Source organism: Streptomyces sp. NPDC001617 (assembly GCF_053596855.1).
In genome coordinates, this window is sequence record NZ_JBSFHA010000023.1 from 1 (window position 1) to 113,977 (window position 113,977).

Here is a 113,977-nt window from a genome sequence, read left to right on the forward strand (position 1 = left end):
CGCCAGGGCAGCACGACGGCGGGCAGGGCCTGCGCGAGCGGGTCGCCATGGCGCAGGTGTCGCCGTTTCCCTGTCACCTGTCCGGTCACCGACCCGACAAGACCGTTTCGGACCTCTCCACGCCCACAGAAGTCAGCCCCTGAGCGTCACTGTCCGTGTCAACCAACGGCCTTGGTCATCACCCTGCCGGTACGGCTTCCGGCTCCCCCGTGCCCTCGGCCACCGAGTCGGCCACCGTGTTGATCGCCGCCCCCGTGCGGGCCTCCGCCGTCGGCCAGCCGTCCTTCGGGGCCTGGGCGACCGCGCGCCACCACGGGGCGGAGGGCACCGTCCCGGCGGTCGGTTCGAAGGGCTCGCCCGGACGGGGCAGAGCGACGCGGGAGCCCGTGGCGTGGGCGGCCGCGATGGTGCCCTCGCCGGGGTCGGACCACGCGTGCGTGGCCAGGTTGAAGGTGGCCCAGTGGATCGGCAGCATCACGCCGTGCGGCTGCCCGCCCTGGAGGTCGAGGTGGGCACGCATGCCCTCCTCGGGCGTCATGTGGATGTCCGGCCAGAAGTCGGAGTACGCACCGATCTGGATCATCGTGGCGTCGAACGGGCCGTGCTCGGCGCCGATGTCCTCGAAGCCCTCGAAGTACCCGGTGTCGCCGCTGTGGTAGATCCGGTGCTCGGAGCCGGCGACGGACCAGGACGCCCACAGCGTGTGCTGGGTGTTGCGCAGGCCGCGGCCGCAGAAGTGACGGGCCGGTGTCGCGGTCAGGGTGAGACCGCCGACCTTCGTCGCCTCGTGCCAGTCCAGCTCGCGCACCCGGTCGGCGGAGATGCCCCAGTGTTCGAGGTGGGCGCCGACGCCGAGGGGGACGGCGAAGAGGGTGTCCGTGTCGGCCAGCGCCTTGATCGTCGGCAGGTCCAGATGGTCGTAGTGGTCGTGCGAGATGACCACGACGTCGACCGGGCCGAGGGCGGCCAGGGGCAGCGGCACCGGGTGCAACCGCTTGGGGCCGACGAAGGAGAACGGGGAACAGCGCTCGCCCCAGACCGGGTCGAAGAGCACCCGCTGCCCGTCGATCTCCGCGAGCACGCTGGAGTGCCCCATCCAGGTCAGCCGCAGCCCCGTGGCGGGCCGCTTGGCGAGGTCGGCCAGGGTCGTGGCATGCACCGGAACCGTGCCCTTCGGGCCACGGCGGGGCCGCTGCTCCTTGTCGAAGAAGACCTTCGCGAAGTCCAGCGCCGAGCCGGACGGGCGGGTCCGGGCCGTGCCGCCGGGATTCTGGAACACCCCGTCCTTGAAGTGGGGCGATCTGCGGATGCGCGCGAGGCGCTCACCGCTCGGGTCCGTGCCGAAGGCCGCGGGCTGCAGCGCGCGGAGCCCGGAGCTCAGGGAACGGAAACCGGACACGGTACCTCCAGGTGGAGTCGGTGAGGCATTCCATTATGGTCGGCGCCACTGACAACACTGGGGTCGTCCGGGGCTCGGCGGGCTCATTCCAAGGAAAGCCCAAAGAACCGGCAACGAAACGACCTCCACGAAGTAGAGGTCTCCCTGCAGCTCTCCCGGCTCGCCTCCTGCACCGCCGCACCCGCTTCCCGCAGGAAACGGGCCCACCGCTCCCCTGAACAGTGGATCGCCGGCGTCCATTCCCGTCGTAGTGGTACGCGGGAAGTCGCCGTGGTCCATGGGCGCCTCCTCGGCCCTCCGCAACCGGCGCCGGTCGACACCGCCGTAACCGGTGTGCGGGTCGGTGCGGATCGCGGGCTCCCTGGTCGGCCGGCGGGTGAGGGAAGGGGCTCGGGCGCGCCCTGACACGGACTCGGGGCCTCCGTTGACAAGGGGGGACACCCCTTCCAATACTGACTCACGATTCAGTAATTTCCGGTCGGCGAGCCGGCCGACGCGCGCATCGACGCACATCCCCCGCGACCCGTTGGAGGCACCGTGTCCGACCTCCCCACCGAACTGGTCCCGCTCAGCCGGGAGCAGCGCGACATCGTGGACCTCACGCGCGCGTTCGCGCGCGAGGAGATACGCCCACGCGCGCGTGCCGTCGACGAAGCGGACGTCGAAACCCCGTGGGACCTGTGGCGCAAGGCCGCCAAGGTGGGCATCACGGGCTTCATGCTGCCGGAGGAGTACGGCGGGGGCGGCTTCACCGACGTGTTCACGCAGTGCCTGGTGCAGGAGGAGTTGTGCGTCGGCGACCTGGGCATCGGCAACCTGCTCTGCTCGAACGGCTTCTTCGCGGACCCGGTCCTCGAACTGGGCAGCGAGGAGCAGAAGCGGGCGTGGCTGACCCCGCTCACCGGCCCCGACACCCCGATGACGGCCCTGGCGACGACCGAGCCGGCGGCGGGCTCCGACGCCGCCTCGATCACCACCACGGCCCGTCGCAGCGCGGGCGGCTACCTTCTGAGCGGCCAGAAGGCGTGGATCTCGAACGCCGGCGAGGCCGAGCAGTACGTCGTGTTCGCCAAGACGGACCCGACGCGGCGCTCACGCGGCGTCTCCGCGTTCCTGCTGCGCAAGGACACCGAAGGGGTCTCGTTCGGTGAACCGATGAAGAAGATGGGCCAGCGCGCGATCGTGTGCCGGGAGATCTTCCTCCAGGACGCCTTCGTCCCCGAGGGGCACCGGCTCGGCGCGGAGGGGCAGGGCTTCCAGGGGCTCATGCGGACCTTCGACATCTCGCGCACGGTGCTGGGCGCCGCCGCGACGGGTGTGGCGCGCGCCGCGTACGAGTACGCGCGCGACTACGCCCGCGAGCGGCAGCAGTTCGGCAAGCCGATCATCGAGCACCAGGCGGTCGCCTTCCGGCTCGCCGACATGCACACGCGCGTGGAGCAGGCCCGGCTGATGACCTGGCGGGCGGCGCGGCGCCTGGACGCGGGCCTGGACGCCACCGCAGAGGCCGCGATGGCCAAGCTGACGGCCTCCGAGACCGCCGCGTACTGCACCTGGGCGGCCGTGCAGACGCTCGGCGGCTGGGGGTACTCGCGCGAGTTCCCGGTCGAGCAGTGGATGCGGGACGCGAAGCTGGAGGAGATCGAGGAGGGCACCTCGGACATCATGCGGCTCGTGATCTCGCGGAACCTGCGATGAGCGGCCCCGGGGACGAGCTCCTCACCGGCGGCGAAGCCCTCGTACGCGCCCTGTGCGGGCATGCCGTGACGCAGGTCTTCGGCATCCCGGGCACGCACAACCTGGAGGTCTACCGGCACCTGTCGGCGTACGGGATACGGCATGTGACGCCTCGTCATGAACAGGGCGCCGGGTACGCGGCCGACGCGTACGCGCGCGTGACGGGCCGTGCGGGAGTCGTTCTCACGACCACCGGACCCGCCCTCCTCAACGCCGCCGCGGCCGTCGGTCAGGCGTACTCGGACAGTGTGCCGCTGCTCGTGGTCTCGCCGGGCATGCCCTTGCGTCATCCGCGCCTGTCGACGGGCCTGTTGCACGAGATGCGCAGCCAGACGGACGCGCTGCGGGGCGTGGCCGCGTTCAGCCATCGTGTCTCCTCCGTCGCCGAGATCGACGCGGCGGTGGCACGCGCGTTCACCCTCTTCCGCACCGGGCGTCCGCGACCCGCGCACCTCGAGATCCCGCTGGACCTCCTGGAGGCGACGGAGCGCGTCGGGCCCCCACGGTTCGCTCCGCCGCTCCGGCGGGCGGAACCGGATCCGCGCTCCGTACGGGAGGCGGCGCAGGCCCTGGCCTCCGCCCGGCGCCCGGCGCTGGTCCTCGGCGGAGGCACCCGCGACGCCCGGGAGGCCTGCCTCGCCCTCGCCGAACGTCTGGGCGCTCCCGTCGTCACCACGGCCAACGGCAAGGGAGCCGTCCCGGAGACGCATCCGCTGTCCCTCGGTGTGTCCCTGCACAGCCCGGCCGTGCAGAAGTGGCTCGCCACCCGGGACGTCGTGCTCGCCGTCGGCACCGAGCTGGCCGAGTCCGACTTCTGGTCATCGCCGCCCCGACTCGACGGCACGCTGATCCGCGTCGACATCGACCCGGACCAGATGTACGCGGGCGCGCCGACGGACATGGCGCTCGTCGGGCACGCGCGTGCCGTGCTGGAGGCCCTGCCGGCCGAACTGCCGGGCCACGCGCGCGCACCGGAGGACATCGCCGCCCTCCGGGCCGCCCGAGACGCCGAGACCGCCGAGCGGGACGCCCGCTGGATCCCGTATCTGAAAGCAATGCGCGACATCCTCGCCGAGGATGCGATCCTCACCTCGGACAGCGCCCAGTGCTGCTACTACGGCGCGCTCCCCCACCTCCCGATCGGCTCCCGGAGCCAGTACCTCCACCCGACCGGCTTCGGCACCCTCGGCTACGCGCTGCCCGCCGCCATCGGTGCCAAGACCGCCTGTCCCGACCGTCAGGTGGTGGGGCTCAGCGGCGACGGCGGCCTCCAGTTCACGGTGCCGGAACTGGCGACCGCCGTACAACTCCAACTCCCCCTGCCCATAGTGGTGTTCGACAACGGCGGCTACGGCGAGATCCGCGACGGGATGAGGGCGCGCGGCGACACGCCCACCGCGGTGGACCTCCCGCCGATCGACCTGCCGGCCCTGGCGCGCGCCTACGGCGGTCACGGCACACGCGCGTGCACCCCCGAGGAGCTCCGCCGCGCGCTCACCGAGGCCCTGGCCACACCCGGCCCCACCCTGATCGTCGTCCCCGAGGAGCCTCAATGACGAAGTCAAGCCGCTTGCGTGACCGGCGGGGCGGGGGTGAAGACCCGTCCGTCACGCAGCAGTGCCCACAGGACACTGGCCCGACGGCGGGCCAGGGCGATGACGGCCTGGACGTGCTTGCAGCCCTCACCGCGCTTCTTGAGGTAGAAGTCCCGGTTGGGTCCTTCGCGGATGATGCTGGTCTGCGCGGACATGTAGAAGACTCGTCGCAGGCGGCGGCTGTAGCGCTTGGGCCGGTGGAGGTTGCCGGTCCGGCGTCCGGAGTCGCGCGGGACCGGCACGAGTCCGGCCGCCGAGGCCAGGTGACCGGCGTCGGCGTAGGCCGCCAGGTCGCCGGCAGCGACGATGAACTCGGCGCCGAGTATCGGGCCCATGCCGGGCAGGGACTCGATGATCTCCGCCTGCGGGTGGCTGTGGAACGTCGCGCGGATCTGCTGGTCGATGCGCTTCAGTCGTTCGTCCAGGGCCAGGATCTGTGTCGCCAGGTCAGCCACGATCTGGGCGGCGACGTCCTCACCCGGCAGCGCGGTCTGCTGGGCCTGGGCGGCCTCCAGCGCGGTCGCGGCGATGGCGTCGGCGCCGCGCACGCTGCGGTTGGCCAGCCAGGCCGTCAGGCGGGATCGGCCGCGGCGGCGGATGGCGGCGGGGGTCTGGTAGCCGGTCAGCAGGACCAGCGCGCCTTTCTGGGACGAGTAGTCAAAGGCCCGTTCCAGTGCAGGGAAGACGCCGGTCAGCACGTCGCGGAGCCGGTTGATCATGCGTACCCGGTCCGCCACGAGGTCGGTGCGGTGGGCGGTCAGCAGCGCAAGGTCGGCCGCCAGCTGGGCGGGCACGTCAATGGACGCAAAGTCCCGGCGGTGGCGGGCGGTCTCGGCGATGACGTAGGCGTCGCGGGCGTCGGTTTTGGCCTCGCCCCGGTAGGCGCCGGACATGCGGTTGACGGTGCGGCCGGGCACGTAGACGGCTTGCTGGCCGTGGGCTGCGAGCAGGGCAAGCAGCAGCGCCGAGGACGTGCCGGAGATGTCCACTGCCCAGTGGACCTCGTCGGCCAGGTCCAGGATCTCGCCGAGCACGGTCAGGATCGCCGTCTCGTCGTTGTCGACCTTCTTCGACCACAGGGTCGCGCCGGTCTCGTCGACCACCGCCGCCCAGTGGTGGCCCTTGCCGGCATCGATGCCTGCCCAGACCTGGGCCTGTCGCTTGCTCACTCGCCCCTCCTCGTTCCGCGCGACGTGCCGTCGGCCCGAGGAACACCCCGTCGTCAACTCCGTAAACAGCGACCGAAGCGCACACCTCAATCAGCGACCAGGGCGCCCCGGAGAACCGGGCGGCCGCTCCTTGGAAGCCACTGAAGACAAGTCCCCATAAACCACACCCGGCCCTCCCGGGCCGCCCAACAACTTACGGAGTCTCCATGACCGCCGCCCCCCTGATGTCGCTCGCCTGGACGGATCACCTCACCGGCCGCCAGGGCTTCCTGGTCGTCGACCGGCTGGTGCGGGGTGTCTCCAGCGGCGGACTGCGGATGCGCGAGGGGTGCACGCTCGACGAGGTCGCCGGGCTCGCGCGCGGGATGACGATGAAAGAGGCCCTGCACTACAACCCCGAGGGGCGCTACATCCCGCTGGGCGGTGCCAAGGGGGGTATCGACTGCGATCCCCAGGACCCGGGGGCGTACGGGCTGTTGGTGCGCTATCTGCGGGCCATGAAGCCGTACATCGAGAGCTTCTGGACGACCGGCGAGGACCTCGGTCTGACCCAGGACCTGGTGGACCGGGCGGCGACGGAGGCGGGGCTCGTCTCGTCCATCCAGGCCGTGTATCCGCTGCTCGACGACGAGGCGACGGCCCGGCAACGGCTCGCGGATGCGTTCGCCGTCGAGATGGACGGCATCGGGCTGGACGAACTGGTCGGCGGCTGTGGGGTCGCCGAGTCGGCGCTGGCCGCCCTGGACCGCGCCGGTGTGCCGTACGAGGGCACACGGGTCGCCGTGCAGGGTCTGGGCACCATGGGCGGGGCCACGGCGCGCTTCCTCACGCGCGCGGGGCTGACGGTGGTGGCCGTCGCCGACATCAAGGGCACGATCGCCAACCCGGCCGGACTGGACGTCGAGGCGCTGCTGGCCGCGCGGGACGGGTACGGCGCCGTGGACCGTGCGGTGCTGCGGCCCGGGGACCGTGAAATGCCGGGTGAGGCCTGGCTGTCGGCCGAGGTGGAGGTGCTGGTGCCGGCGGCGGTGTCGTACGCCATCGACACGGCCAACCAGGAGCGGATCGGCGCCCGTTGGATCGTCGAGGCGGCCAACATGCCGGTGCTGCCGGAGGCGGAGGAGCTGCTGGCGGCGCGCGGGGTGACCGTGCTGCCGGACGTCGTCGTCAACTCCGGGACGAACGCCTGGTGGTGGTGGACCCTGTTCGGCGACATCGGTCCGGACGCGGACGAGGCGTTCGCCCACACGCGGCGTTCGATGCGGGCCCTGGTCGAGCAGATGCTGGCGCGGGCGGAGGCCGACGGGACGACCCCGAGGACGGCCGCGCACGCGATCGTGGCGGACCGGCTGCCGGTGATCGCCGAGCGGTTCGGATGGTACCGATGACAGCGGTGGAAGGGCCGGCGAGGGGAACGCCTCCCGGGGTCTGCTCCGGTGAACCAGCCCTGTCGCAGGCCCTGTTCGACCCCACCTCGGTAGCCGTCGTCGGCGCTTCCGACAACCCCGAGAAGTGGGGCTACTGGCTCGCCAAGGGCGCCCTGGCTGGGCGCGGACGCCGGATCGTGCATCTGGTGAACCGGCGCGGCGGGAGCCTGGACGGAGTGCCGTTCCACGCGTCCCTCGACGGCGTCTCGTGCGAGCACGTCGTCGTCGCCGTACCGCCCGCGCACATCCTCCCGGTGGTGACCGAGGGACTGGCGGTCGGCGCGCGCTGCTTCACCGTCATCACCTCGGGCGGCGATCCGGCCGACGAGCGGGCTCTCACGGCGCTGGTGACCGGCAGCGGGGCCCGGCTCCTCGGCCCCAACTGCATGGGCCTGGTCGACACGACGACCGAACTACGGCTCAGCTGGGGCGACTTCCCCGGCGGCGCGGTCGGCCTGGTGTCGCAGAGCGGCAACCTCGCCCTGGAGATCGGACGCCTGCTCGCCCGCGCCGGACAGGGCTTCTCCCGCTTCGTCTCCCTCGGCAACCAGCGTGACATCGACGTGGCGGACGCCCTGGACACGCTGATGGACCACGCTCCCACCCGGGTGATCGCCGCCTATGTCGAGGACTTCCGAGACGGCCGCCGCCTCGCCCGCACCCTGTGCGCGGCCCACGCGGCCGGCAAGCCGGTCCTCCTCCTGACGGTCGGCCGCAGCGCCGCCTCCACGGGAGCCGCCGCGTCCCACACGGGCGCACTGGTGAGCCCGTACGACACGGTGGCGGCGGTGTGCCGGGACAGCGGGGCGCTGCTGCTGGAGTCGGCCGGAGAACTCGTGGACACGGTGATGTGCCTGCTGGCGGCGCCTCCGAACGGCCGGGGCGGCTCACGGGGAACGGGAGCGACGGTCAGCTCGCCACATCCGAGCACCGCCGCGACTCCATCGTCCCCTCCGGCTTCCGCGCCCCTCTCAGCTCCGCCCTCCTCATCGGCTCCCGCGACTCTCCCGGCTCCCGCTTCCCCGTCGGCTTTCACGCCCGCGGCACCTCGCGCTTCCGACGCTTCCGACCTCCGCCCCTTCCGCGTAGCCGTCGTCGGCGACAGCGGCGGTCAAGGCGCTCTCGCCGCCGACGCGTTCGCGGTACGCGGCGCCGCCGTCCCCCCGTTGTCCCGGCGCACCCTCGACCGCCTCGCCGACCTCCTCCCACCTGGCGCAGGGCGCCGCAACCCGGTCGACCTCGCGGGCGCCGGTGAAGCCGATCTCGGCGCCTACGCGCGCGTGGCCGGTGAACTGCTGGCCGGCGGTGAGGCGGACGCGGTCGTCCTCACCGGCTACTTCGGGGACTACGCCAGCGCCAACCCCGCCCAGACGGCCCGCGAATGCGAGGTCGCCGACCTGCTCGCGGACGCCGCCGACGCGTCCGGCCGCCGACTCCTCGTGCACACCATGGCGCGCGACACCCCGGCACTCGCCGTCCTGCGCGGCCGCGGCATCCCGGTCTACGAGCGCGTCGAGCAGGCCGCCACGGCACTCACCGCAGCCGCCCGGGTCACCGCCGCCACCCCGCACGAGCCGCCGACGGCGCCGACGGCGACGTACCGCATCGACGACGGCGGCTACGAGACCGTCCGCGACCTCCTCGCCTCCCACGGACTGCCCTTCCCCGCCGCCGAGTTCGTGACGGACGTCCACGAAGCCGTCGAGTCCGCGTACCGCGTCGGATACCCGCTGGTGCTCAAGGCGACGGGCCTCGCCCACAAGACCGAGGCCGGTGGAGTGGCCCTGAACATCGCCGACGAGGAGGCCCTCCGCGCCGCTTTCCACCGGATGCACGCCACCACCGACGCCCGGCGCTACGCCGTCGAAGCCATGGCGACACCCCCCTACGCCCACGAACTGATCGTCGGAGTACGCCGGGACCCGGCCTTCGGCCCGGTCGCCCTGCTCGGCATCGGCGGCGTCACGACCGAGCTCCTCGCCGACACCGTCCTCGCCCTGGCCCCGCTCACCCACGCACGCGCGCGTGCCCTGCTTCTCGAACTCCGCCACGCCGCCCTCCTGACCGGCTGGCGCGGCGCCCCTCCCGTCCACCTGGACGCCGCCGCGGCCGCCGTGTGTGCCATCACGCGGGCCGCCGCCGAACATCCCGAGCTGGCCGAACTGGAGGTCAACCCGCTCCTCGTCCACCCCAAAGGCGCGCTCGCACTCGACGCACACGCGGTGCTCCGACACCCCAAGACGTCCCACTCCAGAGGGAGTTGAGGCGCCTCACTGCAAACAAGGAGCGCGTCCTGCTCCTTCTCCCCCGCGTCCGCGCCCCTCCGTGGAGAGGTCGGGCCGGCGGGGTCCTGCCGGGGGACGGCGTGGGTCGGTGCATGGGTCACGGGCGGACTCCTCCTGACGACGGCCTCACGGCAGCGCGACGCGGCGGTCGCCAGGACCGGCCCGCCCCCCTGGGAACCGGTCAAGAAGTGGCCTCACCCGGCGCCATCAGCGGCGACGGAATAAGGTGACCGCGTGGCGAGAGTGCGGTTGAGTGTGGCGGAGCGGCGCGAGGAGTTGCTGCGGGCCGCCATCGAGCAGATCGAGGCGCGGGGCGTGGCGGCGGTGCGGATCGCCGACGTGGCCTCGGCGCTCGGCGTGAGCAATGCGCTGGTGCTGTACCACTTCTCGACGAAGGAGAAGCTGGTCGCCGCGGCGTTCACCTATGCGGCCGAGGACGACCTGGCCCATCTGCGCAAGCTGCTCGGCCGCCGTACGACGGCGCTGCGGCGACTGCGGTCGGCCGTGCGCTGGTACGCGCCGACCGGTCAGGCCAAGGGCTGGCGGCTGTGGATCGAGGGCTGGGCGGCGGCGCTGCGCGAGCCCGCGCTGCAGGAGGTCACGCGCGACCTCGACAAGGAGTGGAAGGCGGCGCTCGCCGAGGTCATCGCGGAGGGCGTGGCCGCGGGCGAGTTCCGCTGCCCGGACCCGAGCGGCACCGCGCTGCGCCTGACGGCCCTGCTGGACGGGCTGGCCGTGCAGCTGACGTCGTACACCGGTGCGGTGTCGCGGACGCGGGCGCAGGAGTGGGTGGACGAGGCGCTGGCACGTGAACTGGGGCTGGAGCGGGAGGCGTTGACGGCCTCGGGGAGCTGAAGCCGCCGTTCGGTGCCATGGCTCACGTGTTGTCCGGCATCGCGGGCCGCGCCACCCGAAGGTCGGCGCGGCCCGCGATGTGGGAAGGCTCCGGCAGCCTCGCTCAGGCGACCGAGGCGATCCGTGTCCTGATGTCCTCCGGCGACAGCGCGCCCTTCGCCGTGACATGGTCCCCGGACGACTCGCCGCGAAGGCGCCGCCCGATCCACGGCACCAGGTACTCGCGCGCCCAGTGCACGTCGTCGCGCCGGATCTCGAGCGTGCCGCGCGGCGGGAGCGGCGGCCAGGGCTGGTCCGGGTCTGCCGGGACCTCCAGACCGAGGACCTGGCCGGCGCGCAGTGCCACGCGTGTGTGCCCCTCGGGCGAGAGGTGGAGTCGGTCGCCGTCCCAGGCCCGCCGGTCCTGGACGGTCTTCAGGGACCACAGGTCGAGCACGGGGCAGCCGTAACGGTCGGCGATGGCCCGTACATGTCCGTTGTAGGTGGCGATCTTGCCGCGCAGGTGCTTGAGCACGGGCACGCCACGGGTGTCGAATCCGGTCGTCACCATCACCGTGCCGGCGACCTCGGTGAGCCGGGCGACGGCCCGCTCGAAGCGCTCGGCGACCTCGTCGGGGTCGGTGCCGGGCCGGATGATGTCATTGCCGCCCGCGGAGAAGGAGACCAGCTCCGGCGCCAGTTCGACGGCCTGGGAGACCTGGTCCTCCACGATCTGGTCGAGCAGCTTGCCGCGCACGGCGAGGTTCGCGTACGTGAAATCGCCTTCGGGGCGCCGGTCGGCGAGGAGTACCGCGAAGCGGTCCGCCCAGCCGACGAACGCCCCGTCGGGGCCGGGGTCGCCGACGCCCTCGGTGAAGCTGTCCCCCACCGCAACGTACGACCCGATCACTGATCTGCTGTCACTCTTCGAATCGTCTGCCACAGCGGTCATGATGAACCTTCGAATGTGACCTACGCGACCGTAGGAAAGGGTTGACGGACGGTGAGATAAGCCACGCCTAAAGTGTTGACCAAACTTGGAATAACCCTCTGATCAGGGATGTTGGGGGAGCAACGCCCAGACCCTGAAGTCGCTGATCCGGAAATGACTCCATGTCGTCCGGAAGGCGAAGTGGCCACTTGTGTACGGCTCAGGGTCGCTGTAGTCGAAGACGAGCCGCCCGTTGTTCCACCAGCGCACGGTCGATCCGTCCGAGACGATACGGACCCGGTCGGGCTCGTTCGCGACAAGCAGCGGCTCGGTGTAGTCGTAGATCAGCGGACGGACGCCCGCCTCGCCGACGTAGCGCCGCAGCCGGGTCGTGGTGTTGGTGTTGGCGCCGTAGCCGACGTAGTAGGTCTTGAGGTAGTCGTACTCGGCCAGCGCCCCGCCGCGCGGGGTGGCGAAGATGTCGTCCGGGGAGCGGACGTCGGTCGCGTTCCAGAAGTTGTTGAGGTCGGAGACCCGGTCGTTGACCCCGCCCTCCGACACGGCCGTCGCGGTGTATTCGAGAACGTAGGGCCCTTCGAACCGCTTCTTGAACCAGACCGTCGCCCCGGCGGGTACGTCGACCTCCAGGGTTCCGCGGGAGGCGGCGACGGTCCCGCCCTTCTCCAGCTCGACGGCCCACCGGCCGAGGCCGTGGCGGAAGTCGTCGTGGGCGAGGAGACGGCCGCGGTGGCGGCGCGGTGTGGCGCTCGCGTTCGCCACGGGGGCGAGGGCAGCCAGGGCGGCACCTGCGGCCAGGGCTCCGAACGCTCTACGGGTTGTCGTCATGGGGTGGCGGCTCCTTCGATGTCGTGGTGAGCATCAGAACCCTTAGAAAGCGCTTGCAGAGCTACGGAGATCATCGTGCCCCCACTGCCCCTCCACTGTCGACACCGTCGTATCGCCCGCCACACGACCGCAATGAAACGATCACGAGCCCCGCGATTCCGGGCACACGGCGATTCCGAACACACCGAAGGCCGGACCCGGGGATCGGGGTCCGGCCTTCGGCGGCGTGTCGGGCGAGGCTGTCGGCGGGGGGTCAGCCGACGGCGACGCCCTTGGAACGGAGGTAGGCGACCGGGTCCACGTCGGAGCCGTAGTCCGGCGTGGTGCGGATCTCGAAGTGCAGATGCGGGCCGGTCACATTGCCGGTCGCGCCGGAGAGGCCGAGCTGCTGACCCTCGGACACGGTCTGGCCGACCGAGACGGAGATCTGGGACATGTGGCCGTACTGGGCGTAGTAGCCGTCGGCGAGCCTGACGACGACCTGGTTGCCGTAGGCGCCACCCCAGCCCGCGGTGACGACCGTGCCCGCGCCCACGGACTTGATGGAGGTGCCGGTCGGGACGACGAAGTCGACGCCGGTGTGATAGCCGCTGGACCACATGCTGCCGGCCACGTGGTAGCCGGTGCCGATGGTGCCGCCGGAGACCGGGAGCTGGAAGCCGGTGGAGGCGCTGGTGGTCTTGGCGCTCTGAGTGGTGGCCTTGTTCGAGGCCGAGCTCTTCTTCGTGGCGGAGCCCCGCAAGGAGGACGACTCGGTGGTGCTCGTCGCGGCCTTCTTGCCGATCGTGAGCTTGAGGCCCGGGTGGATCAGCGACGGGTTGTCGCCGACGGCCTCGCGATTGTCCTCGTAGAGCCTGCGCCAGCCACCGCTGACGTTCTGCTCGTCGGCGATCTTCGAGAGGTAGTCACCGACCCGCACCGAATAGGTGCGCACACCCGCACTGTTCGCGGCACTCTTCTTTTCGGTCGCCTTCTTCGCCGTATTCGGAAGAGCCTGAACGGCCTTTTCCGAAACCGACTGAGAAGCGGACTGCACGGTGGCCGCGTGGGCGCCGGTGGCCCCCATCAGCGGAAGGGCGAGGGCGGCGCCACCGGTTCCGGCGACGGCGATGGAGCGGGTGAAGCGCTGGGACTTCGGGCGGCGGTGCTTACCCTTCGCGGGCATGGCGAATTCCTCTCCGGCGCCTGCGAGGTGAGCTGTCGGGTGCGGACTGGAGATGCCCGGCCACGCGCTGGACGCGGCTTTACCCCTAGCCTGTTCCGGAGACCGGAACAGGCGGTTGTGCCTGTGGGTCCCCCGCTCCTGCCGTTCACGGGTGAGTTGGTGCGGATACCGGTCGGCGGCAGGATTGGGCGTCCGTCCGGATTGGTGTGGAACGTAAGCGACGAGGACGCAAAGGGACAAGCGGCGGTTCCCTGTGAATGCGTTTCTCTTGATCCGCTGTGAAAATTCCCGGTCACTCTCCGTCAATTACGGGATCGCCCCGCCGCTCAACGGCCCACGAAAAGCGCCCTAATTACGTGAACATGACGGGCCACGCTCGGTCACGAATATGACGCTCCTCACGTGCCGCCGCTCCAGCTCCCTTTACTCCAGAGCGAGTTGGAATGAAGTGCAATCAAGGCGCCAATTCGGACAGAAGACTCAGATGCGACGCAGGCGGAAAACTGCCGCATTGAGGTCGCCACGCAAGTCGGTACGCAGTCCGTGATGCAGCAATACGGCACCTCGATGTACTTCGCCCGTTTCGAGGCATTCGTACGACGCTGTCGGGTCGAGGGCGCGCAGCCGCAGCGCCGGTACGGGCTCGCCGTACCCCTGCGCCTGGAGCCAGGCCAGGACGACCGTCTCGTCGCCGCGCGTGTACTGCACCGCGCTCAGCCCGCCCGTCGGCGGCCGCAGCCGGTAGAGGTCGCCGTGCTGGACGAGCGGCCGGATCTCCTTGTAGAGGCTCACCCACTCGCGGGCCTCGGCGAGCTCGTCCTCGGTCCACTCGGTGAGGTCCCCGCCGACCCCGAGCACTCCGGCCATGGCGCTCACGAACCGGAAGCGCAGCGAGCTGACCCGGCCGTTGAGCTGGGTGTTGGGGCTGTCGGTGACCCAGGCGGCCATCACCCGCGCGGGGTGGATCTGGCTGAAGCCGTGCTGGATGGCGAGCCGGTCGAGCGGGTCGGTGTTGTCGGAGGTCCACACCTGGTCCGTACGGCTCAGGACCCCGAGGTCGATACGTCCGCCGCCGCCCGAGCAGGACTCGAAGGCGACACCCGGGTGGGCCGCCCGCAGCCGGTCCAGCAGGGTGTACAGGCCGCGGACATGGTCGACCCAGAGTCGCTGGGGGTAGGAGTCGGCGGGCCAACCGGCGTCGGTGAAGCAGCGGTTGAAGTCCCACTTGACGTAGTCGATCGGAGCGCTCGCGAGGAGCGCGTCGAGCTGCTCCCAGAGGTACTCCTGGACGTCCTCGCGGGCCAGGTTGAGCACGAGCTGATTGCGGAACTCCGTCCGCTTTCGTCCCGGTTGGAACTGGACCCAGTCGGGGTGTGCGCGGTACAGGTCGCTGTCCGGGTTGACCATCTCGGGCTCGACCCAGATGCCGAACTGCATGCCGAGCGCGTGCACGTAGTCCGCGAGTGGCCCCAGGCCCTTGGGAAAGCGGTCCGGATTGGGGGTCCAGTCGCCGAGCCCTGCGCGGTCGCTGACGCGCTTGCCGAACCAGCCGTCGTCGACGACGAACAGCTCGACGCCGATCGCCGCGGCCCGTCGGGCCAGGGCGCCCTGCTGCTCCTCGGAGATGTCGAACTCCGTGGCCTCCCAGGAGTTGAACAGCACCGGACGGTCCTGCTCCGCGCCCGGAACGACATACGCGCGCTGGTACGCGTGCCAGGCCCGGCTCGCCCCGCCGAAGCCGCCGTCGCTCCACAGGCCGGCGAAGACGGGGGTGGTGTACGACTCCCCCGCCTCCAGCCGCAGCAGCCCGGAGTCGTCGTAGCCGGCGCCGCCGGTGATCTGCACGCGCGCGTCGGGGAGTTGCGCCACCGAGAGCCGCCAGGAGCCGGACCAGCCGAGCGCACAGCCGTAGACCTCGCCGCGCTCCTCGGTGGCGTCGGTGTCGAGGGCGACCCAGGGCAGGTGCTGGTGACCGGTATGGCCGCGGCGGCTGCCGATGATCTTCTCACCGTAGGTGAGAGGGGACCGGGTGAGCAGCGACTCGGCGGCCCAGCGGCCGTGCAGCTGGGACAGCCGCCAGTCCTCGCGGTCGGGCAGGGTCCAGGTGGCGGCGTCGGCGCGCAGGAGCTCCAGGGCGGGGCCCTGGTTGTCGAGGGTCACCCATCGTTCGACGACGTCGCCGCGCATCCGGTAGTGCAGCGTGACGGCCAGTCCGCCGTCACGGAAGCGCAGCCGCAGGTCGTCGCCGTCCGTCTCGTACGCCTCGAAGCGCCACTCGGTGCCGCGCCGCTCCTCGGTGCGCACGGACAGGGCGGGGCGCACGAAGCGGGGGCCGCCCTCGACGGGGTACTCCTCGCGGCCGTCGAGCTGGGACTCGAAGGGCCGGTAGACGGGCAGCGGGCGGACGGCGAGGGCCTCGGCGTCGGCGAGCGCGATCCGCGGGCCCCAGTGCAGGTGCAGCAGCTCGTCGCCCTCGGTGAGGTGGACGGCGTAGCTGCTGGTCGCCCCGGAAAGAACCCAGGTGCGGCCGTGGTCGGAGATCTCCAGCATCAAGCCCTCACAGATCCGAACAGTCGTGATCAATCCCCAACATCATCAAGGGCGGTGGGGGCCGTCTGCAACGCCTGTGGACAACTCATTGCCCAAGGAACCTATGTCGTATCGTCGGAGAAGTGCCCGTCGTCGAGCCGCGCCGACGGGGCGACCGGGAGGAGCCCTTGTGACGCAGCAGATCCCGTCGACCGAGCCGGAGCTGTCGGGAGTCCGCAACTTCCGTGATGTGGGCGGGCTGCCGACGGTGGACGGACGGCGGGTGCGGCACGGCGTTCTGTTCCGCAGCGGCCACCTCGCGCACGCGACCGAGGAGGACGCCGGCTTCCTCGCCTCCCTGGGGCTGCACACGATCTTCGACTTCCGCAACGCGGCCGATCAGAAGCTGGAGGGCCCGGACGTCGAGCTGCCGGGCGTCCGCAATGTGAACCTGCCGCTGTCCGACCCGGCCGACGGCGCCGAGTTCTGGAAGATGGTCCGGGACGGCGAGATCGACCAGCTGCGCGAGATCCTCGGTGACGGCAAGGGCGCGGGCCGCATGGTCGCCTCGTACCGGACGATCATCAAGAAGCGCACCGACGAGCACGCGCGCGTACTGCGCTCGCTCGCCGAGGACAGCGTGCCCGCCCTGATGCACTGTGCGGCCGGCAAGGACCGCGCGGGCCTGTCCATAGCCGTGACGCTCCTCGCCCTCGGCGTCGAGCGCGAGGCGATCGTCGCCGACTACCTGGAGTCGAACGCCAGGCACCGCCGCTACAGGATCCGCCGCAGCGGATCCTCCGCCGCGGGCTACTCCCCCGAGGTCATGGAACTGCTCAACCCCCTCTTCGAGGCGCGCGCCGAGTATCTGGAGGCGGCCTTCGAGACCATCGGGGAGACGTGGGGCAGCGTGAACACGTACCTGGAGCAGGGGCTGGGGGTCACGCCGGAGGTGCGGGAGCGGCTGCGGGGGCGGCTCCTCGACTGAGGCGCCCGGGCTGCTCCGTTCGAGGCGGCGGGCTACTTCGCGCCCACCGCGAACAGCAGATAGACGAAGGCCGCGAAGAGATGCCCCACGGCGATGTAGATGATCAGGCGGACCCACAGGGCGCGGGGGAACTTCTCCTCCATGTCGCTGTTGCTCATGGTGTGTCTCCAGTGGTGGGGCCCAGGCACAGGGTGGCCGTGGGGCTCTGCAGCAGGGTGTGTACGAAGAGCAGCTCGACCCCGTCGGCGTCCTGCGCGGCGATGCGGTGCGGGGTGAGCGAGTCGAAGTGCGCGCTGTCGCCGGGGGCGAGCCGGTGCGTGGTGTCGCCGAGACGCAGCCGCAGCCGCCCCTTGAGGACGTACAGCCACTCCTCGCCGGGGTGCACACGCACGATGTCGCCCTGCGAGCCGTGCGGTACATGGACACGCAGGGCCTGCATCCCGCGGCCGGGCGCGCCGGCCTGGAAGTAGGTCCAGCCGCCCGCGGCCGTCGGTTCCATGTCGGCGGAGCGTACGACCGCGTCCCGGTCGGCGACCGTCTCGCCGAGCAGCTCGGAGACCGTCGTACCGTAGATACGCGCGAGGGCGAGCAGCATCGGCAGCGAGGGCTGGCGGTGCCCGGTCTCCAGCCGGGAGAGGTGGGCCGGCGACAGCCCGGCGGCGCGGGCCGCCGCCTCCAGGGTGAGGGAGGCCCGGCGGCGCAGGGCGCGCAGCTGGGGTGCGACGAGTGGCAGGTCCGGTCCGTCGAGCGGCTCGGACTCTGCTTCCGGAGAGCTCATGCTCTCCATTCAGCCGGAGCCTTGCCTCTGCGGCAAATTTCTTGCCTCAGAGGCAAAATCCCACGGTCCGACACCTCTACCGGTTGGCGACCGCCTGCTTCACCAGCGTCTTGCTGAAGTCCCACATCAGCCCGCCACCACTGTGCGCATCGTCCATGACGGCCGTGAAGGCGTCCACGAACCGGTCCACCTCCTGCTCGCCGACGATCAGCGGCGGGATCAGCTTGATCACCTCCAGGTGGTCCCCGGAGACCTGGGTGAGGATCCGGTGGCGCTGCAGCAGCGGTACGACGACCATCTGCGCGAACAGGCCCTTGCGCGCGGCCTGCAGCATGGTCCAACGGCTGCGCAGCTTCAGAGACTTGGGCCTGCCGAACTCGATGCCGATCATCAGGCCCCGGCCGCGGACGTCGGCGAGCAGCTCGTACTTGTCGATGAGCGCGGCGAGCCGCGACTTCAACTGCTCCCCGGTGGCGCGGGCGCCCGCGACGACCTGCTCGTTCTCCATGACGGAGAGGACCGCCAACCCTGCCGCCATCGCCTGGGCGTTGGACCCGAAGCTCGCCGAGTGCACGAGCACGCGGTCCATGGACGAGTAGACCTTCTTGAAGATCCAGTCCTTGCCGAGGGTCGCGCCGACCGGCACATAGCCACCGGACAGCGCCTTGGCCACGCACACCAGGTCCGGCTCGACGCCGTCCTCGTGCTGGTAGGCGTAGAAGTCCCCGGTCCTGCCAAGGCCCGTCTGCACCTCGTCGGCGATGAGCAGCGCCTTGTGTCTGTGCAGCAGTTCCTGGGCTGCCCGAAGATAGCCGGGCGGGGCCTCGTGGACGCCCTTGCCCTGGATCGGCTCGACGATCAGGGCGGCCACATCGCCCTTCTTCAACTCCCGTGCCAGGGCGTCGAGATCACCGAGCGGGACGGCGGTGTCGGGCAGCAGCGGGCCGAAGCCGTCCCGGAAGCCGTCCTCGCCGTTGACCGACAGGGAACCGGTGGTCAGCCCGTGGAAGGCGTGGTCGCAGTACAGGACGCGCGGCTTCCCGGTGGCGAACCGGGCGAACTTCAGCGCCGTCTCCACCGCCTCCGTACCGCTGTTGCCGAAGAACACACGGTCCAGGTGCGGGCTGTACGTGAGCAGCTTCTCGGCCAGCAGTCCGGGCAGCGGCTGGCAGTCGAAGCGGGTGAGGTCGGCGAGCTGGGCGTCGAGGACGTCGTGCAGCGCCTTGCGGACGACGGGGTGGTGGCGGCCCAGGCCCATCACTCCGAACCCGGCGAGCATGTCCAGGTAGTCGTTGCCGTCCGCGTCCCAGAAGTGGGCGCCCTCGGCGCGCTCGTAGACCTTGTCGAAGCCGATGGTGTGGAGCATGCGCGGGAGTTGGTGGTTCAGGTACTTCCCGTGCAGCTCGTACCGTTCGGCTCCGCGCTCGGCCAGGAGCGCACCGAGGTCGAACTCCTTGGTCATTCGGCGTTCTCCTTGACTGGGCCGTCCTTGTGTCCCTTGACGGCCAGGGTGTCCTCGGCCTCCTTGACGGCCAGGCTGGCGCTGATCCGCCCGGCCACCTCGACCGGCGTGAGACCGATGTCGGCGAGCACCTCACCGCGCTTGGCGTGCGCGAGGAACTGCTCCGGAATACCGAACCGCCGTACGGGGACGTCGACTTCGGCGTCTGAGAGTGCCAGCGCGACCGCCGCGCCGACTCCGGACGCCCGGCTGTTGTCCTCCACGACGGCCACCAGACGGTGTTCGGCGGCGAGGCCGGGCAGCGCCGGGTCGACCGGCTTGACCCAGCGAGGGTCGACGACCGTGCACGAGATCCCGCGGGCCTCCAGCAGCTCGGCGGCCTGGAGACAGACGGGAGCCATCACGCCGACCGCGACGAGCAGCACCTCGGGCGTGTCCGGGCCGCGGTGCAGGACGTCGAGGCCGCCCACCCGGTCGATCGCCGGGATCTCGGGCCCGACCGACTCCTTCGGGAAGCGGACCAGCGTCGGCGCGTCGTCGACGGCGACGGCCTCGCGCAACTGGGCCCGCAGCTGGTCGGCGTCACGCGGGGCGGCGATCCTGAGCCCCGGCACGACCTGGAGGATCGACATGTCCCACATGCCGTTGTGGGAGGGCCCGTCGACGCCCGTGACGCCGGCCCGGTCCAGGACGAACGTCACCCCGCAGCGGTGCAGTGCCACATCCATCAGCAGCTGGTCGAAGGCACGATTGAGGAAGGTGGCGTAGACGGCGACGACGGGATGGAGGCCGCCGGTCGCCAGCCCGGCCGCGCTCACCGCCGCATGCTGCTCGGCGATGCCCACGTCCCACACCCGATCGGGGAAGCGGGCGGCGAACTTCCCGAGCCCCACCGGGTGCAGCATGGCCGCCGTGATCGCCACGACGTCCTCCCGCTCCTCCCCGATCGCGAGGATCTCGTCGCCGAACACCGAGGTCCAGGAAGGCCCGTTGGAGGGTGCGAGGGGCTCGCAGGTGAGCGGGTCCATCACACCGACGGTGTGGAAGTGGTCCTCCTCATGGGCCAGGGCCGGCTCGTAACCACGCCCCTTCTCCGTCAGACAGTGGACAAGTACCGGCCCGTGGAAACGTTTCGCGCGCCGGAGCGCCGACTCGACGGCCCCGATGTCATGTCCGTCGATCGGGCCGACGTACTTCAGACCCAGGTCCTCGAACATGCCCTGCGGGGCGAACGCGTCCTTGAAACCCTTCTTTGCGCCGTGCAGGGACTCGTAGAGGGTGTTGCCGACGACGGGGGTACGCAGCAGCACGTCCTTGCCCCAGGCGAGGACCTTCTCGTAGCTGTCGGTGGTGCGCAGGGTGGCCAGGTGGTTCGCCAGCCCTCCGATGGTCGGCGCGTACGAGCGCTCGTTGTCGTTGACGACGATGATCAGTGGCCGGTCCTTGGCGGCCGCGATGTTGTTCAGCGCCTCCCATGCCATGCCGCCGGTGAGGGCGCCGTCGCCGATGACCGCGACGACGTGCCCCTTCTCGCCCTGCACCTGACGGGCCTTGGCGAGACCGTCGGCCCAGCCGAGCGCCGTGGAGGCGTGGCTGTTCTCGACGATGTCGTGCTCGGACTCCTCACGCGACGGGTAGCCGGACAGACCGCCCTTGCCGCGCAGCTTCGAGAAGTCCTTACGGCCGGTCAGGATCTTGTGTACGTAGCTCTGATGGCCGGTGTCCCACACGATGCGGTCGACCGGCGACTCGAAGACCCGGTGGAGCGCGATGGAGAGTTCCACCACGCCCAGGTTGGGCCCGAGGTGTCCGCCGGTCCTGGCGACCGCGTGCACCAGGAACTCCCTGATCTCTTCGGACAGTTCACCGAGTTCTGCCTCGGACAGCGCCTTAAGGTCGCGTGGTCCCCGGATGTTCTCCAGAATGGTCACGCTCGGGCCCCCTTCGGTCCGTGCTGTTCAACTCACGGTGACGGCGGGCTCCCCCGACGCGACGCCGTCCTGTTCCATCTGTTCGGCGATCTTCATCGCCTCCTCGATGAGGGTCTCCACGATCTTCGACTCGGGCACGGTCTTGATGACCTCGCCCTTGACGAAGATCTGTCCCTTGCCGTTGCCGGAGGCGACCCCCAGGTCAGCCTCCCGCGCCTCGCCCGGGCCGTTGACCACACAGCCCATCACGGCCACCCGCAAGGGGACTTCCATGCCCTCCAGGCCCGCCGTGACCTCGTCGGCCAGTTTGTAGACGTCGACCTGGGCCCGTCCACAGGAGGGACAGGAGACGATCTCCAGGCGCCGCTGCCTGAGGTTCAGCGACTCCAGGATCTGGATGCCGACCTTGACCTCCTCGGCGGGAGGCGCACTGAGGGACACCCTGATCGTGTCGCCGATCCCCTGCGACAGCAGCGCCCCGAAGGCGACCGCCGACTTGATCGTGCCCTGGAAGGCCGGGCCGGCCTCGGTCACCCCGAGATGCAGCGGGTAGTCGCACTCCGCCGCGAGCTGCTTGTACGCCTCGATCATCACGACCGGGTCGTTGTGCTTGACCGAGATCTTGATGTCCCGGAAGTCGTGCTCCTCGAAGAGCGAGGCCTCCCACAGGGCGCTCTCGACGAGCGCCTCCGGAGTCGCCCTGCCGTACTTCTGCAGCAGCCGCTTGTCGAGCGAACCCGCGTTGACGCCGATCCGGATCGGTGTGCCGTGGTCCTTGGCGGCCCGCGCGATCTGCTTCACCTGGTCGTCGAACTTCTTGATGTTGCCGGGATTCACACGGACCGCGGCGCACCCGGCCTCGATCGCCGCGAACACGTACTTCGGCTGGAAGTGGATGTCCGCGATCACCGGGATCTGCGACTTGCGGGCGATGGTGGCCAACGCGTCCGCGTCGTCCTGCGTGGGGCAGGCGACGCGGACGATCTGGCAGCCGGACGCGGTGAGTTCGGCGATCTGCTGGAGGGTGGCGCCGATGTCCGACGTACGGGTCGTCGTCATCGACTGCACCGACACCGGTGCCCCGCCCCCGACCGCCACCGGCCCGACATGGATCTGCCGCGACACGCGCCGTTCGGCGATCGGCCGGGCCGGTACCTCGGGGACACCCAAGGAGATGGCGGTCATGGCCCTACTCCCGGTTTCCCGCGACCGTCTCGCGCATCGCCCGCAGCGACTCCTTGAGGGAGCCCATGGTGGCGAGGACGGCGGTGGGCTCGTAGCCGCAGTGCGCCATGCAGTTGGCGCAGCGCGGATCCTTGCCGCGGCCGTACTTGTCCCAGTCGGTGTCCTCGATGAGTTCGCGGTACGTCGGCACGTACCCGTCACTCATCAGGTAGCAGGGGCGCTGCCAGCCGAAGAGCGAGTAGTTCGGGATGGCCCAGGCGGTGCACGGGAAGTCGACCTTGCCCTCCAGGAAGTCCAGGAAGAGCGGGGAGTGGTTGAGCCGCCACTTGCGGCGGTTGCCACCCGCGAAGGCCTTCTTGAACAGCTCGCGGGTCTGCTCCACGCCCAGGAAGTGCTCCTGGTCGGGGGCCTTCTCGTAGGCGTAGGCGGGCGAGATCATCATCTCGTCGACCTTGAGGTCGTCGTTGAGGAAGTTGAGCACCTCGATGATGGTCTGCGGGGTGTCGGTGTTGAAGAAGGTCGAGTTGGTGGTGACCCGGAAGCCGCGCCGCTTGGCCTCCTTGATCGCCTCGACGGCCTCGTCGAACACGCCCTCCTTCGCCACCGACTCGTCGTGCCGCTCACGCAGCCCGTCGATGTGCACGGCGAAAGCGAAGTAGGGAGAGGGCTTGAACTTGTCCATCTTCTTGCGCAGCAGCATGCCGTTGGTGCAGAGGAAGACGTACTTCTTCTTCGCCACCAACTGCCGCACGATCTCGTCGATCTGAGGGTGCATCAGCGGCTCACCGCCGGCGATGGACACCATCGGCGCACCGGACTCCAGCACCGCCCCGACGGCCTGCGCGACCGGCATGCGCTGCTTGAGCACGCCCGCCGGATGCTGGATCTTGCCACAGCCCTCGCACTTCAGGTTGCACGCGAAGAGAGGTTCCAGCTCCACGATGATCGGGAACTTGTCCCGCTTGCGGAGCTTCTGTTCGGCCAAGTAAGTAGCGACCTTGATGGACTGACGCAGCGGCATGGCCATCTGGCTCACCTCCTGGGGAGCAGCAAAGAACGGTGCCATTCGAAGAAAGCCGGAAGTACGGAACGAAGGACGCGGAAGGCTGATATTCCACCGCGCACCGTGCTGATCCGGACGAGTTCATGTTCAGGAGCGTCCACGACCACCCGTACGGCCGCAACGGGGCGCTCACCGGTGCGCACGGCGCTCAGGAGCGTCGCAGCTGATTCCATGTCGACCGCGATTGCGCCGGTCGCGAGCAGATCCGACCGTTCCTGACCGCGTACGACGTGATCGGAGCCGGTGAGGGGGCCGGTGTGGACGGTGCGGCCGGGCACGGCCCGCACGAGTTCCTTGACGAGCAGTTCAGTGCCTACGCACGGGACGGTCCCGCGCGGGTCCCTGGTCTCCTCGGCGACGACGAGGTCGCCGGGGTGCATCCCGGGGGCGAGTCCGGCGCAGAAGCCGGTGGCCAGGACGGCGGCATCCGCGAGTTCCGGCCGGGCCAGCATCCGGGCGGTCGACACATCGGCCGCCTCGGGTCCCATGCCCGTCCGCACAACGGTGACCGGCCCGCCCGCGCCGCCGCGGTCGCTCGTGCGCAGGGCGAAGCTCTCGATGCCGAGCGCGCAGGCGATCAGCAGCGGGGCCGGAGCGGGCTGGGTGTTCATCAGCCCCCCTTGACCTCGGCGAAGGGCTCGCCGTTGACGTACCGGCCGAGCGCGGTCAGCGGGAAGACCTGCCGGTAGAGGTGGTAGTTGATGGAGAAGTCCCAGGGGAAGCCGGTCCCGGTGAAGTACGGCTCGTCCCACGAGCCGTCCTCGCGCTGGGTGGCCGCGAGCCACTCGACCCCGCGTTCGACGGCCTTGGAGTCCTTCTCCCCGGCCGCCAACAGGGCCATCAGCGCCCAGGCGGTCTGCGAGGCGGTGGACGCGCCCTTGCCGCTCCACTCCTTCGCGCGCTGGTAGGAGCGCAGGTCCTCGCCCCAGCCGCCGTCGTCGTTCTGCACCGATTCCAGCCAGGCCACGGCCCGCCGAATCGCCGGATGCGAGCCGGGGAATCCGGCGGCGACGAGGGCCGGTACGACGGACCCGGTGCCGTAGACGTAGTTGACGCCCCAGCGCCCGAACCACGAGCCGTCCGGCTCCTGTTCGGCGAGCAGCCACTCGATGCCGCGCCGGGTGCGCGGGTCGTGCGAGAGCCCCTCGACCGCGAGCATCTCCACCACGTGCGCCGTCACATCCGCCGACGGCGGGTCGATGACCTCGCCGAAGTCGCAGAACGGCAGCCGGTTGGGGAACGCGCTGGTGTTGTCGACGTCGAAGGCACCCCATCCGCCGTTCTTCGACTGCATACCGAGGTTCCAGCGCACCCCGCGTCCGATCGCCCTCTCCACCCGCTCGGGGTCGTGGTGCCGGACGCGACGCAGAGCGAGGACGACCTCGGCGGTGTCGTCGATGTCGGGGTAGTTGTCGTTGTGGAACTCGAACGCCCAGCCTCCGGGCGGGAGTTGGGGTCGCTTGACCGCCCAGTCACCGGGCCGCACGATCTCCTCGCCGAGCATCCAGTCGGCCGCCTTGACCACTTGCGGGTGGTCGGCGGGCACGCCCGCGTCGACGAGCGCGATGGTCGCGAGGCAGGTGTCCCACACCGGCGACTGACAGGCCTCGATCATCCGCGCCCCGTCCTCGCGCCACACGGCGAAACGGTCCAGCGAGGCCAACCCCTCGCGCATCACCGGGTGTTCGAGGTCGTAGCCCAGCAGATACAGCGCGATCACCGAGTACACGGCCGGCGGCTGGATGCCGCCCCAGCAGCCGTCGTTCTCCTGCCGCTCGATGATCCAGCGGGCGGCGGAGTTCATGGCCGCCTTGCGCAGTCTGCGCGGTACGACCTTGCGCACCTGGTGCAGCGCCTTGTCCAGCCGCTGGAAGACGCCGTCCCAACTCGCCGCCGGAGCAAGGGGCTTGGGCGGGTTCGGACGGTTCGGATCGGTGTGCAGCTCGTCGAGCGGGAAGGGCGCAGGCCGCACCGGGCGCTTCGCGGAGACGACCGTCAGCGGCACGATCGTCTGCCGGGCCCAGCACCCGAAGTCGTAGATGTTGAGGGGCATCCACTGGGGGAAGTAGATGAGCTCCGGCGGAAGTTCGGGCAGGTCCTCCCACTTCCACCAGCCGAACAGCGCGAGCCAGATCCGGGTGAAGACACGGGCCGCGGCGATACCGCCCTGCTCACGGACCCAGGCGGCCGCCTTCGCCATATGGGGGTCGTCGGGCTCGTCGCCGGCCAGGCGCAGGGCGACGTACGCCTCGATGGTGGTGGAGAGTTCGCCCGGTCCGCCGTAGAACGTGGCCCAGGTGCCGTCCTCGCGCTGCTCGCCGCGGATGAACAGGGCGGCGGCGTCCGCGGTGGACTCGTCGAGGATGCCCAGGAACTGCCGTAGGAGGAGATCCTCGGCGTCCATGGTCACATTGGTCTCGAGGTCGCCCTTCCACCAGCCCTCGGCGTCCTGCCGGGACAGCAGGAAGTCGGTGGAGCGTTGTACCGCCCGTACGGCGACGTCGTGCACCCCCGCCGCCACGGGGCTCGTGCTGTCGGTTTCGCTGGCCGCGGCAGCTCGAGGCGGCAGGGCCGCCCCGGTGCTTCCGTCGGTCGTCGCTGTCATGGCTTCCCCTTCGTGCAGTCGTTCACATCGTGCTGCTGTGGGTCCGCCGTCGGCCGGTGCTCGTGTTCCCGCGACACCGGCCGGCGACTACGCGAGGGCTATTCGACCGATAGTGATCATCTCTTTCGTACGACGACGAAGTCGGCGAGCGCCGCGAACCGGTCCCGCACCCGGTCGGGCATGTCGATGGCGTCCAGGGCTTCGATGGCGACGGTGTGCTGACGACGCGCCTCTTCGGTGGTCCATTCGCGGCCGCCGGCCTTCTCGATGAGGGCTGCGCGGGCCGCGAACTCCTCCTCGGAGAAGTTCTCGAAGTCGCTGCTCTTGGCGTCGGCGGCGAGGAGCTCGCCGAGCCGCTCGGAGGCGGCGCCGCCGGCCGCGAGCGCGGCCACGACCGGCAGGGACTTCTTGCGCTGGCGCAGGTCGCTCCAGGTCTGCTTGCCGGTGGAGACCGGGTCACCCCAGATGCCGAGCAGGTCGTCGACGGCCTGGAAGGCGAGGCCCAGGTGGTAGCCGTACTTCTCCAGGGTGTCGGCGGTGCGGTCGTCGGCGCCGCCGAGCACGGCGCCGATGGAGCTGGCGCAGGCGAGCAGGGCGCCGGTCTTGTTGCCCTCCATCTCCAGGCACTCCTCGACGCTGACGCGGTCGCGGTGCTCGTAGGAGATGTCCTGGGCCTGGCCGTCGATGAGGGCGCGGGTGGCGGTGGTGAGGCGTCGGGTGGCGCGGCCGGCCTCGACCGTGCCGAGCTCCAGCAGGACCTCGTTGGCGAGGGCGAAGAGGGCGTCGCCGACGAGGATCGCCTGGGCGGGGCCGTGCACCTTCCAGACGGTGTCACGGTGGCGGCGCTGTTCGTCGCCGTCCATCAGGTCGTCGTGCAGGAGGGAGAAGTTGTGGACGAGTTCGACGGCCACGGCACCCGGGATGCCGACCTCGGGTGCGGCGCCGGTGACCTCGGCGGAGAGCACGGCGAGGGCGGGGCGTACGGCCTTGCCGCCGTCGCCGTCGGCGGGGTTGCCGTCGGCGTCGATCCAGCCGAAGTGGTAGGCGGAAACGGTGTCCATGGGAGGGGCCAGGCGGTCGATGGCCGCCCGCAGTACCGGTGTGGCAAGGGTCCGGCCGCGCTCCAGGAGCGCGGTCACGTCCACCGCGGTCCTCTCAGCGGCCGCCTCGGCCGGGGGCACAGTGGGCACAGTTTCTCCTTTTTCTGCGGTACCGGGGGTGCGGGGACCTGCCGCATGCTGATCGAGCATCACGCCGCCTCCTCGAACTCGAAGAGATGACTCGGGCGGGGCCGGCCCAGGGCGGCGAGGGCGGCGTCCGCCGCACTCACACCACTGCGGACCGCACTCTCCATGGTCGCGGGCCACCCTGTGGCGGTCCACGCTCCGGCCAGGTAGAGGCCGGGGGCCTTGGTACGGGCGCCGGGCCGCAGCCGTCCGACGCCGGGGGTGGGGGCGAACGTCGCCGTGCGCTCCCTGGTCACGAAGAAGTCCTTCACCTCGGCACCGCGCGTACCGGGCAGCAGCCGCTCCAGCTCGGGCAGATAGCGCTCGCGCAGCGCCGCGACGGGCTCGTCGATCTCGTCCCGAGCCGCCGACTGGGACAGCGCGAGGTACTGGCCCTCGCGCAGGCCGGAGGCGTCGGTGCGGTCGAAGACCCACTGGACCGGGGTGCCGAGGGCCGCGAAGAACGGCCGGTTCAGCACCTTCCGGTCGTAGACGACATGCACGTTGAGGATCGGCTCGGTACCGATCTCCAGAAGATTTTCGGGGGCGTCGAGAGCGCCCTGAGGCAGCAGGTCATGGGCCTCGCGCTGGGGTACGGCGAGGACCACCGCGTCCGCCTCCAGCCGCTCCCCGGGAACCTGAACGCTCCAAAGCCCGTTCTCGTCAGTAGAGAGGGAGGTGACGCGTGTACGGACCTCGGTACGGACGCCCGCGGAGTCGAGCGCCTTGCGGGCGAGCCGGTCATGCAGTTCACCCAGCGGGACGCGCGCCCATCCGATGTCGGCCGCGCCCGGGTCGGACAGCAGACCGGTCTTGAACACCATCGCGGCGAGCCCCAGCGAGGCGTCGCCCGCGACCGCGTTGAGGGTGGCGACCCCGACCAGGTCCCACAGGGCTTCGACGGCACGCGCCGACTGACCGTGCGCGGTCAGCCAGCTGCCGAAGTCCTGGGCGTCCAGGTTCGGATCGGCGAGGTCGAGCCCCTTGAGCGCGAGCGCGGCCCGGCCCACCCTGGCCCGCTCGGCGAGCGAGAGATGCGGATACGTGGCGAGGCTGCGCCCCAGATGCAGGGGTACCGGCAGCGCGTCGCGCCGCAGCCTGCCGAGCCGCCGTCCCTCGGGCTTGTCGACGTCGAGTACGGGCACGTCGAGACGATCCTGCAGCGGCGCCAGCGCCGTTCCCTCGATACGGTCGAGGAACCAGCGGTAGGCGGTGCAGCAGCGCAGGTACACGTGCTGTCCGTTGTCGACGGTCAGTTCGCCGCGCTGGAAGGAGAAGGCCAGGCCACCCAGTCTCGGCCTGCCCTCGATCAGGGTGACGCGGACGCCCGCGTCGGCGAGCGCGAGCGCGGCGGTGATGCCGGCGAGCCCGCCGCCGATCACGACGGCGTCCCGCCCGGGTCGTCCCGGGATGCCGGCGTCCGGTCCCTCGGACTGCGTGCCGTCGCTCATGGTGCGCCCTCCCCTGCGTGACCGCCGTGCTTGAGCTGTGCACGGTCGGCCGTTGCAGTCAGGGACGCCGTCCCCGTCCGGAGGGTTGCGTGCCGCTTTTCTCCGCCGGAATCACCTTGGACCGTTTTGTCCATCAGGCGCGCCTCCTGACGGTCCTGCGCGTCACATGCCGGGTGTCCAGGCCGGACAGCCCGCGCACGGCGACGTACGCCTTCTCCCGCCCGGGCAGCGAGACCCGGCCGCGCAGCACGGCCTCCGGGTCGCGCTCGATACGGTCGAGCAGCCGGCGGTAGATGCCGGCCATGGCGGCGACACAGGCGCCGCTGCGCCGGTCGAGCATGGGAAGCAGCCGGTAGCCCTCGGCGAAAAGGGTGCGGGCCCGTCGCACTTCGAAGTGCACGAGGCCCGCGAAGTCGGAACCCTCCGGTGGGGTCGGGCCGTTGAACCCGGCCGCGCACCCGAATTTCGCGAGGTCGTCGGAGGGAAGATAGGTCCGGCCGCCCTGGGCGTCCTCGCGGACGTCTCTGAGGATGTTGGTGAGTTGCAGCGCGAGCCCGAGGGTGTCCGCGTACTCGGATGCACGCTCGGCGCCGCGCGCTCCCGGTTCCGTACCGAACACGCCGAGCGAGAGCCGTCCGATGGCGCCCGCGACACAGCGGCAGTAGACCTTCAGGTCGTCCCAGGTCTCGTAGGTCTCGCCCCGGACGTCCATCAGCACGCCGTCGATCAGCTCGTCCAGGCCGCCGAGCGGGATCGGGAAGGTCTCCGCGGCATGGGCGAGGGCGACCGCGACGGGGTCGATGTCATCCTCGGCGACGGCGCCCTCACGCACCCGGGCCAGCAACGACCTGGTGTCCTGGAGTCTCGCCGCCTTGACGTCGTCCGCCAGCGCGCCGTCGCCGATGTCGTCGACGCGTCGGGAGAACGCGTACAACGCCGACATCGCCCTGCGCTTGGGCGTCGGCAGCAGCCTGATGCCGTAGGCGAAGTTGCGCGCCTGCTGTCCGGTGACGGCCTCACAGTAGCTGTAGGCGGCGAGTACCGGTGCGGACACGTGTGGTTCGGCCTCCACGGTCCGGATCACCCCTCTCCTCGCAGAGTCACGCCCACCTCGCGCAGCAACTGCACCTTGCCGGGCTTGGGCGGGCCGGGAAGTACGTCGTATTCGGCGGCGGCGATCGCTCGGATCGCCGCCCTTCCCCCCGCCACGAACCCCGCGAGCAGCAGCTTCAACCTGCCGTGGACGCTACCCACCAGGGGGGCGCCTTCATTCAGGAGAGAGCGGGCGCGTTCTGCTTCGTATGCAACCAGTGCGCGCACCGATGCGCCCGCGGTGGGCATGGCGAGATCCGCCTGTTGAACATGAAACTGTTTCATGTCCTCGGCGGGCAGATAGATACGGTCGCGGCCGAGATCCTCGGCGACGTCCTGCAGGTGTTCGACGATCTGGAGTGCCGTGCAGATCGCGTCCGAGAGGCGGATGCGCTCGGGGGTCGAGGTGCCGGTGACGGACAGCACCAGACGGCCGACGGGGTTGGCCGAGAGTTCGCAGTAGGCGAGCAGGTCGTCGTAGGTCTCGTAGCGGCCGACCAACTGGTCCTGGCGGTTGGCGGCGATCAGACCGAGGAACGGCTCGGGGGTGAGCGAGCGGCGGCGGACCGTCGGCCGGAGGCGGCGCAGCAGGGGGTGGCGGGGCTCTCCGGAGAAGACCCGGTTCAGGTCGGCCTCGAAGGCGTCCAGGAGCAGCAGGCGGTCCTCGGCGTCCGCGGGCGACACACCGAGGAGACGGGCGTCCGCGCCGCCGGGGGCGAGGTCGCCGTCACCGATGTCGTCGACGAGGCGGGCGAATCCGTACACCGCCATGAGGTCGTCGCGCCAGGCTTTGGGCAGGAAGAAAGGTGCCACGGGGAAGTTCTCGCCCGCGGCCTTGTCGAGCGTGCCACGCCCCGGATCACCGGCGCGCGACGTGCCGGTTCCCGTCACCGTTCGCTACCCGGCGCGGGGACGGCACATGCTGCGTGGAGCTGGGGAGTTTCCGTAGCCATTGCCGTCACATCTCCCGTTCTACACCGCAGACCTAATACACACTATTTCGGACACGCCGCCCTGCCGTCCGCGCGGCTGTCCCGGTTGAGGGTGTCGCGTATTATCGCCCCACTTGCCGCGTTTCGGGACCGGTACAGCTTACGTTGTACAACGCAGCGAGGATCGCTGGGGTGTCCTGCACATCACAACAACACACCGATTGGCGTCAAGATTCCTTGGCCCAAACCGAGTTGACGTTTCCTTTGCAGACGCGGGGCCCCGCCGCGAAGGTTGCGGCGGGGCCCTGCCAAGCGTCCTGGCCTGTGCGTCCAGGCCCGGGTGGACTACTTGCCCGTGAACTTCTCGTACTCCTTGAGGACCTCTTCGGTAGGCCCGTCCATGCGGAGCTCGCCGCGTTCCAGCCACAGGACGCGATCGCAGGTGTCACGGATCGACTTGTTGTTGTGACTGACGAGAAACACCGTGCCGGCCTCCTTGCGCAGCTCCCGGATGCGTTCCTCGGAGCGCTTCTGGAACTTGCGGTCACCGGTGGCGAGGGCCTCGTCGATCATCAGGACGTCATGGTCCTTGGCGGCGGCGATGGAGAACCGCAGCCGGGCCGCCATGCCCGAGGAGTAGGTGCGCATCGGCAGGGTGATGAAGTCGCCCTTCTCGTTGATGCCGGAGAAGTCGACGATCGACTGGTAGCGCTCCCTGACCTGCTCGCGGGACATACCCATGGCGAGTCCGCCCAGGATGACGTTCCGCTCGCCCGTCAGATCGTTCATCAGGGCAGCGTTCACGCCCAGGAGGGAGGGCTGGCCGTTGGTGTAGACCTTGCCGCTCTCGGCGGGCAGCAGACCGGCGATGGCACGCAGCAGGGTCGACTTGCCGGAGCCGTTGGAGCCGATCAGGCCGACGGCCTCGCCGCGATAGGCGACGAAGGAGACGCCCTTGACGGCGTGCACCTTGCGCACCCCACGCTCCTCGCCGCGTTTGACGATGCGGCTGAGGGCGGCGGTGGCGCTGCCCTTGCCGGTCTTCGCGCCGTGCACGCGGTAGACGATGTGCAGCTCGTCGGCGATGACGGTGGGGATCAGCTCCCCGGGGTTCAGCTCAGCCACGGCCGTACCGCTCCTCTGCCTTCCAGAAGTACACGAAGCCACCGACGAAGACGACGACGGACCAGAACAGTGCGAGGGCCCACACGTGCGGGGGCAGGTTCGAGGCGCCGTAGCCGTCGATGAGCGCGAAGCGCATCAGGTCCATGAAGATGGCCGCCGGGTTCACCTGCATCACGCGGATGAACGTCTCGGAGCGGCCGGCCAGCATGTGGTTGATCGAGAACATGACGCCGGACATGTACATCCAGGTGCGCAGGATGAACGGCATCAGCTGGGCGAGGTCCGGTGTCTTGGCGCCCATCCGGGCCACGACCAGCGCGAGCCCGGTGTTGAAGAGGAACTGCAGCGCGAGGATCGGCAGGATCAGCAGCCAGGACAGGCCGGGATAGCTGCCGAAGCCGATCACGATGATGAACAGCACGATCATCGAGAAGAGCAGCTGCTGGAGCTGCTGCAGCGCGAAGGAGATGGGCAGCGAGGCGCGCGGGAAGTGCAGGGCGCGCACCAGGCCGAGGTTGCCGGAGATCGCGCGCACGCCCGTCATGATCGAGCTCTGTGTGAAGGTGAACACGAACACGCCCGTGACCAGGAACGGGATGTAGACGTCCTGCGACATGCCCCGGCTGGCGTGCAGGATGACACCGAAGATGAAGTAGTACACACCGGCGTTCAGCAACGGCGTGGCCACCTGCCACAGCTGGCCGAGCTTGGCCTGGCTGTACTGAGCCGTCAGCTTCGCCTGTGAGAAGGCGAGGATGAAGTGACGCCGGTCCCAGAGCTGGCGGACGTACTCGACGAGGGAGGGCCGGGCGCCGCTGACGGTCAGCCCGTACTTGATGGCGAGCTGCGCCACCGTCATGCCCTCGTCGGGCGACACGGCCGCGCTCAGCGCGACCCCGCCGTCGTGTGTTGTCTCACTCACTGGTGGAAACCTTCGTCTTCGAGATGCGCAGCCTGTGCGGGCATCGCATGAACCTGGGGCCCTGGTGGGGCCTGTTGCTCACAGGAACGAGCTTGTCAGATCACAGGGGGTCGGCCCAGTCGGGTCAGCCGCCACACCGTACGCCACCTCATGGGCCTGCGGGGCCCGCACGGAGTGGTCCAGCCTTCCCGGAAACCGCCGAACCACGCCTTCAGGGCGGGCCGGGAGGGGCGGCGGAGGAGGGTGAGCAGCATCCATACCCCGAGGTAGACCGGGACGAGGAGCGCGGGGAGGTTGCGGCGGGCCAGCCAGACGCGGTTGCGGGCGACCATGCGGTGGTAGACCGCGTGCCGCGAGGGCGCGGTGGTCGGGTGGAACAGCACCATGTCGGATCGGTAGTCGATCATCCAGCCCGCGTCGAGGGCCCGCCATGCCAGGTCGGTTTCCTCGTGGGCGTAGAAGAACTCGTCCGGCAGGCCGCCGACCTCGGCGAAGACCTGGGTGCGTACGGCGTTGGCGCCGCCGAGGAAGGTGGTGACCCGGGAGGAGCGCATCGGATCGGCGGCGCGCAGGCGCGGGACGTGCCGGCGCTGGGTGACGCCCGTGTCGGGGTCGGCGATGCGGAAGCTGATGATGCCGAGCTCGGGGTCGGCCGCGAAGGCCTGGCGGCACAGCTCGGCGGTGTCGTGGCCCGCGAGGAGGCCGTCGTCGTCGAGGAACATCAAGATGTCGACGTCACGACCACTGGGGCCGAAGGCCTCCGTGCCGACGTTGCGGCCGCCGGGGATGCCGAGGTTCTCGGGCAGCTCGATCGTCCGGACACCCTCGGGGACGTCCGGGACGGGCGAGCCGTTGCCGACCACGACCACTTCGACATGGTCGCCGTCCTGCTTGGCGACCGAGTCGAGCAGGGCGCGGAGCTCGTCGGGGCGGTTGCCCATGGTGATGATCACCGCGCCGACCTTCATGCCCCTCACTTCAGCCTGCTGGAGGCGAGGATGGACACGAGGTGGAGCAGGGTCTGCAGCAGAGCGATGCCGGCCAGTACGGCGACGCCGAGCCGGGAGAAGAACAGGTCGCCGCGGGCCTGGTCCGCTATCGCCAGGACCAGGATCAGCAGGGACGCCTCGATGCCGAGGATCAGCCGGTGGAACTTGAGCATCGCGGCGGCCTTGCGGGCCAGCGCCATGCCGGAGGAGCGCATCTCGGCGGCGGCCTCCTGCACCGGGGGCTTCCCGGCCTGGTGCCGGGCGACGCCGACCAGGTCGGTCTCGGCCTTGATCAGGATCGCGCCGAGCGCGGCGAGGGTGCCGAGGAAGGCCCACAGCCAGTCGATACGACCGCTGCCCCACAGGTCGGCGGCGCGCAGCCCGAAGCCGACGAGGACGGCGGCGTCGGTGAGGTAGGCACCGACCCGGTCGAGGTAGACGCCGTTGAGCGAGTACTGCTTCTTCCAGCGCGCGATCTCGCCGTCGACGCAGTCCAGCAGCAGGTACATCTGGACGCAGACCACGCCGAGCACGGCGCCCGGGATGCCCGGCACGAGCAGTGCCGGGGCCGCGAGCACACCGAAGACGGTCATCAGGTACGTGAGCTGGTTGGGCGTGACCCTGGTGTTCACCAGGTAGCGGTCGACCCGCAGGGACACCTCACGCATGTAGAGGCGTCCCATCCAGTGCTCACCGCTGCGCCGGTCCTTCACCCCCGCGGGGTGGACGACCGGACGGAGTTCAGCTACCGATGGCCTTGACATAGTCGGCGTAGATGTCCTTGATCTGGTTGGGCTTGAGGTCGAGGTGTTCGAGGATCGTGTAGCGGCCGGGCCGGGTCTCCGGGGCGAACTCCACGGCGCGGACGAACTCGTCCACCGTGAAGCCGATCTCCTCCGGCAGCACCGGAAGCCCGTGCCTGCGCAGCACCTCGGCCATGTAGGCCGACTCCTCGTGGGCGCCGCGCAGGTACATCGCGAAGGCCGCGCCCAGGCCGCACTGCTCGCCGTGGCTCGCGGCGCGCTTGGGGTAGAGCAGGTCGAAGGCGTGGTTGATCTCGTGGCAGGAGCCCGAGGCGGGACGCGAGTCGCCGGAGATCGACATCGCGACGCCGGTGAGGACCAGCGCCTCGGCGAGCACCTGGAGGAAGTCGTTGTCCCCGATGCCACCCGGGTGCCGCAGCACCGCCTCGCCCGCCTGACGGGCCATGGCGGAGGCGAGACCGTCGATCTTCTCGCCGGTGACGCGGTTGGAGAGCTCCCAGTCCGCGATCGAGTTGATGTTGGAGATCGCGTCGCCGATGCCCGCCCGCACGAACCGCGCCGGTGCCTCACGGATGACGTCCAGGTCGATGACGACGGCGATCGGGTTCGGCACGCCGTACGAGCCGCGGCCCGCATCGTTGTCGAGGGTGGCGACCGGCGAGCACAGGCCGTCGTGCGCGAGGTTCGTCGGTACGGCGACCAGGGGCAGGCCGACGCGCGCCGCGGCGAACTTGGCACAGTCGATGATCTTGCCTCCGCCGAGGCCCACGACCGCGTCGTAGTGGCCGGCCTTTATGTCGCCGGCCAGCCGTACGGCGTCGTCGAGGGTGCCGCCGCCGACCTCGTACCAGGTGGCGCCGGGCAGCGTCGGTTCCAGCCGCGCCCGCAGCCGGGCGCCGGAGCCGCCGCTGACGGCGACGGCGAGCCGGCCCGAGGTCGAGATGCGCTCGTCGGCGAGCACACCCGCGAGGTCGTCGAGGGCACCCGGGCGGATGTCCACGACGAGCGGCGAGGGAATCAGCCGGGTCAGTACTGGCATGCGATCTCCCGTCCCCGGGCGAGATCGTCGTGGTTGTCGATCTCGACCCAGTCGACGTCACCGATCGGCGCCACGTCGATACGGAAGCCGCGGTTCACGAGCTCCTGGTACCCGTGCTCGTAGAACTGCTGCGGGTCGGTCTCCCAGACCGTCTTCAGAGCGTCGGCCAGTTCGGGGGCGGCGTCGCCCTCGATCAGCGTCACGCCGATGTACTCGCCGGTCGCCTCGGCGGGGTCCATCAGCTTGGTGATCTTCGTCATGCCCCGCTCGGGGTCGACGACGACCTTCATCTCCTCGTCGGCGAGGTTCTTCACCGTGTCCAGGGCCAGGATGATCCGCCTGCCCTCGCCACGCGCGGCGAGCAGCGTCTTCTCGACGGAGACCGGGTGCACGGTGTCGCCGTTGGCGAGGATCACGCCGTCCTTGAGGGCGTCACGGCCGCACCACAGGGAGTAGGCGTTGTTCCACTCCTCGGCCTTGTCGTTGTCGATGAGGGTGAGCTCGAGGCCGTACTTCTGCTCCAGGGCGGCCTTGCGCTCGTACACGGCCTCCTTGCGGTAGCCGACGATGATCGCGACCTCGGTCAGCCCGATCTCGGCGAAGTTGCCGAGGGTCAGGTCGAGCACCGTGATCGAGTCCTCTATGCCCGCGGGCCCCACCGGCACCAGCGCCTTGGGAAGGCTGTCGGTGTAGGGGCGCAGACGCCGTCCGGCGCCGGCCGCCAGCACGAGGCCGATCATGCGGGTTCTCCTTCGTCGTGTACGGCGGGGGCCCCGGAGGACACCCAGAAGCGGATGCTCTCGACGAGCACCACCAGGGCGACGGCCACGGCGAGGACCGTGAGCGCGACCTTGAACTGCGAAGCGGTGAGCGCGGCGGCCAGGACGGTGACGAGCAGCGTCCGTCCTTCGTGCCCCCCGATGGCGCGCACCAGCCAGGCCGGGGGCGCTCCGGCGTTGCCGCGGATGCGGTACACCGTGTCGTAGTGATGGTAGGCGACGGCCGCCACCAGGCCGAAAGCCGCAGGAAGGGCTCCGTTCACGTCCGCTGTGGCCGCCAGTACCAGGACGGTGCCGTATTCGGCGGCGCGGAAGAGGGGCGGGACCAGCCAGTCGAGAGCGCCCTTCAGTGGGCGGCGCAGGGCCTGACCTGCGGTGTTCGCGTACACCAAGGCACCCGCCACGGGGGCCCAGGTCACGCCGGAGAACAGGGACACGGCGAGAACGACCGTGCCCGCGAGCGCGATCGGGAACGGACCGCCGAGCTGCCTGGGGGCCACACGGCCCAGGAAGGAGGCGAGCGGGCCGTTGTCCGCGAGATCCGACAGCGCCTGCGCCGCCCGGTCCGTGCGCCGCGCCTTCCGCGTCAGCGAGCGCAGCACGCGCCCCGCGGTCGTGTAAGTCGCCGCGAACGCACAGCCGATGAGGAGCACGGAGAAGGTGATACGAGGCGTCGTCACCGCCGTGAGAACGGCGATCATCGCCCACCGCTCACCGATCGGCAGCACGATCATCCGCCGTACCCAGACAGTCCAGCCGACGCTGTCCAGCTTGCCCGAAAGGGCCGCCGTGGGGCTGGTGTTGGCGGTCGCGTCGTGGTTGGCCTCGTTGAAGGAGAAGTCGACGACGTGCCGGCAGGTCTGCAGGATCATCGCGCCGAGGGCCAACGCCCATACGTCGTCGCCGCCTCGGGCCGCTCCCAGCGCCAACCCCGCGTAGTAGGCGTACTCCTTGGCGCGGTCGAAGGTCGCGTCGAGCCAGGCGCCGAGCGTGGAGTACTGCAGGGAGTAGCGGGCCAACTGGCCGTCGGTGCAGTCCAGTACGAAGGACGCGAGGAGCAGCACGCCGGCCGCGACGAAGCCGATCCGCGTGCCGGTGGCCGCGCAGCCCGCCGCGATGAGGGCGGTGAGCAGCGAGGCGGTGGTGACCTGGTTGGGGGTCAGGCCGCGGCGGGCGCACCAGCGGGCGATGTAGCGGGAGTAGGGGCTGATGAAGAACGTGGTGAAGAAGCCGTCGCGGGACTTCACCGCGGACTTGAGGCGTATGGCCTCGTCGTCGACGTTCGCGACGGCCTGCCGTGCCTCGTTGCGGGCCTGCGGGTCGGCCGGGACGGCGGCGACCAGGCTGCCGAGCTCGGGACGGTGGACGTCGGCGCCGTCGTCGTCGAGGGCGGTGACGACGCGGTCGGGGAGGCTGTCGACGGCGACCGCCGTACCGCCGCCGGTGGAGTTCTCGCGGGCCAGCGCGCGGGTGATCGCCGCCCGGCCGCCGGGCTGCGCGGTGACGGCGCCGGGAATCGCGGCGAGCGCGAAGCGGGGGTCGGTCACACCGAGCCGCAGCGCGTGCACGTGACCGACGAAGCGGGCGTCGACCAGGGCGACCCGAACGTCACAGGGCGCCTCGGCGACCAGCCGCTCGGCGTCGGCGGCGTCGGCGGCGATCCGTACGTCGAAGCCGAGGGACCGCAGATCGCCCTCGATCGACGATCCGGGGACCGGCTGACCGGTGAGGATGGCGGTCGACAACCGAACTCACTCCCTGGGTGCCGACGCGTGGACGCCGGTCATGTGCGCGATGGGGGCGCCCCTTGGCTGCACCAGGCGGGCGGCATGTCGGCAGAGGCTATCGGATGCCCGGAGAGCACCGTTCACCGCCCGTTCATGAGCCGATCAACGCTGTCTCCACTGGCCTTTGCCGCGATCATCATCGGTGATGCGGGGTCCCGGCCACAAACCGCGCCGCCCAGATCAGGCATCCGGGACATTGGGGATCGCCGCGTGGCGTCGACATAGGGTGGGCGTCCATGACATGGCTGATCACAGGCGGAGCGGGATACATCGGGGCCCATGTGGCGCGGGCCATGACGGACGCCGGGGAGCGGGTCGTGGCACTGGACGACCTCTCGGCCGGCTTCCCCGCGCGACTGCCGGCGGACGTTCCGCTCGTCGAGGGCTCGTCGCTCGACGGCGGCCTGCTGAAGCGGGTGTTCGCCGAGCACGAGGTGACGGGCGTCGTCCATCTCGCCGCGCGCAAGCAGGTCGCGGAGTCCGTGGCGCAGCCCACGCGTTACTACCGGGAGAACGTCGGCGGGCTGGCGACGCTGCTGGAGGCGGTGGCGGAGGCCGGGATCGGGAAGTTCCTCTTCTCCTCGTCGGCGGCCGTGTACGGCAACCCGGACGTGGACCTGATCACCGAGGCCACCGCGTGCGCGCCGGTGAACCCGTACGGCGAGACCAAACTCGTCGGCGAGTGGCTCGTGCGGGCGGCCGGCAAGGCGCACGGCATCTCGACGGTGTGCCTGCGCTACTTCAACGTGGCGGGCGCGGCGGCGCCGGAGCTGGCGGACACCGGCGTCTTCAACATCGTCCCGATGGTCTTCGACCGGCTCACCCGTGACGAGGCCCCGCGGATCTTCGGCGACGACTATCCGACGCCGGACGGCACCTGCATCCGCGACTACATCCATGTCGCCGACCTCGCGGAGGCACATCTGGCGGCGGCACGCAGGCTGAACGCGGGCGCGGGCGGCGATCTGACGGTCAACATCGGGCGGGGCGAGGGCGTCCCCGTACGGGAACTGATCACGATCGTCGGCGAGGTGACCGGGGACCGTCGCACGCCGGTCGTCGAGGGCCGCCGGGCCGGCGATGCGCCACTGTCGGTGGCCTCCGCCGCACGGGCCGCCGAGGAGCTCGGCTGGACCGCCCGGCGCGGGGTGCGGGAGATGGTGGAGTCGGCCTGGCAAGGGTGGCTGCTGCACCACGGGAAGTGAAGTTAGGATGCCCTGACCTGCTGTTTGTTTACGCAGGTCAGAGCATATGACAACGGTGTTCAGTGCCGCGTTGCCACATGCCCCCCACCCGTAGTTCACTGTGATCCCGGGCGGAACACAGGAGGGCGGCCGGCATGGGTGCTGGACACGATCACGGACACGGGCACTCGCACGCTCCGCCCACCGGCACGGCGGCAGCGGCGTACCGCGGCAGACTGCGCGTGGCACTGTCGATCACGCTCGGCGTCATGGTGGTCGAGATCGTCGGCGGTCTGCTGGCGGACTCGCTCGCGCTGATCGCGGACGCGGCCCACATGGCGACGGACGCGCTCGGGCTGGGCATGGCGCTGTTCGCCATCCACTTCGCCAACCGCCCCGCGACCGGCAACCGCACCTTCGGGTACGCCCGCGCCGAGATCCTCGCCGCGCTGGCCAACTGTCTGCTGCTGCTCGGGGTCGGCGGATACGTCCTGTACGAGGCGATCCAGCGGTTCGTCACGCCGACCGACACCGAGGGCGGGCTGACCATCGTGTTCGGTGGGATCGGTCTGGTCGCGAACATGGTCTCGCTGACGCTGCTGGTGCGCGGTCAGCGGGAGAGCCTGAACGTGCGCGGGGCCTTCCTGGAGGTGGCGGCGGACGCGCTCGGCTCGCTCGCGGTGATCGTCTCCGCGCTGGTGATCCTCGCCACGGGCTGGCAGGCGGCCGACCCGATCGCCTCGCTGGTGATCGGCCTGATGATCGTGCCGCGCACCTGGAAGCTGCTCCGCGAGACCCTGGACGTGCTGCTGGAGTCGGCCCCGAGGAACGTCGAGATGGCGGACGTACGGGCCCACATCCTGGCCCTCGACGGCGTCCAGGACGTGCACGACCTGCACGCCTGGACGATCACCTCCGGTCTGCCGGTGCTGTCCGCGCACGTGGTCGTGCGCTCCGACGTGCTGAGTGCCATCGGTCACGAGAAGCTGCTGCACGAGCTCCAGGAGTGCCTGGGCGACCACTTCGACGTGGAGCACTGCACCTTCCAGCTGGAACCGAGCGGGCATGCGGAACACGAGGCGAAGTTGTGCCATTGAGGCAGGTGGGGCGGTTCATGGCCGGAATGCAGCCATCCACCGCGCTCCTGCGTCGTTAAGCCTCACAGCCCGCCCCGGACGGTTCCCCGCCGACCGCACAGGGCACGATCAACCACTGGGCCCCTGTCAGGACATGCGGGCGTGCCGTGGAGTGCCGGGAGTGCCGGTTTCGTACGGCAGACTTGGGGCGCGAAGACCGAGGCGAAGGATGGGTATGCCGATCACACCTGCCACCGCGACGCACACTCCGTCGAACGGCACCGCAGACGCGATTTTGCTGGAACTGGTCGACGAGGACGGCGTCACGATCGGCACCGCGGAGAAGCTCGCCGCCCACCAGCCGCCGGGGCAGCTGCACCGCGCCTTCTCCGTCTTCCTCTTCGACGAGCACGGCCGCCTGCTGCTGCAGCAGCGCGCGCTGGGCAAGTACCACTCCCCCGGGGTCTGGTCCAACACCTGCTGCGGCCACCCCTACCCCGGCGAGGCGCCCTTCGCGGCGGCGGCCCGGCGCACGTACGAGGAGCTGGGCGTCTCCCCCTCCCTGCTCGCCGAGGCGGGGACGGTCCGCTACAACCACCCCGACCCGGCCTCCGGCCTGGTCGAGCAGGAGTACAACCACCTGTTCGTCGGGTTGGTGCAGGCCCCGCTGCGGCCGGACCCGGAGGAGGTGGGCGCGACGGCTTACGTCACCCCCGCCGAGCTGGCCGAGCGGCACGGGAAGGACACGTTCTCGTCCTGGTTCATGACCGTGCTGGACGCGGCGCGCCCCGCGGTCAGGGAGCTGACCGGCCCGTCCGCCGACTGGTGACCGTCAGAGCACGCGCACGGGTTTGAGCGGCAGGGCGGCCCAGATCACCTTGCCGCCGCTCGCGGTGTGCTCGACATCGCACACCCCGCCCGCCTCCCGGGCGACCTCGGTGACGAGCAGCAGCCCCCGGCCGCCCTCGCCACCGTGGTCGGCCTCCAGGGCGGTCGGGCGGTAGGGGTGGTTGTCCTCGACGGACACCCGCACCCACTCGGCTCCGACGGCGACCTCCACGGCGAGCATCGGCGACAGCAGCGCCGCGTGTTTGACGGCGTTCGTGGCCAGCTCCGAGACGATCAGCAGCAGCCCGTGGACCAGGTCGTCGGAGACCGGCACGCCCTGGCGGTGGAGCAGGTCCCGTACGGCGTGTCGCGCCTGCGGGACCGAGGCGTCCACGGCGGGAGCGGTGAACCGCCAGACACCTTCGTACGGCAGCGGATCCGGCGGCCTCGGTTCGTGGGGCTCCTCCGCGCCGCCCTCTGGGCGCGAGCCTGACCCGCGCCCATGGTTGTCCATCGTCCGGTCGCCACCCTTGCGCTCGATTGTCACCACACGTCGAGTGTTGGGAACGACCCACACCCCGCCGGAGAACTGAACAGAAGTCAGCGGGTATCGAGCGTTAATGACCGTTGGCGTATGACACGGTCAGTTGTGGGACTGCTCTTGTCCCACTTGAGCCGACTACGCGAACTATTCGTGTTGTACGGGTTTGGCGGCGACCAGGACGATGCCGTGAACCCCTTCTTGATCGTACGTCGTGCGGTGCGGCTAGCATCCGGCCCATGGAGCCCCAGCTGCTGCACACGGTCACCGACTCGGTCGCCACCGTCGTCATCCACCACCCGGCCAAGCGCAACGCCATGACGGCCGCGATGTGGGCGACCCTGCCTCCGCTGCTCGACGAACTCGCGGCCGACCCGGGTGTACGGGCGCTGGTGCTGGCCGGGGAGGGCGGGACGTTCTGCGCCGGGGCCGACATCTCCACGCTGCGAGGAAATCCGGAGGAGGCGCAGGGGCTCGCGGTGCGGGCCGAGGAGGCGCTGGCCGCCTTCCCCAAGCCGACGCTGGCCGCGATCCGGGGCCACTGCGTGGGCGGCGGATCGCAGCTGGCGGCGGCCTGCGATCTGCGGTTCACCGAGGAGGGGGCGTTGTTCGGGGTGACGCCGGCGAAGCTGGGGATCGTCTATCCGGCGTCCTCCACACGGCGGTTGGTGTCCCTGGTGGGTCCGGCCGCCGCCAAGTACCTGCTGTTCTCGGGCGAGTTGATCGACACGGAACGCGCGCTGCGCACCGGGCTGGTGGACGAGGTACTGCCCGAGGGCGAACTCGCCAAGCGCGTCGTCGAGTTCAGCCGCATCCTGGTGTCCCGCTCGCAGCTCACCCAGGCCGCGGCGAAGGAGTTCGCCAACGGGCGGACCGACCGGGACACGTACTGGACGGAACAGATGCGCGGCAGCGACGACACCCCGGAGGGCGTCGCCGCGTTCCTGGAGCGCCGCCGGCCGCGCTTCACGTGGACTACGCCAGGGTGAACCGGCTGTTCGTGCGGAACTCCTCGACGAGATGTGCGGGCGCCTTGTGCGGAGAGCCGGCGTCGTACGGGGGTTGGGGGTCGTACTCGGTCAACAGCTGGACGGCCTGGGCGTGTTCGTCGCCCGCGATCCTGCCGACCAGTGTCAGACCCATGTCGATGCCGGAGGAGACACCGGCGGCGGTGAGGTACTTCCCGTCGGTCACGACGCGGTCGCCGGTCGGCTCGGCGCCGTACTGCTTCAGGAAGTCGAGAGTCAGCCAGTGCGAGGTGGCACGGCGGCCCTCCAGGAGCCCGGCGGCGGCGAGCAGCAGGGAGCCCGAGCAGACCGAGGTCGTCCAGGTGGTGGTCGGGTCGACGGCCCGGAGCCAGTCCAGGAGGGCCCGGTTCTCGATCTGGGTGAAGGTCCCGGGTCCGCCTGCCACGACGACGATGTCGGGGTGCTCCACCTCGCCCAGTGCCTTGTCCGCCGTGACGGCGAGGAATCCGGTGTCGGTGCGCACGGGTCCCGCCTCTTCGGCGACGAAGTCGACGCGGACGTCCGGAAGGCGGCTCAGCGCCTCGTAGGGCCCCACGACGTCGAGGGCGGTGAAGCGGTCGTAGACGACCATGGCGATCTGCATCGGCTTCCTTTCAACGAGTGGGTGCGGGGCGGAACCGGCGCCGGTACTCGGCGGGCGCCGCACCGAGCGTCTTCACGAAGGCGCGGCGCATCGCCTCCGGGGTGCCGTAGCCGCAGGTGCGGGAGATCTCCTCGACGCCGTCGGCGGTGTCCTCCAGGAGGCGCCTGGCGTGTTCGAGGCGGACGCGGTCGACGTAGCGGCCCGGGGTCATGCCGGTCTCGGTCTGGAAGGCGCGGGCGAAGTGGCGGGGTGACAGGCTCGCGCGGGCGGCCAGGGACTCCACGCTGAGGTCCTCTCCCGGGTGTTCGGTGATCCACTGCTGGACCTCGCGCAGGGGCTCCCGCTGAGCCGTCTGGGCGGCGAGCTGGGCGCTGAACTGCGCCTGGTTCCCGGGTCGGCGCAGGAAGACGACCAAGTGACGGGCGATGGCCAACGCCGCCTCACGGCCCAGGTCCTCCTCGACCAGGGCGAGCGCGAGGTCGATGCCCGAGGTGACGCCGGCCGAGGTGGAGACCTTGCCGTCCCGCACATAGATGGGGTCGGGGTCGATCTCCACGGCCGGGTGGTCGCGGGCCAGCTTGTCGCAGTACGCCCAGTGGGTCGTGGCCCGGCGGCCGTCCAGCAGCCCGGCCTCCGCGAGCAGGATCGCGCCGGTGCAGACGGAGACCAGACGCTCCGCGCGCGGGCCGTGCTCGCGCAACCAGGCGACCAGACGGGGGTCTCGGCACCCAGGACGCGTTCCCCGGCCTCCCGGCACCAGCAGCAGGTGCGGGTCGGACGCGTCCGCCAGGGACTCGTCCGGTACGAGCGTCAGGCCGCTGGAGGTGCGGACGGGGGCGCCGTCCAGGGAGGCCGTACGGATGCGGTAGGTGCCCGGGGTGTGCAGTTCGGCGCCCGCGAGGACCTCCACCGGGCCGGTGACATCGAGGCTCTGCACGTCGTCGAAGAGAACGACCAGAACGGTTCGCATGTCTTCGATTCTTGGCGGGCCGACCCGATGGCCGCAATGACGAGCACCCCACCTTTCCTGCCATACGGTGCCCGCCTCGGACCCCATACCAAGCAGTCGGTAACCTCCTCGGCATGAGTACTGCCACCATCGATCCGCGCGCCGGCCGCCGCTGCCACGGCTTCCTCAACCCGCTGCACGCGACGCTCTACTTCTCGCCCGACCTGGAGCGGGAACTGGGCGCTCTCGGCATCACGCACCCCAGGGCCGTCAACTTCGCCGTGCGGGCGGCGGCGATGGGGCCGGTCGGACCGGGGACGGTGACGGCGACGTTCTACAACTACAAGTACGAGCTCGTGGCCCGGCACGTCCCCGCGGTGTGGTCGGCCGCCTCCCCGGAGCAGGTGCTGGACGCACGCGCGCGTGCCGCCGACGCGACCCTGCGGCGGCTGCTGGGCGAGAAGGCCGTGGCGTCGGAGGAGATGGCGGAGGCCGCCCGGCTCGCGCTGCGGGCCACCGAGGCGTGCAGCCGTGCCGCGCGGCCGCTGTACTCGGCGCACGCCGATCTCCCGGTGCCCGAGGAGCCGCACCTGGCCTGCTTCCACGCCGCGACGCTGCTGCGCGAGCACCGGGGCGACGGGCACCTCGCCGTCCTGGTGTCGGCGGAGCTGGACGGACTGGAGGCCGTCGTGACCCACACCGCGACCGGGAAGGGCACGAGGCCCAAGTGGGTCCTGAAGTCGCGCGGTTGGAGCCAGGAGGACTGGGACGCGGCCGTCGGGCGGCTGCGGGAACGCGGGCTGCTGGACGCGGACGGCGAGCTGACCGAGCGGGGCGTCGCGCTGCGGGCGGAGATCGAGGCGGAGACGGACCGGCTGGACCGGGCGCCGTACGAGCATCTGGGCGCGGCGGGGGTCGCACGGCTGACGGAGCTGGGGGCGGCGTTCGCAGGGGCCGCAATGGCGGCGGGGGGCTTCCCGGCCGATCTGATCGGCAAGCGCTGACCCGCTCCGGGGCCGCGGCCGGCTCGGCACCGCCGGGACACACCGTCGTGGCTCAGGCCGTCGCGGCGGATCGAAGCACCGAACCGGCCACATGCGAACCGTGACCGCGCCCTGATCCCCGACTGTCGGTGCCACCTGCCACAATTGCGGCGCAACCTCAGTGAGAAGGCGGTACGGGATCGTGACGACACCCGGGTCTCTGGCAGCAGGGTCCATCGAAGGCAGGATCGCCGAGGAGCTCGGCGTACGGGAGCGGCAGGTCAAGGCTGCCGTGGAGCTGCTCGACGGCGGTTCGACGGTGCCCTTCATCGCCCGCTACCGCAAGGAAGCGACCGAGATGCTCGACGACGCGCAGCTGCGCACGCTCGAGGAGCGGCTGCGCTATCTGCGGGAGCTGGAGGAGCGGCGCACCGCGATCCTCGACTCGGTGCGCGAGCAGGGCAAGCTCACCGCGGAGCTGGAGGCGCAGATCCGGGGTGCCGAGACCAAGGCGCGCCTGGAGGACATCTACCTGCCGTACAAGCCCAAGCGGCGCACCAAGGCGCAGATCGCGCGTGAGGCGGGCCTGGAGCCGCTCGCCGAGGGGCTGCTGGTCGATCCGACGGTCGAGCCGCTCGCCGCAGCCGCCGCGTTCGTCGACGCCGACAAGGGCGTGGCCGATCCGCAGGCGGCCCTGGACGGCGCCCGGGCGATCCTGACCGAGCGGTTCTCGGAGGACGCCGACCTCATCGGCGAGGTGCGCGAGCGCATGTGGGTGCGCGGGCGGCTGGCCGCCAAGGTGCGGGACGGCAAGGAGGAGGCGGGCGCCAAGTTCGCCGACTACTTCGACTTCGCCGAGCCGTTCACCGCGCTGCCCTCGCACCGCGTCCTCGCGATGCTGCGCGGCGAGAAGGAGGAGGTCCTCGACCTCGTCCTGGAGCCCGAGGAGCCGACGGACGGGCCCTCGTCGTACGAGGCGATCGTCGCCTCCAGGTTCGGGATCGGCGACCGCGGCCGGGCGGCCGACAAGTGGCTGATCGACACGGTGCGTTGGGCCTGGCGCACCCGCATCCTGGTGCACCTCGGCATCGATCTGCGCCTGAGGCTGCGTACGGCCGCCGAGGACGAGGCCGTCCAGGTCTTCGCCGCCAACCTCCGCGACCTGCTCCTCGCCGCCCCGGCCGGCACGCGCGCGACGCTGGGCCTGGACCCCGGCTTCCGTACGGGCGTGAAGGTCGCCGTCATCGACGCCACCGGCAAGGTGGTGGCCACGGACGTCATCTACCCGCACGTCCCGGCCAACAAGTGGGACGAGGCGATCGCCAAGCTGGCCCGGCTGTCCAAGGAGCACGCGGTCGAGCTGGTCGCGATCGGCAACGGCACGGCGTCCCGCGAGACCGACAAGCTCGCCGGTGAACTCATCACCAAGCACCCTGAGTTGCAGCTCACCAAGGTGATGGTGTCCGAGGCCGGCGCGTCCGTGTACTCGGCGTCCGCCTTCGCCTCGCAGGAGCTGCCCGACATGGACGTGTCGCTGCGCGGCGCCGTGTCGATCGCCCGCCGGCTCCAGGACCCCCTTGCGGAGCTGGTGAAGATCGACCCCAAGTCGATCGGTGTCGGCCAGTACCAGCACGACCTGTCCGAGGTGAAGCTGTCACGCTCGCTGGACGCGGTGGTGGAGGACTGTGTGAACGGCGTGGGTGTGGACGTCAACACGGCCTCGGCTCCGCTGCTCGCCCGGGTCTCCGGCATCACCTCCGGGCTGGCGGAGAACATCGTGGCGCACCGGGACGCCAACGGGCCGTTCAAGTCCCGTACGCAGCTGAAGAACGTGGCACGGCTCGGCCCCAAGGCCTACGAGCAGTGCGCGGGATTCCTCCGCATCCGCGGCGGCGACGACCCGCTGGACGCGTCCAGCGTGCACCCCGAGGCGTATCCCGTCGTGCGCCGGATGGTGAAGACGTCCGGCCAGGAAGTCGCCTCCCTCATCGGCAACACGAGCGTGCTGCGCTCGCTGAAGCCGAACGACTTCGTGGACGAGACGTTCGGTCTGCCGACCGTCTCCGACATCCTCAAGGAGCTGGAGAAGCCGGGGCGCGACCCCCGGCCCGCCTTCAAGACGGCCACCTTCAAGGAGGGCGTCGAGAAGATCTCCGACCTGACCTCAGGGATGGTGCTGGAGGGCGTCGTGACGAACGTGGCCGCCTTCGGGGCGTTCATCGACGTCGGTGTCCACCAGGACGGTCTGGCGCACGTCTCCGCGCTGTCGAAGACGTTCGTCAAGGACCCGCGGGATGTCGTGAAGCCCGGGGACATCGTCAAGGTGAAGGTGCTCGACGTCGACATTCCGCGGAAGCGGATCTCGCTGACCCTGCGGCTCGACGACGAGGCGGCGCCGCAGGGCCAGCAGGGGGGCGGCGGTGAGCGGCGGCAGCGGGGTGGGCGGCCGCCCCAGCAGCGGCAGCAAGGTCGCGGCGCCGGCGGTGGCGGGGCTCGTCAGGCGGCGGCGCCTGCCAACAGTGCGATGGCCGATGCTCTGCGCAAGGCGGGGTTGCTCAATCCCAAGAACGGCAAGCGCTGAGGTAGTCGGGGAACTGCGGGGCCGTTGTGGCCGGTCGCGCCCGCGCGGCGGAGCCGCATATCGGACACGGCCCCGCGCCCCCATCGGGGCGCCTCAGTGGCCCTCGTTCATTCGGGCTCGGTTCTCGGCGAGTAGCTCCTGGACTCGGCGTTCGACCTCCGTCGGGTCGACGTTGAGGGCTCGGCCCATGTGGATCGCCCAGACCTCCGAGCGGACGTTGGTCTCGAAGTCGAGGTCGGCTCGGACGTTCTCGCGGGCGGCCTGGCGGTTCTGGCTCACCATGACGAAGGTGGAGAGGAAGATCGCCTCCAGGCTGACGATCATGGTGAGCAGGCCGAAGGGGTACGGGTCCCAGACCGCCCCCTTGCCGAACACGCCCTCGTTGCACACGATCCACACCGCGAACCAGAGGGCGTGCAGATACACGAACGCCATGGTTCCGGCGAAGGCGGTGATCGCGTCCGCGATGCGGTCCTGGGTGCCGCGCATGCGGGCGAACACGTCCTGTTCGTGCGTGATCTTCACCGCCGGCCGTTTCGCCGTGCTGCCCATGGCCCCTCCCTGCCCGTGTCGAACTTCTAGCGTTCGGTGACCTTGCCCGCCGACACTTCCAGCCGGCGGGTGACATGGACCGCGTCCAGCATGCGGCGGTCGTGGGTGACGAGTAGGAGGGTGCCCTCGTACGCGTCGAGAGCGGACTCCAACTGCTCGATGGCCGGCAGGTCGAGGTGGTTGGTCGGCTCGTCGAGGACCAGGAGGTTGACGCCTCGGCCCTGGAGGAGGGCCAGGGCGGCCCTCGTGCGTTCGCCCGGGGACAGGCTCGTCGCCGGGCGTAGGACGTGGTCCGATTTCAGGCCGAACTTGGCCAGGAGAGTGCGGACCTCGACCGGTTCCGTGTCGGGGACGGCCGCGGAGAACGCGTCCAGCAGGTTCTCCGTGCCGTGGAACAGCTTGCGGGCCTGGTCGACCTCGCCGATCAGGACGCCGGACCCCAGGGTCGCGTGTCCCGCGTCCAGCGGGACACGGCCCAACAGGGCACCGAGCAGGGTCGACTTGCCCGCGCCGTTCGCGCCGGTCACCGCGACGCGGTCCGCCCAGTCGATCTGGAGGGAGACCGGGCCGAAGCTGAAGTCGCCGCGGCGGACCTCCGCGTCGCGCAGGGTGGCCACGACGGCGCCCGAACGGGAGGCCGACGCGATCTCCATGCGCAGTTCCCACTCCTTGCGGGGCTCCTCGACGACATCCAGGCGCTCGATCATGCGCTGGGTCTGACGGGCCTTCGCGGCCTGCTTCTCGCTGGCCTCGCTGCGGAACTTGCGGCCGATCTTGTCGTTGTCGTTGTTCGCCTTGCGCCGCGCGTTCTTGACGCCCTTGTCCATCCACGAGCGCTGCATCTGGGCGCGGTCCTGGAGGGCCGCCTTCTTGTCGGCGTACTCCTCGAAGTCGTCCCGGGCGTGCCGGCGGGCGACCTCGCGCTCCTCCAGGTAGGCCTCGTACCCGCCGCCGTAGAGGGTGATCTGCTGCTGGGCGAGGTCGAGTTCGAGGACTTTGGTGACCGTGCGGGTGAGGAACTCGCGGTCGTGGCTGACGACGACGGTGCCGGCGCGAAGGCCGGACACAAAGCGTTCGAGGCGTTCCAGGCCGTCCAGGTCGAGGTCGTTGGTCGGCTCGTCGAGGAGGAAGACGTCGTAGCGGGAGAGGAGGAGGGAGGCGAGGCCGGCGCGGGCCGCCTGGCCGCCGGACAGGGAGGTCATCGGCTGGTCCAGGTCGACGGCGAGGCCGAGGGAGTCGGTGACCTCCTCGGCCCGTTCCTCCAGGTCGGCGCCGCCCAGGTCGAGCCAGCGCTCCAGGCTCGTCGCGTAGGCGTCGTCGGCGCCCGGTGCGCCGTCGACCAGGGCCTGGGTCGCCTCGTCCATCACGCGCTGGGCCTCGGCGACGCCGGTGCGGCGGGCCAGGAACTCCCGGACGGTCTCGCCGGGGCGGCGCTCCGGCTCCTGCGGGAGGTGTCCGACGGTGGCCGTGGGCGGGGAGAGCCGCAAGTCGCCCTCGTCCGGCGCGAGGAGCCCCGCGAGCATCTTCAGCAGCGTGGACTTGCCCGCACCGTTGGCACCGACCAGCCCGATCACCTCTCCGGGCGCGACGACGAGGTCGAGCCCGGAGAAGAGAGAGCGGTCGCCGTGCCCGGCGGCGAGGTTCTTGGCGACGAGGGTGGCAGTCATCAGGGGCTGATCCTAGCCGCCGTGGAACTCGCCGCTCAGCGGGCCATCGCCTCCACCAGCACGCTCCCCGACGTCCGTGCCACCACGAAGGACTCCCCCTTCACCGCCTTCGCGTCCAAGGGGATGCGGTGGCGGCCCGGTTCGAGGACTCCGTCGAAGACCTCGTGGGCGTGGGTGCGGTAGAGGCGGTCGAGGCGGTACGCGGTGAGGCGGACCCGGCAGGGGGAGGTGATCTCCACGCCCGCCTCGCCGTCGGCGGCCACCAGGCGGGTCAGCCTGCGCCGTTCCTCGGGGCTGCGGTCCAGGGCGTGTTCGATCTGGGCGACCAGGAGGGGGACTATCGGGGCCAGACCGTCCACGTACGCCACCTCGACGCCGGCCTGCTCGAAGGCGCGGCGTACGGCGGCACGTTCTTCCGGGGTGACCGCACGGCCGAAGGCGACCGCGCCGTAGCCGCGCAGTTCGTCGGCGTGGACGTCGTTCGCGTCGTGGGCGATGTCGGCGCCGATGCCGATGATGCGCAGGGCGGCGGCGAGCTTGGCGAGCAGGGCGACGCGGGCGCCGATGAGGAGGACGCGGCGGCGCCGGCCGGGCGACTCGCCGTCGAGGAGGGCGGCCAGCGCGTCACGGTACTCGGTGCCGTGGAAACGGAACGGCCCTATGCCGTGGTAGCCGTTGAGCTCCAGGTCGGCGTGGTCGTCGGTCTGCCAGGCGAAGTCCCGCCAGATGTAGTCCGCGCCGTCCCGCTCGATGACCGCGGTCACGGCGCCGCACGCCAGGTCGGCGCACTCGGGGCAGCCGTAGATGACATAACGGCCGTCGGGAAGCGGGGGCTCCGCCTCCACCAGCAGACCGCGGACCTGTTCGGTGAAGATCGCGGGCGGGATGTCGGAGGCCAGGGGGGAGACGGCGTCGAGGTCGGAGAGCTGGAACAGCAGCGGGCGCCCGTCGACGATGAAGTCCACGAAGTCCCGGTGTACCTGGAAGTCACCGTTGGCGAGGACGCCACCGGCACGCATCGCCGGTGCCAGGCCGAAGGTCGCGTACTCGGCAGACATGCTGTGAGTATTCCCGGCGAGAAGGCGTTCTGAGCACGGCATGGGACATTCCGCTACGGGCGGGGTACGGAGAGCGGCTCGAACAACGATGTCATCGTCGTCGGGGACGGCGTGATCGGCCCGACCTGCGTACGCATGGTCGAAGGCGCAAGGGGCGAGACCGGCTTGGACCACGAGGTGCCGTGTCTCGGGCGGCCGGGCTCGCTTGCCCGGCCGCCCGGGACGCCGGCGTCCTCTTCGAGGCGCCGGTGACTGTCCGGTGGATCAGGGAACGCGGTGCGTGCCCTTCAGGTCACGTACCCCCTGCAGGGTCGTGGCCGAGGGAGCGGTGGACGCCGTGCCCGAGGTGGCCCTCGCGAACGCCGCCGCGCCGCCGACCAGCGGGACGCGGGCCGAGGTGCGGGACAGGTCCAGGGTGAGCGTCGGCTTGTCGGCCGGCGGGTCGATGAGGTCCCTGTCGGTGCCCGCGACGATCAGGGCGAGGCGGTGGCCGGCCGGGACGACGTGGTCGGTGGCCGCGAGGTCCAGGGTGATGGTGTAGGCCTTGCCCGGGGTGAGCGGGACGCCCTTGAGGTCGGAGGCGTAGTTGCCGAGGTCGGCCCAACCGCGGCTGAACACCGTGTAGTCCACGTCGGCCTTCTTGGCCTGGGTGTTCTTGAAGCAGGCGCTGTCGCCCGAGGTGCTCGCGCCCCAGCAGCTGCGGTCGGTGAGGGTGGTGATGCCCTCGCCGCCGTCGGCGTAGTCGCGGATGGTGTCGGGGCCGAGGTCGACCAGGACGGCGGAGAGGTGGGCCGTGGGGGTGGTCGGGGTCGCGGTGATCGTGACCTTGGAGGAGCCCGACAGGCGCAGGTCGTGGGTGAGGGCCTTGGTGACGAAGCCGGCCTTCTCGGGGGTCGACACATCGATCTTCGCGGCCCAGTCGGTCTCGCTCAGCTGCGGGTCGTCGGTGAAGGTCTCGGTGCCGTCACGCCTGGTCAGGCCGAGGGCGCCTACTCCCGCCCGGGTGCCGGTGGCCGGGCGCAGGGTCGTGGTGGCCGTACCGCGCGGGGGCCAGGTCGTCGAGGTGACCCACTGGTCGGGGTGGCGCTCGATGTCGGCCATGGGCTGACGGTCGATCCCGTTGTCGTAGCCGAGGAGTGCGTGGTCGAACCAGCGGTGCAGGGTGTCGACCCAGGCGCCGCGCCGGTAGTCGAAGGGGTCGACGTGGCCGGTCTGGGAGAGCCAGATCTTGCGCTCGACGCCGTTCTTGGCGAGGGCGTCCCACCACTGGCCGAAGTGCTTGGTTCGGACGTTGAGGTCCTGCATGCCGTGCACGAGGAAGACGCTGGCCCGCACCTTGCTCGCGTCCTTGACGTAGTCGCGTTGGGTCCAGAAGGGCGTCCAGTCGCCGGTGCGCGGAGCCCCGTCGACGATCTTCTGCTGGACGGCGGCGCACTTGGCCTGGGCGTCGGGGCTGTCGACGTAGTTGGAGAGCCAGTCGGGGCCGGAGTCGTAGAGCGGGGCGCCCTTGGCGAAGTAGTAGTCGTACCAGGAGGAGATGGCGCTGATCGGGACGACGGTCCTGAGGCCCTTGACGCCGGTGGCGGCCACGCCGTTGGCGATGGTGCCGTCCCAGCTCTTGCCGATCATGCCGGTCCTGCCGTTGGTCCAACTCGCCTTGGCCTGCGTGCTTCCGGTGCGGGTCGTGTACGCCTTGGCGCGTCCGTTCAGCCAGTCGACGACGGCCTTCGCGGACTGGATGTCGGAGCGGCCGCCGACGTCGACGCAGCCGTCGGAGCGGTTGGTGCCGGCGAGGTCGACGCCGACGAAGGCGTAGCCGCGCGGGACGAAGTAGTTGTCGTAGAAGAGCGGCATCTGGACGACGTCGCCGCTGGCGTCGTACGTCTTCAGCTGGCTCTCGTTGCCGCGGCCGCAGCAGGAGTAGTAGGGGCTGGCGTCCATGATCACGGGTATCTTGCGGCCCTGTTGGGCGGGTTCGCGGGGCCGGACGATGTCGGCGGCGACGCGGTCGGTCTTTCCGTCACCGTCCCCGTCGAGTCCGGTGTCCACCCATACGGCCTCGCGGATGGCGTTGGCGTAGGAGTAGACGGGTCTGCTCTCCCGCGTCGTCTGCGGGGCGGCGTGGGCGGCGACCGGGCTCATGAAGGCTGCCATGAGAACGGCGACAACCGCCGTCGCGAGCGGTCTCCAGGTCGTGAAGCGCATGCGTATCGGCATGCGCCGGACGCTACATCGGTCAACTCCCGTACAGAAGAGGGGAGTAGACGGCCAGGTGGGGCACCCGTGGCCGAATGAGCACCCCAGGGCGAGGGGGCTCATGACGGCCGAATGGCGATCGTGTGACACGCGGGGCCATGGACAGGCCCGTGATCACAGGGACTGAATAGGCTCCGCACAGACGAACAGACCTCGTGCCCCTACCACTTGGAGCTTTCGTGCACCGCAGAATCATCGCGCCTGGCGCACTCGCCGCGGCGTCCCTGATGCTCGCGATCCCGGCGTCGGCCGCGAGCCACTCCCCCGGCGCTCCGGGCATCGGCGACCCCTACTACCCGTACTACGGCAACGGCGGCTACGACGTCTCCCACTACGACCTGCGTCTCCAATACCAGCCTGCCACCGACGAGTTGGAGGGTACGGCGACCATCCTCGCGCAGACCACGCAGGATCTGTCCAGCTTCGACCTGGACTTCCTGCTGGACGTGAGCGAGGTGCGGGTCAACGGGGCGAAGGCCACTTTCGCGAGCTCGGGCCAGCACGAGCTGGTCGTCACGCCGAAGACACCGCTGTCCAAGGGGACGCCGATCACCGTGGTCGTCCGCTACAGCGGGGTGCCGTCGACGAAGAGCGCGTACGGCTTCAACACGTGGCACCGCACGCCGGACGGGGCCGTCGCGGCCGACGAGCCCGAGGCGGCCTGGTGGTGGTTCCCGAGCAACGACCACCCGCTCGACAAGGCGACGTACGACGTGTCGGTGGCGGTGCCGGACGGTACCCAGGTCATCTCCAACGGGCTGTTGCAGTCGACCGGTTCGAAGCTGGGCTGGACCCGGTACAACTGGCGGGAGAACAAGCCGCAGGCGACGTATCTGGCCACCCTGGCGGTCGGCAAGTTCGACATCACCACGAGTACGTCCGACGGGGGCGTACCGGTCGTCAACGCCTACAGCAAGGATCTGGGCGACAACGACGGGGCCGCGCGGGCGAGTGTCGAGCGGACCGGGGAGCTCGTCGACTGGCTGAGCGGGTACTTCGGGCCGTATCCGTTCAGTTCGGCGGGCGGGTATGTGCCGAACACGACGACCGGGTACGCGTTGGAGACGCAGACCCGGGTGTACTACAGCCCCAAGCAGTTCGCCAACGGGTCCAACACCTCTGTGGTGGTACATGAGTTGGCGCATCAGTGGTACGGCGACAGTGTGTCGCTCAAGGGGTGGAAGGACATCTGGATCAACGAGGGCTTCGCTCGGTATGCGCAGTGGTTGTGGTCGGAGCACGAGGGTGAGGGAACGGCTCAGGAGCTCGCCGACTATGTGTACGACTCGCATCCGGCCGACGACGCGTTCTGGACGGTGAAGCCTGGAGATCCCGGTCCGGACGACCAGTTCGACATCGCCGTGTACGACCGGGGGGCGTTGGCTGTGCAGGCCTTGCGGAATGCGGTGGGGGACGATGCGTTCTTCGCCATTCTGAAGGGGTGGCCTCAGGAGCATGCGTACGGCAATGCTTCTGTCGCCGACTTCGAGGCCTATGCCGAGAAGGTGTCGGGGAAGTCGTTGGGCTCGTTGTTCGATGCGTGGTTGTTCCAGCCGACGAAGCCTGCGGCGCGTTCGGCGGCGGTCGCCAAGGTGTCGGGGGGTGCTGTGCAGCCGAAGTCCTGGAAGAAGATCGAAGCGACCAACGACGTGCACTAGGCAATTGCCTCCGAGGAAGCGGCGTTACTCGGCCGCCTCCTGATCAGCGACCGTGGCCAGGAGTTCCCTGCGGCCTATCGCGGCCGTCTCCGTGGACGGGACCGTACATGCGTATGCGCCGGCCACTGCCCCGTACTGCGCGCAGCGTTGGGGGATCTCTCGGTTCAGCCAGCCCAAGAGGAAGGCCGCCGCGAAAGCGTCGCCCGCGCCGTTGGAGTCGATCACCGGGGCGGGTGGGGCGGTGGGTGGCATGTGGGTGAGTTCGTCGTCGGTCAGGAGGTAGGCGCCCTTGGCGCCGGCCGTGGCCACGACCACCTCTGCCCGGCCCCGGTCGGCGATGCGGCGCATCGTGCGCTCGGGGTCGGGCAGGGCGGTGGTGGAGAGGAAGACGACGTCCGCCGCGTACGCGAAAGGCTCGTGGTACGGGTTCCGGCCGTCCCAGTCGTGCAGGTCGGTGGAGATCGTCGCGCCCGACTCATGCAGGAGGGGCAGGGTGTGGGCGCAGGGCTGGGTGATGGTGACGTGGACGTGACGGCTCGCCTCGGCCAGCGGCCGGACGGTGTCCTCCGGGAAGCGGTCGTCGGGGTGGGATCGGCTCGTGTCGTACAGGGACAGGCGACGGCCGTCGGGGCCCACGAGGTTGACGGCGCGCTTGGTGCCCGCCGGCTGCGGAACCGCGGTGAGCGGGATGCCTCGCTCCCTGTGCAGGGCGCGGACCAGGTCGCCTTCCGGGTCGTCGCCGAGCAGGTCGAGGTGGTGGACGCGGAGGCCGAGCGCGTCGAGGCCGAGGGCGATGAAGTCGCCGGTCTGGCCGGCACGGGTGCGGATACCGCGGTCGATCATGTAGCTGTCGGCGTAGGGCAGGGGCAGCTCCGGGACGTGGACGATGATGTCCACACCGGCGCCGCCCAGCACGAGAACGTCCGTGTCGCGGTTCACCTCGCGTCCTCTCCGTGGTCGTGGACGGTGACGCTGATACCGCGCTTCACCAGCCGCTCGGCGATCAGCGGTTCGACGCGGGACCATTCGCCCGCGGCCAGAGGGCACCCTATCCGGGGCGGGACGCTCCGCTGGGTGAGGCGAGGTCTTCTCGCCGTTGATCGTCCCAACCGTGGGTGTGCGCGCACACAGCCCCGCGCCCCCTTGGGGCGGCTGTCTGACCGCGTGGCGGCGTAGGCGATACCACTGACAGTGGCCGGGTTTCGCACTACTGGTGTGACAGCGATACTGCTGCACATGACGACCGACACCGGGGAGCCGACGCTCACGATCGACGAACTGGCCGCGCGGGCCGGCATCACGGTCCGTACGGTTCGGTTCTACGGCACCAAGGGGCTGATCCCGCCGCCGGTGATCGGTGCGCGACGCGTGGGTCACTATGGGCAGCAGCATCTGGCCCGGCTCGCGCTCATCGAGGAGCTGCAGCACCAGGGCATGACCCTGGCGGCCATCGAGCGCTACATGGAGCAGCTGCCGGCGGACCTCAGCCATCACGACCTGGCGATCCACCGGGCGGTGGTCGCCTCCTGGGCGCCGGACACGGTGGAGACCGTGACGGAGGACGAACTGCGGCGGCGGGCCGGGCGGGCGCTCGGCGAGGGCGACGTCGAGCGGCTCGTCGCCATGGGGGTGGTCCGGGTCGACGGAGACGCGTACCGCATCGACGCGGGGCTGCTCCGGCTCGCCGTCCAGCTGCTCGACGTACCGCTCTCCCAGGATTCGATCCTCGCCGCGAGGAAAGTGCTCGTCGCGCACTCGCGGGCCGCCGCACACGAGCTGTCGCAGCTGTTCCGGGGTGAGGTGGCGGAGCGGGCGGAGGAGGACGTGAAGTCGCTGTCCGCGCACATGGAGCCCATCGTGCTGCAGGCGCTGCTGACGACCTTCCAGAGGTCGCTCAAGGAAGAGGTGCAGCAGTGGTTGTCGGGATCGTCAGAGGAAGGCCGATCCGCCTGACACGTTGAGCGTCTGGCCGGTCAGGAAGCCGCTGCCCTCGTCGACGACGTAGAGGAGCGTCGAGACCAGGTCGGCCGTCTCCTGAGTGCGGTGCACCACCTGCCGGGCGCGGATGAACTCGAAGCCGCCGTCCGCGCCGACCGTCCGCTCGGCGGTGGCCGTGCGCACCATGCTGGGCGCGATCGCGTTGACCGTGATGTCGTACGGGCCCAGCGCGGCCGCCAACGCGCGCGTGAAGCCGATCAGGCCCGTCTTCGAGGCGACGTACGGGACCATCGTGGGTGGTGCGGTGAACACGGCGGCGGAGGCGATGTTGACGATACGGCCCCACCCCGCCGCCTTCAGATACGGCAGCGCGGCCTGCGCGACCAGGAAGGGTGCCTCCAGGTTGACGCGCATGATCCGGCGCCAGTCCTCGGCGGTGGTCTCCTCGAAGGGCTTCGCCGGGTAGACGCCGGCGTTGTTGACGACCACGTGCAGAGTGCCGAACCGGTCGATCAGGCGTTCCAGTTGCTGCCGCACCTGCGCCTCGTCGGTGACGTCGCCGACGAGCTCCAGATAGTCCAGGACCTTTCCCGCGGTCTGTGTCTGCGGGACGAGGTCGAAACCGGCGACCCGGTAGCCGCGCCCGGCGAGCGCGACGGCGAACTCCTGTCCGAGGCCCTGTGCCGCTCCGGTCACCAGGGCGGTACGCGTCTCCATGGGCCGAGTGTGCGGACCTGTCAGGTGCTCGGCAAGGGCGCATTTCACTCGCTGAAACGGCGCTGTTGCCGCTCGGGCCCAGGGGGTCGACGCTGCGGGCGACCCCAGTGCCGGCCGTACCGGGAGCCGTACCGCGATGACCGAGACCGAGCGTGCCGTGGACGACGCCGAGCGCGCCCGCGATCAGGGCGGCGGGCTACGTCGGTGGAGCCCGCTGCCCCATCGGCTGCTGCGGGACGAGCTGGGTGTGCTGCTCGTGCTGGGGCTGCTCGTCGCCGGGATCGGCATTCCGTACCCGGACTTCCTCAACACCTCCAACCTGCTCTCCACGGCCCACAATTCGGTCTACATCTCGCTGATGGCGTGCGGCATGGTCTTCGTGCTCGCCATGCGCGAGGTCGATCTGTCGGTGGGCGGGACGTACGCGATGTGCCTGGTCGTCGGGGCGTTGCTGGTGCGGGACGGGCTGAACCCGTGGCTGGCGGTGCCGGTGATGCTGCTGACCGGGATCGTGCTGGGGGTGTTCAACGCGCTGGTGACGACGCTGCTCGCGCTGCCGTCGTTCATCGTGACGCTGGGCACTCTGATGCTGTACCGGGGTGTGGGGCTGGCGCTCGCGGACGGCAAGCAGATCACCGATCTGCCGCTGGACAACTCGTTCTTCACCTTCGCGGGCGGCGATCCCGGCGGGGTGCCGTTCGCGCTGTGGGTGCTGCTGACGGTGCTCGTCGTGCTGGGGGTCGTGCTCGCCCGCACCCGTTTCGGGGCCCGGGTGCGGGCGATCGGGTCCAATCCCGACGCCGCCGCGTTCAGCGGCATCCCGGTCGTCCGGACCCGTGTCCAGTCCCTGGCCCTGTCCGGGCTCACCACGGCCTTCGCCGCCGCGCTCGCCCTCGCCTTCTACGGCGCCGGTGACCCGACCCTGGGCCAGGGCTACGAGTTGCAGGCCATCGCCGCCTGCATCATCGGCGGCACCCCGCTGGTCGGCGGCCGTGGCTCGGTGCTCGGCGCGGTGGCCGGGGCGATGATCCTCTCGGTCGTCGCCTCCGGACTCGTGTTCTTCGAAGTCCCCATCAACTGGACGTCGTTCGCGACCGGCGGGATCATCCTCGTCGCCGTCGCGGCCGACAGCGTGCTGCGGCGCACCGGACGCCGACGCAAGTGAACACCCCGCCTGCGCAAGGCTTTTGGAGGCCGTGATGCACGCCAGACTCCGTACGACCGCCGCCGTGCTCGGCGCCCTGGCGCTGCTCGGCACGGCCGGCTGCGGCAACAACAGCCCCGGCAAGGGCGGCAAGTTGAACATGGGCATCGCGGTCGCCAACATCTCGCTCAACTTCGCCCACGAGATGGTGCTGGGCGCGCAGAGCGCGGCGAGCCACGCGGGGAAGGTGAACTTCAAGGCGGTGGGGCCGCCGAACACCGACGGACCGGCGGAGGTGCAGCTCTTCCAGAACCTCACCGCCCGCGCGACGGACGGCATCGTCCTGGAGAACCTCGACCCGCCGATCTTCACGCGTCCCGCCGCACAGGCCGTCGACAAGAACATCCCGATCGTCGCCCTGGACACCTCCCCTACTCCGGGCAGCAAGGTCGACTTCTATGTGGGGAACGACAATTACGCGCTCGGCGAGCTCATGGCGAAGGAGGCGCTGAAGCGGCTGGGTTCGAACCCGAAGGGGGAGATCGTCATCGGCGTGCCCAACCCGGGGACGCCGGTGCTGGACAACCGGGCGAAGGGCATCTCCGACACGTTCAAGAAGGAGGCGCCGGGAGTCAAGGTGCTGGGCCCCTTCCAGACGTACAGCGATCCCGGCCAGAACTACAGCTCCTGGTCGGCGCAGGTGAACGCGCACCCCGAGGCGCTGGCCTTCCTCGGCGTCGGGGACGCCGACAGCTACAACCTCGCCAAGATCAAGAAGTCGGAGCACGGCACATGGCTGACGGCGGGCTTCGACGTCGACCCGAAGACCCTGGAGGCGGTCAAGGACGGCTCGAACTTCGTCACCATCGACCCCCAGCACTTCCTGAAGGGCTATCTCTCCACGGCGATGCTCATCGAGGCGGTCCGCGACAAGAAGGGCAAGCTGCCCCAGGGCTGGTTCCTGTCCCCCGGCGGGGTCGTCGACTCCTCCCACATCGACGACATCATCGCCCGGCAGAAGTCCGCGCAGGCGGCGTACGACTGGTACAAGCCGACGATCGACAAGCTCCTGGGCGACCAGAAGGCCAACCTCAAGCCGCTGAAGGACGCCCGCTGAGATGACCCACGGCGACGTCCTGGTGGCACAGGGGCTGGTCAAGTCGTACGGCGGAGTGCGGGCGTTGGACGGGGTCGGCATCCGGCTGCGGGGCGGCGAGGTGCACGCGCTGGTCGGGGAGAACGGCGCGGGCAAGTCGACGCTGGTGCGGATCCTGTCCGGGGTGCTGGCGGCCGACAAGGGGACGATACGGTCGGCCAGGGACATCCGGATCGCCGTCGTCTCCCAGGAGTTGAGCCTCTTCCCGGACCTGTCCGTGCGGGAGAACCTCTTCCCGCAGGGGCCTCCACGCCGCTTCGGGCTGCTCGACCGCAGCGCCATGGACCGCGCCGCGCGCCCGGTCCTCGCGGAACTCGGCCTGGACGTCGCCCCGGGCACGGAGGTCGGTGAACTCCCTCTGGCCGACCAGCAGTTGACGGAGATCGCGCGGGCCCTGCTCCGGAATCCGGACCTGCTGATCCTGGACGAGCCGACCTCCGCCCTCCCGGCCGCCGCCGTCGACCGGCTCGAAGGCGTGCTGCACACCCTGACCGGGCGGGGCATCGGCGTCCTGTACGTGACCCACTTCCTGGACGAGGTCATGCGGTTCGCCCAGTGTGTGACGGTCCTGCGGGACGGCCGGGTCGCGGTCCCCGGTGCCCGTCGTGCGGACGTGGACGTGCCGGAGCTGGTGACGGCGATGCTGGGCGGGCGCCCGCCGCAGCCGACGCGCAGGGCGCGGGCCGTGCTGGATCTGCCGCCACCGGTGGTGCTGTCGGGGGTGAGCGTGCCCGGGCGGCTGACGGACGTGACGTTCACGGTGCGGGCCGGCGAGGTGGTGGGGGTCGCCGGCCTGCAGGGGGCGGGCCATCTCGGCGCGCTGGAGGTGGTGTGCGGGCGCACCGCGGTCTCGGCGGGGCGGGTCGACATCGGCGGCCGCGGGCTGCCGCACTCGCTTCGGGCGGCGGTGCGGGCGGGCGTGGCCTTCGTGCCGAGTGACCGCAAGCGGTACGGGCTGATGACGGACCGTACGGTGTGGGAGAACACGACGACGGTGAGCTGGCTGGCGCTGGGCCGCGGCGGCGTCATGCCCTCCCGCTCCGAACTGGTGCGCCGCACGGCCGACTTGACCGAGCGGCTGCGGTTGCGGGGTGGGCCGTACGACGTCGTGGCCCGGCTGTCGGGCGGCAACCAGCAGAAGGTCGTCTTCGCCAAGTGGCTGGCGACGGAACCGAAGATCGTGGTGCTGGACGATCCGACGCGGGGCGTCGACGTCGGAGTACGGGCCGAAATGCACCGCATCGTGGGCGAGTTGGCGGCGGGCGGGGCGGCCGTGCTGCTGGCGTCGACCGACCTGGCGGAGCTGACGGAGGTCTGCGACCGGGTGCTGGTCTTCGTACGGGGTCGGATCACCGGGGAGGTGCACGGGGAGCGGCTGACGGAACATGCGTTGGCGGTGGCCATGCAGCAGGCGGTGCCGGAGTCGGGTTGAGCGACGGGCTGCGACCGGGCCGGGCCGGGCAACGGGCCGTGCACGCTCAGGCCGACAGCGTCCGCGTCAGTGCCCTCGCCGCCGCGCACACCCTCGCGCCCACCCGGTCCACGTCCACGCGGCGGGTCCCGCCGGTCACGGAGATCGCGGCGATCGGGCGGGGGCCGTGGTCGCGGGCGTAGATCGGGGCCGCGACGGCGGAGACACCGACCTCGGCCTCCTCCAGGTTGACGCCGTAACCGCGGGCCCGGGTCAGGGCGAGGTCACGGGCGAGCTGGCCGGGCAGGACCAGGGTGCGCGGGGTGAGGCGGAGCAGGATGCGGTGCGGTGGGCAGGGGTCCTGGGCGAGGAAGACCTTGCCGGTGGCCGTGCAGTGGGCGGGCAGCCGGCCTCCGGTGCGGGAGACGATCGGGGTGGAGCGGCGGCCGGTGACCTTCTCCAGGAAGAGGGTGTCCGTGCCGTCCGGGACGGCCAGGTGCACGTTCTCCTGCGTCGCCTCGTGCAGGTCCCCGAGATACGGCAGCGCCGCATCCCGCAGCTCGCACACGGTCGGCGCGGACTGACCGAGGACGAAGAGCCCGAGCCCGATCCGGTAACAGCCCTCCTCGGTGCGCTCGACCAGCCCCAGCCGGACCAGCTCCCCGACCAGCCGGTGCGCGGTCGGCTTCGGCAACCCCGTGCACAGGGCCAGCTCGGCGAGGGTGAGGGCGGTCCCGGCGTCGCCGCAGGCACGCAGGAGCAGCACCCCACGCGCGAGCACCGACTTCGGCAGCTGACCGTCCGTCATGGATCGATGGTCGTCGCTTCCGGGTGGGGTGACAAGGAGTGGGCGGCGGTGACCGGGCGGGCGCGTCACTGCCGCAGCGGTACGTCGATCAGCATCGGCCTGGTCAACTCGCCTGCCCCGGCGACCAGTTCACGCAAGTGATCGGCGCTGTCGGCTCGTACCGCATCCACCCCGAAGAAGCGGGCCGCCTGGGTGAAGTCCAGTGGCCCGAGTCCCGTGCCGGGGCAAGGGCCCTGGTTGCCCATCGACTCGTAGGTGTCCCGCAGGGTCTGGTAGACGCCGTTGTTCATCACCACGAACAGGACCGGGGCGTTCTGCCGGGCGGCGCTCCACAGGCCCTGCAGGCCGAAGAGGGTGCAGCCGTCACCGAGGACGGCGACCACGGGGCGGCCCGGTTCGGCGAGGGCGCGGCCGACGGCTGCGCCGATGCCCCAGCCGAGGCCGCCGCCGACGGTGTGGGTGTAGCTGCCGGGGCGGTCGAGGCGGACGAGTCGGCGGAGCAACAGGCCGACGGTGATGGCCTCTTCGACCACCACGGCATCGGGCGGCAGTCCTCGGGCCACGGCGTGTGCGGCGGCCCAGGGGGCGAGCGGGGCCGGGGAGTAGGCGGCGCGCGCGGCGGACTCGGCGCGGTCGCGGTCGGCGGTGTGGCGTTCGCCGGCGCGGAGGATGCGGCCCTTGGCCGTGTGGGCGGGGACTTGGTCGCGCAGGAGTTCGGAGAGGTGGTGGAGGGAGGGGGCGAGGGCACCCACCAGGCCCGTCGTCGCGGCGAAGTTGCGGCCGATCTCGTCCGGGTCCGAGTCGAGTTGGACGACCTTGAGGCCGCGCGGCAGCGCGGGGCCGGGGCTGTAGTGGTGGGGTGTGAAGGCGTGGGCTCCGACGATCAGCAGGGCGTCGTACGAGGTGAGGGCGGCGCGGATGGCGTCGTGGCGGGGCGGCAGCATGCCGGCGTACAGGGGGTGCGTGGTGGGGAAGTCGAGGCAGTCGGCCATGGGCTGATGGTGGACGACGGCGCCGCACGCCTCCGCCGTGCGGACCAGCGCGTCCAGGGCTCCCTCACGACCGACCCCGTCCCCCGCGACGATCGCCGGACGGGCGGCGGCGCCGAGGAGCAGGGCGGCCCGTTCGAGACCGGTGGCGGGTCCGGCGGGGGGTAAGGGGGTGCGGGCCGGGACCTCCACCTCGGTGTCCTCGGCGAGCAGGTCCATCGGCACGGACAGGAACACCGGTCCGGCGGGCGGCCGTACGGCGAGAGCGAAGGCGCGGCGCAGGGCGAGCGGCAGGTCGTGGGCGTGCTGCACGTCGTATGCCGCCTTCACCGCGGGCGTGGCGAGGCCGATCAGGTCGCCGGAGAGCATGGGGTCCTGCTGGAGGTGGCGGCGGTCCTGCTGGCCGGCCGTCACGACGAGGGGGGTGCGGGAGCGGCGGGCGTTGAGCAGGCCGATCAGGCCGTTGGCGAGGCCGGCGGCGATGTGCAGGCTGACGAAGGCCGGGCGGCCGGTGCCGCGCGCGTACCCGTCGGCCATGGCGACGACGGAGCCCTCGTGGACGCCGAGCACATACTCGGGGGCGCCGTGCGCTTCCGCGAGGGCCGCCAGGAAGGGGAGTTCGGTGGTACCGGGGTTGCCGAAGACGCGATCCACGCCCTCGCCGCGCAGGATGTCCAGGACGGCGAGGGCGGGACGGTATCCCATGGGGGGCTCCTCGTGGGGGCGGGACCGTGTGGACGCTTCGCGGGTCAGCGTCGGGGGGCGGGGGGCCGGGAGCAAGCGGGGCGTGTCACTGAGCGAAAGGAACTCCGGGCCGCCTCAGCTCCGCCGCTCCCGGTACAGGTCCCGGAGCAGGGCGATCTCCGCTCCGTGGTGCAGGAGTTCCTGGTTGACCCACCAGACGACGTCGAGGAACGGCTCCTCCGGGTCGCTGCCGTGCGGGTAGGTGCAGAATCCGACCGTGTCGAGGGCGGTGTCGTCGGCGGTGAGCAGGGCCTTGCGCCAGGCCGTGGCGGCGGTGTCGAAGGCGGCGATCGCTGCTGCCGCGTCCCCGGCGACGGCGTAGTCGTCCGTGGTGAGGGCGTGGCCGCCGACGGTGTGCTCCGCCCGGAGGAAGAGCAGTTCGCTGAGGTGGCCCAGGCGCCAGCCGAGGGTGGTGAACGGCGGCGGCCAGGGGTGGGGGAAGGAGGCGGCGTCCCGGCCCCATTCGCCGGTGCCGGTCAGGTACGTCGCCAGCGGGCCGGGGCCGTCCGCGCGCCGTCGGACCGACCAGCACTCCGACACCGGCTCCCAGAGGTACTCCTCGTCGGTCATGACGCCGACCTCGACCGGCGAACCGTTGCCGCTGTCCATCACCGGCCCGGTCAGCCGGGCCGCCAGGCGCTCGCGGGCGAAGTCGAACTGGTCGAGCAGCGGTACGAGACGGGGTGCTGTCACTGACGCTCCCAAGGCGAGTCGGCCGGTGACCCACCAACTTGGCACAGCCGACAGCGCCCCGCCCCTCAATTTCTAGGCGTCGGCGAACCGCTCCCCCTTCTCCGCCTTCTCCACCAGCAGCGCGGGCGGCCGGAACCGCTCCCCGTACCGCTCGGCGAGTTCACGCGCGCGTGCCACGAAGCCCGGCAAGCCGCCCTCGTAACCGTTGATGTACTGGAGCACACCGCCCGTCCAACCGGGGAAGCCGATCCCGAAGACGGACCCGATGTTGGCGTCGGCGACCGACGTCAGCACGCCCTCCTCGACGAGCTTGACCGTGTCGAGCGCCTCGGAGAACAGCATGCGTTCCTGCATGTCCCTGAACGGGATCCCGGCGCCCTCACGTGTGAAGTGCTCCCGGAGTCCGGGCCACAGGCCGGCCCGCTTGCCGTCCTCCCCGTACTCGTAGAAGCCCGCTCCCCCGCTGCGTCCGGTCCGCCCGAACTCGTCGACCATACGGTCGATGACGGCCTCGGCGGGGTGTGTCGGCCAGGTGCCGCCCGCCTCCTCGACGGCCCGCCTGGACTCGTTGCGGATCTTGCGCGGGAGGGTGAGCGTCAGCTCGTCCATCAGGGAGAGCACCTTGGCCGGGTAGCCCGCCTGGGCCGCCGCCTGCTCGACGGACGCGGGCTCGATGCCCTCGCCGACCATGGCCACACCCTCGTTGATGAAGTGGCCGATCACCCGGGAGGTGAAGAAGCCGCGCGAGTCGTTGACGACGATCGGCGTCTTCTTGATCTGCCGGACCAGGTCGAAGGCGCGCGCGAGCGCCTCCTCGCCCGTGCGCTCGCCCTTGATGATCTCGACGAGCGGCATCTTGTCGACGGGCGAGAAGAAGTGCAGTCCGATGAAGTCGGACTGGCGCTCGACTCCCTCCGCCAGCGCGGTGATCGGCAGCGTCGAGGTGTTGGAGCACAGCAGCGCGTCCGGCTCGACGATGTGCTGGATCTCCTGGAAGACCTTGTGCTTGAGCTCCGGGTTCTCGAACACGGCCTCGATCACCGCGTCGCAGCCCGCGAGGTCGGCAGGGTCGGCGGTGGGTGTGATGCGGGCGAGCAGCGCGTCGGCCTTCTCCTGGGTCGTACGACCCCGGGAGACGGCCTTGGCGCACAGCTTCTCGGAGTAGCCCTTGCCCTTGGCGGCCGCTTCCGGCGTCACGTCCTTCAGGACGACGTCGATGCCCGCGCGGGCACACGAGTAGGCGATGCCCGCGCCCATCATGCCCGCGCCGAGGACGGCGACCCTGCGGACCTGGCGGGGCTCGATGCCCTTGGGACGGTTGGCGCCGGAGTTGACGGCCTGGAGGTCGAAGAAGAAGGCCTGGATCATGTTCTTCGAGATCTGGCCGGCGGCCAGCTCGACGAAGTAGCGGGCCTCGATGATCTGCGCGGTGTCGAAGTCGACCTGGGAGCCCTCGACGGCCGCGGCGAGGATGTTGCGCGGGGCCGGGTAGGGCGCGCCGTTGGTCTGCTTGCGCAGGTTGGCCGGGAAGGCGGGCAGGTTGGCCGCGAACTTGGGGTTGGCGGGGGTGCCGCCCGGAATGCGGTAGCCGGGCCTGTCCCAGGGCTGCTGGGACTCGGGGTTGGCGTCGATGAAGGCGCGGGCCTTGGCGAGCAACTCGTCGGGGGTGGCGGCCACGTCGTCGACCAGGCCGTTCTGCAGGGCGCGCTGGGCGTTGTACTGGGTTCCCTGGAGCAGGACCTTCAACAGCGCGTCGGCGATGCCCAGCAGACGGACGGTACGCACGACACCGCCGCCGCCCGGGAGCAGCCCGAGGGTGACCTCGGGGCAGCCGATCTTCGTGGCGGAGGTGTCGAGGGCGATCCGGTGGTGGCAGGCCAGGGCGATCTCGTAGCCGCCGCCCAGGGCCGCGCCGTTGATCGCGGCGACGACCGGCTTGCCCAGGGTCTCGATACGGCGCAGGTTGCGCTTGAGGACCTGGACGCCGTCGAAGAACTCCTGCGCGGCGTCGGGGGTGACGCGAATGAGTTCGCGCAGGTCGCCGCCGGCGAAGAAGGTCTTCTTGGCCGAGGTGACGATGACGCCCCGGATGGTGTCCTTCTCGGCCTCCAGGCGGTCGGTGACGGCCGCGAGGGAGTCGCGGAACGCCTGGTTCATGGTGTTCGTGGACTGGTCGGGGTCGTCGATGACGAGGGTGACGACGCCGGTGCGGTCCTGTTCCCAGCGGATGGTGGTGCTCTGTGTCATGACTCGGGTCTCCGTAGAAATCTCTGAAGTCTCTTGGTTCCGCCGGGGATTCAGATGCGCTCGACGACGGTGGCGATGCCCATGCCGCCGCCGACACAGAGGGTCGCGAGGCCGTACCGCTTGTCCTGGCGCTCCAGTTCGTCGATCAGGCTGCCCAGGATCATCGCGCCGGTGGCGCCCAGCGGGTGGCCGAGGGCGATCGCGCCGCCGTTGACGTTGACCTTGTCCAGTGAGAGGCCCATGTCCTTCACGAAGCGCAGGACGACCGCCGCGAACGCCTCGTTGATCTCGACGAGGTCGATGTCGTCGATGGTCAGCCCGGCCTTGGCGAGCGCCTTGCGGGTGGCGGGGGCGGGGCCGGTGAGCATGATGGTGGGCTCCGAGCCGGAGACCGCCGCCGACACGATCCGCGCGCGGGGGGTGAGGCCGTAGCGCTCGCCGACCTCCTGGGAGCCGATCGCGACCAGCGAGGCGCCGTCGACGATGCCGGAGGAGTTGCCCGCGTGGTGGACGTGATCGATCTTCTCGACCCAGTGGTACGTCTGCAGGGCCACGGCGTCGAAGCCGCCGAGGTCGCCGATGTCCGCGAAGGACGGCTTGAGCCCCGCGAGGGAGTCGGCGGTGGTGCCGGGACGCAGGTGCTCGTCGTGGTCGAGGACGGTCAGGCCGCTGCGGTCCCTGACGGGGACGACGGACCGGTCGAAGCGGCCCTCCTTCCAGGCCGTCGCCGCGCGCTCCTGCGAGAGGGCCGCGTACTCGTCGACGTCCCGGCGGGAGAATCCCTCGATGGTGGCGATCAGGTCGGCACCGATGCCCTGCGGCACGAAGTTGACGTTCAGGTTGGTCATCGGGTCGTTGAACCAGGCGCCGCCGTCGGAGGCCATCGGCACCCGGGACATGGACTCGACGCCGCCCGCGAGGACCAGGTCCTCCCAGCCCGAACGGACCTTGGCTGCGGCCAGGTTGACGGCTTCCAGGCCCGAGGCACAGAAGCGGTTCTCCTGTACGCCGGCGACCGTGTCCGGCAGTCCGGCGGCGATCGCGGCGACACGGGCGATGTCGGAGCCCTGGTCGCCGACGGGGCCGACGACGCCGAGCACGATGTCGTCGATCGCGGCCGGGTCCAGGCCGGGGAAGCGGTCGCGGATCTCGTGGATGAGGCCGACGACCAGGTCGATGGGCTTGGTGCCGTGCAAGGAGCCGTTCGCCTTGCCGCGGCCGCGCGGGGTGCGGATCGCGTCGTACACATACGCTTCGGTACTCACTGGAAAGCCTTTCAATGAGGGTCAGCCGAGCAGGGAACGGCCGATGATCTCCTTCATGATCTCGGTCGTCCCGCCGTAGATGGTCTGGATGCGGCCGTCCGTGAAGGCCCGGGCGACCGCGTACTCACTCATGTAGCCGTAACCGCCGTGCAGTTGGAGACAGCGGTCGGCGACCCGCTTCTGCAGTTCGGTCGCCCACCACTTGGCCATGGAGGCGTGCACGGCGTCGAGCCGTCCGTCCGAGTGCTCCTCGACGCAGCGGTCGAGGAACGCGCGCGTGACGGCGCACTCGGTGGCCATCTCGGCTATCTCGAACCGGATGTGCTGCTTGGTCGCGAGCGGCCGCCCGAAGGCCTCGCGCTCCTTGACGTACTCGGTGGTGATCTCCAGCAGATGCTCGGCGGCGGCGATCGCGGAGACGGCGATGCTGAGGCGCTCCTGCGCGAGGTTCGTCATCAGATGGATGAACGCGCCGTCGAGCGTGCCCAGCAGGTTCTCCTTGGGCACGCGCACGTCGTGGAAGAACAACTCGGCGGTGTCCTGGGCCTTCTGGCCGATCTTGTCGAGGTTGCGGCCGCGCTCGAAGCCCTCCATGCCACGCTCGACGACGAGCAGCGACAGTCCGTGCGCGCCGCCCTCCGGTGTCGTCTTCGCGACCACGATCACCAGGTCGGCGATGATCCCGTTGGAGATGAAGGTCTTGGAGCCGTTGAGCACCCAGTGGTCGCCCCGGTCCTCGGCGTGCGTCCTGATGCCCTGGAGGTCGGAGCCGGCGCCGGGCTCGGTCATGGCGATGGCGGTGACGATCGAGCCGTCGCAGAATCCGGGCAGCCAGCGCCGCTTCTGCTCCTCGGTGGCGAGGCCGGTGAGGTACGGGCCGATGACGTCGTTGTGCAGTCCGAGGGCGAGGCCCGGCGCACCCGCGCGCGTGAACTCCTCGGCCAGTACGGTGGCGTAGCGGAAGTCGGTCGTGCCGCCGCCCCCGTACTCCTCGGGCACGGCGAGCCCGAGCAGGCCCTGCTTGCCGGCCGCGCGCCAGGCCTCGCGGGAGACGATGCCGTCCTTCTCCCACTGCTCGTAATAGGGCAGTACCTCCCTGGCCAGGAAGGCGCGCACGGTCTCCCGGAACGCGTCGTGCTCGGGGGCGAAGACCTGCCGCTTCATTCGAGGCCCTTCATGGGTTCCTGGTCCTTCAGGAGGTCGGGTGCGTCCCAGTCGCGCGCCACGTCGGCGGTGTCGGCGCCCGGCCGGGCGGGGCCGGTGCGTACGGCGGTGGGGGTCGCGGAGAAGCGGGGTGCGGGGGCCGGCTGGGTGATGCCGCCGTGGTCGGTGAAGGTGCCGCGGGCGGCGAGGTGCGGGTGGTGCGGGGCCTCGTGCAGCGACAGTACGGGTGCCACGCAGGCGTCGGAGTCCGCGAACACGGACGTCCACTCGTCCCGGGTGCGGGACTTGAAGCGGGCGGCGACCGCCTCGCGCAGCTCGCCCCAGCGGGTCCAGTCCTTGCGGGCGTCGGCGTACTCCGGGAGGTCGAGCAGGGTCACGAACTCGTCGTAGAACTGCGGCTCCAGGGAGCCGACCGCCATGTACGTGCCGTCGGCCGTCTCGTACGTGCCGTAGTAGGGGCAGCCGCCGTCCAGGAGGTTGGCGCCGCGCCGGTCCTGCCAGCCGCCGGCGGCGAGCATGCCGTGGATCATCGCGGAGAGGTGGGTGGTGCCGTCGACGATGGCGGCGTCGACGACCTGCCCGGTGCCGCCCGCGCGCGCGTGGTGCAGCGCGGCGAGGACGCCGACGACCAGGTAGAGCGAGCCGCCCGCGTAGTCGCCGAGGAGGTTGGCGGGGACGGCCGGGGGCCGGTCCGGTTCGCCGATCATGCCGAGGGTGCCGGTGAGGGCGATGTAGGCGATGTCGTGGCCGGCGCGGTGGGCGAGCGGCCCCTCCTGGCCCCAACCGGTCATACGGCCGTAGACGAGCTTCGGGTTGCGGGCGTGGCAGGCCTCGGGGCCGACACCGAGGCGCTCGGCGACGCCGGGGCGGTAGCCCTCGATGAGGATGTCCGCACGTTCGGCGAGGTCGAGCACGCGTGCGGGGCCGTCGGCGGACTTCAGGTCGACGATCACCGAGCGCTTGTTGCGGTTGGTGACGTCGTACTCCGGGTTGATCGCGAGGCCGACGCCGCCGGGGCGGTCGACGCGGACCACGTCCGCGCCCAGGTCGGCCAGGAGCATGGCGGCGAACGGGCCTGGTCCGATCCCGGCCAGCTCGACCACGCGCACGCCGGTGAGCGGGCCCTGTCCTGGCGTCGTTGCCATCCAGCCCCCAAGAGTCATCACACGGGTATGACACAACTGATGTAACACCAGTGATGCTAAGAACACGTTCCACCGAGCGCAAGCCCTGGGCAAGCAAGCGCTTAGCCAATTGTCGTGCGGGGCGCTCACCCGGCGGCCGGGCTCCGCATTCCTCACGCTAGCCTCGGCCACCGACAACGGCGCGTGCTGCGGACCAAGGGGTGTCATGAGCAGGCTGAATGGGACGGACCGTCCGTACGACATCGTGCTCTTCGGAGCCACGGGCTTCGTGGGGACGCTGACCGCGGAGTACCTCGCCGGGCACGCGCCCCAGGGGCTGCGCTGGGCGATCGCGGGCCGCAGCGAGCGGAAGCTGGAGGAGCTGCGCGAGCGGCTGCCGGGCGGCGAGCAGGTCGGGGTACTGCGGGCGGACGTGTCCGAGCCCGCCTCGCTGCGCGAACTCGCCGAGCACGCGCGCGTGGTGGCGACGACGGTGGGGCCGTACGTGACCTACGGCGAGGACCTCGTGGCCGCCTGCGCGGACACGGGAGCGGACTATCTGGACCTCACCGGTGAGCCGGAGTTCGTGGACCTGACGTACGTCCGGCACGACGCACGCGCGCGCGAGACGGGCGCGCGGCTGGTGCACGCGTGCGGCTTCGACTCGATCCCGCACGACCTGGGCGCGTACTTCACCGTGCGGCAGCTCCCGGAGGGGGTGCCGCTGAGGGTCGACGGATTCGTCACCGCGGATGCCACCTTCTCGGGCGGCACCTTCGCGTCGGCGCTCAACCAGTTCTCGCGGCTGCGGCCGATGCTGGCCGCCGAGCGGGACCGGCGGCGGCACGAGCCGCGGCTGGTGGGCAGGCGGGCCGCCGCGCCGACCGGGGCGCCGCGGTTCGCGAAGGAGGTCGGGGCGTGGGCGCTGCCGCTGCCGACGATCGACCCGCAGGTCGTGCACCGGTCGGCGAAGGCGCTGGAGCGGTACGGCCCCGACTTCCGCTACCGCCACTACGCGGCGGTGCGTCACCTGCCCGTCGCGGTGGGCGGGGTGGCGGCGATGGGCGCGCTCGTCGCGGCGGCCCAACTGCCGCCCGCGCGGCGCTGGTTGTCGGACCGGCTCAAGCCCGGGGACGGGCCCGGCCCGGAGAAGCGGGCGAAGAGCTGGTTCTCGGTCCGCTTCGTGGGCGAGGGCGGCGGGCGCCGTGTCTTCACGGAGGTCGCGGGCGGCGACCCCGGCTACGACGAGACGGCCAAGATGTTCGCCGAGTCGGCTCTGTCCCTGGCCTTCGACGAGCTCCCGGACACCTCGGGCCAGGTCACCACGGCGACCGCGATGGGCGACGCGCTGACCGAGCGCCTGCGCGGGGCCGGCATGACCTTCCGGGTCGTGGCCGACCTCTGATCTACAGCGACCACCCGGCCACGGTGTAGATCATCCCGCCGATCCAGCCGATGCCCGCCAGCACGGCGAGAACCAGCGCGACCGTCACGGCACGCTCGACGGGGCGGTTCGGGTCGGCGAGGGGCTTGGGGGCGCGGTGCGTCGTCATGCCGGCAAGCCTGCCGAGCGGGGCGGTGGGCTCACATCCGTACAGGTACTCAGACCGGGTACTCAGATCGCACCCGTCACTCACCCACGCCCCGTCGCCTCCCGCAACGCCCGCCGGCACAGCGCGTCCGCCCTGCGGGTCGTCTCCGGGAGGCGGTACGCGGGGGTCAGGGCCAGTACGTGGGCGCAGGCGTTGTCGAGGGTGGTGCGGTGGCCCACCGAGACGAAGACCGGTTTCACGGTGTCGCGGGTGCGCAGGGCACGGCCCACCTCCTCGGTGCCCGCCAGCAAGGGGGCTGCGCCGCCGCGTGGGGCGGGCGGGTCGTCGTGGTGGAAGGTGAACGGGTTCTTCGCCACTCCGATCGTGGGGAGGTCGGTCAGGACGCCCAGGTGGCTCGCCAGGCCGAAGCGGCGGGGGTGGGCCAGGCCGTAGCCGTCGCAGACGACCAGACCGGGGGGACACGGGAGGGCGTCGAGAGCCGCCAGGACCGTGGGGATCTCGCGGAAGGCGAGCAGGCCGGGGACGTACGGGAAGGAGATCCGGCCGATGGCGGTGGCCTCCGCGACGACCTCCAGGGTCGCGGCGTCCAGGACCACCGCCGCCGCCGCGACCACGTCCCGCTCGTCGTCGTAGGCGACGTCCACGCCGGTGACATGGCCCGTGCGGGGCGGCGGGCCGGGTTCGTCCAGCACCACCCGGGTCCGCAGCGCGTCCTGCACGGCCCGGGCCTCTTCCTCGGTCGCGGGCCAGCCCGCCGGGATGCGTACGGTCGTCATGATGGGGACGAGGGTACGGCCGTGAGGCGTAGGCTCGCGATCATGTTCGTACTGGAGCTGACCTACACCGCCCCGCTGGACGCCGTCGACACCCTGCTCGACGCCCATGTGGCATGGCTGGACGAGCAGTTCGAGAAGGGCGTCTTCCTCGCGGCCGGGCGCAAGAGCCCCCGCGACGGCGGGGTGATTCTCGCTGTCGCGGAGGATCGTTCGCGGGTCGAGGAGATCGCCGCCGGGGACCCGTTCACGATCGGCAAGGTGTGCACGTACCGGATCACCGAGTTCGTCGCCACGAAGACGGCGCCGGCCCTGGAGGAGTACCGCGAACCGCCGCGCTGAGTCTCAGCTCTTCCTGTCGCCCAGCGCGCGCTGCAGTTGGCTCTTGTTCATGTGCGAACGGCCTTCGATGCCGCGTTGCCTGGCCTCGTTGTACAGCTGGTCGCGGGTCGGGCCCTGGGAGCCCTTGCCCGACCGCTGACCGCCCCGCTTGCCGGACGACATGTCCTGCGTCGAGGTGCGGCTCGCCTGCTTCGACTCGCCGGACCGGGCGCGTTCCTTGTTGACCGTCCGCGCCGCGATCTCCTCGGCGCGTGCGGTGCTCTCTCCCCGGTCCCGCGCGCTCTTCTTGATGTGCTCGTACTGGCGCTCCCGCTTGGAGCTGGAACCTGCGGGCATCTCGCTCACTCCTGTCGCGTTCCCTTGCGCGGTCCGCGACCGAGTACCCGCATTCCGGCCCCATGCGTCACCTCTCCAGCCGCGCCACCCTCCCCTGTTCACCCGCGGCCCAGCAGCCGAGGTCGGCGGTGCAGTCCACGGTGTCGTACGAGCCCGTGTCGACCGTGCGCCAGGTGCGGCCGCCGTCCGCGGTGAGGTCGGTCCCGGTGGGGCCCACCGCGAGGGCGGCGGTGCGGCTGTGCGGGAGCCAGGCGGCGCCGGAGCGGTAGGCGGGCGGGGGCCGGTCGGCGGGCCGCCAGGTCCGGCCGCCGTCGGCCGTGGTGGCCGCGGCCTGCGGCGAGGCCTGGTCCGCCCGGTAGTCGCCGCCGACCGCGAGGCCGTGGGTGCGGTCGTGGAAGGCGAGCGCGAAGACGCCCTTGGCCGGGTCGCCCGCCGGGATCGGCGTGTCGGTGGCCGTCCAGGTCAGCCCACGGTCGGCGGAGTGCAGCACCCGCGCGCGTGCACCGCCGCCGGTGGCCAGCCAGACGTCCGACGGCCCGGAGGACACCAGACACTGCCCGCTCGCCGCGAAGCCCGCCTCTCCGTCCAGGGCGGCCGGCATGCCCGTGTTCGGGAGCACCGTCCAGGAGCGGCCGCCGTCGCTGGTCGACAGGATGCGGAACGTCCCGTCCACCGGGTCGCTCATCGCGAGACCGTGCCGGCGGTCGAAGAAGGTGAGGCAGTCGTAGAAGGCGTTGGCGTCGGTGTTGCGGAAGGACTCGGTCCAGGTCGCACCGCCGTCGTCGGTGCGATAGACGCGGGACGCCTCGCCCTCGCCGATGGCCAGCACCACGGCCCGGTGGGCGTCGAAGGCCTCGATGTCCCGGAACTGGAGATCGGCGGCGCCGGGCGGCGAGACGTTCCGCCAGCTCGCCCCGCCGTCCGTGGTGCGCAGCACGGTGCCCTGGGTTCCGGCCACCCACGCGGTGTTCCGGTTGACCGCGGAGAGGCCGCGGAAGCGGACGTCCGGCGTGCCGGTGGCCTTGAGTTCCCAGTGCGGTGCCGCGTGCTCCTGCGACTGCGCCTGTGCCGGTACGGCGGTCAGGGCCGCCAGCACGGCCGAGCACACCGCCCCCGCGGCCACCGTGCGGAACGTCCGTCTCATCCGTCGCTTGTTCACCGAGCGCCTCATGGCGGGCGAAGCTAGCCGACCGGCCGGACGCCGTCCAGACGGCCGGGGGCGCCTCAACTGCCCACGGGGGCACAGAAGGTGGGTCTCGTCACTTCCGTGCATGAACGCGGTGACGGAGGTCACTCGAAATTGGTGTGCACGGATTGACTGATTCCGGCGTCTCTAGCAGTGCCCGACTCAATCAGCCCGCAAGCCCGTCCAGCCGTCACAAGGGAGCAAGGCGTTGTCCACCGTCATCGAGCAACCCGTGGAGGCCCGTCTCGTCGCCGCCGCGCCTCGCATGCCCAACATCCCGGCGAAGCTGCACTACGACCGCAGCGATCCGTTCGCGGTCCGTATGACTTTCCCGGCTCCCGCGACACTGGAGGGCGTGGAGGTCTGCTGGACCTTCTCGCGTGAACTTCTGAGCGCGGGGCTGGAGGGATCCGAGGGGCAGGGGGACGTGCGGGTGCGGCCGTATGGGTACGACCGCACCGTGCTGGAGTTCCATGCGCCGGAGGGGACCGCTGTGGTGCATGTGCGGTCGGAGGAGGTGCGGAGGTTCCTGGGAGCCACGGGGGAGTTGGTGCCCGTGGGCCTGGAGCACCTGTACCTCGACCTGGACCATGATCTGGCGGAGTTGATGCGGGACGCCTGAGTTCTCACCGCTTGGTAGCAGCTTGTCCAGGTCTGCATAGCCGAGTCCCTGGTCCACCGAGCCAAGAGGAAACTGTTGCGACCGGTCCCGCTACCACGTTCAGTGGAGCGTCGATTCCGTCCATCAGCGCTCTGATCGTCTCCGGGTCGACGGCCCCGGGGACGAAGATTCCGTCGGCGCCTGCGGCCAGGGGGGCCGCGGCTCGCTCCAGAGTGGTGTCCACTCCCCCCGGCGGCCTCAAGAACCTGTCGATCCTCGCGTTGACGAACAGCGGTACGCCCTCCGCGTCGGCGGCCTCGCGGGCGGCCGTGATGCGGTCGGACTGTTCCGTCACGGGGCGCAGGGGGCCCGTGCCCGGCTCGTAGAGGGCGTCCTCGATGTTCACGCCCACCGCGCCTGCCGCGTCCTTCCCGTAGGCGGTCTCGATGTCGGCGCTGAGGGTAGATCGACCGCGGCGGCCATACGGGCGACGGCTGTGAGGGCCGTGGCGTGGTCCAGGCGGTCGCCGTCCGCCGTGCCGAGGGACCAGGACAGACCCTCGCTCGTGGTGGCGACCGCCGCCGCTCCCGCGTCCGCGATGGTCCGGGCGCCGGTCAGGTCCCAGGCGTTCGGCAGGACGAGCGGGGGTGCCGGGGGGTGTGGAGGGCGCGGAAGGCGAGGGCGCCGTCGCGGAGAGTCGTCGTCCTGCGGCTCACTCGACCAGCGGCCGCGGGGCAGGGGCCGGCAGGAATCCGACGTCGATGGGGGGGAGGCCTCAGCCCGTCGCCGGCAGGGCCGCGCACAGGTCGCTCAGGACCGCGCCCGCCCCGCTGCGCTCGATCAGTTCCTCCACGCGCTCCTTGTGGCGCTCGCGGTCGCCGTCCTGGAGCAGGGCGGGCAGGTCCGCGGCGACGGCGAGGGCGGCGAAGGCCGCCTGCTGCTCCGAGACCTCCGGGGCCCGGCCCTCCAGGATCTGCCGGGCCTCCTCCCGCAGCGCGTCCACGGCGGCCGTGTTCTCCATTACGTGCTCCACGCTCGGGAAGACGCCCAGGACCCGCTTCTTCTCCGCCCGGAGGTACCCCTCGGCGGTCAGCTGTTCCCGTACCGCGTCGAACGTCACGCGCGCGTGCAGCGTCACCCAGGAGCGCCAGTGGTGCGGCCGGGACTCGCGGACCAGCTCCAGGAGACCGTCCAGGACGGGGTCATGGCTGAGGGCGTCCATGTCGACGGGCGTGGCGATGCCGTCCTCGTCGGTGAGCAGGCCGCGCCGGGCCAGTTCGGTGAGGGCGCCGGCCCGCACCACATGGGCCGTGGCCATGACCTCGGTGGTGGTGGAATCCCAGGCCAGCAGGCAGAGCCGGGCCGGGAGTGAGAGCGAACCGTGGGGCACGAGGTCTCCTTGGTGCGGCGAGGTCGAGGTTCACGTTAATTCGTTGACAGCCGTCAGGGGCGCTCGTACGGTGTACAGCGGTTCTGTTGCCGTCGATCGGAGTAGGACGTTGCTCGTCTGAGGTCCTGAGACACCGCGTCACACACATATGAGGTGTGCGGACGCCGCGTGCGACCTCGGCATTCGAGCCGTCCCGACGGGCAGGGCCTTCTCTGTGTCCCCTGTTCCTCCCAGGGCCCCTTGGTCGCAGGTGTCTCGATACGCGTTTGCCCTTAACCGCATCGAGCAACCGCGAGGCCCGTATGTCTTCTTCCCTCACTTGTACGTCCCTGTCCTTCGCCTGGCCCGACGGCACCACCGTCTTCGAGGGGCTGGACGTCGCCTTCGGCCCGGGCAGGACGGGGTTGGTCGGCGTCAACGGATCGGGAAAGTCGACCCTGTTGAAGCTGATCGCCGGTGAACTCGCCCCGGCCGACGGCGCCGTGCGTGTCGCGGGCGAGGTCGGTCATCTCCCGCAGAACGTCACGCTCGACACCCACCTGCGCGTCGACCAGGCACTCGGCATCGCCGCCCAGCGGGCCGCGCTGCACGCCATCGAGGCGGGTGACGCGGCCGAGGAGCACTTCGAGACCGTCGGCGACGACTGGGACGTGGAGGAGCGCGCGCTCGCCACGCTCGGCGAACTCGGACTCGGCCACGTCGAGTTGGACCGCACCATCGGCGAGGTCTCGGGCGGCGAGTCCGTACTGCTGCGACTGGCGGCCCTGTTGCTGCGCCGACCGGACGTGCTGCTGCTGGACGAGCCGACCAACAACCTCGACCTGTACGCGCGCCGGCGGCTGTACGCGGCCGTCTCGTCCTGGTCGGGCGTGATGGTCGTGGTCAGCCACGACCGCGAACTCCTCGACCTCGTCGACCAGATCGCCGATCTGCGCTCCGGTGAGGTCACCTGGCACGGCGGCAACTTCTCCTCGTACGAGGAGGCCCTCGCGGTCGAACAGGAGGCGGCCGAGCGGATGGTGCGGGTCGCCGAGGCGGACTTCCGCAGGCAGAAGCGTGAACTGGTCGACGCCCAGGTCAAGTTGGCCCGCCGCAAACGGTACGGGCAGAAGATGTTCGAGCAGAAGCGCGAGCCGAAGATCGTCATGGGGGCGCGCAAGCGGGCGGCGCAGGAGTCCGCGGGCAAGCACCGGATCATGCACGAGGAGAGGCTCAGCGAGGCGAAGGAACGGCTCGACGACGCGGTGGAGGCCGTACGGGACGACGACGAGATCCGCGTCGATCTGCCGTACACGGCCGTACCGCCGGGGCGGAACGTGCTGACCCTCATGGACCTGGAGCTCGCGTACGGCGCGCGCGTGGCCGGCGGGTTCGATCTGCGCGGTCCCGAGCGGGTCGCGCTGATCGGGCGCAACGGCGCGGGCAAGACGACGCTGCTGCGGACGATCGCCGGGGAGCTGGCCCCGGTGTCGGGCGAGGCGCACACGCACGTGCCGCTCCGCTTCCTGCCGCAGCGGCTCGACGTGCTCGACGACGAGCTGTCGGTCGCCGAGAACGTGGCCCGGTTCGCACCGGGCGCCACCAACAACCGGGTCCGGGCGCGGCTGGCCCGCTTCCTGTTCCGGGGCGCCCGCGCCGACCAGAAGGCGGCGACCCTGTCCGGCGGCGAACGCTTCCGGGCGGCCCTCGCCGCCCTGATGCTGGCCGAGCCGGCCCCGCAGCTCCTGATGCTCGACGAGCCGACGAACAACCTCGACATGGCGAGCGTCCGACAGCTGACGACCGCCCTGGACTCGTACGAGGGAGCCCTGATCGTGGCCAGCCACGACCTGCCGTTCCTGGAGTCGATCGGCATCACGAGGTGGCTGCTGCTCGACGGTGAGCTGCGGGAAACGACACCGGAGGAGGTCGGGTAGCGCATCTCAGGAGGGGCACAGCCTGGCCATGAGGGTTTTGCCCGTGCGGATCCGCGCTGCATGATGGCGGACCGGGGCCCTGCACCACGAGGGGCGCCCGGTCCCCTGCCCCGCCGATACGGAGTCCCCCAGTGCCCAGCAAGAAGGCCCTCGTCCGCCGCCCCAGCCCGCGCCTCGCCGAAGGTCTGGTGACGCACATCGAGCGGGAGAAGGTCGATGCCGATCTTGCGGTGGAGCAGTGGGAGGCGTATGCCGAGGCCCTGAGGACGAACGGGTGGGAGACCATCGAGGTCGATCCCGCCGACGACTGCCCCGACTCGGTGTTCGTCGAGGACACCGTCGTCATGTACAAGAACGTCGCACTGATCGCGCGCTCCGGCGCCGAGTCCCGGCGCGACGAGGCGGCCGGGGTCGAGGAGGCCGTGGCGCGGCTCGGCTGCTCCGTGAACTGGATCTGGGAGCCGGGCACGCTGGACGGTGGCGACGTGCTGAAGGTCGGCGACACCATCTACGTAGGCCGGGGCGGGCGCACCAACGCGGCCGGCGTGCAGCAGCTGCGGGCGGCCTTCGAGCCGCTCGGCGCCAGGGTCGTCGCCGTTCCGGTGAGCAAGGTGCTGCACCTGAAGTCGGCGGTCACCGCGCTGCCCGACGGGACGGTCCTCGGGCACATCCCGAAGGTCGACCGGCCCTCGCTCTTCCCGCGCTTCCTGTCGGTGCCCGAGCAGGCCGGCTCGCACGTCGTGCTCCTCGGCGGTGACAAACTGCTCATGGCGGCCAGCGCCCCGAAGACCGCGGATCTGCTCGCCGACCTCGGTTTCGAGCCCGTCGTGGTGGACATCAGCGAGTTCGAGAAGCTCGAGGGCTGTGTGACTTGCCTCTCGGTCCGACTGCGGGAGTTGTACGCCTGACGAGTGAAGCGACCACTCCCCCAGCCCCGGGACCTGCGGTCCTGGGGCTTTCCGGCATGTCCTTGGAAGTCCTAGGAAACATAGCCTGATCAGGGATCTTTACACCCCGCTTAACCTACGGCTACGTAACCTACGGTTTCGTAGCCTACGCTCTCGTAAGTTCCGGCACCGCTCGCCGGTTTGTTCCGCTTTCGCCGTACGTCCCCTGGAGTTCTCGTGACGATCACTTCCCCCGCCCCCGGCAGCTCAGCCGTCTGGACCGACGCCCGTCTGTTGTACGCGCTGGAGGAAGTGGTCGAGAAGGAACTCAACCGGCACCTGGGGGTCGCCAAGGACTGGATGCCGCACGAGTACGTGCCGTGGTCGGACGCCCGCAACTTCCCCGGACTCTTCGAGGACGGCGAGGCCTGGGACAAGGAGCAGTCCAAGGTCACGGAGATCGGCCGGATCGCCCTCGTGGTGAACCTCCTCACCGAGGACAACCTGCCCAGCTACCACCACGAGATCGCCTCGCTCTTCGGCCGCGACGGCGCCTGGGGCACCTGGGTGCACCGCTGGACGGCCGAGGAGGGCCGCCACGGCATCGTGATGCGCGACTACCTCCTCGCCTCGCGCGCGGTGGACCCGGACAAGCTCGAGGCGTTCCGCATGGCGCACATGAGCGAGGGCTTCGAGTCGGACAACCGCCACTCGATGCTGCACTCGGTCGCCTACGTCGCCTTCCAGGAGCTCGCGACCCGTATCTCGCACCGCAACACCGGCCACCAGTCCGGCGACCCGGTCTGCGACCGCATGCTGGCCCGCATCGCGACCGACGAGAACCTGCACATGGTCTTCTACCGCAACCTCCTGAAGGCCGCGTTCGAGCTCGCCCCCGACCTGACCATGCAGGCGGTCCGGGACGTCGTCGTCAACTTCCGCATGCCCGGTCACGGCATGCCGGGCTTCGAGCGGTTCGCCGCGCAGATGGCGATCGGCGAGGTCTACAACCTGCGCATCCACCACGACGACGTGCTCCAGCCGGTCATCCGCTTCCTGAAGATCATGGAGATCGACGGCCTCGGCCCCGAGGGCCGCCAGGCCCAGGAGGAGCTCGGCCTGTTCTTGGGCGGCCTGGACGCGGAGGCCCTGAAGTTCGACGAGAAGCTGGCCACCCGAAAGGCCCGGATGGCGGCGCGCGCCGGAGCCTGACGGCGCTCACTCGTACGCCGTCGTCTCCTCCAGCGCCGCGTCGCGTACGTCGGCCCAGGGATGGCGGCGCAGTGCCCGCAGCCGCTCACGCCAGGGGGCGGGCCACTCGGTGCGGTTGCCGACCGCCTGGACGACGGCGAGGGCGAGCAGGCCCTCGGTGTGACCGCCGCGCTCGGTCAGCCGTACCGCCTCGGCCAGCAGGGCCTCGGGGTTCACCTGCTTCTCGTGGTGTCCCAGGCGCGTCTCCAGTGTGTCGGCGACCTCGGCGGCGAGTACGGGTCGCCCGGCGCCGACGACTTCGACCAGCCGGTCCAGGTTCAGCGGTACGGCGGCCAGGTCCAGGTGGGTCGCGGCGAGGGCGGCGGCCTGCGGGACGTGGGCGTCGTACTCCCCGAGCAACTCGCTCGCGGCGAGCGCGGCCGGGCGGATGGCCGCCGGAGCGGACCGGGTGTTGTACTCCAGGCAGGAGACGAGGAACCTGATCCGCTGGCGGGCCGGCCGGTCGCGTCGCTCCTCGGCGTCGGGTTCGGTCTCGGCCGGGGTCTCGACCAGCGTCCGCAGCGCGTCGAGCAGTCCGTGGGCGCCCTGAGGGGAGGCCATGGCGGCCGTGACCAGTCCGCGGGCCGCGGCATGCCAGTTCGCCCGCTCCGACAGATCGGTCGCGGCCCGGGCCAGCACGCCGGGTGCCTCCGGGGACCAGGGGGTCCAGCGGGCCAGCGCGGCGAAGGCCAGGTCGGCCGTCTCCGGATCATCCGTGCCGCTCACCTCGCGCACCAGGGTCGCGTAGCGCTCCCGCTGGGGTTCGGGCAGGTCGAGCGGGGCGACGCGCAGCACGGCGGCCCGCAGGACCGGCTCGGCGCCCGCGGCGTGGCGCATCAGGTCCCAGATCTCCTCGTGGGCGAGCAGTCCTCCGGCGAAGGCGACGCAGGCCGCACGCACGTCGAGGTGGGTCCCCGCGCGCGCGTACGTCTCGGTGAGCAGACGGGCGGCCTCCGGCACCGGCAGTCGCACCGCGGCGAGCCGTACGGCCTCCTTGCGGCCGGTCACCTTGGTGCCGGGCGAGGTGAGCAGATCCGTCAGCTGTGCGGCCAGGCGTGAGGGCGCCGCATGGCGGGACGCGCGCGTGGCCGCGTGGACCGCGACCCGGGCCCGGTCACCGCCGGCGTGGGCCAGCAGCTCGGGCAGCGTGTCGGCGGGCCGGGCGGTGCGGGACAGCGCGGCCAGTGCCGCCTCCGCCAGGACGACGTCGGACGACCCGGTCCAGCCGCGGAGCAGTTCGGCGCCACCGTCCGGCACGTACGCGGCCCGGACCACGGCGTCCGCCCGCCGGTACCCGGGCAGCCCGGCGTCCCTGACGAGTGCCGCCAACTGCCGGAGCAGCGCGTCCTGTTGACGCGGCACCCAGCGTCGTACGTCCACGGTCGCCGGTACGGACCACGGGGTGCCCTTGGTCAGGAAGCGCCCGTGGGGCGGGGTCTCGGCGAGCAGCAGGTCCAGCAGGTCGGTGCGGCGGCGGACGACGATGTGCCGCACGGCGGACAGAGCGGCCGCCGAGGGCTCGTGGGCGAGGATGCGCGCCGCCCGCTCGTCGCGTGTGGCGTGCGGCTCCAGCCACAGCTCCACGGCCGTGCGCACGGTGGTGTCGTTGCCGTACCGGACGGCCTGCCACAGCAGCTCCTGCAGCTCGGCCATCCCGGCGGCGCGCCGGCCCACCGCGCGGGCCAGCGCGAAGGCGAGGCCGTAGTCCGCCTTCTCCGCGCCCGCCTCGATCCACGGCCGCAGTGCCTCGTACACCTGGTGTTCCTGGCCGCGCCGCAGCGTGCGGTCCAGGCGTCCGAGGTCCGCGCCGCCCGTGTGGCCGGAGATCCGGACCAGGGTGCGCAGCGCCCAGTTCACCAACTCCCTCGATCCGCCCGCCGCCTGCTCGCGCAGCACGGCGACGGCGAGCGCGCTCAGCCGCTGCCGGGTCTCGGGCGAGGAGTCGCGGGCCTGGACGGCGTCGACGGCGATGCGGTCCAGGTGCGGTTCGGCGTCCTCGGTGATCAGGGCGGCCCGGATGTCGGCGAGCGCGCGCAACGCGGCCGACCGCACGGGGTCCTGCTCATTGCGCAGCCGCTCCATGTCCCCCAGTACGGCGGTGACGGCGGCCGGGTCTCCGGAGCGCGCGGCGTTGCGGATCAGCAGCGGCCAGGCCTCGGCACGGTCCTCGGCGGCCGACCGCCGGGTCGCCTCGAGGAGCTGCTCGCGGACCTCGGCGACGGGCAGGTACGACTCGGCGAAGAGCACCGCACTCCACCGGGCCCCTCGTTCGCGCGCCCGTGCGGCCAACTCACGTGCCAGCTCAGTCGCGTGACGTCGCGTCAGGGTGTCCAGGAGGGTGCCGTCGACGAGGTCGGACCCACCGAGCCCTTCCTGGACGGCATCGTGCAGCGCGCGCCGCCGAGCGGGCGGCAGTGCCCGCAGCAGGAACCGGAGATTGCCGTACCGCGCCAAGTGCCTGCCGTATTCGAGGAGTTCGGGCCCGTCACAGTGGGCGAGTCGGCGCAGGGTGGCCGGGCTCAGCGTGCTGATCCCGACGACATCGACCCACGCGGGCGTCAACAGGAGCCGCAGCACACGACGCGGGTCCACGGCGGCGAACCTGCCCACATGGACGCGGAGTTCGTACGGCAGCGGGGTGGGCCCCAGCCGTTCCAGTATCCCCAGTACGCGCAGCGGCTCGGCCGGCGTCACCGCGGCCACGGCGTGCCCGTAGCGCGGCCACCAGGTCTCGCGCAGCGCCGGCGGCAGCGCGGCCAACTGCGCCTCCAGCGTGTCGAGCAGGACCGCCGTATGCCGCTTGGCCAGCGTCGTCCACGCCCCGACGGCATGCAGCAGCTCGGGGAGGAGCCGCGCCACCGTACGCTCCGAACATCCGGGCAGCAGCCGAGCCGCCTCGGCGTCGCCCCAGTCACTACGCAGGGTGTCGACGAGCCGGTCGGCGAGTTCGGTGCGCCCCGAGGCGACGACGGCACGCAGCAGATCCCGCCTCACCACCTCGGCGGCATCGGCGAGCCCCGCCTCGAAGGCCGTGTCCGGAACACTCAGACTGTCGGCCACCCGCAGCGCGTGACCGCGCACGAAGGAGTCGGGATCGGTGATCCGCGCGGCGATCCACTCGGTGTCACCAGCGACAGCCGCGGCGACGACGGCGAGCTGTCGCCCGTACGTCCCACGCCCTTCCAGCTCGTCCAGGACCGGTCGCAGGGGCGTCATCTCGCGTACGCGCACGGCGAGTTCCCGCATGCGCTGCGGGTGCGGGAGCGGATCGAGGGCGTTCAGCAGGCTCTCGGTCTGCTGCTGCGCGGTGAGGCGGACCATGCGGGGATTGTGCCCGCAGACGCGGGTGTGGCGTGTGGATTTTCCTACGGCACCCGCCGGACGGCCATGTTGTGGCATGGCCGTGCCTCAGCATGGCCGTGCCTCAGCATGGCCGTGCCTCAGCGTGGCGTGCGCCTGAGCTCCAGCCGCTCCTTCTCCGACAGCCCGCCCCACACGCCGAACCGCTCGTCGTTGCGCAGGGCGTACTCCAGGCACGCGGGACGCATCTCGCACAGGGAGCAGATGCGCTTGGCCTCGCGGACCGAGCTGCCCGGCTCGGGGAAGAAGAAGTCGGCCCCGGTCTGTGCGCACAGCGCCTCGGACTGCCAGGCGAGGTCGGCCGGGGTGATGGTGTCGGTGTGCATGGGCGAGAGCGTGCCGGGTGCCGAAAAACGTTCGATCAACGCGGGATCAACGCCGCCGTTCAGGCCTCCGGCCACCCCGATGATGGCGTGCGTGCGCGGGGCGGCGCACGGCGGCGCGCGGAAGGGTGTCACTCCGGCGGCGATTGTCGGTGGGGGATGCAAGACTCGGCAGTGCAGAGAACGGGACCCTTCCGAGGAGGGCGAAGATGCTCACCACCCGTTTCGTCAACGGCGCTCCGAACTGGATCGACGTCGGCACATCCGACATCGACGGCGCCATCTCCTTCTACGGCGGTCTCTTCGGCTGGCGGTTCCAGTCGGCGGGACCGGACTCCGGCGGCTACGGCTTCTTCCAGCTGGACGGGAAGACCGTGGCCGGCGGTATGCAGACCGGGCCCGAGCAGGGCCCGCCCACCTGGACCGTCTACTTCCAGAGCGCGGACGCCGAGGCCACCGCCAAGGCCGCCGAGCAGGCGCACGGCAGTGTGCTCATGCAGCCCATGGACGTCATGGGCGAGGGCCATATGGCGATCCTCGCCGACAAGGCGAGCGTGCCGTTCGGCATCTGGCAGCCGGGCCGGACGAAGGGCGTGGACCTGGCGAACGAGGCCGGCGCGCTGTCCTGGGTGGAGCTGTACACGCCGGACATGGCCGCGGCTGCCTGGTTCTACCACGAGACACTGGGCCTGGAGACCGCGGCGGTGCCCTTCCCGGGCGGTACGTACACCTGCATCAACCCCACCGGGGGCGGCGAGGAGTCCATGTTCGGCGGCATCGTCTCCCTGGCCGACGACCCGACGGAGGACAGCCCGTACTGGCTCCCGTACTTCGAGGTCACCGACGCGGAAGCCACCGTCGCGAAGGCGCGGGAACTGGGCGGCACGGTCCGCATGCCGGCCACGGAGATCGAGGGTGTGGGCAGCATCGCAAGGCTGGCGGATCCCTACGGCGCCAGGTTCGCGGTGATCAAGAGCGCACCACAACAGACGTGAGCTGAAGCGCCTCTTCTCCAGCTGTCACGCCGAGGCGCGGCGCACCAACGTCGTCGGCAGAACCACACCCCCCGCCGCGCCTCCCTCATCCTCCCCCATGCCGCGATGCCCTAGCCGCCGCAACAGCAACCGAGCCATCAACCGCCCCATCTCCTCAATGTCCTGACGGACGGTGGTCAGCGGCGGCTCACTCTGCTCGGCAACCGGCACCATGTCGTCGAACCCGATCACGGCGACATCCTCCGGCACCCGCAACCCCCGCTCGCGCAGCACCCGCAACGCCCCCACCGCACTGAGGTCGTTCGCAGCGAAGACACCGTCCAGATCGGGGCGCCGGTCAAGAAGCAGCCGCATCGCCCGCTCCCCACCGCCCGGCGTGAAGTCGCTCTCCACGACCAACCCAGGATCGGCGTCCCCCATGACGTCCCGGAAGCCGTCGAGCCGGTCGGCCGCGGACGTCTGGTCGAGGGGCCCGGTGATGTGCGCGATCCGGGTGCGCCCGAGGCCGACGAGATGCCGTACGGCCTCCCGTGCCCCACCCCGGTTGTCGCTGTCGACATACACCGCACCGCTCCCGCCCTCCCCCTCGCCCCAGCCGGGCCGCCCGCCGAACACGGTCGGCACCCCGGCGTGCCGGATCAGCCCGGGCAGCGGGTCGTCGAGGTGCAGCGAGAAGACGAGCGCGCCGTCGACATGCCCGCCGGCGAGATAGCGGCCGACGCGGGCATGGTCGTCGCGCCCTTCGGTGAGCAGCAGCACGAGCTGGTTGTCGTGGGCCGTCAACTCCTTGCTGATACCGCGGAGTTGGAGGGCGAAGAAGGGGTCGGCGAAGATCCGGGTCTCCGGTTCGGCGATGACCACGGCGACGGCGTCGTGCCGTCGGGTCACCAGACTGCGCGCGGCCTGGTTCGGCACGTACCCGAGTTCCTCCACGGCCCGCCGCACCCGCGCGACGAGAGTCTCACGCACCCCGTCGCCGCCGTTCACCACCCGGGACACGGTGGCCCGCGACACGCCGGCCCGGGCAGCCACGGCCTCCAGCGTGGGGCGCGGTGCGGTGTCGGTCACTTGGAGCTCCTAGTCGGCAGGTGCCGATCAGGATAGCTCCGGGTGGGTGAGGGAGGTGAGAGCGCTCTCACCGTTCATGCGGCTCTTACCGTTCATGCGGCTCTTACCCCGGAATCGTGCCGTCCGGCTTCTTCACCAGGAAGAGCCCGACCATCCCCATGTCGGAGTGGCTCTGGACGTACCGGGACATCCGTCTCAAGGAGTTGTGGCGTCCGGAGGGGGCGCCTCGGTCTCGGCCGCGGGCGCCTGCTTCTTCGCCCGGCTCGGCTGTACCCGCTTGGGCTCCCCCGGCATCTTCGGATACTCGGGCGGGTACGGCAGATCGCCCAGCCCGTGGTCGTGTTCGTCGCGCCGGGCCAGCTCGAGCAGGGCCTCCAGCGAGTAGCGGTGGTCGTCCATGTCCGCGTGCACATCCCCGAGTTCGGCGAAGCGCGCGGGCATGGTCGCGATGTCGAAGTCCCGCGGGTGCGCGATCCCCACCTCGTCCCAGCTCAGCGGCGCCGAGACGGGGGCGTGCGGCCGGGGTCGTACGGAGTAGGCGGAGGCGATCGTGCGGTCGCGAGCGGTCTGATTGTAGTCGACGAAGATCCTTTCGCCCCTTTCCTCCTTCCACCACTTGATGGTCACCTGCTCCGGCATCCGGCGCTCCAGTTCCCTCCCCACAGCGATGGCGGCACGGCGCACCTGGGTGAAGGTCCACCGCGGCTCGATCGGCACGAAGACGTGCAGGCCGCGACCGCCGGAGGTCTTGGGGAAGCCGCGCAGACCGCCGAACTCCCGTAGTACCTCCCGGAGTTCGAAGGCCGCCCGCACTGCGTCGTCGTAGTCGGTGCCGGGCTGCGGGTCGAGGTCGATGCGGAGTTCGTCGGGGCGGTCCACGTCGTCGCGGCGCACCGGCCACGGGTGGAAGGTGAGCGTGCCGTACTGGGCGGCCCACAGGACGGCGGCCTCCTCGGTGGGGCACATCTCGTCGGCGCTGCGGCCGCTGGGGAAGGTGATGTGGGCGGTCGGGATCCAGTCGGGCATGTTCTTGGGCGCCCGCTTCTGGAAGAAGTTCTCGCCGTTCACCCCTTCCGGGTAGCGCTCCAGCGTGGTGGGCCGGTCGCGCAGGGCGCGCAGAATGCCGGGGCCCACGGCGATGTAGTACTGAGCGAGGTCCAGCTTCGTGAAACCGCGCTCGGGGAAGAAGACCTTGCCCGGGCTGGACAGGCGGACGGTGCGGCCGCCCGCTTCCAGTTCCACCGCTTCACCCATACGGCCACGGTAGACAGAGCCGGTAAACCTCGCATACCGGGCGACAAGCGACGTATGCGAGCAGAATCGATGGCATGGATCTCCCGGTGATGCCGCCCGTGAAGCCGATGCTCGCCAAGTCGGTGGCGAAGATCCCGCCGGGCATGCAGTACGAGGCGAAATGGGACGGGTTCCGGGCGATCGTGTTCCGGGACGGGGACGAGATCGAACTCGGCAGCCGTACCGGCAAGCCGCTGACCAGGTACTTTCCGGAGCTGGTGGGGGCGCTGCGGGACCGCGTGCCGGAGCGGTGCGTGCTGGACGGGGAGATCGTGATCGCCCGGGAGGGGCGGCTCGACTTCGACGCGCTCACCGAGCGTATCCACCCGGCGGACTCCCGGGTGCGGATGCTCGCCGAGAGGACCCCGGCGTCGTTCGTGGCCTTCGACCTGCTGGCGCTGGCCGACGAGTCGCTCGTGGACCTGGAGCTGACCGAGCGACGGGCCCTGCTGGAGCGGGCGTTGTCCGAGGTCACCGCGCCCGTCCACCTCGCACCGGCGACGACCGACGTCGAGGTGGCGCAGGGATGGTTCGAGCAGTACGAGGGGGCCGGCCTCGACGGTGTCATCGCCAAGCCGCTCACCCTGCGCTACCGCCAGGACGAGCGCGCCATGTTCAAGATCAAGCACGAGCGGACGGCGGACGTCGTCGTGGCGGGGTACCGCTTCCACAAGAGCGGGCCCATCGTGGGCTCGCTGCTGCTCGGGCTGTACGACGACCGGGGCCGGCTGCAGCACGTGGGCGTGTCGGCCGCGTTCCCCATGAAACGGCGCGCGGAGCTCGTCGACGAGCTGGAGCCGCTCAGGACGGAGGACGCCGAGGGGCATCCCTGGGCGGCCTGGTCCGACGAGGCGGCGCACGAGACGGCCCGGCTGCCGGGCGCGCCCAGCCGCTGGTCCGGGAAGAAGGACCTGTCCTGGGTGCCGCTGCGGCCGGAGCGGGTGGCCGAGGTGGCGTACGACCACATGGAGAACGGGGCGCGGTTTCGGCACACGGCCCGCTTCCGGCGCTGGCGACCGGACCGGACGCCGGAGAGCTGCACGTACGCGCAGCTGGACGAGCCGGTGCGCTATGACCTGAACGAGATCCTCGGAAGTCCCTGACTCAGGGCCGCATCAGCACCTTCACCGCGCCGTCCTGCTTCTTCTGGAACATCTCGTACGCGTGCGGTGCTTCCGCGAGCGGCAGCCGGTGGGTGGCGAAGTCGTCGACGCCGAGCCGGTCCTCGTCCGTCAGGTGGGGCAGGATCTCGTCGGTCCAGCGGCGCACGTTGGCCTGGCCCATGCGGACCTGGATCTGCTTGTCGAACATGGTGAGCAGGGGCAGCGGGTCGGCCGTGCCGCCGTAGACGCCGACGAGCGAGAGCGTGCCGCCGCGGCGCACCAGCTCGATCGCGGTGTGCAGGGCGGCGAGCCGGTCGACGCTGAAGCGTTCGGCGAGCGGGCCGCCGAGTCGGCGGGGCAGCAGGCCCGAAGCCTGCTGGGCGAGACGGGCGGCGGCGCTGCCGTGGGCCTCGGTGCCGACCGCGTCGATCACCGCGTCGGGGCCGCGCCCGTCCGTCCGGTCGCGGATCGCGGTGACCAGTTCCTTCTCGCTGTCGAAGCTCCTGAGGTCGTACGTCTCCACACCGCGCGCCTTCACCCGGCGCAGCCGCTCGCTCACCAGGTCCACCCCGAACACCCTCTCCGCGCCGCGTACCTGGGCGATCCGGCAGGCCATGTCGCCGATCGGTCCGAGGCCGAGCACGGCGACACTGCCGCCCTCGGGGATGCCGGCGTAGGCCACCGCCTGCCAGGCGGTGGGCAGGACGTCGGAGAGGTAGACGAAGCGGTCGTCGGGTGGCCCCTCGGGGACCTTGATCGGGCCGAACTGGGCCTGCGGGACGCGCAGATACTCGGCCTGGGCGCCCGGGACGGCGCCGTAGAGCCGGGTGTAGCCGAACAGGGCGGCGCCCATGCCCTCGCTGGTGACCTGGGTGGTCTCGCACTGGGTGGGCAGCCCGGTCAGGCACATCCAGCAGTTGCCGCAGGCGATCTGGAACGGCACCACCACCCGGTCGCCCACCGCGAGGTCCGGCACCCCGGCGCCGACCTCCTCGACGACGCCCATCGGTTCGTGTCCGAGGATGTCGCCCGGTGTCATGAACGCGGTGAGCACCTCGTACAGATGCAGATCGGAACCGCACAGCCCCGTCGACGTGATCCGGACGATCGCGTCGGTCGGCTCCTGGATCCGTGGATCGGGCACGTCCTCCACCCGCACATCCCGCTTGCCCTGCCAGGTCACGGCCTTCATCGCGTGGCGCTCCCTCCGTCGGCTCGGTGGGTCCTGTCCTGCGGTGCCGCCCGGGTACCCGGGCGTGCCGTGCCGAAGCGCCGGGCTCCGGCCCGATCGGGGTTGTTCGGAGCCGTTTGGCCCAGCCGAACGCGCGCAATCAGAATCGAGCGGGTATGGCCACCAAAGAACTTATAAGCGCACAATCAATGACACGCGAGATAGGTGGCCAACGGTGGGCATGAGACGGCAGGCACGCACGCGACGCGCCTCTACGACGGTTGGGTTGCTCGCCGCCACGGTGACGGCGGCGCTGGCGGCGGGCTGCAGCAGCGGGCACGGCCCGGTGGACGACGGACGCGGGCAGCTGCAGCCGCCGACGGCCACTCCGGAAGGGACCGCGAGCAGCGGCCCCGTACTCGCCGTGAAGATCGACAACTCGCCTGCGGCCCGGCCCCACACGGGGCTGCGCGACGCGGACGTCGTCTACGTCGAGCAGGTCGAGGGCGGGCTGAGCCGGCTGATGGCGGTGTACGCGAGCAGGCTGCCCAAGGTCGTCGGGCCGGTGCGCAGCGCCCGCGAGTCCGACCTGGAGCTGCTGCGCCAGTTCGACGACCCGACGCTCGCCTTCTCCGGCGCCCAGCACAAGCTGCTGCCGCTGATCGAGAAGGCGCCGCTGACGGCGGAGCCGGCCGGCAAGGTTTCCGCCGCCTGGTTCCGCGGCACCGGCAACCCCGCCCCGCACAACCTCTACCTGCGCCCCAACCGCCTGATGTCCTCCGCCCCCGGCGCGGGCGCCCTCACGAACGGTTTTCGCTACGGCGACGCACCCGACGGCGGCAAGCGGGACACCTCGACCACCGTCCGCTATCCGTCCGCCCGCTTCACCTTCACCTGGTCCGCGAGCCTGCACCGCTGGCTGGTCGCCATGGACGGCACACCGACGGTGACGACCGACGGCAAACGGGTGACACCGGCGACCGTCGTCGTGCAGTACGTGAAGATCCGCAAGTCCGCCTTCCACGACTTCCTCGGCAACAACACGCCGTACACCCAGACGGTCGGCTCCGGGAAGGCCGAGGTGCTGCGCGACGGAAAGGTCTACGACGTCGACTGGAAGCGTGGGAAGGCCACGGACGGCACGGCCTTCACGACGAAGGACGGCTCGCCCGTGAACTTCGCGAAGGGCCAGGTGTGGGTCGTGTTCGCCAAGGCGTCCTGAGGCCGCCGGGTGGGTGTCAGTTCTGCGCGACGAGGGGTTCCGCAGGGTTGCGGAGCCCCTCGGCGGCGTCCGCGACACGCTGGATGAGCTCGAAGAACACCGTCTGCTCGGTGGCGGACAGCGGGGCCAGGAAGACCTGGTTCATCCGGGCCGTGCGCACGGTCAGCTTGCGATGGGTGCGCACGCCGTCGTCCGTCAGCCGCAGCAGGAAGCGGCGGCCGTCCTGCGGGTCGCGCACCTTGTCCAGCAGCCCGCGCCTGCCGAGCCGGCTGATCACCTCGGCGATCGTGGAACGGTCGAGCCCCACCCGCTCCCCCACCGTGCGCTGGTCCAGGCCCGGCTCGGCGACGAGCGCGTTGAGGACCGCGAACTGCGGCGAGGTGATCTCCTCCGAGACCATCGTGTTCCACAGCAGGTGGTGGGCCTGCTGCAGTCGCCGGGCCAGGTGCCCGGGGTGGGTGGTGAGGTCCACCGCGGCCATGTGCGCTCCCCGAGGTCGAATTCGTTGGTGCACTGAACGATACCGGTCCGTTCGCTCACTTGTCTGCGGCCGTGCACGGCCTCCTGACCATGTACTTCGCCAGGGTCTTGACGCTGGAGGCTTCCGGTGGCAGCGTGAAGGAAACGTCACCGAAATGCTCAGTGCCCTGATTAATTCATGACCGGGCGCTCGGACGGGATGGGGCTTCACGCATGGACAAGGTGGTCGCCACAGCCGCTGAGGCGGTGGCCGATGTGCCGGACGGCGCATCGCTCGCGGTGGGCGGTTTCGGGCTGAGCGGTGTGCCGAACGTGCTGATCGGGGCGTTGTACGAGCGCGAGGTCAGCGGTCTGAGCGTCGTCTCCAACAACTGCGGGGCGATGGAGACCGGGCTGGCCGTACTGCTCGCCGCCGGACGGATCGCCCGGGTGACCGGCTCCTACATCGGGGCGAACAAGGAGTTCGCCCGGCAGTACCTGGCCGGTGAGCTGGAGGTGGAGCTGATCCCGCAGGGCACGCTGGCCGAGCGGCTGCGGGCCGGCGGGGCCGGGATTCCGGCGTTCTTCACGCCCGCCGGGGTGGGCACGCAGGTCGCCGACGGCGGGCTGCCGTGGCGCTACGACGGGGAGGGCGGGGTCGCGCTGGCCTCGCCGCCGAAGGAGGTGCGGGAGTTCGACGGCACCGAGTACGTGCTGGAGCGGGGCATCCGGACCGACTTCGCGCTGGTGCGGGCGGCGAAGGGGGACCGGCACGGCAATCTGGTCTTCAACAAGTCCACCCGGAACTTCAACCCGCTGGCCGCGATGGCCGGGCGGGTGACGATCGCCGAGGTCGAGGAACTCGTCGAGCCCGGTGAGATCGACCCGGACGCGGTGCATCTGCCGGGGATCTTCGTGCAGCGGGTGGTCGCGCTGACGGCCCAGCAGGCGTCGGACAAGAGGATCGAGCAGCGGACGGTGAGCAGCTGATGGCCTGGAGTCGTGAGGAGATGGCCGCGCGGGCGGCGCGCGAGCTGGAGGACGGGCAGTACGTCAACCTCGGCATCGGCCTGCCAACGCTGATCCCGAACTACCTCCCGGAGGGGGTGGAGGTGATCCTGGAGTCGGAGAACGGCATCCTGGGCACCGGACCCTATCCGGCCGAGGACGCGGTCGACCCGGATCTGATCAACGCGGGCAAGGAGACCGTCACGGTCCTGCCCGGCGCCTCGTTCTTCGACTCGGCGCTGTCCTTCTCGATGATCAGGGGCGGGCACATCGATGTCGCGGTGCTCGGTGCGATGCAGGTGTCCGCGGGCGGTGACCTGGCCAACTGGGCCATCCCGGGCAAGCTGATCACCGGGATCGGCGGTGCCATGGACCTGGTGCACGGAGCCCGTACGGTCATCGTGGTGATGACCCACACCGCCAAGGACGGCTCGGCGAAGATCCTTGAGGAGTGCGCGCTGCCGCTCACCGGCAAAGCGTGTGTGAACCGAGTCATCACCGACCTGGGCGTGATCGACGTGACACCCGACGGGCTGGTGCTGACCGAGGTCGCGCCCGGGGTGGCCGTGGACGAGGTCATCGCCAAGACCGCCGCCGAACTGACCGTCGCCAAGGACCTGCTGTGAACACGGTGTACATCGTCGATGCCGTCCGCTCCCCGATCGGCCGCTACAACGGCGGCCTCGCCCCGGTGCGCCCGGACGACCTCGCCGCCCACGCGATCCGTGAACTCCTCGCCCGTACGCCGGACTTGGACCCGGCCCGGATCGAGGACGTCTACTTCGGCAACGCCAACGGCGCCGGCGAGGAGAACCGCAACGTCGCCCGCATGGCCGCACTGCTCGCGGGCCTGCCGACCTCGGTTCCCGGGGTGACGGTCAACCGGCTGTGCGCCTCCGGCCTGGAGGCGGTCGTCCAGGCGGCCCGCGCGATCGCGGTGGGCGACGCCCACATCGCCGTGGCGGGCGGTGTGGAGTCCATGACCCGCGCCCCCTACGTCCTTCCCAAGAACGACAAACCCTTCCCCGCCGCCCACACCGAGCTGTACTCCACCACGCTGGGCTGGCGCATGGTCAACCCGGCGATGAACCCGCAGTGGACCATCCCGCTGGGCGAGTCGGCCGAGCTGATCGCCGAGAAACACAAGATCAGCCGCGAGCAGCAGGACGAGTTCGCGCTCGCCTCCCACCAGAAGGCGGCCGCCGCCCGGCAACAGGGCCTGTTCGACCCGGAGCTGGCGCCGGTGTCGATCCCGCAGCGCAAGGGCGACCCGGTCCTCTTCGCCGCCGACGAGTCCGTCCGCGCGGACGCCTCCCTGGCGGCGATGGGGAGGCTCAAGCCGTCCTTCCGCAAGGAGAACGGCACGGTCACGGCAGGCAACGCCTCCCCGCTCAACGACGGCGCCGCCGCCCTGCTCCTGGTCGACGAGGAGGGCCTGAGGGCCATCGGCCGCGAACCCCTGGCCCGCGTCTCGGCGACCGGCGTGCACGCCGTCGACCCGCAGTACTTCGGACTCGCGCCCGTCGAGGCCGTCAACCGCGCTCTGGCCAAGGCCGGCAAGGGATTTGACGATCTGTCGGTCCTGGAGCTGAACGAGGCCTTCGCCGCCCAGGTACTCGGCTGCGTCGCCGAGTGGCCCGAGTTCGACCCGGCCATCCTCAACCCGCAGGGCGGTGCCATCGCCCTGGGCCACCCGCTGGGCGCCTCCGGTGCCCGCCTCGCCGGCACCGTCGCCCACCAACTCGCCCGCAAGGGCACGGGCGTTGGCGTCGCCACCCTCTGCATCGGCGTCGGCCAGGGCCTCGCCCTCGTCCTCGAACGTTAAGACCCCCGAGGTATCCCATGACTCTCACGCAGCACGACATCGACCAGGAGATCGCGGCCGAACACGCCGCCTACGAGAAGCGTGTCGCCGACGGCGCCCCCGTGGAGCACCACCCGCGCCGCGACTACGCCCCGTACCGCTCCTCGGTCCTGCGCCACCCCCAGCAGCCGCCCATCTCCATCGACGTCAGCAAGGATCCGGAGCTGGTGGAGCTGCACTCCCCCGCCTTCGGCGAGCGCGACATCACCGACATCGACAACGACCTCACCCGGCAGCACACCGGCGAGCCGGTCGGCGAGCGCATCACCGTCTCCGGCAGGCTCCTCGACCGCGCCGGCCGCCCGATCCGCGGCCAGTTGATCGAGATCTGGCAGGCCAACTCGGCCGGCCGCTACGCCCATCAGCGTGAGCAGCACGACGCCCCGCTGGACCCGAACTTCACGGGCGTCGGCCGCACGATCACCGACGCCGAGGGCCAGTACCACTTCACGACCATCCAGCCGGGCCCCTACCCCTGGCGCAACCACGTCAACGCCTGGCGCCCCGCCCACATCCACTTCTCGATGTTCGGCACGGCGTTCACCCAGCGGCTCGTGACACAGATGTACTTCCCGAGCGACCCGCTGTTCCCGTACGACCCGATCATCCAGTCGGTGACGGACGACGCGGCGCGGCAGCGGCTGGTCGCCACGTACGACCACAGCCTGTCCGTGCCGGAGTTCTCGATGGGCTACCAGTGGGACATCGTGCTGGACGGCCCGAACGCCACCTGGATCGAAGAAGGACGCTGACCTGCCATGACGAAGATCGACACCAGCCGGCCGGAGACCGTCCTGCCCACGCCGTCGCACACGGTGGGCCCGTTCTACGGCTACGCACTGCCCTTCCTTGGCGGCGAGGACATCGCGCCGCTCGGCCACCCCGACACCGTCACGATCCGCGGCTACATCCTCGACGGCGAGGGCAACCCGCTGCCCGACGCCTTCGTGGAACTGTGGGGCGCCGACCCCGACGGCAATGTGTCCACCACCGACGGCTCCATCCGCCGCGACCCGGCGTCCGGTGACTACCTGGGCCGCAACGGCGTGGAGTTCACCGGCTGGGGCCGCATCCAGACCGACGCCAACGGCCACTGGTACGCCCGTACGCTGCGGCCTGGCGCACGCGGGCAGAGCGCGCCGTACATCAGCGTGTGCGTGTTCGCGCGCGGCCTGCTCGTCCACCTCTTCACCCGTATCTACCTGCCGGGCGACGAGGCGGCACTCGCGGCCGACCCGCTGCTCGCCCGGCTGGACGAGGCGCGCCGCGACACGCTGGTCGCCAAGGACGAGGGCAACAGCACCTACCGTTTCGACATCCGCCTTCAGGGCGAAGGCGAGACGGTCTTCCTGGAGTTCCAGTGACTTCTGTCGATCCCGACGACACCGGCCTGCTCGCCCCCGGGTGGGCAGGCTCCCCCGCCGCCTCCGCGACCTCCGACACGGCCTACCTCCAGGCCCTGCTCGACGCGGAGGCGGCGCTCACCCAGGCCCAGGCCGCCCGGGACCTCGCCCCGGCCGAGGCGGCGACCGCGGTCACCGAGGCGGCCGACGCCGCCCGTTTCGACGTACGCTCCCTCGCCGAGCGGGCCCGCGGCGGCGGCAACCCGGTCATCCCGCTGGTCGCCGATCTGACGAAGGCCGTCGGCGAGGAGTACGGCCCCTACGTCCACCGGGGCGCGACCAGCCAGGACATCATGGACACGGCCACGATGCTGGTCGCCGTCCGCACCCTGGAGCTGATCCTCGCCGATCTCGCCCGCACCGAGCGGGCGCTGGCCCGCCTGGCCGCCGAGCATCGCGACACCGCGATGCCGGGCCGGACGCTCACCCAGCACGCCGTACCGACGACCTTCGGGCTGAAGGCGGCCGGCTGGCGTTCGCTGGTGCTCGACGCCCGGGACCGGGTCATCGAGGTACGGGACGGGCTGCCCGCCCAACTCGGCGGCGCCGCCGGGACATTGGCGGCTTTCACGGCGTACGGCGCCCGGAACACCGAGGCCCTCACGGCGGCCTTCGCCCATCGACTCGGCCTCGCCGTGCCGTCGCTGCCCTGGCACACCCTCCGCACGCCGATCGCCGATCTCGCCGGCTGCCTGGCCTTCACGGCCGGGGCGCTGGGCAAGCTCGCGACGGACGTACTCGTCCTCGGCCGCACGGAGATCGCCGAGGTCGCGGAGGGCAACGGCGGCGGCTCGTCGGCCATGCCGCACAAGGCGAATCCCGTACGCTCCACACTCGTCGCGGCCGCCGCGCGCAGGGCGCCGCAGCTGGCGGCCACGCTGTACGGCGCCCTGTCCGCGGAGGACGAGCGGCCGGCGGGAGCCTGGCATGCCGAGTGGGAGCCACTGCGCGACCTGCTGCGCCTGGTCGGTGGCGCCGCCCGGGACGCCGCCGAACTCACCGAGGGCCTACGGGTCCACGCCGACGCCATGCGGGAACACCTCGGCCTCACCCACGGGTTGATCGTCTCGGAGCGGCTCTCCGCCGAGCTGGCCACGGTGCTCGGACGGGCTCGCGCCAAGTCCCTGCTGACGGAGCTGGCCAAGCGCACCTACTCCGAGGGCCGCCCCCTGGGCCAACTCCTCGCCGAGGAGCCCGAGTTGAAGGACGTCGACCTCGACGAGCTCACCGACCCGGCCCGCTACACGGGCGCCGCAGCCACCCTCACCGACCGTGCCCTGGAGCGACGTTGACCGCCACACTCCTCAACCACCGCGCCGAAGGGCCCACGTCCGCGCCCGTGCTGTTCCTCGGCCCCTCACTCGGGACGTCGTACGCCCTGTGGGACAAGGTGGCGCCCGAGCTGTCCATCACCCACCGAGTGATCCGCTGGGACCTGCCGGGCCACGGCGGCTCCGCCCCCGACCTGATCGGCCCCGGCGCCACGGTGGGGGACCTCGCCGACCTGGTGCTCGAACTCGCCGACTCGCTCGGCGTCGACCGGTTCGCCTACGCGGGCGTGTCGCTGGGCGGAGCGGTCGGTCTGCATCTGGCCCTGCACCACCCGGACCGGGTCTCCTCCCTGGCCGCGATCTGCTCGTCGTCTCACTTCAACGGCTCGAAGCCGTGGGAGGAACGGGCCGAGCGGGTGCGGCGGGAAGGGATGGAGTGGCTCGTGGAGAGCACCCCGGCGCGCTGGTTCAGCGCCGGTTTCACCGACCCGAAGCTGCTCGACGACCAGGCGAACGCGGACCCCGAGGCGTACGCCGCCTGCTGTGACGCCCTGGCCGCCTTCGACCTGCGGGACCGGCTCCCCGAGATCTCCGTCCGCACCCTGCTCATCGCCGGGCGCGAGGACCGGGCCACCCCGCCCCCGCATCTGCGGGAGATCGCGGACGCCGTCCCCGGCGCCACGCTCGTCGAGCTGCCGGGCGCCCCGCACCTCGCCCCCGCACAGTGCCCGCAGGCGGTGCTGACGGCCCTGCGCGCCCACCTCGGCGCAGGCGCACCGTTCGGCATGGAGGTCCGGCGCGAGGTACTCGGCGACGCACACGTCGACCGGGCGCAGTCCCGCCAGTCCCCGTTCACGGCACGCTTCCAGGACTTCATCTCGCGCTACGCCTGGGGCGAGATCTGGACCGACCCGACGCTGACGCGCCGCGAGCGCAGCATGATCACACTGACCGCGCTGGTGGCCCACGGCCACTACGACGAGCTGGCCATGCACGTCCGCGCGGCCCGGCGCAACGGCCTCACACCGGACGAGATCGGCGCGGTACTGCTGCAGACGGCCGTGTACTGCGGGGTCCCGGCCGCGAACTCGGCGTTCGCGACGGCGCAACGCGTCCTGGCCGAAGAAGCAGAAGGGTGACCCTGCTGGTCGTAGCTCCAGCAGCACCTCGCACATGCCTCCACCGCGTGCCTACGGTGGAGGCATGTCCACGATTCTCATCACCGGCGCCACCTCCGGCCTCGGCCGCTATGTGGCCTTCGAGCTGGTCCGCTCCGGCCATGTCGTCCTGGCCCACGGCCGCGACCCGCGCCGCACGGAGCAACTCGTCGAGGAGCTGCGCACCGAGGGCGACGCCGAGGGCTTCACCGCCGACCTGGCCGCACTGTCCCAAGTACGCGAACTGGGCGCCCATGTGGCCGACGCACACCCCGACCTCGACGTCCTGATCAACAACGCGGGCGTCGGCGCCGGCGCCCCCGGCGCATCCCGCGAACTGAGCGCCGACGGCCACGAACTCCGCCTGGCCGTCAACTACTTGGCCCCGGTGGTGCTGACGCACACCCTGCTGCCGACCCTCCGCGCGAACACTCCGTCCCGCATCGTCAACGTGGGCTCGGTGGGCCAGGACCCGGTGGACTTCGACGACATCGAATTCAGGCGCGCCTACGACGGCTTCGCGGCCTACCGCCGAGCCAAGTTCGCCCTGGCGGCCCACACCTTCGCCCTGGCCGAGGAGTTGGCGGACACCGGTGTCTCGGTGAACGTCCTGCATCCCGCGACGTTCATGGACACGGCGATGGTGAGGGAGGGTGGTGTGACCCCGTGGAACACGGTGGCGGATGGCGCGCCCGGTGTGCTGGCCCTGGCGGTCCAGGACTTGGGTACGGGCGGCTATTTCGACGGCACGACTCCCTCACGGGCCCACGAGTCGACGTACGACCCCGAGGTACAGAAACGACTCTCAGCGGTCACTGACCAACTCCTCGCACTGTAGGTTTTCAGGGGCGCGGGGCTGCGTCGTCGTGCGGCTCCGCCGCGTGGGCACGACCAGCCGCGAAGCGAGCTCGTCAGCGCAGCCCTCGCCCCGTCTCCAGTACTTCCCGAGCCTGCGTCACCAATCCGTCGGCCCCACACGACCGTGCCAGCGCAAGCCCCCGATTCAACTCGGCAACCGACCGCGCCGCGATCCCGTACTCCACCCGGGCCGCCGCATGCTCGTACTGGCAGGGCGACGCCTCCAGATACGCCACAGCCTGCGCGGCCAACCGCACGGCCCGCTGTCCGGTCTCCAACGCCGCCGCACACCGCAACGCCTCACCGATGGCCGTGTCCGTACCGAACCTCTCGGCCTGTCGCCGAGCCTCCGCGGCCAGCCGGGCCGCCCGCCCCGGATCGTCCACGGCAAGCGCCCGAGCAAGGTCGAGAGCCCAGGTCACGACCACCGGGTTGTGATGCCCCCGCGCGGCCGCCGCCTTCTCGGCCTCCTCCAGCTCGTTGATGCCGTCCTTGGTGCGCCCGACGGCGAGCAGCAGCCGCCCGCGCACGGTCCGCACGTCGGGCATCACGATGGTGGACGGATAGGGCGGCGCGAAGTCGTACTCCTCGGCGATCTCCCAGGCCTCTTGGGCATGGCCCCGGGCGAGCAGCGTGTCGACGAGGTTGCAGGTCACGGTCCAGTACAACGGCAGCCCGCGCCCGACCCGTTCGGCGAGCCGCAGCGACTCCCGCAGCGAGGTCTCCGCCTCCCGCAGCCGTCCGCGCCGGCGATGGGCGAGCCCGACGTACGCGTGGGCCAGGACGAGATGGCCGCCGCTCCAGCCGGCCTGCTCATAGGCGCGCAGCGCCTCGGTGCACAGGCTCTCCGCGCGATCGAGGCGGTCGGTGTGGGCGTAGGAGCTGGCGAGCATCAGCAGCAGTTCGATGCCCCACTCGGTGTCGGTCCAGCCGAGCCCCGGGGCGAGGCGGCCGTTGACGAGGGAGCGGTCGCAGTACTCGACGACCTCCTCGGCGTTCTCCCCGTGGATCAGGGCGTCGAAGCCGCGCAGCATGAGCACCGCACGCTCGGAGTTGTCGCGGCCGGTGCAGGTCTGCGCGAGTGCGGCGAGGCGCTCGGAGCGACCCGGGGAGACGGCCTCGCCGGCGATGCCCTCCCACATGAACCGCACCGCCGTCAACCGCAGCTTCGCCGGGCCGTCCTCGTGCCGGGCGGCCTCGGCCTCGACCGTGCGGACGGCCTCCTCCAGCTGGTCGTTGTGGAGGAGGGCGGTGGAGAGGCGGAAGACGGCGTCCACGCGCGCGTCCCCGTCCAGGCCGGGCATGCCGAGCGCGGACTGGAGATGGTCGATGGTGGTGGCGGGTGCCGTGAGCAGGGTGGCGCAGCCGAGTTCGTAGAGGAGGTGCGCGTGGACGTCCGGGGTCGGCGGTTCCAGCAGTGCGCGCTCCAGGCAGCGGCGGGCCGCGTCCGGGGCGCCGACGGCGAGGTGTTCGCGGGCCGCCTCGCGCAGCTGCTCGACGAGTTCCTCGTCGTCGTCCGGATGCACCTTGAGCAGGTGCCGGGAGGCCATGGCCGCGCCGCGCCCGGAGTCGGTGATGACCTGGGCGGCGATGCCGTGCATGGCGGTGCGCAGGGCGTCGGGTATGGAGTTGTAGACGGCGGACGCGATCAGCGGGTGGACGAACTCCAGGTCGCCCTCGCCGACCCGGCCGGCGGCCGGATCGGGCGCGGTGAGGATGCGGGCGTCCTTCAGCAGCTCGACACAGCGCAGCGCCTCGTCGTGCTCCATGGTCGCCAGCTTGGCCACCAGCCGGACGGAGATGTCGGTGCCGAGGATGGCGGCCGCCCAGGCGAACCGGGTGGCCTCGATGCCGAGTTCCTCCAGGCGGGCGACGAGTCCGCCGCCGCGGGCCGAGCGGTTGAGGGCGCGCAGTTCGGCGGCCGCGCCCTCGGTCGGCTCCAGCTCGCTGTCCAGCACCTTGGCGAGGAGTTCGACGGTCTCGTACGGGTTGCCACCGGTGACGGCCCACACCTCGCGGCAGAACGGGTCGTCGGCGTGCGCGCCGAGCCTGGCGCGGGTGAGTTCGGCGGTGGCGCCCGGGGTGAGGGCGCTGAGGACGGTGTGCGGGGTGCTCGAGGCCGCGGCGATGGCATCGAGGAGGCGGGCGCTCTCGCCGCTGACCTCGCCGGGGCGCCGGGCCACGACGACCAGGACGGAGAGGTCGTCGAGCCGCTCGGCGAACGCGGCGAGCCAGCGCAGGGTCTCCTGGTCGGCCCAGTGCGCGTCGTCGATCAGCAGCACCAGCGGATAGTCGCGCCGGGCGAGCCTGCGTACGGCGGCGACCAGGCCGTCGCACACGCCCTGGGGGTCGGCCTGGCGCTCGCCGGGCTCGGTGATGCCGAGGGCGGGGCCCGCGACGTCGTACCAGTCGCCGAGGTACTCGCGCGCCTCCTCCGGCATCAGCGACACCAGTGCGGGCTGCAGCAGCTGGCGCACCACGTTGAAGGGGACCGACCTCAGGGTCTCGGCGCCGCGTGCCGACCAGACCGTGCAGTTGCCGGCCTCGGCGATACGGCGGGTCTCGGCCAGCAGGGCGGTCTTTCCGAGTCCCGCCTCGCCCCGGATCATCAGCAGGCTGCCCGAGGACGAGCGGTCGGCGCCCAGGCTGTCGATCGCCTGCACGATGGCGTCGACTTCCGCTTCGCGCTCCCGCAGGGAAGCCGAAGCGGCCTCCGTGGGCCGTGCCTCCGTCATCCCGCTACCTCCCCAAGTCGCCCGAACGACGTACAGATCTCGAGCGTAGCGGCCCGATCGCGGAAGTGGAGGCCGGTGAGGGCAGCTGTTGCCGTGATGGGTGACAGCGAGTGCGGGCAGTCGACGCGGAGCGGCCGTGACCTGCCGGTGCGAAGCCAACGGTCAGTCAAAAGGCGCTGAAATGACGGTGTTTTTCGGACAACGCAGGGACACGCGGGAGTTGTCTGCGCTACGGAGCGCGTTTCTGAGGGTGCTTCAGGGAGTGTGCGTGGGTGGGGAGTTCGGTGGTGCGGAGGCGGTCTCGTGCAGCGTGACCGTCCTGTTCTCGGGCTGTGCCGGGCTCGTCATCCCGGAAACCGTGAAGCACAAAGCGAGTTGACCGGATGCGGGTCATCGGCCTGATGTCGCGCACGTCGTACGACGCCATCGACGGGGCGGCCGAGGTGTGCCGGCAGACACGGCGATCGGGCAGACCTTCGCGGCGGCCGCGGTGCGGGCGGACCGCGGACTGTGCGGCGGTGAGGCCGAGTTGGTGCCCTCGCACGGGCAGACCGTCTACCACTGGACGGACGCCGGCAAGGTGGACGGGACGCTGCAGCTCGGCCGGCCCGCCTGGATCGCCGAGGCGCCCGCGCTGCCGGTGGTCGCCGACTTCCGGCCCCGGGACATCACCGCCGGCGGCCAGGGCGCGGCCCGGGTCAGCCTGGTCGACCCGCTGTTGCTGCGCGGCTGCCCGGGCCGGCCCGTCGCCCTCGGCGGCACCGCCCACGTCACCGCCCCCGACGGCACCGCCTTCGGCGCCGGACCGGCGTGCGCGCTGATCGACGCGGCGGCGCGGGGGTTCGGCGGCGGGCGGCTCTCCTACGACGTCGACGGGGCGCCCGCCGGTCGGGGCGGCGTCCACGAGCCGTTGCCGGAGCGGCTGTCGCAGGAGCCGTACTACGACACTGAGGGCCGAGGACGTGGTCGTCACGCTGACCATGCTGACCGCCCGCACGGTGGCGGCCGCGGTGCTCGTCCTCGGGGCGACGGAGGTGATCGCCTCCGGGGGCGGCACCCGGAACCCGGTGATCATGGGGATGCCGGGCGAGCGGCTGCCCGGGGTCGCGGTGCGACCTCCGACGCGCTCGGCCTGGCCTCGGCCGCGAAGGAGGCGTACGCCTTCGCCGTGCTCGGGTTCCTGACCTGGCACGGCCTGCCGGGGACCGTGCCCGTGAGCACCGGGGCGCGGCACCCGAGCGTGCCGGGCTCGGTGACGCCCGGACGGGGCGGACTGCGGTTGCCGACGCCGGGCGGGAGGCCCCCGTACCGGATGGTCGTGGCCTGAAGTCCGGATCCTCTCATCCCGCTTTCACCGACGCCTCATACGGTGGGGTCATGACGCAGGTGACTCCTCCCGGGTGGTATCCCGACCCGGGGCAGACAAGTGAGGGTCCCGCCACCGAGCGCTGGTGGGACGGCAAGGCATGGACGGACCAGACCCGCCCCGCGGGGTCGGCCGCCGTATGGGGTCCCCCGGCGCAGGCGCCGACGGCCGGGGCTGATCCGGCGTACGCGGCGTTCCCCACCTATCCGGCCTATCCCGCCGAGCCGCCCAAGGCGCAGCGGCAGGGGCTGCGCACGGGCATAGCCGTCGGTATCGCGGTGGCGGTCCTGGCGAGTATCGGTGTGGGCGTGTGGGCGCTGACCGACAGCGGCGGTTCGGGCGGTGGGAACGCCTCCTCGCAGCAGGGGCCGGGCGGGCAGGGCGGCTTCGGCGGCCAGGGCGGTTCGAACGGCGGGCAGGGCGGACCGTCCGGCGCTCCGGGTGGTTCGGGCGGTTCGGGCGGTTCGGGCGGTTCGGGCGGCGGCGAGTCGCCAACGCCCGGGCAGTCCGAGCCGCCGAAGGTCAAGAGCGGTTCGGTGACCGACGCGCTGAGCGGCATCAGCCTGCCCATCCCGGGCGACTGGTACGGCCAGGAGTACGCGGGTGGGGCGCAGATCAGCTCCAACGTCTCCTACAAGTGCCCCGGCGACACCACCCAGACCTGCACGAAGGGCGGCGCGTCCTCGACCCTGGCGGCGGTGCTCAAGACCGCCGGCAGCACGGCCGAGGCGGTGGCGAAGGCCGATATCGCGGCGAACGCCGAGCAGTCCTACGGCGGCAAGACCTACGGCTCCATCACCTCGCACCAGGTGCTCGCCTCCAAGGCGGTCACCGTGGCCGGGCAGAAGGGCTACCTGGTCCGCTGGAAGGCGGTCACCAGCAAGGGCTCCGACGGCTATGTCGAGTCGCTCGCCTTCCCGTCCCCCGCCGAACCCTCGCAGATCGTGGTGGTCCGCTTCGGCGTCGACGTCGGCCAGAACCAGTCGATCATCGACACGATCACCAAGGGCATCAAGGTGTCGACCGGCGGCGGCGACGGTCACAACGTCTGACAGCGGTCGGCCGGGTGGAGTGCCCCTCCGCTCAAGGGGAACCCCACCCGGCCGGGGGGTGCGCGCCGCCCCCGTCCCCACGGTGCGGCGCACTCAGGTCACCGTCCAGTCATCCCGTGGACGGCGGCCTGAGCATCAGGTGAGGCCGAGTGCCGGCAGCACGGCGGCCTCCACGAAACGGACCAGGTAGTCGGGGTCGGCGTACTCGCCGTCCACGACGGGGCGGGCGCGAACGACCCCGAACATCTGCGCCGGGATGTACTCCAGGGCCGGGTGGTCGGCGGCGACCTCACCCCGCTCCACCCCACGCCGCAGGATCTCCTTCAGCGCGGCGATCTCCGGTTCGACCAGCGCCTCGCGCAGCGCCTTCGCGAGCTCCACGTCCTGCGTGACGGCGTGTCCGAGGGCCTGCAGCAACTTGGTGTCGTTCATCGACCAGCGGCCGACCGCCCGTGCGGCCTCGCGCAGGTCGTCCGCGAGCGAACCGGTGTCGATCCCGCCGAAGCGCGCCTTGCGACGGGAGCGCAGGGCGGCCACCACGAACTGGGGCTTCGTCTTCCACTGCCGGTACAGCGTCGACTTGCTGCAGCGTGTACTGGCGGCGACACCCTCCATGGTGACGGCGTCGTAGCCGCACTCACGGATCTGTTCGAGCACGGCGTCGAAGAACTCCTGCTCACGCTCGCGCGTGATCTTGGAGCGGCGCGAGGCGGCGACCGTCTCCGGTCCGTCCGCGGCCTGCGACGTCATGTGCTCGTCCTCTCTGTCCCGGTGTCCCGCTTACTCGCTCTTTATTCCCGACATCCAGTGTGTCGTACCTCAATCGATACGCCAGTGTACCGGAACGCCTTCGTATCGGTACACTCCCGTATCGGAACGCTTTCGTTTCGGGACGGACGCGTACCGATGAGTTCCGGCCGCATCAGGGGTCTCGACTCCTACGACCGCACATCCGCACCACCATCAGCGAAGGGGCCGGGGGATGAATGCCCGCACCGAGCCTGCAGAAGGAGAGACCGGCGCGATAGCCCGGCCTCCGCTCGTCCGTGAGCTCCTGCTCGTCGCAGGACTCTTCCTCGTCTACAAGTTCGGCCGGCAGCTGGCCACGGGCCACACCGGCGAGGCGGTGCACAACGCGCATCGCGTCTGGGACCTGGAACGAGCGGTTCATCTGCCCGGCGAGGGCGCGGTGCAGTCCGCCCTGTTGCACAGTGACACCCTGGTGCACCTCGCGAACACCTACTACGCGACCGTCCACTTTCCCGCCACCACGGCCTTCCTGGTCTGGCTGTACCTGAAGCGCCCGGCGCACTACGTCTGGGCCCGCCGGGTCCTCGCCACGGTCACCTCCGCGGCCCTGGTACTGCCCTTCGTGTTCCCGCTGGCGCCGCCCCGGATGCTGGCCGCCACGGGCCTGGTCGACACCGCGAAGGTGTACGGCCCCTCGGTCTACGGCCCGCCGTCCTCGGACCACCTCTCGAACCAGTTCGCGGCGATGCCGTCGCTGCACTTCGGCTGGGCCCTGATGGTGGCGATCGGCCTGATCGTGGCGACGAGGTCCCGCTGGCGCATGCTGTGGCTGCTGCACCCGATGATCACTCTCCTGGTGATCGTCGGTACGGCGAACCACTACTGGCTGGACGCGATCGTGGCCACCGCCATGCTCGGCGCGACGCTCGCCCTGATCCGCCCCCAGACTTCGTCCGGGGGGACCCCCATCTCGCTTCGCTCGCCGCGACGGACGGTCACGACAGCCGGGCGGGGCAGCGAGAAGCTCGCGCCCGTGGCCGACGACAAGATCCTTGCGGGAGCCGGCCGATGAACGCCACCGTCCTCGCCCTCGTCCTCTCGCTGTTCTCCGCCGTGGCCTACGCGGCCGCTGCCGTCGCCCAGGAGCGGCTCGCCTCCCGCAACCCCGGTTCCGGTCTGGGACGGATGCTGAGCTCGGGCGCCTGGTGGGGTTCGGTCCTGCTCAACGGATCCGCCGCGCTCCTCCACGTCGTGGCCCTCAAGTACGGGCCGCTGACCGTCGTACAGCCGCTCGGCGCGCTCACCCTGGTCGCGGCGGTGCCGATGGGGGCACGGATCGCCGGGCGGAAGGTCAGCGGGGTGGAGTGGCGGGGCACCGCGCTCACACTGCTGGGTCTGGCCGCGATCCTCGTGACGGCGTCCGGTCACGCGCCCGAAGCGGTGCTGAGCACTCCCGAGGCCCTGGCGGTCGCAGGCGTCACGGCGGCCCTGATCGGTCTGCTGGCCCGGCCGGGTTCCCGACCCGGGCTGCGGCACGCCACCGCGTCCGGCTTCGCCTCCGGCGTCGCTTCGGCCCTCACCCAGACGGTGACGGTGGCCGCCACGGACCGTTCCGGCTCGCTGCTGAGCTGGCAGGTGATCGGCGTGGCCCTGCTGGTCGCGACCTTCGCCGCGGGCGGCCTGCTCCTGTCCCAGACCGCCTACCAGGACGGCCTCGGCGCCCCGCTCGCCATGGTGACCCTGGCCAACCCGGTCGCCGCCGCGGCGATCGGCCTCGCCCTCCTCGGCGAACGCCTCCAGGGCGGCGCGTCAGGCGTACTCCTCGCCCTCACCGGCGCGGGCCTCGCGTCCTGGGGCGTGGTCCTGCTGAGCCGGGTCACACCGGAGGTCGCGCTGGTGGACGAGGTGCACCCGGTGGCGGCGGTACTGGCCCTGAAGCCCGAAACAGCACTGTTGGAGAATCCGTCGTTGCCTCGCCAACCGTCGGACCCGAACCATCTGACACCGCTCTGAGCAACGCCCCTGACTTGTTGAATCGAGCCCAGACGCGCGGTCTGCAGCCGTAGCGTCCAGGGTGCCTCAGCCGCCAACCGACATACTGCGGCACCCTGGTAGGCGCGTCAGCCCAACCCGCGCGAGTCCTGCTTCAGCGCCGTGTCGACGGTGAGCGCCGTCGCGACGACAAGGCTCAACAGGGGCTCGGGCAGCTGGTAATGGATCTGCAGCACATAGTTGTCCGCCGTCGTGAACATCGTCTTGGCGAGCCCCTCCCACGTCTTCGTGATCCGGGCGACCTCGTTCTCCGCGTGATCGACGATCGCGAAGTTCCAGGCCCGCCAGTTCTCCGCCTTGATCGCGCCGACCTTCTGCCCGTCCACGTTCATCGCGAAGTTGATCTTCCCGATCATGTTCTCCTGGACGATCTCACCGACCGGCGAGCCATCCGGACGGGACACGATCACCCGGGACTTGAAGACCTTCGCGGGCCGGGTCAGCACCAACTGCGGCTGACCGTACGCGTCCCGGATCTCCAGCCGGTGCGTCATGAACTGGTCGAGGCTGGAGACGAAGCGCGCCACCTTCTTCAGCGTGCTCTGCCCGACTTCGGTCACCGAGCCGATCTGGTTGCCGTTCTGATCCATGACCTTGTACTCGTTGGTCAGCTCGATCAGCTTGGCCTTCTGGTTGACCACCAGAACCGGCTCGGTGAACAGGGTGCCGCCACCGGGGCCGCCACCGGCGACCCCGGCCTGCTGCTGCACCTGACGCTGCACCCGCGGGTCCGGCCCCGCGGACTGCTGCGGCACCTGCTGCTGGGCGGCGGGTGCCTGAGGCTGAGCGGTCTGCGCCTGCTGCTGGTCCGCGTGGGTGTGCTGGGTCCACTGGGCGCCGTCCCAGTAGCGGAGCGTCTGCGGCGCTCCGTGCGGATCCGGATACCAGCCTGCAGGAGTGTTCGAATGCGTGGTCACCGGGGCACACTACCCCGGGCCCACCGGCACCTCGCCAGCCCCCGCGATCCGGTATTCACCAGCCTTTACCCGGCAGTTCACCCGGTAATGATCGCGGGGTCGCTCACCCCCGGCCGCCCGTTCTCGACATGTCCGGCGAATCGCCGCACGAACGCCGGGTCCGCCTCGGACGTCACGGTCAGGTCGTACCAGCGCCGGCTCGCCGTGAGGTCGACGGTGTGCCGGACGGTGGCCCCGGGCCGGACCGAGAATGTCTGCGGTCGGCAGCCGTATCCGCCCGCCAGCTTCAGACGGACCGTGCCGGAGCCCTTGTTGGTGAAGGTCAGCTCGATGTCGTCGCCCTTGTGGCGGGCGGTGACCTCGGGGCCGGCGGTCTTGTTGTCGCCCTTGAAGGTGCGCAGGAACCCGTTCGGACCGTGCACGGTCAAGTCGTACGAGCCCTTCGAGTACGCCGAGTTCCAGGTGTCGGCGATGGTCTTGCCGGCCTCGGTGGTGTAACTCCACGGCCCGTCGGTGCGGTTGCCCGAGGTCACCAGGAAGGCGGCGCCCGCCTTCGCCCCCGAGGCGAAGGTGAGCGTGAACTTCCCGGTGGCCGTGTCGGCCGAACCGTCCACGTGCGGGGCGTACCCGAGGGGCCGGGCGAGCCGCAGACCGCGTTCCTGCTTGGGCAGGACGCCGGTGGCCGGCGGGGTCGGCACGTAGTCGGGGTGGCGGTCCTTGTCCGGCGGCTGGTAGCCGTCGGTGTCGGGCAGACCGACCGGCTCGGTGTCCTTGTGCGAGAAGTCGAACGCCGAGGTCAGGTCGCCGCAGATGGCGCGCCGCCAGGGCGAGATGTTCGGCTCGTGGACGCCGAAGCGGGTCTCCATGAACCGGATGATCGAGGTGTGGTCGAGCGTCTCGGAGCAGACGTAACCGCCCTTGCTCCAGGGCGAGACGACGAGCATGGGCACGCGCTGACCGAGCCCGTAGGGGCCGGCGACATGGCTGCTGTCGCCCTTGAACAGGTCCGGGCCGAGGTCGACGGTCGACTTGCCCTGTGCGGCGGACGTCGGCGCGAACGGCGGGAGCATGTGGTCGAAGAAGCCGTCGTTCTCGTCGTACGTGATGAAGAGGGCCGTCTTGGCCCACACCTTCGGGTCGGAGGTGAGCGCGTCCAGCACCTGGGAGACGTACCAGGCACCGTAGTTGGCCGGCCAGTTGGGGTGCTCGGTGAAGGCCTCGGGGGCGACGACCCAGGAGATCTTCGGCAGCTTGCCGCCCTTGACGTCGGCCTTGAGCTGGTCGAAGAAGCCCTCGCCCTTGCGGGCGTCGGTGCCGGTGCGGGCCTTGTCGTACAGCGGGTCGCCGGGCTGGGCGTTCTGGTACTGCTTGAAGTAGAGCAGGGAGTTGTCGCCGTAGTTGCCGCGGTACGCGTCCTGGATCCAGCCCCAACTGCCGTTCGCGTCGAGGCCGTCGCCGATGTCCTGGTAGATCTTCCAGGAGACGCCGGCCTTCTCCAGGCGCTCGGGGTAGGTGGTCCAGCTGTAGCCGGCCTCGTCGTTGCCGAGGACGGGCCCGCCGCCCTGCCCGTCGTTGCCGGTGTAACCGGTCCACATGTAGTAGCGGTTGGGGTCGGTCGAACCGATGAAGGAGCAGTGGTACGCGTCGCAGACGGTGAAGGAGTCGGCGAGCGCGTAGTGGAAGGGGATGTCCTTGCGGGTCAGGTACGCCATCGTCGTGGAGCCCTTGGACGGGACCCACTTGTCGTACTTGCCCCCGTCGAAGGCGGCGTGGCCGTCGTTCCAGCCGTGCGGGAGGTCCTGGATGAAGGCCAGGCCCAGGTCGTCGGCGTCCGGGTGGAAAGGCAGGATGTCCTTGCCGCTCGCGTCCGCCTGGTACCAGACCGGCTTCCCGTCCTGCCGGGTCACGACCGGCCGCGGGTCGCCGTAGCCGCGGACGCCTCTGAGGGTGCCGAAGTAGTGGTCGAAAGAACGGTTCTCCTGCATCAGGACGACGATGTGCTCGACATCCTCGATGGACCCGGTGCGGTGGTTCGCGGGCAGCGCGGCGGCGCGCTCGATGCTGTTCGACAGGGCGGTGAACGCGGTGGTCGCGCCCGCGAGTTGGAGGAATCGGCGCCGGTTGACTTCGGGCATGGGTGAGTGCCTCTTCTCATCCTGAGGTGCGGATGGCCGGAACATGACGGAATGCGCGCGGAGCGAGTGTTCCAAGAGCAACAAACGTCAGGGAAGGGCCCGGTGGCATCTGTGTGAAAGTCGTCGGTACGCGAGGTTCGCGACGCTCCGTGCGAACGCGGAGCCGTGGTCGGCCACGGCCCGTTCGCCACCTGCGGAGAAAGGGGCCACCGTCAGCCGGGGGGCGACCGGGGTGCTTCCCGGCCCGCCTCCACGAAGTCGCGCGTACCTGGTGGATCCGGTGAGGGGGTGCGCCTCCAGGAACAGACGGAGCCGCCTGCCGGCTCCCGCGGGGGGACGGGGCCGGCAGGCGGTGGCGAGGGGGTCAGTCGGTGCGCGCCGGCGTCGGCGAGACCGGTTCGCGCTGGCCGGCCGCCGGCTCTTGAGCGTCCTCGGCCTTGGTCTCGGCCTCGGCCTCGGCCTCCAGCATGTGCTGCAGCTTCTCGCCCTCGACGTCGACGTTCGGCAGGAAGCGGTCCAGCCACCCCGGCAGGGCCCAGGCGCGACGGCCGACGAGCGCCATCACCGCGGGCACGATGGTCATCCGGACGGCCAGGGCGTCGAACAGCACCGCGGAGGCCAGACCCATGCCCATCGACTTGATCAGCGGTACGTCGTCCAGCAGGAAGCCGGCGAACACCGAGATCATGATCAGGGCGGCGGCCGTGACCACCCTGGCGGAGTGCCGGAAACCGGCGATCACCGCCTCGGTCGGCCCGGCCCCGTGGACGTACTCCTCACGCATCCGGGTCACGAGGAACACCTCGTAGTCCATGGCGAGTCCGAACACGACGCCGACCAGGAAGATGGGCAGGAAGCTCACGATCGGCGCGGTCTGGTCGACGCCGAAGACGTCCGCGAGCCAGCCCCACTGGAAGACCGCGACCACCACACCGAGGGTGGCGACCACGCTGAGCAGGAAGCCGAGCGCCGCCTTGAGCGGGACCAGGATCGAGCGGAACACGAGCAGCAGCAGGATCAACGCCAGGCCGACGACCACACCCAGGTAGGGGATCAGGGCGGCGCCCATCTTGGCGGAGGCGTCGACGTTCACCGCGGTCAGGCCGGTGACCATGAGGTCGGCGCCGGTGTCCTCGTGCAGTCCGGCGCCGCGTCCGCGAATGTCCGAGACCAGGTCCCGAGTGGCCTGGCTGCTGGGCGAGCTCTTCGGTACGGCGCTGATGACGGCCACGTCACCGCCCTGGTTGAAGGCGGCCGGGCCGACCGAGGCGACATCCGGCAGCCTGCCGAGCAGAGTGGCCGCGTCCGCGGCGGCGGCCTTGGGATCGTCGCTCCCTCTGCCGTCCACCACGATCGTCAGCGGGCCGTTGTAGCCGTCGCCGAAACCCTTGGTGATGGTGTCGTAGGTGATCCGCTCGCTGCTGCCGGGGGCGGCCATGCTGTCGTCGGGCAGCGTCAGCTTCAGCGAGAGTGCCGGAATGGCCAGGACGACGAGGGCAGTGACCGCCACGGCCAGCACCTTGACCGGGTTGCGCGTGACGAACTTCGCCCAGCGGACGCCCCATGCCTCACCTTCGCCGTGCTCCAGCGCCCGCAGGCGTGGGCTCTTGAGCCTGCCCTTCATGATGCGTTCCCCGACGAAGCCGAGGACCGCGGGCAACAGGGTCAGGGCGATGAGGACCGCTACGGCCACCGCGAAGGCGGCGGCGAGGCCGATGGTGCCCAGGGACTTGATCCCGATCACGGTCAGGCCCGCCAGCGCGATGATCACCGTCAGGCCCGCGAACACCACCGCCGATCCCGCCGTGCCGAGCGCCCGTCCGGCGGCTTCCTCGGGCGCACGGCCCTGGCGCAGTTCGCCGCGATAGCGGGAGACGATGAACAGGGCGTAGTCGATGGCCACCGCCAGGCCCAGCATCAGGGCCAGGGTCGACGAGCTGGAGCTCATGTCGAAGACCGCCGTGGCCATCGTCAGGACGCAGACGGCCGTCAGCACGCCGGCGATCGCCATCAGCAACGGCAGCCCGGCCGCGAGCAGCGAACCGAAGGTGATCACCAGGGTCACGGCGGCGACCGCGACGCCGATCAGCTCGGCCGGTCCGGCTCCCGCCTTGCCCTGTACGGCGTTGCCGCCCATGTTCACCGTCAGCCCGGCCTTCTCGCCCTGGTCGGCGATGTGGTGCAGGGCGTCCCGTGCCGCGCCGGTGATGTCGGTCTGCTTCACCTCGTAGGTGACCTGGGTGTAGGCGATGGTGCCGTCCCTGCTCACCAGGCGGTTGGCATAGGGGTCGGCGACGTTCGCCACCTGGGGCGCGGTCCTGAGCCCGGCGACCAGCGACTCGATCTCGGTCCTGTTCGTGCCGGAGGCCAGCGTCTGCCCCTTCGGGGCCTCGAACACGATCCGGGCCGTGGCACCGTCCGCGGAGGCCTGCGGAAACTCCTTGTGCAGCAGGTCGATCGCCTTCTGCGACTGTGTGCCGGGCAGGGTGAAACCCTCTGTCGTTCTGCCCGAGACGGTGCCCGCGCCGATTCCGACGGCAGCCAGGACGGCTATCCAGAACATCACGAACAGCCGTCGTCGCCGAAAGGCGAGCCGGCCCAACCGGTAGAGGAACGTGGCCACGGAAGTACTCCCACGGAAGAAGGGCTGTGCTGAACAGGGCCAATGAGCCCGATCACCAACCTAGAAAGGGCCGCGGCCCACCACAGGATTCAAAGGGACACATGCGCGGCCGGCCGTCTCCTCCGAAGGGAGGAATGCCTCTCGTTCTCGGGGCGCATCGCCGCCCACTTCCCGCATTCACGCGTTGACTGCGCTGTTCCGGACCTCGATGACGACTCGTTCGAATTTGTGGCCGACCGCTCGCTGTTTGACCGATCGGAACTGATGTACACATGACCGATCTCGGCAGCCTCGCCGGCCCGTCGGGTGTCAGCACCGCGGCGGCGGTCAACGGTGCGATCGTCGTGGGCAGTTCCTCCCTGCCGAACACGCCTGCCGCGACAAGGCACGGGTTCGCGTACGACCTGCGCACCCGGACGACGACCGATCTCGGCACCCTCGGCGGAAGCTCCAGCACAGCCAACGACATCAGCGGTTCCACCGTGGTCGGTCAGTCTCGAACGGCCGCCAACGGCCTCACCGGATACGCCTACGACCTCCGCACCGGCATCCGCACGGACCTGGGGTCCCACTTCCTGATCGCGCAGCTGATCAGCGGGAGCACTGTGGTCGGCGGCGACAGCCTGGTCTCCAGCTGGTTCAACCTCAAGACGCACACGAGTGCCGTGATCGGCTCCGGGCGCGGTGTCACCGAGGTCGAGCAGATCGCCGGGAACGTCGTGGTCGGTGACAACTTCGCCCCCAACTCCTTCGCCTTCGTCGCCCGCGTCGACAACGGCGACTTCACCTACCTGGCCTCCCTCGGCGGCCTCAACTCCGCCGCGACGCAGGTCAACCGCCACGGCGTCGTCGCGGGCAGCGCAGCACTTCCGTCCGCAGACCCGTCCACCGCCAACGGCCCTTTCCACGCCGCCGTCTGGGTGCCGCACAAGGTGACCTAGGGGAGCGACGTCGCGCGAGTGAAGGCGTGAGGCCAGGGCCGAAGGGCCGCGGGATAACGGGATGATGGGATGCAGGATGACGGGATGCAGGATGACGGGATGCCCGAGCTGACCGACCCGGCTGTCGGGCCACGGACGTCGTTCCTGGCCGCGGCTTCGCTCAATTAACTTCACTACGCGATCAGTTCGGGGGATCGATGAAGCTTCTCCTTACCGACTCCGGTGTCAGGAACGCAA

97 protein-coding genes, 2 pseudogenes and 1 riboswitch (1 of these 100 cut by a window edge) are annotated in these 113,977 nt (G+C 70.9%); of the genes and pseudogenes, 40 read left to right on the forward strand and 59 right to left on the reverse strand.

Annotated features, from left to right (window positions below):
• Positions 1-178: 178 nt before the first annotated feature.
• Positions 179-1,399 (reverse strand): MBL fold metallo-hydrolase, encoded by a 1,221-nt coding sequence (locus ACWC09_RS19190; RefSeq protein WP_450851730.1) that lies wholly within the window; start codon positions 1,397-1,399, stop codon positions 179-181.
• 537 nt (positions 1,400-1,936) lie between these two features.
• Between ACWC09_RS19190 and ACWC09_RS19195 the strand changes: the two genes are divergently transcribed.
• Both ACWC09_RS19195 and ACWC09_RS19200 read left to right on the forward strand, forming a co-directional pair.
• Positions 1,937-3,097: an acyl-CoA dehydrogenase family protein gene (locus ACWC09_RS19195; protein ID WP_450851731.1), complete on the forward strand. Its 1,161-nt coding sequence runs from the start codon at positions 1,937-1,939 to the stop codon at positions 3,095-3,097.
• Positions 3,094-4,692 carry a 5-guanidino-2-oxopentanoate decarboxylase gene (locus ACWC09_RS19200; protein WP_450851732.1) on the forward strand — a complete coding sequence of 533 codons (1,599 nt, stop codon included), beginning with the start codon at positions 3,094-3,096 and terminating at the stop codon, positions 4,690-4,692. Before ACWC09_RS19195 ends, ACWC09_RS19200 begins: the two co-directional genes overlap by 4 nt.
• A gap of 5 nt (positions 4,693-4,697) precedes the next feature.
• On the opposite strand, the gene ACWC09_RS19205 is transcribed toward ACWC09_RS19200, so the two are convergent.
• Positions 4,698-5,900 carry an IS110 family transposase gene (locus ACWC09_RS19205; protein WP_450851733.1) on the reverse strand — a complete coding sequence of 401 codons (1,203 nt, stop codon included), beginning with the start codon at positions 5,898-5,900 and terminating at the stop codon, positions 4,698-4,700.
• A 206-nt stretch (positions 5,901-6,106) separates the two neighbouring features.
• Here ACWC09_RS19205 and ACWC09_RS19210 point away from each other — a divergent pair, with 206 nt between their 5' ends.
• The 3 genes from ACWC09_RS19210 to ACWC09_RS19220 all read left to right on the forward strand — a co-directional run bounded on the left by ACWC09_RS19210 (position 6,107) and on the right by ACWC09_RS19220 (position 10,467).
• Entirely contained in the window at positions 6,107-7,288 is a 1,182-nt protein-coding gene (locus ACWC09_RS19210; RefSeq protein WP_450851734.1) for a Glu/Leu/Phe/Val dehydrogenase dimerization domain-containing protein, read from the forward strand.
• A complete protein-coding gene (locus ACWC09_RS19215; RefSeq protein ID WP_450851735.1) occupies positions 7,285-9,591 on the forward strand; it encodes an acetate--CoA ligase family protein in 2,307 nt (768 codons plus the stop codon). Before ACWC09_RS19210 ends, ACWC09_RS19215 begins: the two co-directional genes overlap by 4 nt.
• A 255-nt stretch (positions 9,592-9,846) precedes the next feature.
• The gene (locus ACWC09_RS19220; protein WP_450851736.1) at positions 9,847-10,467 is read left to right on the forward strand and encodes a TetR/AcrR family transcriptional regulator; all 621 of its coding nucleotides are present in this window, start codon (positions 9,847-9,849) and stop codon (positions 10,465-10,467) included.
• Between the two features lie 103 nt (positions 10,468-10,570).
• Here the strand turns inward: ACWC09_RS19220 and ACWC09_RS19225 are convergent, their stop codons facing one another.
• From ACWC09_RS19225 to ACWC09_RS19240, 4 genes are all read right to left on the reverse strand, one after another.
• Positions 10,571-11,356: an SGNH/GDSL hydrolase family protein gene (locus tag ACWC09_RS19225; RefSeq protein WP_450851830.1), complete on the reverse strand. Its 786-nt coding sequence runs from the start codon at positions 11,354-11,356 to the stop codon at positions 10,571-10,573.
• Between the two features lie 144 nt (positions 11,357-11,500).
• A complete protein-coding gene (locus ACWC09_RS19230) occupies positions 11,501-12,223 on the reverse strand; it encodes a DUF6250 domain-containing protein (RefSeq protein WP_450851737.1) in 723 nt (240 codons plus the stop codon).
• A gap of 253 nt (positions 12,224-12,476) precedes the next feature.
• Positions 12,477-13,388, reverse strand: a complete 912-nt coding sequence (locus ACWC09_RS19235) for a M23 family metallopeptidase (RefSeq protein ID WP_450851738.1) — start codon at positions 13,386-13,388, stop codon at positions 12,477-12,479.
• A gap of 4 nt (positions 13,389-13,392) precedes the next feature.
• A riboswitch (cyclic di-AMP (ydaO/yuaA leader) is annotated at positions 13,393-13,560 on the reverse strand.
• Between the two features lie 308 nt (positions 13,561-13,868).
• Complete coding sequence (locus ACWC09_RS19240) at positions 13,869-15,938, reverse strand: alpha-galactosidase (protein WP_450851739.1); 2,070 nt, start codon at positions 15,936-15,938, stop codon at positions 13,869-13,871.
• A gap of 169 nt (positions 15,939-16,107) precedes the next feature.
• On the opposite strand from ACWC09_RS19240, the gene ACWC09_RS19245 reads away from it, so the two are divergent.
• The gene (locus tag ACWC09_RS19245) at positions 16,108-16,905 is read left to right on the forward strand and encodes a tyrosine-protein phosphatase (protein WP_450851740.1); all 798 of its coding nucleotides are present in this window, start codon (positions 16,108-16,110) and stop codon (positions 16,903-16,905) included.
• A gap of 32 nt (positions 16,906-16,937) precedes the next feature.
• On the opposite strand, the gene ACWC09_RS19250 is transcribed toward ACWC09_RS19245, so the two are convergent.
• The 20 genes from ACWC09_RS19250 to ACWC09_RS19345 all read right to left on the reverse strand — a co-directional run bounded on the left by ACWC09_RS19250 (position 16,938) and on the right by ACWC09_RS19345 (position 37,993).
• Complete coding sequence (locus tag ACWC09_RS19250) at positions 16,938-17,063, reverse strand: DUF6126 family protein (RefSeq protein ID WP_450851741.1); 126 nt, start codon at positions 17,061-17,063, stop codon at positions 16,938-16,940.
• Positions 17,060-17,683 (reverse strand): helix-turn-helix domain-containing protein, encoded by a 624-nt coding sequence (locus ACWC09_RS19255; protein WP_450851742.1) that lies wholly within the window; start codon positions 17,681-17,683, stop codon positions 17,060-17,062. The genes ACWC09_RS19250 and ACWC09_RS19255 overlap by 4 nt, the downstream gene beginning before the upstream one ends.
• 76 nt (positions 17,684-17,759) lie before the next feature.
• The gene (locus ACWC09_RS19260; protein WP_450851743.1) at positions 17,760-19,145 is read right to left on the reverse strand and encodes an aspartate aminotransferase family protein; all 1,386 of its coding nucleotides are present in this window, start codon (positions 19,143-19,145) and stop codon (positions 17,760-17,762) included.
• Positions 19,142-21,076, reverse strand: a complete 1,935-nt coding sequence (gene dxs, locus ACWC09_RS19265; protein WP_450851744.1) for a 1-deoxy-D-xylulose-5-phosphate synthase — start codon at positions 21,074-21,076, stop codon at positions 19,142-19,144. The genes ACWC09_RS19260 and dxs overlap by 4 nt, the downstream gene beginning before the upstream one ends.
• 27 nt (positions 21,077-21,103) lie before the next feature.
• On the reverse strand, positions 21,104-22,261 hold the full coding sequence (gene ispG / locus ACWC09_RS19270; RefSeq protein ID WP_450851745.1) for a flavodoxin-dependent (E)-4-hydroxy-3-methylbut-2-enyl-diphosphate synthase: 1,158 nt from the start codon (positions 22,259-22,261) through the stop codon (positions 21,104-21,106).
• Between the two features lie 4 nt (positions 22,262-22,265).
• The gene (gene hpnH, locus ACWC09_RS19275; protein WP_450851746.1) at positions 22,266-23,288 is read right to left on the reverse strand and encodes an adenosyl-hopene transferase HpnH; all 1,023 of its coding nucleotides are present in this window, start codon (positions 23,286-23,288) and stop codon (positions 22,266-22,268) included.
• A gap of 5 nt (positions 23,289-23,293) precedes the next feature.
• Entirely contained in the window at positions 23,294-23,935 is a 642-nt protein-coding gene (locus ACWC09_RS19280) for a 5'-methylthioadenosine/S-adenosylhomocysteine nucleosidase family protein (protein ID WP_450851747.1), read from the reverse strand.
• A complete protein-coding gene (shc, locus tag ACWC09_RS19285; RefSeq protein ID WP_450851748.1) occupies positions 23,935-25,929 on the reverse strand; it encodes a squalene--hopene cyclase in 1,995 nt (664 codons plus the stop codon). The genes ACWC09_RS19280 and shc overlap by 1 nt, the downstream gene beginning before the upstream one ends.
• A gap of 116 nt (positions 25,930-26,045) precedes the next feature.
• Positions 26,046-27,110 (reverse strand): polyprenyl synthetase family protein, encoded by a 1,065-nt coding sequence (locus ACWC09_RS19290; RefSeq protein ID WP_450851831.1) that lies wholly within the window; start codon positions 27,108-27,110, stop codon positions 26,046-26,048.
• Between the two features lie 68 nt (positions 27,111-27,178).
• Positions 27,179-28,606 carry a hydroxysqualene dehydroxylase HpnE gene (gene hpnE, locus ACWC09_RS19295; protein WP_450851749.1) on the reverse strand — a complete coding sequence of 476 codons (1,428 nt, stop codon included), beginning with the start codon at positions 28,604-28,606 and terminating at the stop codon, positions 27,179-27,181.
• Complete coding sequence (locus ACWC09_RS19300) at positions 28,603-28,740, reverse strand: DUF6380 family protein (RefSeq protein ID WP_450851750.1); 138 nt, start codon at positions 28,738-28,740, stop codon at positions 28,603-28,605. Before ACWC09_RS19300 ends, hpnE begins: the two co-directional genes overlap by 4 nt.
• Entirely contained in the window at positions 28,740-29,690 is a 951-nt protein-coding gene (gene hpnD / locus ACWC09_RS19305; RefSeq protein WP_450851751.1) for a presqualene diphosphate synthase HpnD, read from the reverse strand. Before hpnD ends, ACWC09_RS19300 begins: the two co-directional genes overlap by 1 nt.
• Complete coding sequence (hpnC, locus tag ACWC09_RS19310; protein WP_450851752.1) at positions 29,687-30,589, reverse strand: squalene synthase HpnC; 903 nt, start codon at positions 30,587-30,589, stop codon at positions 29,687-29,689. Before hpnC ends, hpnD begins: the two co-directional genes overlap by 4 nt.
• A 386-nt stretch (positions 30,590-30,975) precedes the next feature.
• The gene (locus tag ACWC09_RS19315) at positions 30,976-31,755 is read right to left on the reverse strand and encodes an ABC transporter ATP-binding protein (RefSeq protein WP_450851753.1); all 780 of its coding nucleotides are present in this window, start codon (positions 31,753-31,755) and stop codon (positions 30,976-30,978) included.
• Positions 31,748-32,677 (reverse strand): ABC transporter permease, encoded by a 930-nt coding sequence (locus ACWC09_RS19320; RefSeq protein ID WP_450851754.1) that lies wholly within the window; start codon positions 32,675-32,677, stop codon positions 31,748-31,750. The genes ACWC09_RS19315 and ACWC09_RS19320 overlap by 8 nt, the downstream gene beginning before the upstream one ends.
• A gap of 95 nt (positions 32,678-32,772) precedes the next feature.
• Complete coding sequence (locus ACWC09_RS19325) at positions 32,773-33,645, reverse strand: glycosyltransferase family 2 protein (RefSeq protein ID WP_450851755.1); 873 nt, start codon at positions 33,643-33,645, stop codon at positions 32,773-32,775.
• A 5-nt stretch (positions 33,646-33,650) separates the two neighbouring features.
• The gene (locus ACWC09_RS19330) at positions 33,651-34,430 is read right to left on the reverse strand and encodes a CDP-alcohol phosphatidyltransferase family protein (RefSeq protein WP_450851756.1); all 780 of its coding nucleotides are present in this window, start codon (positions 34,428-34,430) and stop codon (positions 33,651-33,653) included.
• A complete protein-coding gene (locus ACWC09_RS19335; RefSeq protein ID WP_450851757.1) occupies positions 34,408-35,469 on the reverse strand; it encodes an iron-containing alcohol dehydrogenase family protein in 1,062 nt (353 codons plus the stop codon). Before ACWC09_RS19335 ends, ACWC09_RS19330 begins: the two co-directional genes overlap by 23 nt.
• Positions 35,457-36,209 (reverse strand): phosphocholine cytidylyltransferase family protein, encoded by a 753-nt coding sequence (locus ACWC09_RS19340; protein ID WP_450851758.1) that lies wholly within the window; start codon positions 36,207-36,209, stop codon positions 35,457-35,459. The genes ACWC09_RS19335 and ACWC09_RS19340 overlap by 13 nt, the downstream gene beginning before the upstream one ends.
• Positions 36,206-37,993, reverse strand: a complete 1,788-nt coding sequence (locus tag ACWC09_RS19345) for a DUF5941 domain-containing protein (RefSeq protein WP_450851759.1) — start codon at positions 37,991-37,993, stop codon at positions 36,206-36,208. Before ACWC09_RS19345 ends, ACWC09_RS19340 begins: the two co-directional genes overlap by 4 nt.
• Before the next feature lie 278 nt (positions 37,994-38,271).
• On the opposite strand from ACWC09_RS19345, the gene galE reads away from it, so the two are divergent.
• From galE to idi, 3 genes are all read left to right on the forward strand, one after another.
• Complete coding sequence (galE, locus tag ACWC09_RS19350) at positions 38,272-39,240, forward strand: UDP-glucose 4-epimerase GalE (RefSeq protein ID WP_450851760.1); 969 nt, start codon at positions 38,272-38,274, stop codon at positions 39,238-39,240.
• A 134-nt stretch (positions 39,241-39,374) separates the two neighbouring features.
• Positions 39,375-40,316 carry a cation diffusion facilitator family transporter gene (locus ACWC09_RS19355; RefSeq protein ID WP_450851761.1) on the forward strand — a complete coding sequence of 314 codons (942 nt, stop codon included), beginning with the start codon at positions 39,375-39,377 and terminating at the stop codon, positions 40,314-40,316.
• A gap of 214 nt (positions 40,317-40,530) precedes the next feature.
• Entirely contained in the window at positions 40,531-41,124 is a 594-nt protein-coding gene (gene idi / locus ACWC09_RS19360) for an isopentenyl-diphosphate Delta-isomerase (RefSeq protein WP_450851762.1), read from the forward strand.
• A gap of 3 nt (positions 41,125-41,127) precedes the next feature.
• Here the strand turns inward: idi and ACWC09_RS19365 are convergent, their stop codons facing one another.
• Positions 41,128-41,637: an ATP-binding protein gene (locus tag ACWC09_RS19365; protein ID WP_450851832.1), complete on the reverse strand. Its 510-nt coding sequence runs from the start codon at positions 41,635-41,637 to the stop codon at positions 41,128-41,130.
• A gap of 266 nt (positions 41,638-41,903) precedes the next feature.
• Here ACWC09_RS19365 and ACWC09_RS19370 point away from each other — a divergent pair, with 266 nt between their 5' ends.
• Complete coding sequence (locus ACWC09_RS19370) at positions 41,904-42,653, forward strand: enoyl-CoA hydratase/isomerase family protein (protein WP_450851763.1); 750 nt, start codon at positions 41,904-41,906, stop codon at positions 42,651-42,653.
• Here ACWC09_RS19370 and ACWC09_RS19375 read toward each other — a convergent pair.
• Complete coding sequence (locus tag ACWC09_RS19375; protein ID WP_450851764.1) at positions 42,640-43,275, reverse strand: DJ-1/PfpI family protein; 636 nt, start codon at positions 43,273-43,275, stop codon at positions 42,640-42,642. The two genes, ACWC09_RS19370 and ACWC09_RS19375, sit on opposite strands and share 14 nt — an antisense overlap.
• Before the next feature lie 10 nt (positions 43,276-43,285).
• The gene (locus ACWC09_RS19380) at positions 43,286-44,245 is read right to left on the reverse strand and encodes a GlxA family transcriptional regulator (RefSeq protein WP_450851765.1); all 960 of its coding nucleotides are present in this window, start codon (positions 44,243-44,245) and stop codon (positions 43,286-43,288) included.
• Positions 44,246-44,358: 113 nt separating this feature from the next.
• Between ACWC09_RS19380 and ACWC09_RS19385 the strand changes: the two genes are divergently transcribed.
• The gene (locus ACWC09_RS19385; protein WP_450851766.1) at positions 44,359-45,228 is read left to right on the forward strand and encodes an SCO6745 family protein; all 870 of its coding nucleotides are present in this window, start codon (positions 44,359-44,361) and stop codon (positions 45,226-45,228) included.
• Between the two features lie 181 nt (positions 45,229-45,409).
• Positions 45,410-47,788 carry a Tex family protein gene (locus ACWC09_RS19390; protein ID WP_450851767.1) on the forward strand — a complete coding sequence of 793 codons (2,379 nt, stop codon included), beginning with the start codon at positions 45,410-45,412 and terminating at the stop codon, positions 47,786-47,788.
• 93 nt (positions 47,789-47,881) lie between these two features.
• Here ACWC09_RS19390 and ACWC09_RS19395 read toward each other — a convergent pair whose 3' ends face one another.
• From ACWC09_RS19395 to ACWC09_RS19410, 4 genes are all read right to left on the reverse strand, one after another.
• A complete protein-coding gene (locus tag ACWC09_RS19395; protein WP_450851768.1) occupies positions 47,882-48,340 on the reverse strand; it encodes a DUF1003 domain-containing protein in 459 nt (152 codons plus the stop codon).
• 26 nt (positions 48,341-48,366) lie between these two features.
• Complete coding sequence (locus ACWC09_RS19400) at positions 48,367-50,007, reverse strand: ABC-F family ATP-binding cassette domain-containing protein (RefSeq protein WP_450851769.1); 1,641 nt, start codon at positions 50,005-50,007, stop codon at positions 48,367-48,369.
• Positions 50,008-50,042: 35 nt separating this feature from the next.
• Positions 50,043-51,065: an oxidoreductase gene (locus ACWC09_RS19405; RefSeq protein WP_450851770.1), complete on the reverse strand. Its 1,023-nt coding sequence runs from the start codon at positions 51,063-51,065 to the stop codon at positions 50,043-50,045.
• A gap of 264 nt (positions 51,066-51,329) precedes the next feature.
• Positions 51,330-53,282, reverse strand: a complete 1,953-nt coding sequence (locus ACWC09_RS19410; protein ID WP_450851771.1) for a Xaa-Pro dipeptidyl-peptidase — start codon at positions 53,280-53,282, stop codon at positions 51,330-51,332.
• A 218-nt stretch (positions 53,283-53,500) separates the two neighbouring features.
• On the opposite strand from ACWC09_RS19410, the gene ACWC09_RS19415 reads away from it, so the two are divergent.
• Entirely contained in the window at positions 53,501-54,979 is a 1,479-nt protein-coding gene (locus ACWC09_RS19415; protein ID WP_450851772.1) for a M1 family metallopeptidase, read from the forward strand.
• Between the two features lie 24 nt (positions 54,980-55,003).
• On the opposite strand, the gene ACWC09_RS19420 is transcribed toward ACWC09_RS19415, so the two are convergent.
• Complete coding sequence (locus tag ACWC09_RS19420; RefSeq protein WP_450851773.1) at positions 55,004-55,918, reverse strand: PfkB family carbohydrate kinase; 915 nt, start codon at positions 55,916-55,918, stop codon at positions 55,004-55,006.
• Positions 55,919-56,215: 297 nt separating this feature from the next.
• Between ACWC09_RS19420 and ACWC09_RS19425 the strand changes: the two genes are divergently transcribed.
• The gene (locus ACWC09_RS19425) at positions 56,216-56,932 is read left to right on the forward strand and encodes a MerR family transcriptional regulator (RefSeq protein WP_450851774.1); all 717 of its coding nucleotides are present in this window, start codon (positions 56,216-56,218) and stop codon (positions 56,930-56,932) included.
• On the opposite strand, the gene ACWC09_RS19430 is transcribed toward ACWC09_RS19425, so the two are convergent.
• Complete coding sequence (locus tag ACWC09_RS19430) at positions 56,909-57,634, reverse strand: SDR family NAD(P)-dependent oxidoreductase (RefSeq protein ID WP_450851775.1); 726 nt, start codon at positions 57,632-57,634, stop codon at positions 56,909-56,911. The two genes, ACWC09_RS19425 and ACWC09_RS19430, sit on opposite strands and share 24 nt — an antisense overlap.
• Before the next feature lie 136 nt (positions 57,635-57,770).
• Here ACWC09_RS19430 and ACWC09_RS19435 point away from each other — a divergent pair, with 136 nt between their 5' ends.
• Genes ACWC09_RS19435 through ACWC09_RS19445 form a run of 3 tightly spaced genes read left to right on the forward strand, consistent with a single transcriptional unit; the run spans position 57,771 to position 61,366 of the window.
• Entirely contained in the window at positions 57,771-58,799 is a 1,029-nt protein-coding gene (locus ACWC09_RS19435; RefSeq protein WP_450851776.1) for an ABC transporter permease, read from the forward strand.
• 34 nt (positions 58,800-58,833) lie between these two features.
• Positions 58,834-59,895, forward strand: a complete 1,062-nt coding sequence (locus ACWC09_RS19440) for a sugar ABC transporter substrate-binding protein (protein WP_450851777.1) — start codon at positions 58,834-58,836, stop codon at positions 59,893-59,895.
• A gap of 1 nt (position 59,896) precedes the next feature.
• On the forward strand, positions 59,897-61,366 hold the full coding sequence (locus tag ACWC09_RS19445; protein ID WP_450851778.1) for a sugar ABC transporter ATP-binding protein: 1,470 nt from the start codon (positions 59,897-59,899) through the stop codon (positions 61,364-61,366).
• Positions 61,367-61,412: 46 nt separating this feature from the next.
• Here the strand turns inward: ACWC09_RS19445 and ACWC09_RS19450 are convergent, their stop codons facing one another.
• The 7 genes from ACWC09_RS19450 to ACWC09_RS19480 form a co-directional block, all read right to left on the reverse strand.
• Positions 61,413-62,153 carry an IclR family transcriptional regulator gene (locus tag ACWC09_RS19450; RefSeq protein WP_450851779.1) on the reverse strand — a complete coding sequence of 247 codons (741 nt, stop codon included), beginning with the start codon at positions 62,151-62,153 and terminating at the stop codon, positions 61,413-61,415.
• 65 nt (positions 62,154-62,218) lie between these two features.
• Positions 62,219-63,847 (reverse strand): thiamine pyrophosphate-binding protein, encoded by a 1,629-nt coding sequence (locus ACWC09_RS19455; protein ID WP_450851780.1) that lies wholly within the window; start codon positions 63,845-63,847, stop codon positions 62,219-62,221.
• Positions 63,848-63,961: 114 nt separating this feature from the next.
• Complete coding sequence (locus ACWC09_RS19460; RefSeq protein WP_450851781.1) at positions 63,962-64,579, reverse strand: DinB family protein; 618 nt, start codon at positions 64,577-64,579, stop codon at positions 63,962-63,964.
• 72 nt (positions 64,580-64,651) lie between these two features.
• Positions 64,652-66,826 carry a 3-hydroxyacyl-CoA dehydrogenase NAD-binding domain-containing protein gene (locus ACWC09_RS19465; RefSeq protein WP_450851782.1) on the reverse strand — a complete coding sequence of 725 codons (2,175 nt, stop codon included), beginning with the start codon at positions 66,824-66,826 and terminating at the stop codon, positions 64,652-64,654.
• A 50-nt stretch (positions 66,827-66,876) separates the two neighbouring features.
• The gene (locus ACWC09_RS19470) at positions 66,877-68,091 is read right to left on the reverse strand and encodes an acetyl-CoA C-acetyltransferase (protein WP_450851783.1); all 1,215 of its coding nucleotides are present in this window, start codon (positions 68,089-68,091) and stop codon (positions 66,877-66,879) included.
• A gap of 21 nt (positions 68,092-68,112) precedes the next feature.
• Positions 68,113-69,255, reverse strand: coding sequence for an acyl-CoA dehydrogenase family protein (locus ACWC09_RS19475; RefSeq protein ID WP_450851784.1), 1,143 nt, complete (start codon positions 69,253-69,255; stop codon positions 68,113-68,115).
• Entirely contained in the window at positions 69,252-70,400 is a 1,149-nt protein-coding gene (locus ACWC09_RS19480; RefSeq protein WP_450851785.1) for a CaiB/BaiF CoA transferase family protein, read from the reverse strand. Before ACWC09_RS19480 ends, ACWC09_RS19475 begins: the two co-directional genes overlap by 4 nt.
• A gap of 205 nt (positions 70,401-70,605) precedes the next feature.
• Here ACWC09_RS19480 and ACWC09_RS19485 point away from each other — a divergent pair, with 205 nt between their 5' ends.
• Positions 70,606-71,784: a saccharopine dehydrogenase family protein gene (locus ACWC09_RS19485; protein WP_450851786.1), complete on the forward strand. Its 1,179-nt coding sequence runs from the start codon at positions 70,606-70,608 to the stop codon at positions 71,782-71,784.
• A 1-nt stretch (position 71,785) separates the two neighbouring features.
• Here the strand turns inward: ACWC09_RS19485 and mmpA are convergent, their stop codons facing one another.
• Both mmpA and ACWC09_RS19495 read right to left on the reverse strand, forming a co-directional pair.
• Positions 71,786-71,932 carry a morphogenic membrane protein MmpA gene (gene mmpA / locus ACWC09_RS19490; RefSeq protein WP_450851787.1) on the reverse strand — a complete coding sequence of 49 codons (147 nt, stop codon included), beginning with the start codon at positions 71,930-71,932 and terminating at the stop codon, positions 71,786-71,788.
• 80 nt (positions 71,933-72,012) lie between these two features.
• Complete coding sequence (locus ACWC09_RS19495; RefSeq protein ID WP_450851788.1) at positions 72,013-72,708, reverse strand: endonuclease V; 696 nt, start codon at positions 72,706-72,708, stop codon at positions 72,013-72,015.
• Positions 72,709-72,750: 42 nt separating this feature from the next.
• On the opposite strand from ACWC09_RS19495, the gene ACWC09_RS19500 reads away from it, so the two are divergent.
• Positions 72,751-73,047, forward strand: coding sequence for a YciI family protein (locus tag ACWC09_RS19500; RefSeq protein WP_450851789.1), 297 nt, complete (start codon positions 72,751-72,753; stop codon positions 73,045-73,047).
• Between the two features lie 3 nt (positions 73,048-73,050).
• Here the strand turns inward: ACWC09_RS19500 and ACWC09_RS19505 are convergent, their stop codons facing one another.
• Together ACWC09_RS19505 and ACWC09_RS19510 are read right to left on the reverse strand one after the other, a co-directional pair.
• Positions 73,051-73,383 (reverse strand): plasmid stabilization protein, encoded by a 333-nt coding sequence (locus ACWC09_RS19505; RefSeq protein ID WP_450851790.1) that lies wholly within the window; start codon positions 73,381-73,383, stop codon positions 73,051-73,053.
• Between the two features lie 67 nt (positions 73,384-73,450).
• The gene (locus ACWC09_RS19510; RefSeq protein WP_450851791.1) at positions 73,451-74,527 is read right to left on the reverse strand and encodes a WD40/YVTN/BNR-like repeat-containing protein; all 1,077 of its coding nucleotides are present in this window, start codon (positions 74,525-74,527) and stop codon (positions 73,451-73,453) included.
• A gap of 250 nt (positions 74,528-74,777) precedes the next feature.
• Between ACWC09_RS19510 and ACWC09_RS19515 the strand changes: the two genes are divergently transcribed.
• Positions 74,778-75,191 (forward strand): SsgA family sporulation/cell division regulator, encoded by a 414-nt coding sequence (locus ACWC09_RS19515; protein WP_450851792.1) that lies wholly within the window; start codon positions 74,778-74,780, stop codon positions 75,189-75,191.
• Positions 75,192-75,267: 76 nt separating this feature from the next.
• Here ACWC09_RS19515 and ACWC09_RS19520 read toward each other — a convergent pair.
• Positions 75,268-75,886, reverse strand: a pseudogene (locus tag ACWC09_RS19520) (isocitrate lyase/PEP mutase family protein); the annotation flags it as partial.
• A 59-nt stretch (positions 75,887-75,945) separates the two neighbouring features.
• On the reverse strand, positions 75,946-76,560 hold the full coding sequence (locus ACWC09_RS19525; protein ID WP_450851793.1) for a GOLPH3/VPS74 family protein: 615 nt from the start codon (positions 76,558-76,560) through the stop codon (positions 75,946-75,948).
• 302 nt (positions 76,561-76,862) lie between these two features.
• Between ACWC09_RS19525 and ACWC09_RS19530 the strand changes: the two genes are divergently transcribed.
• The 3 genes from ACWC09_RS19530 (at position 76,863) to ACWC09_RS19540 (ending at position 80,575) form a co-directional block, all read left to right on the forward strand.
• A complete protein-coding gene (locus ACWC09_RS19530) occupies positions 76,863-78,476 on the forward strand; it encodes an ABC-F family ATP-binding cassette domain-containing protein (RefSeq protein WP_450851794.1) in 1,614 nt (537 codons plus the stop codon).
• A gap of 131 nt (positions 78,477-78,607) precedes the next feature.
• Positions 78,608-79,384 carry a dimethylargininase gene (ddaH, locus tag ACWC09_RS19535; RefSeq protein WP_450851795.1) on the forward strand — a complete coding sequence of 259 codons (777 nt, stop codon included), beginning with the start codon at positions 78,608-78,610 and terminating at the stop codon, positions 79,382-79,384.
• A gap of 216 nt (positions 79,385-79,600) precedes the next feature.
• Positions 79,601-80,575 carry an acyl-ACP desaturase gene (locus ACWC09_RS19540; protein ID WP_450851796.1) on the forward strand — a complete coding sequence of 325 codons (975 nt, stop codon included), beginning with the start codon at positions 79,601-79,603 and terminating at the stop codon, positions 80,573-80,575.
• A 6-nt stretch (positions 80,576-80,581) separates the two neighbouring features.
• Here the strand turns inward: ACWC09_RS19540 and ACWC09_RS19545 are convergent, their stop codons facing one another.
• A complete protein-coding gene (locus ACWC09_RS19545; RefSeq protein ID WP_450851797.1) occupies positions 80,582-83,935 on the reverse strand; it encodes a hypothetical protein in 3,354 nt (1,117 codons plus the stop codon).
• 119 nt (positions 83,936-84,054) lie between these two features.
• A complete protein-coding gene (locus tag ACWC09_RS19550) occupies positions 84,055-84,300 on the reverse strand; it encodes a WhiB family transcriptional regulator (RefSeq protein WP_450851798.1) in 246 nt (81 codons plus the stop codon).
• 206 nt (positions 84,301-84,506) lie between these two features.
• On the opposite strand from ACWC09_RS19550, the gene ACWC09_RS19555 reads away from it, so the two are divergent.
• Positions 84,507-85,292, forward strand: coding sequence for a VOC family protein (locus tag ACWC09_RS19555; RefSeq protein ID WP_450851799.1), 786 nt, complete (start codon positions 84,507-84,509; stop codon positions 85,290-85,292).
• A gap of 24 nt (positions 85,293-85,316) precedes the next feature.
• Here ACWC09_RS19555 and ACWC09_RS19560 read toward each other — a convergent pair whose 3' ends face one another.
• Together ACWC09_RS19560 and ligD are read right to left on the reverse strand one after the other, a co-directional pair.
• Positions 85,317-86,360, reverse strand: a complete 1,044-nt coding sequence (locus ACWC09_RS19560) for a LacI family DNA-binding transcriptional regulator (protein WP_450851800.1) — start codon at positions 86,358-86,360, stop codon at positions 85,317-85,319.
• Positions 86,361-86,555: 195 nt separating this feature from the next.
• On the reverse strand, positions 86,556-87,614 hold the full coding sequence (gene ligD / locus ACWC09_RS19565; protein ID WP_450851801.1) for a non-homologous end-joining DNA ligase: 1,059 nt from the start codon (positions 87,612-87,614) through the stop codon (positions 86,556-86,558).
• 74 nt (positions 87,615-87,688) lie between these two features.
• Here ligD and ACWC09_RS19570 point away from each other — a divergent pair, with 74 nt between their 5' ends.
• Positions 87,689-88,756, forward strand: a complete 1,068-nt coding sequence (locus ACWC09_RS19570) for an ATP-dependent DNA ligase (protein ID WP_450851802.1) — start codon at positions 87,689-87,691, stop codon at positions 88,754-88,756.
• A gap of 1 nt (position 88,757) precedes the next feature.
• Here the strand turns inward: ACWC09_RS19570 and ACWC09_RS19575 are convergent, their stop codons facing one another.
• Positions 88,758-89,948: a zinc-dependent alcohol dehydrogenase gene (locus tag ACWC09_RS19575; RefSeq protein WP_450851803.1), complete on the reverse strand. Its 1,191-nt coding sequence runs from the start codon at positions 89,946-89,948 to the stop codon at positions 88,758-88,760.
• Positions 89,949-90,168: 220 nt separating this feature from the next.
• On the opposite strand from ACWC09_RS19575, the gene ACWC09_RS19580 reads away from it, so the two are divergent.
• Positions 90,169-91,149, forward strand: a complete 981-nt coding sequence (locus ACWC09_RS19580) for a DUF3048 domain-containing protein (protein ID WP_450851804.1) — start codon at positions 90,169-90,171, stop codon at positions 91,147-91,149.
• Positions 91,150-91,165: 16 nt separating this feature from the next.
• Here ACWC09_RS19580 and ACWC09_RS19585 read toward each other — a convergent pair whose 3' ends face one another.
• A complete protein-coding gene (locus ACWC09_RS19585; RefSeq protein WP_450851805.1) occupies positions 91,166-91,630 on the reverse strand; it encodes a MarR family winged helix-turn-helix transcriptional regulator in 465 nt (154 codons plus the stop codon).
• 212 nt (positions 91,631-91,842) lie between these two features.
• Here ACWC09_RS19585 and ACWC09_RS19590 point away from each other — a divergent pair, with 212 nt between their 5' ends.
• The 8 genes from ACWC09_RS19590 to ACWC09_RS19625 all read left to right on the forward strand — a co-directional run bounded on the left by ACWC09_RS19590 (position 91,843) and on the right by ACWC09_RS19625 (position 99,149).
• Complete coding sequence (locus tag ACWC09_RS19590) at positions 91,843-92,598, forward strand: CoA transferase subunit A (protein ID WP_450851806.1); 756 nt, start codon at positions 91,843-91,845, stop codon at positions 92,596-92,598.
• A complete protein-coding gene (locus ACWC09_RS19595; RefSeq protein ID WP_450851807.1) occupies positions 92,598-93,242 on the forward strand; it encodes a CoA transferase subunit B in 645 nt (214 codons plus the stop codon). The genes ACWC09_RS19590 and ACWC09_RS19595 overlap by 1 nt, the downstream gene beginning before the upstream one ends.
• Positions 93,239-94,441: a thiolase family protein gene (locus ACWC09_RS19600; RefSeq protein WP_450851808.1), complete on the forward strand. Its 1,203-nt coding sequence runs from the start codon at positions 93,239-93,241 to the stop codon at positions 94,439-94,441. Before ACWC09_RS19595 ends, ACWC09_RS19600 begins: the two co-directional genes overlap by 4 nt.
• Before the next feature lie 17 nt (positions 94,442-94,458).
• Positions 94,459-95,232 carry a protocatechuate 3,4-dioxygenase subunit beta gene (gene pcaH / locus ACWC09_RS19605; RefSeq protein ID WP_450851809.1) on the forward strand — a complete coding sequence of 258 codons (774 nt, stop codon included), beginning with the start codon at positions 94,459-94,461 and terminating at the stop codon, positions 95,230-95,232.
• A gap of 6 nt (positions 95,233-95,238) precedes the next feature.
• A complete protein-coding gene (gene pcaG, locus ACWC09_RS19610; protein WP_450851810.1) occupies positions 95,239-95,844 on the forward strand; it encodes a protocatechuate 3,4-dioxygenase subunit alpha in 606 nt (201 codons plus the stop codon).
• Positions 95,841-97,175 (forward strand): 3-carboxy-cis,cis-muconate cycloisomerase, encoded by a 1,335-nt coding sequence (gene pcaB / locus ACWC09_RS19615; RefSeq protein ID WP_450851811.1) that lies wholly within the window; start codon positions 95,841-95,843, stop codon positions 97,173-97,175. Before pcaG ends, pcaB begins: the two co-directional genes overlap by 4 nt.
• Entirely contained in the window at positions 97,172-98,293 is a 1,122-nt protein-coding gene (pcaDC, locus tag ACWC09_RS19620; protein ID WP_450851812.1) for a bifunctional 3-oxoadipate enol-lactonase/4-carboxymuconolactone decarboxylase PcaDC, read from the forward strand. Before pcaB ends, pcaDC begins: the two co-directional genes overlap by 4 nt.
• Before the next feature lie 64 nt (positions 98,294-98,357).
• Positions 98,358-99,149, forward strand: coding sequence for an SDR family NAD(P)-dependent oxidoreductase (locus ACWC09_RS19625; protein WP_450851813.1), 792 nt, complete (start codon positions 98,358-98,360; stop codon positions 99,147-99,149).
• Between the two features lie 73 nt (positions 99,150-99,222).
• On the opposite strand, the gene ACWC09_RS19630 is transcribed toward ACWC09_RS19625, so the two are convergent.
• Positions 99,223-101,904, reverse strand: coding sequence for an ATP-binding protein (locus ACWC09_RS19630; protein ID WP_450851814.1), 2,682 nt, complete (start codon positions 101,902-101,904; stop codon positions 99,223-99,225).
• 383 nt (positions 101,905-102,287) lie between these two features.
• On the opposite strand from ACWC09_RS19630, the pseudogene ACWC09_RS19635 reads away from it, so the two are divergent.
• Both ACWC09_RS19635 and ACWC09_RS19640 read left to right on the forward strand, forming a co-directional pair.
• Positions 102,288-103,231, forward strand: a pseudogene (locus ACWC09_RS19635) (anhydro-N-acetylmuramic acid kinase).
• Positions 103,232-103,281: 50 nt separating this feature from the next.
• A complete protein-coding gene (locus ACWC09_RS19640) occupies positions 103,282-104,322 on the forward strand; it encodes a DUF2510 domain-containing protein (protein ID WP_450851815.1) in 1,041 nt (346 codons plus the stop codon).
• Between the two features lie 135 nt (positions 104,323-104,457).
• Here ACWC09_RS19640 and ACWC09_RS19645 read toward each other — a convergent pair whose 3' ends face one another.
• A complete protein-coding gene (locus tag ACWC09_RS19645; protein ID WP_450851816.1) occupies positions 104,458-105,072 on the reverse strand; it encodes a TetR/AcrR family transcriptional regulator in 615 nt (204 codons plus the stop codon).
• A 232-nt stretch (positions 105,073-105,304) separates the two neighbouring features.
• Between ACWC09_RS19645 and ACWC09_RS19650 the strand changes: the two genes are divergently transcribed.
• Both ACWC09_RS19650 and ACWC09_RS19655 read left to right on the forward strand, forming a co-directional pair.
• Positions 105,305-106,144 (forward strand): phosphatase PAP2 family protein, encoded by an 840-nt coding sequence (locus ACWC09_RS19650; protein ID WP_450851817.1) that lies wholly within the window; start codon positions 105,305-105,307, stop codon positions 106,142-106,144.
• Complete coding sequence (locus ACWC09_RS19655; RefSeq protein WP_450851818.1) at positions 106,141-107,085, forward strand: hypothetical protein; 945 nt, start codon at positions 106,141-106,143, stop codon at positions 107,083-107,085. The genes ACWC09_RS19650 and ACWC09_RS19655 overlap by 4 nt, the downstream gene beginning before the upstream one ends.
• Positions 107,086-107,192: 107 nt before the next feature.
• Here ACWC09_RS19655 and ACWC09_RS19660 read toward each other — a convergent pair whose 3' ends face one another.
• From ACWC09_RS19660 to ACWC09_RS19670, 3 genes are all read right to left on the reverse strand, one after another.
• Positions 107,193-108,041, reverse strand: coding sequence for a phospholipid scramblase-related protein (locus ACWC09_RS19660; protein ID WP_450851819.1), 849 nt, complete (start codon positions 108,039-108,041; stop codon positions 107,193-107,195).
• A 77-nt stretch (positions 108,042-108,118) separates the two neighbouring features.
• On the reverse strand, positions 108,119-110,176 hold the full coding sequence (locus ACWC09_RS19665; RefSeq protein WP_450851820.1) for a phosphocholine-specific phospholipase C: 2,058 nt from the start codon (positions 110,174-110,176) through the stop codon (positions 108,119-108,121).
• Between the two features lie 364 nt (positions 110,177-110,540).
• The gene (locus ACWC09_RS19670) at positions 110,541-112,799 is read right to left on the reverse strand and encodes an MMPL family transporter (RefSeq protein ID WP_450851821.1); all 2,259 of its coding nucleotides are present in this window, start codon (positions 112,797-112,799) and stop codon (positions 110,541-110,543) included.
• Positions 112,800-113,071: 272 nt separating this feature from the next.
• On the opposite strand from ACWC09_RS19670, the gene ACWC09_RS19675 reads away from it, so the two are divergent.
• Together ACWC09_RS19675 and ACWC09_RS19680 are read left to right on the forward strand one after the other, a co-directional pair.
• Positions 113,072-113,740, forward strand: coding sequence for a hypothetical protein (locus tag ACWC09_RS19675; protein ID WP_450851822.1), 669 nt, complete (start codon positions 113,072-113,074; stop codon positions 113,738-113,740).
• Positions 113,741-113,937: 197 nt separating this feature from the next.
• Positions 113,938-113,977, forward strand: partial view of a Type 1 glutamine amidotransferase-like domain-containing protein gene (locus ACWC09_RS19680; protein WP_450851823.1) — the start only. It continues 635 nt past the right edge of the window; the window shows 40 of its 675 coding nt (coding positions 1-40); its start codon is at positions 113,938-113,940; the stop codon falls past the right edge of the window.

What these genes read in the sequence shown, in the direction of transcription:
- hpnH (WP_450851746.1), bottom strand. Translation starts at nt 23,288, where the DNA reads ATGGCCATGCCGCTGCGTCAGTCCATCAAGGTCGCTACTTACTTGGCC.
- ACWC09_RS19595 (WP_450851807.1), top strand. Translation starts at nt 92,598, where the DNA reads ATGGCCTGGAGTCGTGAGGAGATGGCCGCGCGGGCGGCGCGCGAGCTG.
- ACWC09_RS19445 (WP_450851778.1), top strand. Translation starts at nt 59,897, where the DNA reads ATGACCCACGGCGACGTCCTGGTGGCACAGGGGCTGGTCAAGTCGTAC.
- ACWC09_RS19450 (WP_450851779.1), bottom strand. Translation starts at nt 62,153, where the DNA reads ATGACGGACGGTCAGCTGCCGAAGTCGGTGCTCGCGCGTGGGGTGCTG.
- ACWC09_RS19410 (WP_450851771.1), bottom strand. Translation starts at nt 53,282, where the DNA reads ATGCCGATACGCATGCGCTTCACGACCTGGAGACCGCTCGCGACGGCG.
- ACWC09_RS19575 (WP_450851803.1), bottom strand. Translation starts at nt 89,948, where the DNA reads ATGAAGGCCGTGACCTGGCAGGGCAAGCGGGATGTGCGGGTGGAGGAC.
- ACWC09_RS19590 (WP_450851806.1), top strand. Translation starts at nt 91,843, where the DNA reads ATGGACAAGGTGGTCGCCACAGCCGCTGAGGCGGTGGCCGATGTGCCG.
- ACWC09_RS19235 (WP_450851738.1), bottom strand. Translation starts at nt 13,388, where the DNA reads ATGCCCGCGAAGGGTAAGCACCGCCGCCCGAAGTCCCAGCGCTTCACC.
- ACWC09_RS19480 (WP_450851785.1), bottom strand. Translation starts at nt 70,400, where the DNA reads ATGGCAACGACGCCAGGACAGGGCCCGCTCACCGGCGTGCGCGTGGTC.
- ACWC09_RS19215 (WP_450851735.1), top strand. Translation starts at nt 7,285, where the DNA reads ATGACAGCGGTGGAAGGGCCGGCGAGGGGAACGCCTCCCGGGGTCTGC.
- galE (WP_450851760.1), top strand. Translation starts at nt 38,272, where the DNA reads ATGACATGGCTGATCACAGGCGGAGCGGGATACATCGGGGCCCATGTG.
- ACWC09_RS19645 (WP_450851816.1), bottom strand. Translation starts at nt 105,072, where the DNA reads ATGACGTCGCAGGCCGCGGACGGACCGGAGACGGTCGCCGCCTCGCGC.
- ACWC09_RS19300 (WP_450851750.1), bottom strand. Translation starts at nt 28,740, where the DNA reads ATGGACAAAACGGTCCAAGGTGATTCCGGCGGAGAAAAGCGGCACGCA.
- ACWC09_RS19370 (WP_450851763.1), top strand. Translation starts at nt 41,904, where the DNA reads ATGGAGCCCCAGCTGCTGCACACGGTCACCGACTCGGTCGCCACCGTC.
- ACWC09_RS19425 (WP_450851774.1), top strand. Translation starts at nt 56,216, where the DNA reads ATGACGACCGACACCGGGGAGCCGACGCTCACGATCGACGAACTGGCC.
- ACWC09_RS19250 (WP_450851741.1), bottom strand. Translation starts at nt 17,063, where the DNA reads ATGAGCAACAGCGACATGGAGGAGAAGTTCCCCCGCGCCCTGTGGGTC.
- idi (WP_450851762.1), top strand. Translation starts at nt 40,531, where the DNA reads ATGCCGATCACACCTGCCACCGCGACGCACACTCCGTCGAACGGCACC.
- ACWC09_RS19230 (WP_450851737.1), bottom strand. Translation starts at nt 12,223, where the DNA reads ATGACGACAACCCGTAGAGCGTTCGGAGCCCTGGCCGCAGGTGCCGCC.
- ACWC09_RS19650 (WP_450851817.1), top strand. Translation starts at nt 105,305, where the DNA reads ATGAATGCCCGCACCGAGCCTGCAGAAGGAGAGACCGGCGCGATAGCC.
- ACWC09_RS19630 (WP_450851814.1), bottom strand. Translation starts at nt 101,904, where the DNA reads ATGACGGAGGCACGGCCCACGGAGGCCGCTTCGGCTTCCCTGCGGGAG.
- ACWC09_RS19395 (WP_450851768.1), bottom strand. Translation starts at nt 48,340, where the DNA reads ATGGGCAGCACGGCGAAACGGCCGGCGGTGAAGATCACGCACGAACAG.
- ACWC09_RS19435 (WP_450851776.1), top strand. Translation starts at nt 57,771, where the DNA reads ATGACCGAGACCGAGCGTGCCGTGGACGACGCCGAGCGCGCCCGCGAT.
- ACWC09_RS19325 (WP_450851755.1), bottom strand. Translation starts at nt 33,645, where the DNA reads ATGAAGGTCGGCGCGGTGATCATCACCATGGGCAACCGCCCCGACGAG.
- ACWC09_RS19455 (WP_450851780.1), bottom strand. Translation starts at nt 63,847, where the DNA reads ATGGGATACCGTCCCGCCCTCGCCGTCCTGGACATCCTGCGCGGCGAG.
- ACWC09_RS19340 (WP_450851758.1), bottom strand. Translation starts at nt 36,209, where the DNA reads ATGATCGGCCTCGTGCTGGCGGCCGGCGCCGGACGGCGTCTGCGCCCC.
- ACWC09_RS19385 (WP_450851766.1), top strand. Translation starts at nt 44,359, where the DNA reads ATGAGTACTGCCACCATCGATCCGCGCGCCGGCCGCCGCTGCCACGGC.
- ACWC09_RS19200 (WP_450851732.1), top strand. Translation starts at nt 3,094, where the DNA reads ATGAGCGGCCCCGGGGACGAGCTCCTCACCGGCGGCGAAGCCCTCGTA.
- ACWC09_RS19475 (WP_450851784.1), bottom strand. Translation starts at nt 69,255, where the DNA reads ATGAAGCGGCAGGTCTTCGCCCCCGAGCACGACGCGTTCCGGGAGACC.
- ACWC09_RS19210 (WP_450851734.1), top strand. Translation starts at nt 6,107, where the DNA reads ATGACCGCCGCCCCCCTGATGTCGCTCGCCTGGACGGATCACCTCACC.
- shc (WP_450851748.1), bottom strand. Translation starts at nt 25,929, where the DNA reads ATGACAGCGACGACCGACGGAAGCACCGGGGCGGCCCTGCCGCCTCGA.
- ACWC09_RS19400 (WP_450851769.1), bottom strand. Translation starts at nt 50,007, where the DNA reads ATGACTGCCACCCTCGTCGCCAAGAACCTCGCCGCCGGGCACGGCGAC.
- ACWC09_RS19640 (WP_450851815.1), top strand. Translation starts at nt 103,282, where the DNA reads ATGACGCAGGTGACTCCTCCCGGGTGGTATCCCGACCCGGGGCAGACA.
- pcaG (WP_450851810.1), top strand. Translation starts at nt 95,239, where the DNA reads ATGACGAAGATCGACACCAGCCGGCCGGAGACCGTCCTGCCCACGCCG.
- ACWC09_RS19675 (WP_450851822.1), top strand. Translation starts at nt 113,072, where the DNA reads ATGACCGATCTCGGCAGCCTCGCCGGCCCGTCGGGTGTCAGCACCGCG.
- pcaH (WP_450851809.1), top strand. Translation starts at nt 94,459, where the DNA reads ATGACTCTCACGCAGCACGACATCGACCAGGAGATCGCGGCCGAACAC.
- ACWC09_RS19375 (WP_450851764.1), bottom strand. Translation starts at nt 43,275, where the DNA reads ATGCAGATCGCCATGGTCGTCTACGACCGCTTCACCGCCCTCGACGTC.
- ispG (WP_450851745.1), bottom strand. Translation starts at nt 22,261, where the DNA reads ATGACCGCCATCTCCTTGGGTGTCCCCGAGGTACCGGCCCGGCCGATC.
- ACWC09_RS19280 (WP_450851747.1), bottom strand. Translation starts at nt 23,935, where the DNA reads ATGAACACCCAGCCCGCTCCGGCCCCGCTGCTGATCGCCTGCGCGCTC.
- ACWC09_RS19330 (WP_450851756.1), bottom strand. Translation starts at nt 34,430, where the DNA reads ATGTCAAGGCCATCGGTAGCTGAACTCCGTCCGGTCGTCCACCCCGCG.
- ACWC09_RS19555 (WP_450851799.1), top strand. Translation starts at nt 84,507, where the DNA reads ATGCTCACCACCCGTTTCGTCAACGGCGCTCCGAACTGGATCGACGTC.
- ACWC09_RS19545 (WP_450851797.1), bottom strand. Translation starts at nt 83,935, where the DNA reads ATGGTCCGCCTCACCGCGCAGCAGCAGACCGAGAGCCTGCTGAACGCC.
- ACWC09_RS19380 (WP_450851765.1), bottom strand. Translation starts at nt 44,245, where the DNA reads ATGCGAACCGTTCTGGTCGTTCTCTTCGACGACGTGCAGAGCCTCGAT.
- ACWC09_RS19260 (WP_450851743.1), bottom strand. Translation starts at nt 19,145, where the DNA reads ATGACCAAGGAGTTCGACCTCGGTGCGCTCCTGGCCGAGCGCGGAGCC.
- ACWC09_RS19550 (WP_450851798.1), bottom strand. Translation starts at nt 84,300, where the DNA reads ATGCACACCGACACCATCACCCCGGCCGACCTCGCCTGGCAGTCCGAG.
- ACWC09_RS19580 (WP_450851804.1), top strand. Translation starts at nt 90,169, where the DNA reads ATGAGACGGCAGGCACGCACGCGACGCGCCTCTACGACGGTTGGGTTG.
- ligD (WP_450851801.1), bottom strand. Translation starts at nt 87,614, where the DNA reads ATGGGTGAAGCGGTGGAACTGGAAGCGGGCGGCCGCACCGTCCGCCTG.
- mmpA (WP_450851787.1), bottom strand. Translation starts at nt 71,932, where the DNA reads ATGACGACGCACCGCGCCCCCAAGCCCCTCGCCGACCCGAACCGCCCC.
- ACWC09_RS19530 (WP_450851794.1), top strand. Translation starts at nt 76,863, where the DNA reads ATGTCTTCTTCCCTCACTTGTACGTCCCTGTCCTTCGCCTGGCCCGAC.
- ACWC09_RS19485 (WP_450851786.1), top strand. Translation starts at nt 70,606, where the DNA reads ATGAGCAGGCTGAATGGGACGGACCGTCCGTACGACATCGTGCTCTTC.
- ACWC09_RS19335 (WP_450851757.1), bottom strand. Translation starts at nt 35,469, where the DNA reads ATGCCAGTACTGACCCGGCTGATTCCCTCGCCGCTCGTCGTGGACATC.
- ACWC09_RS19255 (WP_450851742.1), bottom strand. Translation starts at nt 17,683, where the DNA reads ATGAGCTCTCCGGAAGCAGAGTCCGAGCCGCTCGACGGACCGGACCTG.
- ACWC09_RS19240 (WP_450851739.1), bottom strand. Translation starts at nt 15,938, where the DNA reads ATGCTGGAGATCTCCGACCACGGCCGCACCTGGGTTCTTTCCGGGGCG.
- ACWC09_RS19505 (WP_450851790.1), bottom strand. Translation starts at nt 73,383, where the DNA reads ATGCCCGCAGGTTCCAGCTCCAAGCGGGAGCGCCAGTACGAGCACATC.
- ACWC09_RS19440 (WP_450851777.1), top strand. Translation starts at nt 58,834, where the DNA reads ATGCACGCCAGACTCCGTACGACCGCCGCCGTGCTCGGCGCCCTGGCG.
- ACWC09_RS19500 (WP_450851789.1), top strand. Translation starts at nt 72,751, where the DNA reads ATGTTCGTACTGGAGCTGACCTACACCGCCCCGCTGGACGCCGTCGAC.
- ACWC09_RS19465 (WP_450851782.1), bottom strand. Translation starts at nt 66,826, where the DNA reads ATGACACAGAGCACCACCATCCGCTGGGAACAGGACCGCACCGGCGTC.
- ACWC09_RS19365 (WP_450851832.1), bottom strand. Translation starts at nt 41,637, where the DNA reads ATGGACAACCATGGGCGCGGGTCAGGCTCGCGCCCAGAGGGCGGCGCG.
- ACWC09_RS19665 (WP_450851820.1), bottom strand. Translation starts at nt 110,176, where the DNA reads ATGCCCGAAGTCAACCGGCGCCGATTCCTCCAACTCGCGGGCGCGACC.
- ACWC09_RS19570 (WP_450851802.1), top strand. Translation starts at nt 87,689, where the DNA reads ATGGATCTCCCGGTGATGCCGCCCGTGAAGCCGATGCTCGCCAAGTCG.
- ACWC09_RS19510 (WP_450851791.1), bottom strand. Translation starts at nt 74,527, where the DNA reads ATGAGACGGACGTTCCGCACGGTGGCCGCGGGGGCGGTGTGCTCGGCC.
- ACWC09_RS19495 (WP_450851788.1), bottom strand. Translation starts at nt 72,708, where the DNA reads ATGACGACCGTACGCATCCCGGCGGGCTGGCCCGCGACCGAGGAAGAG.
- ACWC09_RS19585 (WP_450851805.1), bottom strand. Translation starts at nt 91,630, where the DNA reads ATGGCCGCGGTGGACCTCACCACCCACCCCGGGCACCTGGCCCGGCGA.
- hpnE (WP_450851749.1), bottom strand. Translation starts at nt 28,606, where the DNA reads ATGAGCGACGGCACGCAGTCCGAGGGACCGGACGCCGGCATCCCGGGA.
- ACWC09_RS19405 (WP_450851770.1), bottom strand. Translation starts at nt 51,065, where the DNA reads ATGTCTGCCGAGTACGCGACCTTCGGCCTGGCACCGGCGATGCGTGCC.
- ACWC09_RS19655 (WP_450851818.1), top strand. Translation starts at nt 106,141, where the DNA reads ATGAACGCCACCGTCCTCGCCCTCGTCCTCTCGCTGTTCTCCGCCGTG.
- ACWC09_RS19625 (WP_450851813.1), top strand. Translation starts at nt 98,358, where the DNA reads ATGTCCACGATTCTCATCACCGGCGCCACCTCCGGCCTCGGCCGCTAT.
- ACWC09_RS19430 (WP_450851775.1), bottom strand. Translation starts at nt 57,634, where the DNA reads ATGGAGACGCGTACCGCCCTGGTGACCGGAGCGGCACAGGGCCTCGGA.
- ACWC09_RS19355 (WP_450851761.1), top strand. Translation starts at nt 39,375, where the DNA reads ATGGGTGCTGGACACGATCACGGACACGGGCACTCGCACGCTCCGCCC.